Annotated in this window: 95 protein-coding genes, 2 tRNA genes and 1 other RNA gene (1 of these 98 running past the window's edge); 40 read left to right on the forward strand and 58 right to left on the reverse strand. The window is 58.8% G+C overall.

Features of this window, described 5'->3' with window-relative positions; translation table 11 throughout:
* The 5 genes from AAGQ88_RS22575 to AAGQ88_RS22595 all read right to left on the reverse strand — a co-directional run.
* Window positions 1–950, reverse strand: the 5' portion of a protein-coding gene (locus AAGQ88_RS22575; protein WP_342653625.1) for an L-rhamnonate dehydratase. The gene continues 226 nt to the left of window position 1, outside the view; only the first 950 of its 1176 coding nucleotides appear in the window; the start codon lies at window positions 948–950; its stop codon lies off the left edge, out of view.
* A 1159-nt stretch (window positions 951–2109) separates the two neighbouring features.
* Entirely contained in the window at window positions 2110–2484 is a 375-nt protein-coding gene (locus AAGQ88_RS22580; protein ID WP_342653626.1) for a hypothetical protein, read from the reverse strand.
* A 223-nt stretch (window positions 2485–2707) separates the two neighbouring features.
* A complete protein-coding gene (locus tag AAGQ88_RS22585) occupies window positions 2708–3712 on the reverse strand; it encodes a 4-hydroxythreonine-4-phosphate dehydrogenase PdxA (RefSeq protein WP_342653627.1) in 1005 nt (334 codons plus the stop codon).
* Window positions 3709–4668, reverse strand: coding sequence for an amidohydrolase (locus AAGQ88_RS22590; protein WP_342653628.1), 960 nt, complete (start codon window positions 4666–4668; stop codon window positions 3709–3711). The genes AAGQ88_RS22585 and AAGQ88_RS22590 overlap by 4 nt, the downstream gene beginning before the upstream one ends.
* A complete protein-coding gene (locus tag AAGQ88_RS22595; protein WP_342653629.1) occupies window positions 4661–6010 on the reverse strand; it encodes an MFS transporter in 1350 nt (449 codons plus the stop codon). Before AAGQ88_RS22595 ends, AAGQ88_RS22590 begins: the two co-directional genes overlap by 8 nt.
* A 334-nt stretch (window positions 6011–6344) precedes the next feature.
* Here AAGQ88_RS22595 and AAGQ88_RS22600 point away from each other — a divergent pair, with 334 nt between their 5' ends.
* A complete protein-coding gene (locus tag AAGQ88_RS22600) occupies window positions 6345–8456 on the forward strand; it encodes a TonB-dependent siderophore receptor (protein ID WP_342653630.1) in 2112 nt (703 codons plus the stop codon).
* A gap of 66 nt (window positions 8457–8522) precedes the next feature.
* On the opposite strand, the gene AAGQ88_RS22605 is transcribed toward AAGQ88_RS22600, so the two are convergent.
* On the reverse strand, window positions 8523–9434 hold the full coding sequence (locus AAGQ88_RS22605; RefSeq protein WP_342653631.1) for a LysR family transcriptional regulator: 912 nt from the start codon (window positions 9432–9434) through the stop codon (window positions 8523–8525).
* Window positions 9435–9593: 159 nt separating this feature from the next.
* On the opposite strand from AAGQ88_RS22605, the gene AAGQ88_RS22610 reads away from it, so the two are divergent.
* The 9 genes from AAGQ88_RS22610 (at window position 9594) to AAGQ88_RS22650 (ending at window position 19763) form a co-directional block, all read left to right on the forward strand.
* On the forward strand, window positions 9594–10604 hold the full coding sequence (locus tag AAGQ88_RS22610; RefSeq protein WP_342653632.1) for an NAD(P)-dependent alcohol dehydrogenase: 1011 nt from the start codon (window positions 9594–9596) through the stop codon (window positions 10602–10604).
* A 237-nt stretch (window positions 10605–10841) separates the two neighbouring features.
* Complete coding sequence (ycaC, locus tag AAGQ88_RS22615) at window positions 10842–11465, forward strand: isochorismate family cysteine hydrolase YcaC (RefSeq protein ID WP_093469747.1); 624 nt, start codon at window positions 10842–10844, stop codon at window positions 11463–11465.
* A gap of 215 nt (window positions 11466–11680) precedes the next feature.
* The gene (locus AAGQ88_RS22620) at window positions 11681–13312 is read left to right on the forward strand and encodes a methyl-accepting chemotaxis protein (RefSeq protein ID WP_342653633.1); all 1632 of its coding nucleotides are present in this window, start codon (window positions 11681–11683) and stop codon (window positions 13310–13312) included.
* 252 nt (window positions 13313–13564) lie between these two features.
* Window positions 13565–14596 carry a tripartite tricarboxylate transporter substrate binding protein gene (locus AAGQ88_RS22625; protein WP_342653634.1) on the forward strand — a complete coding sequence of 344 codons (1032 nt, stop codon included), beginning with the start codon at window positions 13565–13567 and terminating at the stop codon, window positions 14594–14596.
* Between the two features lie 61 nt (window positions 14597–14657).
* Window positions 14658–15191 carry a tripartite tricarboxylate transporter TctB family protein gene (locus tag AAGQ88_RS22630; RefSeq protein ID WP_342653635.1) on the forward strand — a complete coding sequence of 178 codons (534 nt, stop codon included), beginning with the start codon at window positions 14658–14660 and terminating at the stop codon, window positions 15189–15191.
* Window positions 15188–16714, forward strand: a complete 1527-nt coding sequence (locus tag AAGQ88_RS22635) for a tripartite tricarboxylate transporter permease (RefSeq protein WP_285423022.1) — start codon at window positions 15188–15190, stop codon at window positions 16712–16714. The genes AAGQ88_RS22630 and AAGQ88_RS22635 overlap by 4 nt, the downstream gene beginning before the upstream one ends.
* 71 nt (window positions 16715–16785) lie before the next feature.
* Window positions 16786–17724 carry a LysR family transcriptional regulator gene (locus AAGQ88_RS22640; RefSeq protein WP_285423021.1) on the forward strand — a complete coding sequence of 313 codons (939 nt, stop codon included), beginning with the start codon at window positions 16786–16788 and terminating at the stop codon, window positions 17722–17724.
* Between the two features lie 157 nt (window positions 17725–17881).
* Complete coding sequence (locus tag AAGQ88_RS22645) at window positions 17882–18769, forward strand: neutral zinc metallopeptidase (protein ID WP_093464220.1); 888 nt, start codon at window positions 17882–17884, stop codon at window positions 18767–18769.
* A 4-nt stretch (window positions 18770–18773) separates the two neighbouring features.
* Window positions 18774–19763: an alpha/beta hydrolase gene (locus tag AAGQ88_RS22650; RefSeq protein WP_342653636.1), complete on the forward strand. Its 990-nt coding sequence runs from the start codon at window positions 18774–18776 to the stop codon at window positions 19761–19763.
* Window positions 19764–20569: 806 nt separating this feature from the next.
* On the opposite strand, the gene AAGQ88_RS22655 is transcribed toward AAGQ88_RS22650, so the two are convergent.
* The 3 genes from AAGQ88_RS22655 to AAGQ88_RS22665 all read right to left on the reverse strand — a co-directional run bounded on the left by AAGQ88_RS22655 (window position 20570) and on the right by AAGQ88_RS22665 (window position 22723).
* The gene (locus AAGQ88_RS22655) at window positions 20570–21169 is read right to left on the reverse strand and encodes an HAD family hydrolase (RefSeq protein WP_342653637.1); all 600 of its coding nucleotides are present in this window, start codon (window positions 21167–21169) and stop codon (window positions 20570–20572) included.
* Window positions 21166–22035, reverse strand: a complete 870-nt coding sequence (gene tesB, locus AAGQ88_RS22660; RefSeq protein WP_285423017.1) for an acyl-CoA thioesterase II — start codon at window positions 22033–22035, stop codon at window positions 21166–21168. The genes AAGQ88_RS22655 and tesB overlap by 4 nt, the downstream gene beginning before the upstream one ends.
* A 124-nt stretch (window positions 22036–22159) precedes the next feature.
* Window positions 22160–22723, reverse strand: coding sequence for a GNAT family N-acetyltransferase (locus AAGQ88_RS22665; protein ID WP_342653638.1), 564 nt, complete (start codon window positions 22721–22723; stop codon window positions 22160–22162).
* A 126-nt stretch (window positions 22724–22849) separates the two neighbouring features.
* On the opposite strand from AAGQ88_RS22665, the gene AAGQ88_RS22670 reads away from it, so the two are divergent.
* Complete coding sequence (locus AAGQ88_RS22670) at window positions 22850–23767, forward strand: histone deacetylase (protein ID WP_342653639.1); 918 nt, start codon at window positions 22850–22852, stop codon at window positions 23765–23767.
* Between the two features lie 197 nt (window positions 23768–23964).
* Entirely contained in the window at window positions 23965–25203 is a 1239-nt protein-coding gene (locus AAGQ88_RS22675) for a TIGR03862 family flavoprotein (RefSeq protein WP_342653640.1), read from the forward strand.
* A 31-nt stretch (window positions 25204–25234) separates the two neighbouring features.
* Here the strand turns inward: AAGQ88_RS22675 and AAGQ88_RS22680 are convergent, their stop codons facing one another.
* The gene (locus tag AAGQ88_RS22680) at window positions 25235–26383 is read right to left on the reverse strand and encodes an acyltransferase (protein ID WP_342653641.1); all 1149 of its coding nucleotides are present in this window, start codon (window positions 26381–26383) and stop codon (window positions 25235–25237) included.
* Between the two features lie 267 nt (window positions 26384–26650).
* Window positions 26651–27232 carry a reactive chlorine resistance membrane protein RclC gene (gene rclC / locus AAGQ88_RS22685; RefSeq protein WP_285423013.1) on the reverse strand — a complete coding sequence of 194 codons (582 nt, stop codon included), beginning with the start codon at window positions 27230–27232 and terminating at the stop codon, window positions 26651–26653.
* Between the two features lie 269 nt (window positions 27233–27501).
* Here rclC and AAGQ88_RS22690 point away from each other — a divergent pair, with 269 nt between their 5' ends.
* Both AAGQ88_RS22690 and AAGQ88_RS22695 read left to right on the forward strand, forming a co-directional pair.
* Window positions 27502–27927: a hypothetical protein gene (locus AAGQ88_RS22690; RefSeq protein WP_342653642.1), complete on the forward strand. Its 426-nt coding sequence runs from the start codon at window positions 27502–27504 to the stop codon at window positions 27925–27927.
* A gap of 265 nt (window positions 27928–28192) precedes the next feature.
* Window positions 28193–30115: a methyl-accepting chemotaxis protein gene (locus tag AAGQ88_RS22695; protein WP_285423011.1), complete on the forward strand. Its 1923-nt coding sequence runs from the start codon at window positions 28193–28195 to the stop codon at window positions 30113–30115.
* 96 nt (window positions 30116–30211) lie between these two features.
* Here the strand turns inward: AAGQ88_RS22695 and AAGQ88_RS22700 are convergent, their stop codons facing one another.
* Window positions 30212–31528 carry a PAS domain-containing methyl-accepting chemotaxis protein gene (locus tag AAGQ88_RS22700; protein ID WP_342653643.1) on the reverse strand — a complete coding sequence of 439 codons (1317 nt, stop codon included), beginning with the start codon at window positions 31526–31528 and terminating at the stop codon, window positions 30212–30214.
* 248 nt (window positions 31529–31776) lie between these two features.
* Between AAGQ88_RS22700 and AAGQ88_RS22705 the strand changes: the two genes are divergently transcribed.
* Window positions 31777–32568 (forward strand): substrate-binding domain-containing protein, encoded by a 792-nt coding sequence (locus AAGQ88_RS22705; protein WP_285423009.1) that lies wholly within the window; start codon window positions 31777–31779, stop codon window positions 32566–32568.
* A 5-nt stretch (window positions 32569–32573) separates the two neighbouring features.
* Here AAGQ88_RS22705 and AAGQ88_RS22710 read toward each other — a convergent pair whose 3' ends face one another.
* Complete coding sequence (locus AAGQ88_RS22710) at window positions 32574–33041, reverse strand: metallophosphoesterase family protein (RefSeq protein ID WP_342653644.1); 468 nt, start codon at window positions 33039–33041, stop codon at window positions 32574–32576.
* Window positions 33042–33045: 4 nt separating this feature from the next.
* Window positions 33046–34248 carry an MFS transporter gene (locus AAGQ88_RS22715; protein WP_342653645.1) on the reverse strand — a complete coding sequence of 401 codons (1203 nt, stop codon included), beginning with the start codon at window positions 34246–34248 and terminating at the stop codon, window positions 33046–33048.
* Between the two features lie 276 nt (window positions 34249–34524).
* Between AAGQ88_RS22715 and AAGQ88_RS22720 the strand changes: the two genes are divergently transcribed.
* A complete protein-coding gene (locus AAGQ88_RS22720) occupies window positions 34525–35538 on the forward strand; it encodes a LacI family DNA-binding transcriptional regulator (RefSeq protein ID WP_285423006.1) in 1014 nt (337 codons plus the stop codon).
* A gap of 75 nt (window positions 35539–35613) precedes the next feature.
* On the opposite strand, the gene AAGQ88_RS22725 is transcribed toward AAGQ88_RS22720, so the two are convergent.
* The 6 genes from AAGQ88_RS22725 to AAGQ88_RS22750 form a co-directional block, all read right to left on the reverse strand.
* Complete coding sequence (locus tag AAGQ88_RS22725; protein WP_342653646.1) at window positions 35614–36351, reverse strand: SDR family oxidoreductase; 738 nt, start codon at window positions 36349–36351, stop codon at window positions 35614–35616.
* A 2-nt stretch (window positions 36352–36353) separates the two neighbouring features.
* Window positions 36354–37886 carry an FGGY-family carbohydrate kinase gene (locus AAGQ88_RS22730; protein ID WP_342653647.1) on the reverse strand — a complete coding sequence of 511 codons (1533 nt, stop codon included), beginning with the start codon at window positions 37884–37886 and terminating at the stop codon, window positions 36354–36356.
* A 187-nt stretch (window positions 37887–38073) separates the two neighbouring features.
* The gene (locus AAGQ88_RS22735) at window positions 38074–39159 is read right to left on the reverse strand and encodes an alcohol dehydrogenase catalytic domain-containing protein (protein WP_093464255.1); all 1086 of its coding nucleotides are present in this window, start codon (window positions 39157–39159) and stop codon (window positions 38074–38076) included.
* A 140-nt stretch (window positions 39160–39299) separates the two neighbouring features.
* On the reverse strand, window positions 39300–40271 hold the full coding sequence (locus AAGQ88_RS22740) for a ribose ABC transporter permease (RefSeq protein ID WP_285423035.1): 972 nt from the start codon (window positions 40269–40271) through the stop codon (window positions 39300–39302).
* Window positions 40272–40275: 4 nt separating this feature from the next.
* Window positions 40276–41787 carry a sugar ABC transporter ATP-binding protein gene (locus AAGQ88_RS22745; RefSeq protein ID WP_285423003.1) on the reverse strand — a complete coding sequence of 504 codons (1512 nt, stop codon included), beginning with the start codon at window positions 41785–41787 and terminating at the stop codon, window positions 40276–40278.
* 94 nt (window positions 41788–41881) lie between these two features.
* Window positions 41882–42826, reverse strand: coding sequence for a substrate-binding domain-containing protein (locus AAGQ88_RS22750; RefSeq protein WP_285423002.1), 945 nt, complete (start codon window positions 42824–42826; stop codon window positions 41882–41884).
* A 202-nt stretch (window positions 42827–43028) separates the two neighbouring features.
* Between AAGQ88_RS22750 and AAGQ88_RS22755 the strand changes: the two genes are divergently transcribed.
* The 8 genes from AAGQ88_RS22755 (at window position 43029) to AAGQ88_RS22790 (ending at window position 50745) form a co-directional block, all read left to right on the forward strand.
* Window positions 43029–43853, forward strand: a complete 825-nt coding sequence (locus AAGQ88_RS22755; protein ID WP_285423001.1) for an NAD(P)-dependent oxidoreductase — start codon at window positions 43029–43031, stop codon at window positions 43851–43853.
* 63 nt (window positions 43854–43916) lie between these two features.
* Entirely contained in the window at window positions 43917–44804 is an 888-nt protein-coding gene (locus tag AAGQ88_RS22760) for an SMP-30/gluconolactonase/LRE family protein (RefSeq protein WP_342653648.1), read from the forward strand.
* 284 nt (window positions 44805–45088) lie between these two features.
* A complete protein-coding gene (locus tag AAGQ88_RS22765; RefSeq protein WP_342653649.1) occupies window positions 45089–45850 on the forward strand; it encodes a hypothetical protein in 762 nt (253 codons plus the stop codon).
* Between the two features lie 290 nt (window positions 45851–46140).
* Window positions 46141–47052 (forward strand): TauD/TfdA family dioxygenase, encoded by a 912-nt coding sequence (locus AAGQ88_RS22770; RefSeq protein ID WP_342653650.1) that lies wholly within the window; start codon window positions 46141–46143, stop codon window positions 47050–47052.
* A 34-nt stretch (window positions 47053–47086) separates the two neighbouring features.
* Entirely contained in the window at window positions 47087–48205 is a 1119-nt protein-coding gene (locus AAGQ88_RS22775) for an ABC transporter substrate-binding protein (RefSeq protein ID WP_093464275.1), read from the forward strand.
* A 4-nt stretch (window positions 48206–48209) separates the two neighbouring features.
* Entirely contained in the window at window positions 48210–49121 is a 912-nt protein-coding gene (locus tag AAGQ88_RS22780) for an ABC transporter permease (RefSeq protein WP_342653651.1), read from the forward strand.
* A complete protein-coding gene (locus tag AAGQ88_RS22785; protein WP_285422996.1) occupies window positions 49118–49906 on the forward strand; it encodes an ABC transporter permease in 789 nt (262 codons plus the stop codon). The genes AAGQ88_RS22780 and AAGQ88_RS22785 overlap by 4 nt, the downstream gene beginning before the upstream one ends.
* Before the next feature lie 41 nt (window positions 49907–49947).
* A complete protein-coding gene (locus tag AAGQ88_RS22790) occupies window positions 49948–50745 on the forward strand; it encodes an ABC transporter ATP-binding protein (RefSeq protein WP_342653652.1) in 798 nt (265 codons plus the stop codon).
* A 248-nt stretch (window positions 50746–50993) separates the two neighbouring features.
* On the opposite strand, the gene AAGQ88_RS22795 is transcribed toward AAGQ88_RS22790, so the two are convergent.
* Both AAGQ88_RS22795 and AAGQ88_RS22800 read right to left on the reverse strand, forming a co-directional pair.
* Complete coding sequence (locus AAGQ88_RS22795) at window positions 50994–51953, reverse strand: diguanylate cyclase (protein WP_342653653.1); 960 nt, start codon at window positions 51951–51953, stop codon at window positions 50994–50996.
* Between the two features lie 3 nt (window positions 51954–51956).
* Window positions 51957–52958 carry a response regulator gene (locus tag AAGQ88_RS22800; RefSeq protein WP_342653654.1) on the reverse strand — a complete coding sequence of 334 codons (1002 nt, stop codon included), beginning with the start codon at window positions 52956–52958 and terminating at the stop codon, window positions 51957–51959.
* A 505-nt stretch (window positions 52959–53463) separates the two neighbouring features.
* Between AAGQ88_RS22800 and AAGQ88_RS22805 the strand changes: the two genes are divergently transcribed.
* Window positions 53464–54048 (forward strand): hypothetical protein, encoded by a 585-nt coding sequence (locus tag AAGQ88_RS22805; RefSeq protein ID WP_342653655.1) that lies wholly within the window; start codon window positions 53464–53466, stop codon window positions 54046–54048.
* 359 nt (window positions 54049–54407) lie between these two features.
* Here the strand turns inward: AAGQ88_RS22805 and AAGQ88_RS22810 are convergent, their stop codons facing one another.
* The 20 genes from AAGQ88_RS22810 to rlmE form a co-directional block, all read right to left on the reverse strand.
* Window positions 54408–54773: a response regulator gene (locus AAGQ88_RS22810; RefSeq protein ID WP_285422991.1), complete on the reverse strand. Its 366-nt coding sequence runs from the start codon at window positions 54771–54773 to the stop codon at window positions 54408–54410.
* A gap of 161 nt (window positions 54774–54934) precedes the next feature.
* The gene (locus tag AAGQ88_RS22815) at window positions 54935–57298 is read right to left on the reverse strand and encodes an EAL domain-containing protein (protein ID WP_342653656.1); all 2364 of its coding nucleotides are present in this window, start codon (window positions 57296–57298) and stop codon (window positions 54935–54937) included.
* A 302-nt stretch (window positions 57299–57600) separates the two neighbouring features.
* On the reverse strand, window positions 57601–58221 hold the full coding sequence (locus tag AAGQ88_RS22820; protein ID WP_093464294.1) for a response regulator transcription factor: 621 nt from the start codon (window positions 58219–58221) through the stop codon (window positions 57601–57603).
* Complete coding sequence (locus tag AAGQ88_RS22825; protein WP_342653657.1) at window positions 58218–59711, reverse strand: ATP-binding protein; 1494 nt, start codon at window positions 59709–59711, stop codon at window positions 58218–58220. Before AAGQ88_RS22825 ends, AAGQ88_RS22820 begins: the two co-directional genes overlap by 4 nt.
* 394 nt (window positions 59712–60105) lie before the next feature.
* Window positions 60106–60456 carry a BON domain-containing protein gene (locus tag AAGQ88_RS22830; RefSeq protein ID WP_285422988.1) on the reverse strand — a complete coding sequence of 117 codons (351 nt, stop codon included), beginning with the start codon at window positions 60454–60456 and terminating at the stop codon, window positions 60106–60108.
* Between the two features lie 291 nt (window positions 60457–60747).
* Window positions 60748–62853 (reverse strand): polyribonucleotide nucleotidyltransferase, encoded by a 2106-nt coding sequence (gene pnp, locus AAGQ88_RS22835; RefSeq protein ID WP_342653658.1) that lies wholly within the window; start codon window positions 62851–62853, stop codon window positions 60748–60750.
* 174 nt (window positions 62854–63027) lie between these two features.
* Window positions 63028–63297 (reverse strand): 30S ribosomal protein S15, encoded by a 270-nt coding sequence (gene rpsO, locus AAGQ88_RS22840; RefSeq protein WP_002555121.1) that lies wholly within the window; start codon window positions 63295–63297, stop codon window positions 63028–63030.
* Window positions 63298–63447: 150 nt separating this feature from the next.
* Window positions 63448–64365: a tRNA pseudouridine(55) synthase TruB gene (truB, locus tag AAGQ88_RS22845; protein WP_342653659.1), complete on the reverse strand. Its 918-nt coding sequence runs from the start codon at window positions 64363–64365 to the stop codon at window positions 63448–63450.
* Window positions 64366–64369: 4 nt separating this feature from the next.
* Window positions 64370–64768, reverse strand: coding sequence for a 30S ribosome-binding factor RbfA (gene rbfA, locus AAGQ88_RS22850; RefSeq protein ID WP_093464305.1), 399 nt, complete (start codon window positions 64766–64768; stop codon window positions 64370–64372).
* A gap of 158 nt (window positions 64769–64926) precedes the next feature.
* The gene (gene infB, locus AAGQ88_RS22855; RefSeq protein WP_342653660.1) at window positions 64927–67461 is read right to left on the reverse strand and encodes a translation initiation factor IF-2; all 2535 of its coding nucleotides are present in this window, start codon (window positions 67459–67461) and stop codon (window positions 64927–64929) included.
* A gap of 27 nt (window positions 67462–67488) precedes the next feature.
* Window positions 67489–68970, reverse strand: a complete 1482-nt coding sequence (gene nusA, locus AAGQ88_RS22860; RefSeq protein WP_093464311.1) for a transcription termination factor NusA — start codon at window positions 68968–68970, stop codon at window positions 67489–67491.
* A gap of 59 nt (window positions 68971–69029) precedes the next feature.
* The gene (rimP, locus tag AAGQ88_RS22865; protein WP_081566696.1) at window positions 69030–69488 is read right to left on the reverse strand and encodes a ribosome maturation factor RimP; all 459 of its coding nucleotides are present in this window, start codon (window positions 69486–69488) and stop codon (window positions 69030–69032) included.
* Window positions 69489–69617: 129 nt separating this feature from the next.
* Window positions 69618–69694: transfer RNA gene (locus AAGQ88_RS22870), tRNA-Met, on the reverse strand.
* A 97-nt stretch (window positions 69695–69791) separates the two neighbouring features.
* Window positions 69792–69877, reverse strand: a tRNA-Leu gene (locus AAGQ88_RS22875).
* A 45-nt stretch (window positions 69878–69922) separates the two neighbouring features.
* Window positions 69923–70306 carry a preprotein translocase subunit SecG gene (gene secG, locus AAGQ88_RS22880; RefSeq protein WP_093464314.1) on the reverse strand — a complete coding sequence of 128 codons (384 nt, stop codon included), beginning with the start codon at window positions 70304–70306 and terminating at the stop codon, window positions 69923–69925.
* Window positions 70307–70310: 4 nt separating this feature from the next.
* Complete coding sequence (gene tpiA, locus AAGQ88_RS22885) at window positions 70311–71066, reverse strand: triose-phosphate isomerase (RefSeq protein ID WP_342653661.1); 756 nt, start codon at window positions 71064–71066, stop codon at window positions 70311–70313.
* Between the two features lie 65 nt (window positions 71067–71131).
* The gene (glmM, locus tag AAGQ88_RS22890) at window positions 71132–72475 is read right to left on the reverse strand and encodes a phosphoglucosamine mutase (protein ID WP_342653662.1); all 1344 of its coding nucleotides are present in this window, start codon (window positions 72473–72475) and stop codon (window positions 71132–71134) included.
* Window positions 72476–72491: 16 nt separating this feature from the next.
* Window positions 72492–73343 (reverse strand): dihydropteroate synthase, encoded by an 852-nt coding sequence (gene folP, locus AAGQ88_RS22895; RefSeq protein WP_342653663.1) that lies wholly within the window; start codon window positions 73341–73343, stop codon window positions 72492–72494.
* Between the two features lie 8 nt (window positions 73344–73351).
* Entirely contained in the window at window positions 73352–75262 is a 1911-nt protein-coding gene (ftsH, locus tag AAGQ88_RS22900; protein ID WP_285422982.1) for an ATP-dependent zinc metalloprotease FtsH, read from the reverse strand.
* Window positions 75263–75449: 187 nt separating this feature from the next.
* Entirely contained in the window at window positions 75450–76100 is a 651-nt protein-coding gene (gene rlmE / locus AAGQ88_RS22905; RefSeq protein WP_093464329.1) for a 23S rRNA (uridine(2552)-2'-O)-methyltransferase RlmE, read from the reverse strand.
* Between the two features lie 102 nt (window positions 76101–76202).
* On the opposite strand from rlmE, the gene yhbY reads away from it, so the two are divergent.
* Entirely contained in the window at window positions 76203–76511 is a 309-nt protein-coding gene (gene yhbY, locus AAGQ88_RS22910; protein WP_093465544.1) for a ribosome assembly RNA-binding protein YhbY, read from the forward strand.
* A 134-nt stretch (window positions 76512–76645) separates the two neighbouring features.
* On the opposite strand, the gene greA is transcribed toward yhbY, so the two are convergent.
* The 7 genes from greA to grpE all read right to left on the reverse strand — a co-directional run bounded on the left by greA (window position 76646) and on the right by grpE (window position 86748).
* The gene (greA, locus tag AAGQ88_RS22915) at window positions 76646–77122 is read right to left on the reverse strand and encodes a transcription elongation factor GreA (RefSeq protein ID WP_093465547.1); all 477 of its coding nucleotides are present in this window, start codon (window positions 77120–77122) and stop codon (window positions 76646–76648) included.
* 2 nt (window positions 77123–77124) lie between these two features.
* Entirely contained in the window at window positions 77125–80346 is a 3222-nt protein-coding gene (carB, locus tag AAGQ88_RS22920; protein ID WP_093464332.1) for a carbamoyl-phosphate synthase large subunit, read from the reverse strand.
* Between the two features lie 125 nt (window positions 80347–80471).
* Entirely contained in the window at window positions 80472–81608 is a 1137-nt protein-coding gene (gene carA, locus AAGQ88_RS22925; protein WP_093464335.1) for a glutamine-hydrolyzing carbamoyl-phosphate synthase small subunit, read from the reverse strand.
* Between the two features lie 280 nt (window positions 81609–81888).
* Complete coding sequence (gene dapB, locus AAGQ88_RS22930) at window positions 81889–82695, reverse strand: 4-hydroxy-tetrahydrodipicolinate reductase (RefSeq protein WP_342653664.1); 807 nt, start codon at window positions 82693–82695, stop codon at window positions 81889–81891.
* A 10-nt stretch (window positions 82696–82705) separates the two neighbouring features.
* On the reverse strand, window positions 82706–83836 hold the full coding sequence (gene dnaJ / locus AAGQ88_RS22935; RefSeq protein WP_342653665.1) for a molecular chaperone DnaJ: 1131 nt from the start codon (window positions 83834–83836) through the stop codon (window positions 82706–82708).
* 324 nt (window positions 83837–84160) lie between these two features.
* The gene (gene dnaK, locus AAGQ88_RS22940; protein ID WP_342653666.1) at window positions 84161–86077 is read right to left on the reverse strand and encodes a molecular chaperone DnaK; all 1917 of its coding nucleotides are present in this window, start codon (window positions 86075–86077) and stop codon (window positions 84161–84163) included.
* A 104-nt stretch (window positions 86078–86181) separates the two neighbouring features.
* On the reverse strand, window positions 86182–86748 hold the full coding sequence (gene grpE / locus AAGQ88_RS22945) for a nucleotide exchange factor GrpE (protein ID WP_093464346.1): 567 nt from the start codon (window positions 86746–86748) through the stop codon (window positions 86182–86184).
* Between the two features lie 278 nt (window positions 86749–87026).
* Here grpE and recN point away from each other — a divergent pair, with 278 nt between their 5' ends.
* Window positions 87027–88700, forward strand: coding sequence for a DNA repair protein RecN (gene recN, locus AAGQ88_RS22950; RefSeq protein WP_285422979.1), 1674 nt, complete (start codon window positions 87027–87029; stop codon window positions 88698–88700).
* A 62-nt stretch (window positions 88701–88762) separates the two neighbouring features.
* Here the strand turns inward: recN and fur are convergent, their stop codons facing one another.
* A complete protein-coding gene (gene fur / locus AAGQ88_RS22955; protein ID WP_093464352.1) occupies window positions 88763–89170 on the reverse strand; it encodes a ferric iron uptake transcriptional regulator in 408 nt (135 codons plus the stop codon).
* A gap of 98 nt (window positions 89171–89268) precedes the next feature.
* Between fur and AAGQ88_RS22960 the strand changes: the two genes are divergently transcribed.
* Entirely contained in the window at window positions 89269–89793 is a 525-nt protein-coding gene (locus AAGQ88_RS22960; RefSeq protein WP_093464358.1) for an outer membrane protein assembly factor BamE, read from the forward strand.
* Between the two features lie 87 nt (window positions 89794–89880).
* On the opposite strand, the gene AAGQ88_RS22965 is transcribed toward AAGQ88_RS22960, so the two are convergent.
* The 3 genes from AAGQ88_RS22965 to AAGQ88_RS22975 are packed head-to-tail and all read right to left on the reverse strand — an operon-like array spanning window position 89881 to window position 92039.
* A complete protein-coding gene (locus tag AAGQ88_RS22965) occupies window positions 89881–90201 on the reverse strand; it encodes an RnfH family protein (protein ID WP_342653667.1) in 321 nt (106 codons plus the stop codon).
* Window positions 90191–90628, reverse strand: coding sequence for a type II toxin-antitoxin system RatA family toxin (locus tag AAGQ88_RS22970; RefSeq protein WP_093464361.1), 438 nt, complete (start codon window positions 90626–90628; stop codon window positions 90191–90193). The genes AAGQ88_RS22965 and AAGQ88_RS22970 overlap by 11 nt, the downstream gene beginning before the upstream one ends.
* Before the next feature lie 7 nt (window positions 90629–90635).
* Window positions 90636–92039 (reverse strand): sodium-dependent transporter, encoded by a 1404-nt coding sequence (locus AAGQ88_RS22975; protein ID WP_342655870.1) that lies wholly within the window; start codon window positions 92037–92039, stop codon window positions 90636–90638.
* Window positions 92040–92168: 129 nt separating this feature from the next.
* On the opposite strand from AAGQ88_RS22975, the gene smpB reads away from it, so the two are divergent.
* Window positions 92169–92651: an SsrA-binding protein SmpB gene (smpB, locus tag AAGQ88_RS22980; protein ID WP_062389795.1), complete on the forward strand. Its 483-nt coding sequence runs from the start codon at window positions 92169–92171 to the stop codon at window positions 92649–92651.
* Between the two features lie 136 nt (window positions 92652–92787).
* On the opposite strand, the gene AAGQ88_RS22985 is transcribed toward smpB, so the two are convergent.
* Entirely contained in the window at window positions 92788–93555 is a 768-nt protein-coding gene (locus AAGQ88_RS22985; RefSeq protein WP_285422976.1) for a GntR family transcriptional regulator, read from the reverse strand.
* Window positions 93556–93974: 419 nt separating this feature from the next.
* Here AAGQ88_RS22985 and AAGQ88_RS22990 point away from each other — a divergent pair, with 419 nt between their 5' ends.
* The 7 genes from AAGQ88_RS22990 (at window position 93975) to AAGQ88_RS23020 (ending at window position 103064) form a co-directional block, all read left to right on the forward strand.
* The gene (locus AAGQ88_RS22990) at window positions 93975–95672 is read left to right on the forward strand and encodes a lactate permease LctP family transporter (protein WP_342653668.1); all 1698 of its coding nucleotides are present in this window, start codon (window positions 93975–93977) and stop codon (window positions 95670–95672) included.
* Between the two features lie 70 nt (window positions 95673–95742).
* Complete coding sequence (gene lldD, locus AAGQ88_RS22995) at window positions 95743–96903, forward strand: FMN-dependent L-lactate dehydrogenase LldD (protein WP_093464366.1); 1161 nt, start codon at window positions 95743–95745, stop codon at window positions 96901–96903.
* A 73-nt stretch (window positions 96904–96976) separates the two neighbouring features.
* Window positions 96977–99787: an FAD-binding and (Fe-S)-binding domain-containing protein gene (locus tag AAGQ88_RS23000; RefSeq protein WP_342653669.1), complete on the forward strand. Its 2811-nt coding sequence runs from the start codon at window positions 96977–96979 to the stop codon at window positions 99785–99787.
* Between the two features lie 208 nt (window positions 99788–99995).
* A complete protein-coding gene (locus AAGQ88_RS23005; RefSeq protein WP_342653670.1) occupies window positions 99996–100289 on the forward strand; it encodes a hypothetical protein in 294 nt (97 codons plus the stop codon).
* A 121-nt stretch (window positions 100290–100410) separates the two neighbouring features.
* Window positions 100411–100802: a transfer-messenger RNA gene (gene ssrA, locus AAGQ88_RS23010) on the forward strand.
* 433 nt (window positions 100803–101235) lie between these two features.
* Entirely contained in the window at window positions 101236–101433 is a 198-nt protein-coding gene (locus tag AAGQ88_RS23015) for a hypothetical protein (RefSeq protein ID WP_342653671.1), read from the forward strand.
* Window positions 101430–103064, forward strand: a complete 1635-nt coding sequence (locus tag AAGQ88_RS23020) for an N-6 DNA methylase (protein ID WP_342653672.1) — start codon at window positions 101430–101432, stop codon at window positions 103062–103064. The genes AAGQ88_RS23015 and AAGQ88_RS23020 overlap by 4 nt, the downstream gene beginning before the upstream one ends.
* Before the next feature lie 993 nt (window positions 103065–104057).
* Here the strand turns inward: AAGQ88_RS23020 and AAGQ88_RS23025 are convergent.
* The 3 genes from AAGQ88_RS23025 to AAGQ88_RS23035 form a co-directional block, all read right to left on the reverse strand.
* Window positions 104058–107051: an N-6 DNA methylase gene (locus AAGQ88_RS23025; protein WP_342653673.1), complete on the reverse strand. Its 2994-nt coding sequence runs from the start codon at window positions 107049–107051 to the stop codon at window positions 104058–104060.
* Between the two features lie 138 nt (window positions 107052–107189).
* A complete protein-coding gene (locus AAGQ88_RS23030; protein ID WP_342653674.1) occupies window positions 107190–108191 on the reverse strand; it encodes a restriction endonuclease in 1002 nt (333 codons plus the stop codon).
* 1210 nt (window positions 108192–109401) lie between these two features.
* On the reverse strand, window positions 109402–109602 hold the full coding sequence (locus AAGQ88_RS23035; RefSeq protein WP_342653675.1) for a DUF6021 family protein: 201 nt from the start codon (window positions 109600–109602) through the stop codon (window positions 109402–109404).
* 570 nt (window positions 109603–110172) lie between these two features.
* Between AAGQ88_RS23035 and AAGQ88_RS23040 the strand changes: the two genes are divergently transcribed.
* The 3 genes from AAGQ88_RS23040 (at window position 110173) to AAGQ88_RS23050 (ending at window position 113234) form a co-directional block, all read left to right on the forward strand.
* A complete protein-coding gene (locus AAGQ88_RS23040; RefSeq protein ID WP_342653676.1) occupies window positions 110173–111351 on the forward strand; it encodes a sugar transporter in 1179 nt (392 codons plus the stop codon).
* 411 nt (window positions 111352–111762) lie between these two features.
* Complete coding sequence (locus tag AAGQ88_RS23045; protein WP_342653677.1) at window positions 111763–112044, forward strand: hypothetical protein; 282 nt, start codon at window positions 111763–111765, stop codon at window positions 112042–112044.
* Window positions 112045–112391: 347 nt separating this feature from the next.
* Complete coding sequence (locus AAGQ88_RS23050) at window positions 112392–113234, forward strand: HPP family protein (protein WP_342653678.1); 843 nt, start codon at window positions 112392–112394, stop codon at window positions 113232–113234.
* Between the two features lie 15 nt (window positions 113235–113249).
* Here the strand turns inward: AAGQ88_RS23050 and AAGQ88_RS23055 are convergent, their stop codons facing one another.
* A complete protein-coding gene (locus tag AAGQ88_RS23055) occupies window positions 113250–114113 on the reverse strand; it encodes a LysR family transcriptional regulator (protein WP_342653679.1) in 864 nt (287 codons plus the stop codon).
* Between the two features lie 193 nt (window positions 114114–114306).
* Here AAGQ88_RS23055 and AAGQ88_RS23060 point away from each other — a divergent pair, with 193 nt between their 5' ends.
* Window positions 114307–114579 carry a hypothetical protein gene (locus AAGQ88_RS23060; RefSeq protein WP_093464573.1) on the forward strand — a complete coding sequence of 91 codons (273 nt, stop codon included), beginning with the start codon at window positions 114307–114309 and terminating at the stop codon, window positions 114577–114579.
* The last annotated feature ends 764 nt before the right edge of the window (window positions 114580–115343 follow it).

The following is a 115343-nucleotide window of genomic DNA, read 5'->3' on the forward strand; positions in this document are numbered from 1 at the left end:
TGCGGGATGACCGGCACCGACCAGGCTTCGGCCATGGCGTTGATTTTGCGGGCTGCGGTGATGCCACCGACGCGGTTTGTGTCGTACTGAATCACGTCGACCGCACGACGTTCGAGCATGTCTTTGAAGCCATACGAGGTGAACTCATGCTCGCCGCCGGAGATCGGCATGATGCCCATCTTCTTCAGCTCGATGTACCCTTCGAGGTCGTCCGCAATCACCGGTTCTTCCAGCCAGCGCGGTTCGAACTCCGCGAGCTTGGGCAGCATGCGGCGCGCGTATTCCAGGGTCCAGCCCATGTAGCATTCCAGCATGATGTCGACGTCGGCGCCGGCCAGTTCGCGCAGCGCACGGACTTGCTCGATGTTGCGGCGCATGCCGGCCGGGCCGTCCTTGGGTCCGTAGCCGAAGCGCATCTTCATCGCTGTGAAGCCCTGACTCAGATAGCCCTGCGCTTCCTCCAGGAAGAGGTCCAGATTGTCGTTGGCGTAGAGTTTGGAGGCGTAGGTCCAGATCTTCTCTTTGGTCCGTCCGCCGAGCAATTTGAAAACCGGCTTGTTCACGGCCTTGCCCATGATGTCCCAGATGGCGATGTCGATCGCCGAGATCGCCGCCATGCCAATGCCCTTGCGACCCCACGCGTGGCTCTGGCGATACATTTTCTGCCAGATGTATTCGTTGTCGAACGGGTCTTCGCCAATGGCGATCGGCGCCAGGTAGGTGTCGATGATTTCTTTAGCCACACGCGGCGCCAGCGCGCAGTTGCCAATGCCGACCAGGCCATTGTCGGTCTCGACTTCCACGACCAGCCAGCCGTGGAAACGGAACGAGCCCATGGCATCGCCGCGCTCGAACAGGATGTCGCTGGCGTTGGTGCAGAAGTGCGCCTGAGGTGGCACGACTTTGCCTTTCCATTCGAATACGCGGGTACGGATTGCTTTGATTTTCATGAGGAGGGTCCTTGCCACTGCTGGTTGTGCCCAATGATTCCGCGGGGTTCGGAACAGGGCTTCTTGTAGTTGTCGTTCGATCCGCCGCAGTTCGCCGCAGGCTCTGCATCGCGTGTCGATGAGAGAATTTAGCCAGCCGCGCAAGGGCTCGGCTAATCACTTATGCGTATCCAGTGATAGCTACAGGTGATGGGTAGCGATAGTTAATGGGCGTGGGGGTTATAGGGACGTAACGCACAAGCTGTGGGAGCGTGGCTTGTCCCGCGATCGGCGACGCAGTCGTCGTAGAACCTATGCGGCCTACCTGGTGAACCGCGTCATCCGATTCTGCTGCCGCTGCGCGCCAGATCGCGGGACAAGCCGCGCTCCTACAAGGGATTTGTGGCGTTGCCAGAATTTGTGTCGAGCGCAGAATTTGTGGGAGCGAGCTTGCTCGCGATCGGCGACGCAGTCGTCGTAAACCCGGGTCATGCGGTCTGCCTGTTGAACCGTGTCATCCGATTCTGCTGCCGCTGCGCGCCAGATCGCGGGCAAGCCACGCTCCTACAAGGGATTTGTGGCGTTTGCCAGAATCTGTGTCGAGCGCAGAACTTGTGTGCGAGCTTGCTCGCGATCGGCGACGCAGTCGTCGTAGAACCTATGCGGCCTACCTGGTGAACCGCGTCATCCGATTTTGCTGCCGCTGCGCGCCAGATCGCGGGCAAGCCACGCTCCTACAAGGGATTTGTGGCGTTGCCGGGTTTTGTGTCGAGCGCAGAACTTGCTCGCGAGCGGCGACGCAGTCGTCGTGAATCGGGGCTATGCGGTCTGCCTGTTGAACCGTGTCATCCGATTCTGCTGCCGCTGCGCGCCAGATCGCGGGCAAGCCACGCTCCTACAAGGGATTTGTGGCGTTTGCCAGAATCTGTGTCGAGCGCAGAACTTGTGTGCGAGCTTGCTCGCGATCGGCGACGCAGTCGTCGTGAACCCGGGCCAGGCGGTCTGCCTGGTGAACCGCGTCATCCGATTTTGCTGCCGCTGCGCGCCAGATCGCGGGCAAGCCACGCTCCTACAAGGGATTTGTGGCGTTGCCGGGTTTTGTGTCGAGCGCAGAACTTGCTCGCGATCGGCGACGCAGTCGTCGTAAACCCGAGTCATGCGGTCTGCCTGATGTACCGCGTCATCCGATTCTGCTGCCGCTGCGCGCCAGATCGCGGGCAAGCCACGCTCCTACAAGGGATTTGTGGCGTTTGCCAGAATCTGTGTCGAGCGCAGAACTTGTGCGAGCTTGCTCGCGATCGGCGACGCAGTCGTCGTGAACCCGGGCCAGGCGGTCTGCCTGTTGAACCGCGTCATCCGATTTTGCTGCCGCTGCGCGCCAGATCGCGGGACAAGCCACGCTCCTACAAGGGATTTGTGGCGTTGCCGGGTTTTGTGTCGAGCGCAGAACTTGCTCGCGATCGGCGACGCAGTCGTCGTAGAACCTGCCCATACGGTCTGCCTGATGTACCGCGTCATCCGATTTTGCTGCCGCTGCGCGCCAGATCGCGGGCAAGCCACGCTCCTACAAGGGATTTACGGCGTTGCCAGGTTTTGTGTCGAGCGCAGAACTTGTGGGGCGAGCTAGCTCGCGAAGGCTGACTCCCAGTCGCTGCTGACGGGTTGCCCTTGAACAGAGGCTCCACCAAAAACCCCAAGTCCAACACACGCAAAAAAGCCGCGAAGCGTCTGTTCAACGCCCCGCGGCCAAAAGGTGGTGTCTCGAAAGGCTCAATCGGTCAAACGTTGCTCTGCCCCATCCGGCAGGCGATTTCGAACGCCTGGCGAATCGCCCCGACATTCGCTTTGCCTTGCCCGGCGATATCAAACGCCGTTCCGTGCGCCGGTGTCGTGATAGGGATCGGCAACCCGCCTTGCACCGTCACCCCACGGGAGAAGCCCATCAGTTTGATCGCGATCTGGCCCTGGTCGTGATACATCGTCACCACCGCGTCGAAAGCGTTGGCATCGCCCTGCACTTTCAGGAAAATCGTGTCCCCCGGATACGGCCCGTCGGCGTTCATGCCCTGCGCCTGCGCGGTCTTGACTGCAGGCCCGATGATGTCGATTTCCTCTCGCCCGAACGAGCCGTTGTCGCCGTTGTGCGGGTTCAGCCCGCAGACACCGATACGCGGCGCCTGCAGCCCGTTGCGCTTGAGCGCCGTGTCGATCAGCCGGATCGCCTCGATCACTCGCTCCTGCGTCAACATCCCCGGCACCGCCGACAACGCGACATGGGAAGTCACCCGAGAGGTCCACAATTTGTCCATCACGTTGAATTCGCAGAACGGACCGGTGAAGCCCAGCAACTCCGCAAACCAGTGAAGTTCGTCGTTATGGTTCATCCCGGCCATGTGCAGCGACGTCTTGTTCAACGGCCCGAACAGCACGGCGTTAGTGGTTTTCGCGGCCGTCAGTTCCAGCGCAATTTTCAGGGTGTCGAGGCAGTAACGGCCGCCGATGGCGCTCGCTTCGCTGCGCGGGAAGTCGCCGACGGTGTCGCCGCGGAAGTCATAGAACAATGGCGTGTCGTCTTTGAAGTCCAGCGCGTCGAGGGTGTCGATCTGCCGATACGGAAATGACAGCCCGGCGATATCCATGCCGCGACGCATTTCTGCCTCGTCAGCGATCAACAGCACCTGCGCCTGACTGCGGACTTGTTCATCGCTGAGCAGACGGGCAATCAGTTCCGGACCAATGCCTGCAGGGTCGCCCAGTACCATCGCGATTCGGGTTTTGTTCATGCCTGACTCCTCATCTGTTCCTGCTCCGCGCGTTCAACGACGGCAGGTTCACAGCGGTAGATACGCTGCGCATTGCTGTAGAAAAGACGCTCCTGATCGGCCGCCGGCAGATCACGAACGATGTACTTGAAACCGCCATAGATGTCGTCGAACGTGCCGCACAGGCTGTCGACCGGAAAGTTGCTGGCAAACATCGCGCGATCGGCGCCGAACATGGCGACGATCTCGCGTACGATCCAGGCGTTGTCCAGCGCACGCCAGGGTCTGCCGGGCTGCCCGAGCCCGGAAATCTTCACCACCACATTCGGTTGTTCGGCCAGCCTGGCCATCGCGCCGTGCCAACCTGCAAGGCCTTCGTCACTGCGGTCGGACGGCAATCCGGCGTGATTGAGAATCAACGTGGTCGCAGGAAAATCTCGAGCCAGCCGTTCGGCTTCCGGCAAATTCCACCAAGGCGTCTGCAGGTCGAAACGCAGTCCCAACTCATGCAGCGCGGCGTAACTGCGCCGCCAGTGTTCGTCGCTCATCAAGGTGCGCTGTGCGCCCACCTGTTCAGGCGCTGTCGGCCCGCCCGGCTTGTGCCGAACGCTGCGAACGCAGGGGAACGAAGCTTGCTCGGCGAGCAATGCAATCGCATCCGGATGATCGAGCCATGCTTGCGCCACCACCGCGTTGGGCACGCCGTAACGCCTGGCGATCTGCTCGATGAAGCGCGTTTCGCCGATGGGGTCCTCGGGGTCCCACTCAGTTTCGACGTAGACCGTCTGGACCACCTGATGCGCGGCGGCGTCGGCGAAGTATTCGGGCGGCAGATACCGTCGTTTGATCGATGAGTAATCGCCATACCGAAACGGGATGTTCGCGCCCTCCGCAAGCCAGGGATGGTAGTTGGTCTGCGGGTCCCAGAAATGGTGGTGGGCATCGATGATCGGCCCGGCGTAAAGCGCATCAGCCATTGTTCACCTCACGCTGGCCGTCCAGACCGATGAGCAGCGTGGCGAGTACAAACAGCGCCGCGCAGATGGCGAAGAACGCCAGCACCGCGCCGAAGCCACCGAAAAACTGCAGGATCAGGCCCACCAGAATCGGCACGAAGATCCCACCGATACTGCCTGCCAGATTCATCACGCCACCGATCAGACCGACGCGCGCCGGCGCGGCGAGCAAGGCCGGGAAGCTCCAGTACAGGCTGCCCCACATCAGGAAGAACGCGGTCATCGCGAGCAAGGCGACGGCGGCAATGGGGTCGCTCAACTGAGGCAACAGGAGCAGCGCGCCGAGCGCTATGACACCGGAAAACGTCAGCAGCCCCTTGACCGCGACGCCGCGCCGTACGCCCTTGCGGATCAGGCCATCGCAGAGGAAACCGCCCGTCAGCGAACCGAGCGAACCGCAGATGAAAATCACGAATGTCGCGAAACCGATGCCCTTAATATCAAAGCCGCGCGCCTGCGCCAGATAGCTCGGTCCCCAGGTCAGCAGTCCGAAATACACCATCGCCCAGGTCGATCGGCCAATCAGCAGGCCCGTCAGTGACCGCGCCGCGATGCCCAGGCCTTTGACTTTTGCTCGCGCGGCTTCGGCGGCAGGGGTTTCGCGACCGGCGTTGATCTTCTCAAGCTCGGCTTCGTTGACCTGTGGATGCACCGAGGGATCGTCCCGCAGGTACCGCCACGACACCCAGCCAAGCAGCAACGTGGCGACGCCGGCAATCACGAACGCCGAACGCCACGAGTCCAGCACGACGATCAGGTAGGCGATGATCAAGCCGCCCAGCGCGACACCCAGCGGGCTGCCGCTGTCCATCATCACCGCGCCGCGGCTGCGCTCGCTCGGGGCCAGCCACAGTGAAATCAGCTTGCCGCCGGAGGGGAACAGTGGCGCCTCTGCCGCGCCGAGGAACATCCGTGCAAACAACAGCGACGCACCGCCGGTTGCAAAGCCGGCCAGCACCTGAAACGTGCCCCACAGTCCAGTTGACCAAGTGATCACGCGGCGCGGCCCGAAGCGATCGATCATCCAGCCTCCGGGAATCTGCAACAGCGCGTACGCCCAGAAGAAGCTGCTCAGGATCAGCCCCTGCATTGCGGGCGACAGGGTGAATTCCTTGGCGATCGTCGGCATCGCGATGGACAGCGAAACGCGGTCGATCAGATTGACCATCGTCAGCACGAAGATGATTGCGAAGATGCGCCACCGCACGGTACTGGCCTTGGCCACGCTGGCAACACTGGAAATGGGAGGGGCATACGGTTCACCTGTCGCGGACAGGTGCACGTCGGCGCTGCTGCGAGCCATGGTGCGTTCCTCGATCTTGTTGTTTTTATTGTTGGCGATCCGCTGCGAGACCGCCGTTGGTGAACGCAACTATCAGAGCTGCAGCGATAACCGTCTAATCAAAAGTGGAGATAGGGTGATAGCTGCAAGGTATAGGAGCCGGTTGATCCGGTAATCGCCCTGCCCTTCAAGGAATGAATTGAAGCGAGCCCAGCCTTGGGCATCAGCCTCCAGCCATCAGATGTGACGAAATGTGAAAAAAATGTCGAAAACATATACATGTTTGAGTTAGATTCGCATTTAGATTAGCAAACACACATCTTGTAGCAGTTTGGTCCCGCGTAGGAATTCCGCCTTGAAACGTCACTTCCCCGTCAGTCTTCTCCTGGTTGGCGCGTGCAGCGCTCTGCCCGTCGCGCATGCAGCCGACGACCTTACCTTGCCTGCCACCCAGATCGAGAGCAGCAGCGACACCGACGATGGCATGAGCGTGGGGTATGAAGGCAAGGCGTCGTCGAGCACCACCAAACTGGGCCTGACCGACAAGCAGACGCCACAGGCAGTGACCACCATCACCCGCCAGGCGCTGGACGATTTCAAGATCAATGGTGTGAAGGACGCCCTGCGCTCGGCGCCTTCTGTGACCGTCGAGCAAACCGAGACCGACCGCACCGAATTCACTTCACGCGGCTTCGACATCAATACGTTCGAATACGACGGCATGGGCATGCCGTTCGTGGGCACGGTTTTGGTGGGCGAACAGGATCTGGCCGAGTACGAACAGATTGACGTACTGCATGGCGCCAACGGTCTGATGAGCGGCGCGGGCAACCCGTCCGCCACCGTCAACTTCGTGCGCAAGCGTCCGACCAAGGATTTCCAGACGCAGATCCAGACCAGCATCGGTTCCTGGGACAACCGTCGCATCGACGTCGACGTCGCCGGCCCGCTGACCGACACCGGCAACGTGCGCGGCCGTTTCATCTACTCCCATGACAAAGGCAACTCGTGGATGGACCGCTACAGTCACGAGCGCAACGTGGCCGCCGGCCTGCTTGCTTTCGATGTGTCGGACGCCGACACCGTGACCGTGGGCTTTTCACAGCACAACAGCGATTCCAACGGCAGCACGTGGGGCAACCTGCCTCTGGTCGACGCCGCCGGCAACCCCATCCATTACAGTAGCCGCAGCAGCAGCATCGGCCAGCCGTGGACCTATTGGAACCTGCACACCACACGCACCTTCATCGAGCTCAAGCACGACTTCGGCAACGACTGGAATGCGACGGTCACAGCGACCGGCGTGCAGGAAAAGCAGAACACCAACATGCTGTACGTTGACTCCGTCGCCGGTGACGTCGCGGAGGCCTACGCCAACCACACCAGCAGCGAAGCTCACCAGCTGCTGGGCGAGGCCAGGGTACAAGGTCCTTTCAGCCTGTTTGGGCGCGAGCACCAACTGACCTTCGGCGCCGCCTATGGCCGTACTCATCAGAAAGCCCATGAGTACGACGAGAACCTGACCGGCGGCAGCGCCTTGACCACTTCGTTCCCGGACGTCCTGGCAGGCAACACGCCCATGCCGAACTTCGCCGTTACCAGCGAAGGCTTGTCGCAGAATTTTCAGGACACGCAAAAAAGCGTGTTTGCCGGGGCGCGTTTCAGCCTGACCGACGATCTGCACTGGATCGCCGGTGCACGCATGCTCAGCGCCGACGGCAGCGGCAACAGCTATGGCACCGAGCACTACACCCGCGAACACGGCAAAGTGACGCCGTACACCGGCCTGGTCTATGACCTGAGCAATGAGTGGAGCGTCTACGGCAGTTGGACCAAGATCTACAACCCGCAATACAACTATATGGACGCCTCCGGCAGGCTGCTTGACCCGCTGGAAGGCAAGAGCATGGAGGTTGGCGTCAAGGGCAGCGTGATGGATGAACGCCTGAACGTGACCGCCGCGCTGTTCAAGACCGAGCAACAGAACGTTGCCGTGGATGCTGGCGTCGTCGATGGCCGACAAGCCTATTCCCCGGGAGACTTCAAGAGCCACGGCGTCGAGTTGCAAGCGTCCGGCGAAGTCATCGATGGCCTCGACGTGCTCGCCGGCTACACCTACGTGCGCATCGACAATGACGACGGCGAGAAGGCGCGCAAATACGTGCCGACCCACAGCTTCCGCGGCATGGCGACCTATCGTCTGCCTGGCATCCCGCAGATGAAAGTCGGTGCGCGGGTCAGTTGGCAGACTGCGGTCGAAAACGACGACAACAGCGCCATCAAGCAGAACGCCTACGGCCTGGTCGACTTGATGAGCAGCTACGACATCGACAGCAACTGGAGCACGTCGCTGAACCTCAACAACGTCACCGACCGCAAATACCTGCTGTCGCTGTACAACAACGCCCAGACCGCAAGCTACGGCGCACCGCGCAACCTGACAGCCTCGGTGACCTGGAAGTATTGACCGTGTCCGATGCCTTCGCAGCAGGCTGACCCGAGCCGCTGCAAAGGGCAAAGGTTCAGGCGGTTGTCACTCCAGCCAGCGATCGTAAAGCGCCGGGAAGCTTTGCATCAGCCAGTCAACGAAAGCCTGAACCTGAGGCGCAAGCTGTGACCTACTCGGGTAAAGCACGGAAACAGGCCTGGGCCGTGGTCGGTAGCGCTTGAGCACCTCGACCAGTGAGCCGTCGGCAAGGTATCGGTCCAGGGTCAAACCGGGTGCCTGAAGGATGCCGAAGCCTGCAACTCCGCACTGCACGTAGGCACTGGACTCATTGACGAGGATGCCATGACGGCTCATGTGACTCGTATCGCTGCCGTCCTGCAAGAATTGCCACGGAAGTTGCCGACGATTCTGGCCGGACAGGAAATTCACGCCTCGATGGTGGGCCAGTTGATCGGGCGTGTGGGGCTCGCCATAGGTCTGAAGATAGTCTGGCGCGGCGCAGGTAATCATGGTTGCCATTGCGACGCGCCGTGCGACGAGGCTCGAGTCCGGCAGCTCGCCAATCCTCAGCACGCAGTCAACGCCTTCCGCCACGAGGTCTACAGCCCGGTCGGTGACACCCAGAGTCATTTCGATGTCCGGATGAGCGACAGCAAAAGCCCGCAAGCTGGCGATGAATGCGGGCTGAGAAAATGCCGTGGGAATGTCGATGCGCAGTTTCCCGCGCAGTGAGGCGCCCGATGGGGCGAACATGGACGTGGTCTCGGCAATGCTGCCCAGGATGCCCATCACACGCTCGTAAAACTGCTCTCCCTCGGTCGTCAATCTGACCCGCCGGGTCGTGCGCTGAAAAAGCCTTACGCCAAGCGAAGCTTCCAGTTCCTGAATGGCGCGGGTCACCTGGGGCCGCCCGATCTGACTGGCATCCGCAGCCCGAGTGAAGCTGCCCGTTTCGGCGACGCGGGCGAACACCTGCATTGACTGAAGCAACTCCATGGCGACCCCGTTTATTGCCTGACGAAAGAAGTTTTACGCATCCATTGTTGCTCGAAATCATAACAGTCAGTTGGGCATCCAGGCATTTATTGCCGTACGCCGGCGCACAACAATGGCGGTACTTCACCGACGATGCGGTGACTCTTCTGGAGAAACGACATGAAAGCCTGGCTTCTCAACGACTTCGGTCTCGACAATCTGACCCTGAGCGATACGCCCACACCCGAGCCCAAGGCCGGCGAACTGCTGGTGAAAGTCGGCGCTGTTTCGCTCAACTTCCGCGACAAGGCAATCGTTGACGGCATCTACGAGCCGCACACAGTGCCCAAGCCGTTGATTCCGGTCAGCGACGCAGCAGGCACCGTGATCGCAGTGGGTGATGGCGTCAGCCGTTTCAGCGTGGGCGACCGCGTCAACTCGCACCTGTATTCCCGCTGGATCGACGGCCCGCCCGGCCCGAACGAACCGGACTTCTGCTTCGGCTCTCCGTTGCCCGGAGGCTTGGCCGAATACATGATCATCCACGAAGACAGCGCCGTCATGGCGCCTCACAACATGTCTGACGAAGAGGCATCGACGTTGCCGATTGCCGCGCTGACGGCATGGTATTCGTTAGTCGATTACGGTCAGATCAAAGCGGGCGAAACGGTGCTGGTGCAAGGCACCGGCGGGGTGTCGATTTTCGCCATCCAGTTGGCGACGGCTCTGGGCGCCCATGTGATTGTGACGTCCAGCAGCGACGATAATCTGAACGCCGCGATGAAGCTTGGCGCTGTCGCCGGCGTGAATTATCGAACCCACGCCAATTGGGAAGAAAAGGTTCTGGAGCTCACCGGCGGAAAGGGCGTGGATCTCCTTCTGGATGTCGCTGGAGGCAAAGGGGTCAATCAGTCGATTGCTGCAACCAAGGCCGCAGGCAAGATCGCCCAGATCGGCTTCCTGACAGGACAGACGACCGAACTGAGCCTGATGCCGCTGATCTTCCGCCAGACAACCCTGCGCGGCATTGCCGTCGCGCCCCGCTCTTCGTTTGACCGGATGAACGCCTTTCTCGATCAGAACGCGATTCGACCCGTGATCGACAAAGTTTACGACTTCCAGCAAGCGCGGCAGGCCTATGAGCACTTGGCAAAAGGTGCGTTCGGCAAAGTCGTGATCAAGATTTCCTGACGCCCTTCGGCATAGATCCCAACGTGATGCCGCACGTGTATCGGGGCCAGGTTGTGGTCCCGATATCACACATTTTCGACTGTCCCCAAAAACGAATCAGTGAGTCTCCTTTTAGCTGGATTGTTAACGTTTCGAAGCATCCCTAAAGTACACCCCATGCCGCAGCCACTGAGCCATTCGCCAGATGCGGCGCCGCTTTCGACTCTTAACTTTCTCGACTCATAAAGGAATGCACCGATGACTACTTACAAGCGCCTGGACAAGAACGACGCCGTACTGCTGATGGTCGACCACCAGACCGGTCTGATATCGCTGGTGCAGGATTTCTCGCCGAACGAATTCAAGAACAACGTTCTGGCCTTGGCGGATTGCGGCAAGTTCTTCAACCTGCCGACGATCCTGACCACAAGCTTCGAACAAGGCCCGAATGGTCCGCTGGTGCCGGAGCTCAAAGAGATGTTCCCGGACGCGCCCTATATCGCCCGCCCAGGTCAGATCAATGCCTGGGACAACGAAGACTTCGTGAAGGCGATCAAGGCGACCGGCCGCAAGCAACTGATCATCGCCGGTGTCGTGACCGATGTCTGCGTAACGTTCCCGACCCTGAGCGCACTGGCCGAAGGATTCGACGTGTTCGTGGTGACCGACGCCTCAGGAACGTTTAATGAGGGCGTACAACAGGCGGCCTGGAACCGCATGTCGGCGGCCGGTGCCCAGTTGATGAACTGGTTCTCCGTAGCTTGTGAGCTGCATCGCGACTGGCGCAACGACATCGAAGGCCTGGGTAACCTGCTGTCGCAGCGTATCCCTAACTATCGCAATCTGATGAACAGCTACACCGCGCTCGCCGGCAAGCAATAATCCCCCGCGCATCAGACGGCGCGGCCGATCTGAACTTTTCCCTGTCACCCAAGCCAGGCCTGCTCATGCGGGCCTGGCTTGTTTATTTCTGGCCCACTCACCCATCCCGCGCATCGGACATGAGGTAAAAACGCCAAAATAGATGGCCATTTGCCTTAAAGCTGAGAGAATCGAAGTCGATAGGCAAATACATATATATGAATAGGCTCTCTCCGATGAATCTGCGCAGTCTGAATATCGCTCCTCGATCATTGACCTGTTTCGGCTTTTTCGCCCTGTTGATTACCGCCGTTGGGTTGTTTTCCCTGCAACAGGCTTCCCGGCTGAAGGAAACGCGGGAGACATTGCAGGACAACGTCTTGCCGACCTTGCTCGCCATCGATCAGATCAAGAACGATCTGCTGACCATTCGCCTGGGCAACACCAGTCTGCGAGCCGCGCAGAACGAGGACGCCGTTGCTCATGCGCGCAAACGCGTCGATCAAGGTCGCCTGGATCTGGAAAAGGACGTCAAGCAACTCAAGCCGCTGTTGCTGACCGAGCGAGGACTGGCGGCTTATGCCGCGATGGCAGGCAACCTGTCTGCCTACCTCGAAGTTCACTCCCGCTATTTGCAGGCCGTCGCGCAAAAACGTGAGGACGTGATCACGGCAATGACCCAGCCCGGCGGGGAGCAAACCCGCGCCGCCGACCTGCTGGCCAAGGATATCGCCACCGTTTCGGACCTGGCGCAACAGAAGATGGCAGCCTCGGACGCAGCCGCCGATGACACCTACGCTCAGGCGATTCGTGTGGTGATCGCTGCGATTCTGATCGCGTTGATTGCGACCCTGCTGCTCGCCACCCTCTTCACTCGCAGCCTGATGGCGCCGATCCAGAAGGCCCTGGCTGTGGCTCAACAGATTGCCGAAAACGATCTGGGCAAGCCGATTCTGGTAGACGGCAAGGACGAACCCGGCCGTCTGTTGGCGGCGTTGTCGGTGATGCAGCAGAACCTGCGCACCACCTTGTCCGAACTGTCTCACTCATCAAACCAGCTGGCATCGACCTCGGAGGAGATGACGGCCGTCACCGAAGACGCCCTGCGTGGCATTCAGCGTCAGGACGACGAAATCAATCAGGCTGCCACCGCGATCAACCAGATGAGCACGGCGGTGGAAGACGTGGCGCGCAATGCTGCACACGCATCTGAAGCGGCGCGTCATTCGACGCAGTCTGCCGAGAACGGCACGCGCCGGGTCGATGAGACGCTGCAGGTCATTCAGGAACTGCACACCACCGTCGGCACCACGGCGGTCGAAATCGATGGGCTGGCCGGTGAAGTACAGAACATCAGCGCCGTGCTCGATGTGATCCGCGGCATCGCCGATCAGACCAACCTGCTGGCCCTCAACGCGGCCATCGAAGCGGCGCGCGCTGGCGAGGCCGGACGTGGTTTTGCGGTGGTGGCCGACGAGGTGCGCGCCCTGGCTCATCGCACGCAGCAATCGACCGCCGAGATCGAGAAGATGATCGGCTCGATTCAGTCCGGTGCCAGCAAGGCCGTCGACGCCATGGGCCAGAGCAGCGAGAAAGCGCGTGCCAGTCTTGAAGTCGCCGAGGCCGCGGGCCGGGCGCTCGCAGAAATCACGGCGGCCATCGTGCACATCAACGAGCGCAACGTGAGCATCGCCTCCGCCACCGAGGAGCAGGCACAAGTGGCCCGTGAAGTGGACCGCAACCTGACCAGCATTCGCGACCTGTCGCTGCAGACATCGGCGGGTGCCAATCAGACCTCCGCCGCCAGTTCGGAGCTGTCGCAACTGGCCGTGGGGCTCAATCGGCTGGTGCTTAATTTCAAGATGTAACCGATACGATCACGGGCGGCACGCTCTGTCAGTCACTCTATGTGGCAGGGCCTGCGCCCATATCACGCCGGACAACGACAAGGCTGACCTTTGGCGCCTCATCGTTCTTTGCCTAGCCCTGCGCCGCTATAACCTCAGGCTATCGGTGTATGTGATGTTTTGAGTAGACGCGACATAGCAACTTTCACACACTCCTCGCATGGCCGATCGACAGGTCGGCTTCTCATAACAAATACAAGAAAGAGGATCACCATGCGAACCGCATCTTTTCGACGCGCGTCCCGTTTGCTGCTCGGCTGTACGCTGACCTGCGCCACCGCGCTTCCCGTTCTGGGTCTTTCCACCCCCGCTCTCGCCGCATGGCAACCTGACAAAAACGTCGAGATCGTCGTGGCCGGTGGTCCTGGCGGCGGCACTGATCAGCTCGGTCGCCTGATCCAGTCGATCATCAGCACCCACAAGCTGCTGGACGTCAACACCGTGGTCCTGAACAAAGGCGGCGGCAACGGCGCCGAAGCCTTCCTCGACATGAAGGTCTCCAAGGGCGACGCCGACAAACTGGTCATCGCCACCAACAACATTTACCTGCTGCCGCTGGTTTCCAAGCTTGGCTATGAATGGCAGGAACTGACGCCGGTGGCGGCGGTTGCCGAGGATGACTTCATCCTCTGGACCTACAAGGATGCGCCGTGGAAAGACGCAAAAGGCTTCTACGATGCCGTCAAATCCAATGCGTCGAACCTGCGCATGGGCGGCAGCCAGTCCAAGGACGTCGACCAGACCCTTACCCTGTTGCTCAATCAGACCAACAACACCAAGCTGGTGTACATCCCCTTCAAAAGCGGCAGCGAAGCGGCGACCCAGCTGGCGGGCAAACATATTGCCGCCAACGTCAACAATCCCGCCGAAAGCATCAGCCAGTGGCGCGGCGATCAAGTGCAGCCGCTGTGCGTGTTCAGCAAGGAGCGCATGGGTTACACCGACAAAGTCGCCGGCGACAAGTCCTGGTCGGATGTGCCGACTTGCCACGAAGCCGGCCTGGGGATCGATCAGTACCGCTTCCCGCGCACGGTGTTCATGCCCGGCAATGTCAGCGCCGAGCAGCGGGCGTTCTACACCGAGCTGATGCGCAAGGTGTCGGAGACGCCGGAGTTCAAGGCTTACGTGAGACAGAACGCGCTGGTGCCGACCTTCCTGGAGGGCGATCAGTTGACCGCCTATATCGAGAAAGACACCGCCCGCGTGACCCCGGTGTTCAAGGAAGCCGGCTGGCTGCGTAACTGATCCGCCCTGCCGCCGCTTGCCTGCGCCGCAGGCAGTGTCGGTCCTTCGCTAGAGGTGTTCGATGGCACATTCTTCTCACTCGTCTTCGCTGGTCTGCACCCGTTGGGTCGAACTCGGGCTCGCCCTCTTCACCCTGCTGATCGGCGCGGTAGTCATGTCCGGCAGTGTCGAGCAAGGCATCGGCTGGGGCGACGCCGGCCCGGAACCGGGTTACTTCCCCTTCTACATCGGGCTGTTGCTGGCGACGGCAAGCCTGGCCAACGGCGTGCTGACGCTGATTCGCTGGAAACCGTTGAGCACAAGCTTCGTCAGCCGCGGCGCATTCCGCCAGGTGCTGTCGGTGTTCATCCCGATCGCCCTGTTCGTTTGTGCCATGCCGTTCTCCGGCATTTACGTCGCCTCGGCCGTGTTCATCGCCTGGTTCATGTGGCGTGACAAAGTCCGCGCCAAGCCGTACGGCAAACCCATGATCGTCGCAGTGTCGGTGGGTGCGGTGCTGGCCAGTTATCTGATTTTCGACCTGTGGTTCAAGGTCCCGCTGGACGCAGGCCCGATGGGCGATTGGATCGCCATGGCCGGGAGATCGCTGAGATGAGCGAGTTCGACTCTCTGCTGCAGGGCATGAACCTCATCCTCACGCCCGGCCACATCGGTCTGATGGTCGTGGGCGTTCTGTTGGGGATTCTGGTCGGCGTTCTTCCCGGACTCGGCGCCCCCAACGGCGTCGCGCTGCTGTTGCCGATCACGTTCACGATGTCGCCGGTGTCGGCCATCATCCTGCTGTCGTGCATGTACTGGGGCGCGCTGTTCGGAGGCTCGATCACCTCGATCCTGTTCAACATACCTGGCGAACCGTCATCGGTCGCGACGACCTTCGACGGCTATCCCATGGCTCGGGAAGGTCGCGCCGCCGAAGCCCTGACGGCCGCGTTCAGTTCAGCGCTGATCGGCGCGCTGGCAGGCGTGCTGTTACTGACGTTTTTGTCCACGCGCATCGCCGAATTCGCCATGACGTTCAGCTCGCCCGAGTTTTTCGCGGTGTACCTGCTCGCCTTCTGCACGTTCATCGGCATGAGCAAGAATCCGCCACTGAAAACCGTCGTCGCCATGATGATCGGTTTCGCGATGGCGGCGGTCGGCATGGACACGGTCTCCGGCAATCTGCGCCTGACGTTCGATCAGCCGGCGCTGATGACTGGCATCAGTTTTGAAGTCGCGGTGATCGGGCTTTTCGGGATCGGCGAGATTCTCTGCACGGTTGAAGAAGGTCTGGTGTTCCGTGGTGAGCATGCGCGCATCACGCCGATGGTGATCCTGCGGACCTGGGCGAAATTGCCGCGCTACTGGTTCACGATCCTGCGCAGCACTGTCGTCGGTTGCTGGATGGGTGTGACACCGGGCGGCCCGACCGCAGCGTCGTTCATGAGCTACAGCATCGCGCGCCGTTTTTCGAAGAATCGCGACAACTTCGGCAAGGGTGAAATCGAAGGCGTCATTGCCCCGGAAACCGCCGACCATGCCGCGGGCACCAGCGCCCTGCTGCCGATGCTGACCCTCGGTATTCCAGGCTCGGCAACGGCCGCGGTGATGCTCGGAGGCTTGATGATCTGGGGCCTGCATCCGGGCCCAACGCTGTTCGCCGAGCAGCACGACTTCGTCTGGGGCCTGATCGCCAGCATGTATCTGGGCAACGTGGTCAGCTTGTTGGTGGTGCTGGCCACGGTGCCGCTGTTTGCGTCGATTCTGCGGATTCCGTTCTCGATCATCGCGCCGATCATCATCATGGTGTGCGCGATCGGCGCGTACTCGGTCCACAACTCGATGTTCGACGTGCTGCTGATGCTGGGCTTTGGCGCGCTGGGTTATCTGTTCAAGAAACTCGGCTATCCCATCGCGCCGCTGGTGCTGGCGGCCGTACTGGGCGACAAGGCCGAAGATGCATTTCGTCAGTCGATGCTGTTCTCTGACGGGCATCTGGGCATTTTCTGGTCCAATCCGCTGGTCGGCAGCCTGACCACCGCGGCGCTGCTGATGCTGTTCTGGCCGCTGATCTCGGCGGGCATCAAAACCGTCTTCGGCTGGCGCAATCGTCACGCAATCAAGCCGAAAACGCTGTGATGACACGCAATGCTGGAAATGCCCTGCAGTTCTTGTCAGGCTCGCCGCACCCTTCTACGCGAGCCAATCACATGACCAGGATTCCCGAGGCCAACGTTATCCACAGCCGTCTGCGCTTGCGCCAGTTGCGGCTGATGCTGGCCTTGCAGGAATTCGGTTCGCTGCGCCGCGCCGCCGATAACATCGGCATGACCCAGCCGGCCGCCACCAAGATGCTGCACGAGGCGGAGGACCTGCTGGGGGTCGAACTGTTCGAGCGCCTGCCGCGAGGCATGCGCGCGACCCCGTTTGGCGACACGGTCATCTATTACGCACGCATGGTGTTCGCGGAACTGAGCGGCATGCGCGAGGAACTGGTGGCGCTGGAGTCCGGCAATCTGGGGCGCGTGGCGGTCGGCGCCATTCCCGCCCTGGCGTCCGGGTTGCTGACGCGCACCATCGCCACTTTGAAACAAAGCCATCCGCGGTTGTCGATGAGCATTCAGGTCGACACCAGCGATGTGCTGGTGCAAGCCCTGTTGCAAGATCAGCTCGACGTCGTGCTGGGCCGGATTCCCGGCGGCGCCCGGGCGGAAGAACTGCTTTTCGACAGCCTTGGCGAAGAGGCGCTCTGCGTGATCGCAGGCGCTCAGAACCCGCTGGTCCACGCCACCGACCTGAGCTGGGCCGCGTTGCAGAACGAAACCTGGGTGCTGCAACAACACCCAAGCCCGATGCGCGCGATCGTCAATCAGGTTTTTCACAACGCCCGCGTCGACATCCCCAACAGCATCGTCGAAACCACCTCGATCATGACGCTGCTTTCGCTGGTCCAGAACACCGACATGCTCGGCATCACGCCGGTTTCAGTCGTGGAAGACTACGCCGGGCGAGACCTCCTGGCCGTCCTGCCCATCAGCTTCGAAGCACGCCTGCCACCCTATGGGCTGATCACCCGCAGGCATCGCATCCAGTCATCGGCCATGCAGGCGTTCATCAACTCGGTGAAGGCGGAGCAAGGCGGTAACTAGCGTTTAACGGTCGCTCATGCATGCGGTCAGTTCAGCGTGACGTCATCGCGGCGTGCCCTGAACCATTCCCTCCGTTTCCACCTCTTAGTCCCAGCAGTCAGACGATCGGCCTCCCCTGCCGTCTACACTTCCTACACGACTAAAAGAGGATTCCACCATGCTCTGGAAAAAAGGACGTCGCAGTGACAACGTCGTCGATGCGCGCGACGACACCGGTGGCGGGGGTGGGATGCGCATTGGCGGTAAGGGCCTGGGCCTGGGCGGTATCGTGATCATCGTTGCCATCGGTTTGTTGACCGGTCAGGACCCGATGCAGATTCTGGGGCAGATCGCCGGACAGATGGGCACGCAGCAATCCACGGCGGTCAATCCCCAGACGCGCCAGGCGCCGCCGGCGAACGACGAGCAGGCCGATTTTGTGCGTGCCATCCTGGGCGATACTGAGGACACGTGGGGCCAGATTTTCCAGCAAGGTGGCCGGCAATATAAGAATCCAACCCTCATTCTGTTCCGGGGCCAGGTGCAGTCCGCCTGCGGTTTCGCGTCTTCGGCCAGCGGGCCGTTTTACTGTCCGGGCGATCAGCGGGTCTATCTGGACATGGAATTCTTTCGCGAGATGTCCCAGCGCTTCAAGGCCGCCGGGGATTTTGCCCAGGCGTATGTGATCGCACATGAAGTTGGCCATCATGTGCAGACCTTGCTCGGGGTTTCGGCTAAAGTTGACGCCGCCCGCCAGCGTGGCATGCGCATGGAGGGCGACGCGGGTCTGCTGGTCCGCCAGGAACTGCAAGCTGACTGCCTTGCCGGAGTTTGGGCCAACAACGCACAAAAGCGTTTGAACTGGCTTGAACCTGGTGATATTGAAGAGGCGCTGAACGCCGCCAACGCCATTGGTGACGACCGCCTGCAGCAGCAAAGCCAGGGGCGCGTCGTACCGGACTCGTTCACACACGGGACGTCTGCCCAGCGGGTGCGCTGGTTCAAGACAGGTTTTGCCCAGGGACAAATCAACCAATGCGATACCTTCGCCGCCAAGAGCCTCTGATCACATGATGAAACCGCTTTCGATCCTGTTGTTGGGCACCCTGATGAGCGTCACTGCTCATGCTGCGGATCAGGCGGTCAAATCCATCAGCCCGGACCGGCTGCTGATCAACGGAACGACTCAGGCCACGCTGGGCCTGAGCCAGAACTGGGTCAAGCCCAGCCCGCAGATTCAACGGGTGGTCATCATTTTTCACGGCCGCCTGCGCAACGCACAGACTTATTTGCGCAGCGCCGAGCGCGCTGCCAACCAATCCAGACAGCGCTCGAAAACCCTGCTGATCGCGCCACAATTTCTCGACGAAAAAGACATCGTCGCCCATCACTTGCCCGATGCGGTCCTGCGTTGGCGGGGTAACGACTGGATGGCGGGCGACAAGTCGATCGGCGCCAAACCGGTCAGCTCGTTCGTGGTCATCGACCATATCCTCAAGCGCCTGAGCGACAGCAAGCTGTTCCCGAATCTGAAAGAAGTCGTAATCGCTGGCCACTCCGGCGGCGCGCAGGTCGTGCAGCGTTACGCGATGATCGGGGGCAAGGAAGACGCACTGTTGAAGAAGGAAGGCATCAAGCTGCGCTATGTGATCGCCAACCCGTCGTCGTATGCCTATTTCGATGCGACACGGCCGGTGTCCGTGGATGCCGCGACTTGCCCGACGTTCGATACCTGGAAATACGGTCTGAACAAACTGCCTGCGTATGCCGGCAAGGAAACGCCCGCCGAACTGGAAGCCGCCTACGTCAAACGCGACATCACTTACTTGTTGGGCGAGCTGGACACCGACCCCGAGCATCCGGCGCTGGACAAGGATTGCGGCGCTGAAGCCCAAGGCCCGCAGCGCCTGGCGCGCGGCCACAACTATTTCGACTATCTGACCAAGCGCCACCCCGAAGGCCTGAACCAGCGACTGGTCGAAGTGAAAAATGTGGGTCACAACGGCGACGCGATGTTCACCTCTCCCGAAGGTCAGACGGCGTTGTTCAAGGGCAATTGAGCGTGACGGGCGCGTGTCGGATCGCGCCTTTTTTCAGTTTGCTCGCGATGGGGTGAGGCCTGAGACTTCGTCGCCGACCGACCTGCCGCCATCGCGGGCAAGCGCGCTCCTACAGGGGGATTGCGGACATTACTCAGCGTCCCGGCCAGGCGTCCGAACCGTAAGAGCGCGCTTGCCCGCGAAGAGTTGTTTTCAACCGCTGCATCTCCAGCGGATGGCAGGGCCTTTTCGCGAGCAAGCTCACTCCTACAGGGGGATTGCGGACATTACCCGACTTCTCGGCCAGGCCTCCGAACCGTAGGAGCGCGCTTGCCCGCGAAGACTTGTTTTCAACCGCTGCATCTCCACAGTCTGCACCGGCCTCTTCCCGGCTGAAGCCGGTCCTACAGACGCTGCGACCTCTTCGTAGGACCGGCTTTAGCCGGGAAGGCGTCGGGCGTTACGCTGCTGATTGAAAGGGGCGTTAAAGACAGTTGGCTCACGCCCACAACGGATTCGCGGACATTACCCGACTTCTCGGCCAAGCCTCCGAACCGTAGGAGCACGCTTGCCCGTGAAGACTTGTTTTCAACCGCTGCATTTCCACAGTCTGCACCGGCCTCTTCCCGGATGAAGCCGGTCCTACAGACGCTGCGACTTCTTTGTAGGACCGGCTTTAGCCGGGAAGGCGTCGGGCGTTACCCCGCTGATCGAAAGGGGCGTTAAAGCCAGTTGGCTCGCTCCTACAAGGGAATCGCGGACATTACCCGACTTCTCGGCCAGGCCTCCTGCAGGTTGGTCCATGGGAATGCTGCGGCGTTATCTTGTCAAACACCCGCGCCGATCATCGTCTTCAGCACCCGGCAGTCTTCGGCATGCCAATCGGTGAGGTCCGGCCATGGATTTTCGGGCAGGTTGACCAGCACGGTGCGCGCGCCGGCTGCTTTTCCGCAGGCCAGGTCGAACTGGTAGTCGCCCACCATCACCATCTCAGCGGGCGCGACGTTCCAGGCCTGAGCAAGTTTGAGCAGACCACCGGGGTCGGGTTTGGGTGGTGCCTCGTCACGTCCGAGGACGTCTTCGACGGCGAAGCAGTCTGCAATGCCGATGGCTTTCAGCGTCACGTGGGCCAGCTCGCGGGCGTTGCGCGTGAGAACACCCAGCCGGTAACCGCGCCCGGCCAGTTCGCGTACCAGTTCGACAGCGCCTGTCGCCGGTCGTGAGGCGATGGCCAGCTCGCGCTCATGCTCCAACAGCCACGCGTGCTTGGCGGCCGCAACGTCGGCGGGCAATGCAGCCAGATGACCGAGAATGTCGTCTTCCAGCGGAATCTGCAGCGCGCGCTTGATGGCCGGGAAGTCATGGACAGCAACCGTCAGCGTGCCGTCCATGTCGAACACCCAATGCCGAAGCTGCGCCAGCCTCATGACCAATCCTTGCGGTGACGAATCAACCCTTCCTGGCTGACGGAAGCCACCAGCTTGCCGTCCCGGTTGTAAACGCTGCCCCGCGAAAAACCGCGAGAATTGCCGGCCCACGGGCTGTCCATGGCATAGAGCAGCCACTCGTCCGCGCGCAGCTCACCGTGAAACCACAGCGAGTGATCAAGGCTGGCGATCTGCATGTCCTTCTGCCAGACCGTCTTGCCGTGGGGCAGCAGCGAGGTGGTCAGCAGGTTGAAGTCGGAGGCATAGGCGAGCATGTACCGATGCAGCGCGGGGATGTCCGGCAGCGAGCCGTCAGCCCGGAACCACACGTATTTGACCGGATCGGCCGGTTTGGGATTGTAGGGGTCGGACTCGGTGACCGGCCGGAATTCGATCGGCTTGGGGCACAGCAGCTTGTCCTTCATGTGCTCGGGAATCAGGTGCTCGCGCTGACGCATCAACTCAAGTTCCGAAGGCAGATTTTCCGGACCGACCACCTGCGGCATCTGGCTCTGGTGCTCAAACCCTTCTTCGTCGTACTGAAAAGAAGCGCTGCAGGTGAAGATCGGGTTGCCCTTCTGAATGGCCGTGACCCGACGCGTGCTGAAACTGCCGCCATCGCGCACACGGTCGACCTGATAAACCACCGGCAGATGCGCATCGCCCGGGCGCAGGAAGTAGCCGTGCAACGAGTGCACGTGGCGTTCGTCCTCAACGGTCTTACTGGCCGCCGACAGCGACTGCCCCAGCACCTGCCCACCAAACAGCTGACGAAAGCCAAGGTCCTGGCTGCGCCCGCGGAAGAGATTTTCTTCGATGGGTTCCAGACTCAACAGCGCTACCAGATCATCCAGCACATGGCTCATTCGGGGTTCCTCGCAAACGGTCATCACACACCAGTCATCACAAAACAGGCCACGGGCCGGTCAAGACGACGCCGTGGAAGATTGCGAAATGATACAGAGTTTGCAGCCCGTTTCGCGCACGCAATCACAGCGTCGCGAGCCAGCCCTGGCGATTGATCCGATACAGCACGTGAGGCCGCAGCGGATGACCTTCCGGAAGGTTGGGATGGGCGAAATCGTCGGCGGGGTTGTTCTGCATGCCGATCGCCTGCATCACTTTCTGCGACGGCAGATTGCTGGTGGCCGTGAAGGACACGATCTCATCCAGTTCCAGGTGCTCGAAACCGCAGCCCAGCACGGTCCATGCGGCTTCACTGGCGTAGCCCAAACCCCAATGTTCTCTGGCCAGCCGCCAGCCGATCTCGACCGCAGGCGTGAATGCGGCTTCGAATCCCACGACGTTGAGTCCGGTAAAGCCGATGAACTCGCCGGAATCCTTACGCTCCAGTGCCCACAGCCCGAAGCCGTACTCGGCGAAATGCCCGCGGACACGGCCAATCATCTTGGCGCTTTCCAGCCGGCTCATGCACGCCGGGAAGTAACGCATGACGTGCGGGTCTGCGCACATCTGCGCGAAGGCCGGCAAATCATCATCTCGCCACTGACGCATCAACAAACGCGCGCTGCTGAGCTCGAGTATCGGCTCCATTGAACGTCTCTCCTGCCCGACACCTCAAATTTCCCGTCAGTTTACCAGCGCCCCGGCCCAGCAAATCGCTGTGCGGTGACCACCGTAACTGGCAAGATTCCCCTTCGAACCCGACGCGTAAGTGCCATGCCCCTGCCTCTTATCTACCACGAAGACTACAGCCCGACGTTTGCGCCCGATCATCGCTTCCCGATGGAAAAGTTCCGGCTGCTGCACGACCACCTTATCGACAGCGGCCTGACCACGGATGCTCAATTGTTTCGCCCGGAGGTCTGCCCGGACGACATTCTTGCGCTGGCGCACGACCCTGCCTACATCCGCAGGTACATGCAGGGCGAGCTTTCCCGCGAGGATCAGCGCCGATTGGGCCTGCCCTGGAGCGAGGATCTGGCCCGACGTACGGTGCGCGCGGTGGGCGGGTCGCTGCTGACCGCCGAGAAAGCGTTGCAGCACGGTCTGGCGTGTCATCTGGCGGGCGGCACCCATCACGCGCACTACGATTATCCGGCGGGATTCTGCATCTTCAACGACCTGGCGATCATCAGCCGTTACCTGCTGCAGAGTGGTCGGGTGGACCGTGTGCTGATCTTTGACTGCGACGTTCACCAGGGCGACGGTACGGCGCGAATCCTCGAACACACCGAAGACGCGATCACGGTCTCGCTGCACTGCGAGAAGAACTTTCCGGCGCGCAAGGCGCAGAGCGACTGGGACATTCCGCTGCCCATGGGCATGGGTGACGACGATTACCTGAAGGTGGTCGATGACACGCTCAATTACCTGTTGCCGCTGTATCGGCCTGATCTGGTGCTCTACGACGCCGGCGTCGATGTACACAAGGACGACGCCCTGGGTTATCTGCAACTGACCGATGCGGGGGTTGCCCTTCGCGACGAGGCCGTGATGCGTCATTGCCTGGGCCGCGACATCCCGGTCATGGGCGTGATCGGTGGCGGCTACAGCAAGGATCGGCACGCCCTCGCGCGACGTCACGGCATCCTGCACCACAGCGCCCAACGGGTGTGGATATCTGAAGGGCTGTAAACCTGCCTCAGTGTCGATTTACCCACATCCACTGTGGAGCGGCCTGTGGATAACCTGAGCGCAAGCCGACAGAGCCCGTATTGCGCGTGGCTTGGCGCCGTCTGTACGTTTTTTGCTCAACAGTTGTCCACAGATCATTCGCTCGTCGTACGCCTGGGGTAGAATGCGCGGCCTCTTTCATCGATCCGCAGCCCGCCATGACCTCGAACACTTCCTCTTGCGCTCAGACAGTCGTCATCATCGGTGGCGGACCCGCCGGCTTGATGGCGGCGGAAGTGTTGAGTCAGGCAGGTTTCAGGGTCGATGTGTATGACGCCATGCCGTCGGTAGGGCGCAAGTTTCTGCTGGCCGGCGTGGGCGGCATGAATATCACCCATTCCGAAGCCTGGCCGGCGTTCCTCTCCCGCTACGCCGAGCGCGCGCCGATGATCGCCCCGTTGCTGCGCGGTTTCGACGCGCAGGCGCTGTGCGCGTGGATTCATGGCCTGGGGATCGAGACGTTCGTGGGCAGCTCGGGTCGCGTCTTCCCCACCGACATGAAAGCCGCGCCTTTGCTGCGCGCCTGGCTCAAGCGACTGCGGGACGCCGGGGTAATTATCCACACCCGCCATCGCTGGCTTGGCTGGAACGCCGATAACACCCTGCGCATGGCCGGGCCTGAGGGCGAATTGTCCATCGCGCCCGCCGCGACCTTGCTGGCGCTGGGCGGCGCCAGTTGGGCGAGACTCGGCTCCGACGGGGCCTGGTTGCCGTTGCTCAAGCAGCACGATGTGCAGGTCGCCGCCCTGCAGCCCGCCAACTGCGGGTTCGACGTAAGCGCCTGGAGTGAACTGCTGAGCAGCAAATTCGCGGGTGCGCCGCTCAAGAACATTGCCATCGGCCTGCGCGGTCAGCCGCAGCGACTGGGGGAATGTGTGGTGACCCGCAACGGCGTCGAAGGCAGCCTGATTTATGCGCTGTCGGCGCAGATTCGCGAGGCGATCAATCAGCACGGCGCCGCCGTGGTGGAGATCGATCTGTTGCCCGGCAAAGCCATCAAGGATGTGAAAAAAGCCCTGAGCAAACCCCGTGGCTCACGCTCGATGTCCAAACATTTGCACAGCCAGCTGGGACTCGATGGCCTCAAGGCCGCGCTGTTGCGTGAGCTGACGCCCGCCGAGACTTTCGCCGATCCGGACCTGTTGGCGCAGGCGATCAAAACCCTGCCGCTGACGCTGATCAGGCCGCGTCCGCTGGACGAAGCCATCAGCACCGCGGGCGGCGTGAAGTTCGAATCCATGAACGGGCAACTGATGCTGACGTCGTTGCCGGGCGTGTTCTGCGCCGGTGAGATGCTCGACTGGGAAGCGCCCACCGGCGGCTACCTGCTCACTGCCTGCTTCGCCAGCGGACGCGCCGCCGGGTTCGGGATCGTCGAGTGGTTGCGCCGAGGCTGAGCCGCTTCACGATTCCTTCGCACGGGCGGCCTCAGCCCGGTATCGCAGCCTTGCTGACCAACGCCTTGCGCCGCGAAGCATTGATGACTCGCTTGCCCAACGCAACGCCCTTCATCTCGATGTAGGTGTGCGCCAATGCCGCCAGCCCCAGAGCCGCGAGCGTAACGACCACGACAAAGCCGTTGTTGATCAGCAACGAGCCGGTGTCCATGTAGCGTTGACCTTCGATCATCGGCGCCATGTCGCGACCGGTCAGTTTCTGCGCCACGATGAATACGGTCGAAAGGCAGAACAGCAGAGAGGCGTGGGTCATGTAGATCGAATACGACAGCTTGCCCAGCAGCGTGAACAACCCGGTTTTCAACAGCGCCGACACCAGCCCGCCTTCGAACGCAAACACCAGCACCAGCAGGCAGAACATGAGACTGGCGATGGGCGAGCGATCTTCGAAGTCGTTCATGATCAGCCAGTACGTCGCAAACATCAGCAGGCATTCGAGTACGGTCATCGACCATTGCACGGGCACGAACCGGTCGCGGATCAGCCGATAGACCAGATACGTGATGTTGCCGGCGAAGAAACACGAGAGCCCCAGCATGGCGCGCCACACCAGCGGCTCGTTTTCCGTGAAGATCAGAACGAACGCGATCACCGAGATGCAGGCCGCCAGCAGGAAGCGGTTGCGCATCGAGAAAATGCACACCAGGCCGAACAGCATATAAATGTAGAACTCGATGCTGATGCTCCACGACGGGTAATTGAACGACATGGTTTCGGTCAGCGTCGTCCACGCTTGCAGCAAGAGCAGGTTGGGGAGTATCTCCGCAGGCGCGAACAGCCCGGTGAATGGCACGTTGTTGAGATTGAATCCTTTGTTGTAGGCCGCCCAGCGCACCAACTCGAAAGCAATGAACACCAGCAGCATCGTCAGGTGCAGCGGATAAAGACGGAAAAATCGGGAAATGAAGAAGTCCTTGAACCCGAGCCTCGTTTTCATCCCGTAGGAGTGGGCCAGCACGAAGCCGCTCAAGACGAAGAAGAAATTGAGCAGGATGTCCACTCTTCGAAAAAACGGCATTTCGGTAAATGAGCCCACGACATGCAGGTGATAGAACACCACCAACAGTGCGCAGACACCTCTGAAACTGTCGAGGGTGGTGAATCGCTTGACTGGTTCCATGGCACAACTTCCGTCCCGGTTTATGAAGCGCGCTCGGCGGCAGCGAAGGCTCGCGGCAGTGACACGGTATTGCGTTCAGCACACCGTCGATAGTTGAAATATTTCATGTCTGATACAAACCACGGCGCAAAACTTGACGCCATTGTTTGACGAGCACGACCGCCCAGTCATAAAGAAACCAAATGGTCCGGACACTTCGATAAAAGACTGGAGAAAGCACACAGCGCCTCGTAGGCGCTGCGTTGCGGATAGCTTGCAGGGCGCTGATCAGGCGCTGCGTGAGGCCTTCTCGTTCAGCAGTTGCCGGGCTGAGTCAGCGATCATCACCACGCCGCCTGCCAGCATCAGCACGTCCTTGAGCACCAGCCGACCGCCCCCCGAGAGGTACGGAAAACCGAAGTTGGCGTCACCCAGGTTCGAGACCCAGGCCTCAGGCGTTGTGATCAGGAAAGACAGCGTGACGATTGGGGTCAGGAACGCGAGCACCGAACCGACCATTCCCAGCCGTTTCGAGAACGCGTAGGACAGCACCAGCAGGCCGATCAGAATCTCGACGGTGCCAAGGCCATCGGAAAAGGTGTACGTGTTGTTGCTGACTTGCCACTCGCGTTTGACTGGATCGAGCTGGCCCTCGTGAGTCAGATGCTCTTTGTATTCGTGCGGATGGTTGTAGAAGAACGACATGACCGGGCTGTTGGCCACGAACGGGGTGATGCTGTCGGCTTCATAGGGGACGAATTTGAGTGCGCCGATCCAGATAAAAATGATCGCCACACCAATCCTGATCAGGTGGATGCCGAGGGTGTCGAGACGTGTCGCTTTGCGCAGCAGTGAGTTGAGCGTGAACATGATGGTGAGTCCTCTGTGTATTCAGTGGGCTCAAGGTTAAAGTTCACGGGACGCACCGTTGCGTCTGATCCTCTCAAGCTTTTGCGCAATCGTCTCAATCCGCGGCCGACAGACCTTCATCATTCGTCCAGAGGCTCTGGCTCGCAGCTTTGGCAACTATCAATTGCAGCGATGTTCGCTACCAATCGTATTGACTTCTTAATAATCCAGCGCCGAGTAACATTGCCTCCATAGCAAGTTACCAACTAACGAGTTCTGGAGTAAACATCATGAAAACCAACAAACTGATCCTTGGCCTGGCCTTCTCTGTACTGGCAACCAGCGCGTTCGCACTTCCAGCCGTTGACGCCAGCAAATACGTCAATGCCCCGGTCGTTGCAGAAAATGGCTCTTCCCATACCAACATGGGCCGCGTCGCCGCTGACGGTGCTGATCATGTCGGTGCAAACCGCGTCGCTGCTGATGGTGCTGATCGTGTTGGTGCAAACCGCGTCGCCGCTGACGGTGCTGATCGTGTCGGTGCTAATCGCGTCGCTGCTGATGGTGCTGATCGTGTCGGTGCTAACCGCGTCGCCGCTGATGGTGCTGATCATGTCGGTGCTAACCGCGTCGCTGAAAACGGTTCGGAGCACACTCAACTGGGCCGCATCGCTGCTGATGGCGCCGATCACGTCGGTGCAAACCGCCTGAGCTGATCCATACGTTCGCTCCCCTACCAGCCCGGCAATCGCCGGGCTTGATTGTTTCTGGGCCCCGCAAATCCTGCCTGCGCCCGCGCCGCAGCGATTAATTCAGGCGAAATTCACGCGCTGAAACATTTTCCCGCGACTCATTTCTGACATTTTTTTCAGAAATCTCCGACGCCGCCGATGCATTCGTACATTTGAATGTTTTGCTGGCTTCTACAACAACAAATCTCCAGCTGACGATTTCGAACAATGGACATTCTGGAGAATCATGATGAACAGCTGGTTCGCGAACATCAGCGTCAATCTGAAACTGGCCCTCGGGTTCGGTGTTGTACTTGTTTTCACTGCCCTGCTTGCGCTGATCGGCTGGACCAGCCTGGGCAACATGACCTACCGCAGCGACCGGGTTTCGGACATTTCCAAGCTGTCGGCCAAGCTGACGGACCTGCGCATCACCCGCCTGCAATACATGCTGTCCAATGGTGACGAAGCGGTCGCGCAAAACGTGCAGAACGCGCTGGACGGCTTCAAGGCCCAGCAGCAATACCTGCAGAACACTTTCAGCAACCCGGTCAACGTCCCGCCGATCAAGGCGCTGGGCGATCAGGTTGCGGCGTATCAGAGTTCCCTGAACAAAATGCGCGAAGGCTACCGCGCCAGTGCCAAGGTGCGGGCGGACATGGGTGTGGATGCCGTGAAAGCGGCAGGGCTGATCGCAGCCATCAACGACGACGTGATGAAGCTGGATCCAGCCGACGAGCGCCGCTTCGAGCAGTATCAGGCGGCTATCAAAGCCAAAGAAGACGTAATGCTGGTGCGCTACGAAGTGCGCGGCTACACCGGCAACGTCACCGACAAGACCGAACAGGCCGCCACCCAGCAGCTGACGAGCGCGATCAACGGCCTTGAGCAACTCAAAGCCACGTTTGGCAGCACTCAGGCTGAGCGCCTCACCCAACTGGAAGCCGCATTGATCGGCTACCGCACCTCGGTGCAGGGCTTCAAGACCGCCAACGACAGCATCAACGCGGCTCGTGCCGAGATGACGGATGAAGGCGCAGCCATCGTCAAGCTGAGTCAGCAACTGGTCGACATCCAGAAAACCCTCGGCGACAAAGACACCGAACAGGCCCGCATGCTGCAGATTGGCGGCACGCTGCTGGCGTTGATTTTCGGCGCCTTGGCGGCGGTCATCATTACCCGTCAGATCACCCGTCCGCTTCAGCAGACCCTGACCGTGGTCGACCGCATCGCTTCGGGCGACCTGACGCAAGACCTGGTGGTCACCCGCCGGGACGAACTGGGCACGCTGCAAGTGGGCATCCAGCGCATGGGCACGACGTTGCGCGAACTGATCGGCGGCATCCGCGACAGCGTCACGCAAATCGCCAGCGCTGCCGAGGAACTGTCTGCGGTCACCGAGCAGACCAGCGCCGGGGTCAACAGCCAGAAGGTCGAAACCGACCAAGTCGCCACCGCCATGCACGAAATGTCAGCCACCGTTCACGAGGTCGCACGTAACGCCGAACAGGCCTCCGTCGCGGCATCGGCTGCCGACATGGAAGCGCGGGACGGCGACAAAGTCGTCGGCGAGGCCATCGCCCAAATCGAGAAACTGGCCAGCGAAGTGATCCGTTCCACAGACGCCATGACGGTGCTGGAGCAGGAAAGCGACAAGATCGGCAAGGTGATGGACGTGATCAAGGCTGTCGCCGAGCAGACCAACCTGTTGGCACTCAACGCCGCCATCGAAGCGGCCCGCGCGGGTGAAGCGGGTCGCGGGTTCGCGGTCGTTGCCGATGAAGTACGGGGCTTGGCGCAACGCACTCAGCAGTCGACCGAAGAAATCGAAGGGCTGGTGGCCGGCCTGCAAAACGGTACGCGTCAGGTCTCGGAGATCATGCTCAGCAGCCGCAACCTCACTGACAGCAGCGTGGCGTTGACACGCAAAGCCGGCACCTCGCTGGAAAGCATTACCAACACCGTGTCCAATATTCAGGCCATGAACCAACAGATCGCCGCCGCCGCGGAGCAGCAAAGCTCAGTGGCCGAAGAGATCAGCCGCAGCATCCTCAACGTACGCGACGTCTCCGAACAGACCGCCGCCGCGAGCGAGGAAACCGCAGCCTCCAGCGTCGAACTGGCCCGCCTGGGCAATCAGCTGCAAATGCTGGTCAGCCACTTCAAGGTGTAACGCACCTCGCCTGCGCCGGGTTTATCACCCGGCGCAGTTGTCTGTCTGGTTTAAGAGGAAACGAGCGGTTTACGGACGCATCAAGCGCTTGCAGCGTCAGCTCGACAGCTGATTGGTGAACTGCCCTACCGCGCTGACCACTCGCTGCGCGCCGTCCTGGATTTCGACGATCACAGCGCCCGCCTGCTCGGCCAGTTCCAAGCCCTGTTGGGCCTGTTGCTTGCCGCTGATGACCACATTGACGGCCTGCTCGGCCAATTGCTGGTTCTGCTGCACCACACCAACGATTTCTTCCGTGGCTTTGCTGGTGCGCGACGCCAGTTGCCGCACTTCATCGGCAACCACGGCGAAACCGCGGCCCTGCTCGCCGGCGCGGGCAGCTTCAATGGCGGCATTGAGTGCCAGCAGGTTGGTCTGGTCGGCGATGCTGCTGATGCTCTGAATGATCGATCCGATGACCTGGGACTGCTTGTCCAGCGCAGCGATGCGCTCGGCGGCCTGCTCCATGTGTTCGGCCAGTTCATGCATGACCTCGACGGTCTGCCGCACCACCGACGCTCCTTTCTGGGCGCTGCCGTCAGTCTGCTTTGAGGTGCTGAAGGCGATCGTGGCCGCTTGCGCGACCGCGCTCTCGCGATTGACTTGCTCAGTGATGACCGTGGCGAACTTGACCACTTTGTACAGCCGGTCGTGCGCGTCGGTGATGGGGTTATACGACGCCTCCAGCCAGACGACCCGCCCTTGGCTGTCCACTCGCTTGAAACGCTCGGCGATGAATTCGCCCCGACGCAATTTATCCCAGAACATCCGGTATTCCGGGGAGTTGTATTCTTCCGGCTCGCAGAACATCCGGTGATGCTTGCCTTGAATCTGTGCCAGCGAATAGCCCATCGCGCCGAGGAAGCGCTGGTTGGCGGTGAGCACTTCGCCGTCGAGGTTGAACTCGATCACGGCAGTCGAGCGCTGCAACGCTTCGATCAGGTTCTCATGCTCGCGGGAGTTTTCGATCGTGCGGGTCAGGTCGCTGGAGTGAATGGTGAAGTACTTCACCCGGCCGTTGCTGTCATGCACCGGCTGCAGAATCGAGCGCAGCCACGCCTCCTGACCATTCCCGCGCAGCAGGCGCAATGCCCCGCTCAGGTGTTCGCCGCGGCTGATTGCATTTTTCAGCCGCTGATAGAAATCCAGGCCTTTGACGTGGGCCGGGACCAGATCATCGATCAACCGACCGGCCAGATCCGAATTCCTGTAGAGCATTTCGTTTTCGAAATTGCCGTTGACTGACTCGATCCTTCCTTGTGGGTCCAGACGCATGCCAAGCATCTCGCTGTCCAGACTGCTCCTCACCTGCTCCACGGACGAAAGCTCCTCGCGCAGGGCCAAAAGCTCTTGTTTGAGACGTTTATTGAACATGACGGTGTGAACTTCCACAAAGATGATGGGGATCGATATGAACATCGGCGCAGGCCCGGCTTTCTTGAGGCAGAGGCGGGGCGCCTCGTCGGCTGCACGGGCGCGTCAGACTGAACCTGGTGCCGGCAATGGCGTCAGTGAAGGGGGGCGTGCGCAAGAAAGGGATTTACTCGTCGCACAATTGCCACATACTGCCCGCGCTGTTTTCTATCGTCAGATCCACATCCAACACTGCCAGGTTAATCTTCATGAAAAAAATCCTGCCCTACCTGCTGAGCGCCGCTATCACCTTCATTCCTGCGGCTTTTACTCATGCCGCAACGGCCTCCGCGCCCGTGCAACTGATCGTTCTGAGCTCCGGCGGCATCATGGGCGCCTTCAAGGCGGTCACGCCGGAATACGAGCAGCGCGTGGGCGTCAGATTGCAGGGCGAGGTGGCGCCATCGATGGGCGCGACGCCGCAAGCCATTCCCAACCGACTGGCCAGACAAGAGCCTGCCGACGTCGTACTGATGGTCGGCGCCGCGCTCGACAAGCTGATCAAAGACGGCCAGGTCGATCCGAAAACCCGCGTCGATCTGGGCAAATCCTACATCGCCATGGCCGTGCGTCATGGTGCGCCGCATCCCGATATCAGCACGATGGACGCCTTCAAACAGACCCTGCTCGACGCCAAGAGCATCGCCTATTCCGACAGCGCCAGCGGTGTTTATCTGTCACGCGTGCTGTTCAACCAGATGCACGTCGCCGACCGTATTCAAAGCAAGAGCCACATGATTCCGGCAAAACCGGTGGGTGAAGTGGTCGCCAACGGCGAGGCCGAAATCGGCTTCCAGCAATTGAGCGAACTGAAGCCGGTGGACGGCATCGACATCATCGGTCTGATTCCCGATCAGGCCCAACAGATGACGTTGTATTCGGCGGGCGTCGTGACCAAGAGCAAACACCCCGAACAGGCAAAACAGTTTCTGGATTTCTTGAGTTCGTCGGCGGCAGCACCCGCGATCAAGGCCAGTGGCCTGGACCCGATCGCGAAGTAAGCGCGTCAGCTCAGCGCCAGATCAATCAGTTCGCCACGCACTTCATGCTCGTCGATATAGAGCACGCCCACGCTGATCGGCAATTTGAAGCGCCGTGGCCCCGCGCTGCCGGGATTGATGAACAGCACGCCGTGCCGGGTCTGCTGCAGCGGTTTGTGCGAATGCCCGGTGACGACCACGGCAACATCCGGCGGCAGCGTCTCAGGCACGTCGGCAAGAATGTGAGTGACATAAATCGCCAATTTGCCGACCCGCAGAACAGCCTCGTAAGGAACGTCGGCAGCCCAGGCGTCATCGGTGTCGTTGTTGCCGCGCACCACGGTCAGCGGCGCAATCGCGCTGAGTGTTTCCAGGATCTGCGGGTTGCCGATGTCGCCGCCATGAATGAGGTAATCACACCCCTGCAGCGCCTCAAGCGCCTGAGGCCGCAACAGGCCGTGGGTGTCTGAAATCAGGCCGACTTTCACGCTCATCGTTTCAACTCCCGGCGGCTGCTTGCGCCTGACGCGACTGCACCCGCTTCATGCTGATCATCGCCAGCAAGGCGACCACCGCCACCAGCGATGCGAAGAATTCGCCGACGTGCTCCAGACCGAACGCCCTGACGCTGAAACCGACTGCGACCACGGGCACCGAGATCGAAACATAAAGCACCACGAAGAACGCCGACGTCACGGCGGCTTTCTGATGCGGCGGACTGCTGGCCGTCACGGCGCCCATTCCCGCACGCAGAATCATGCCCTGACCGATGCCGCTCACCACGCCTGCGGCAATCAGCAGCACCAGGTGCGCGGTCGCAATGCTCAGCCCCAGACAGATCATGCCCACGATCAGGCCCACGCAGCCCAGCGTCATGTGTTGCGCCTTGGGCAGCCATTGCAGCAGCGCCTGACCGATGATCGATGCGACGAAAAACAGGCCGATCACCGCGCCGATCAGCAACCCCGCGTGCACCTGCATGATGTGAATCATCACCGACGGCACCATGCTGGTGAACAGCCCTGCGACGCTGAAACCGGCCAGCCCGGCAATCGAGGCGGAGATGAAGACACTGCGCACCGAGGCGGGAACAGATGGCTTCTGGATGCCCAGCTGCAGTGTCTCCGGACGCTGCACCGTTTCGCGAATGACGAAGATCCCGACCGCTGCGAGCAGCAGCAAAACCAGGTGCACGTAGAACACCAGGTGCAGCGCGTCGGGCAAGTATTGCGACGTGAAACCGGCGAGCAGCGGGCCCAGCCCGAGGCCCAGCATGTTCGCGGCCGTGGCCACCAGCGTGGCGATTTTCCAGGTTTTCGGCGCCAGCTCGATCACCGCCACCGTCGCGGTGCCGGTCATGATGCCCGCGCTGAAACCCGAAAACAGGCGCCCGATCAGCAGGCCGCCGACCGAATCGCTCAGCAGAAAAATCACCGCACTCACTGCGCCCATCGTCAGGCCGGCAATCAGCAGCGGCTTGCGCCCGAGCTGATCGGACCAACTGCCGACCGCCAGCAAGGCGGCGATCACGCCGGCTGCGTAGATCGAGAAAATGATCGTCAACCAGCTCGCATCAAAACCCAGTCGTTGCTGGTAGATCGCATACAGCGGCGTCGGCAGCGTGGTGCCGACCATGGCGATCAGCAGAGCGCAGGCGGCGATGAAGAAGTCGCGCGTGGAAGATGAGGCTGACGAGGTCATGAAGTCTCCTGAAAACGGGGGTGGACGACGATTATCCGCCCAAGCCTGTGCCGCGTATTGAAAATATTCGCTGTAGCGAATGGACTGCGGCATACATCCCTGCGTTCGACCGGCATGCATGACTGCCTGCAATGCCGCGTAATCCGGCCATGAAAACGATAACATTCCACGCGCCCTTCGAGTCCATTTCGGGCGTCTTCGTGCTAGCCTTGCGTCATCGAGCGACGACTGTGACTGCCCTCATGTAGTCCGATTCCAAGGCAGCCAATAAGCCCCATGAGCAAAAAGACGCCTGTCACCATTTCCGACATTGCCCGCCGCGTGAACATGACGCCTGTCACTGTGTCCCGCGCGCTGAACAAACCCGATCTGGTCAAGCCCGCCACCCTGGCGCGCATTCTCGAAGTGGCTCAGGAACTGGATTACGTCCCCAACGCCTTCGCCCGCAGCCTCAAACGCAGCGAGAGCATGATCATCGGTGTGATTACCGCCTCGGTGGACAACCCGTTTTACAGCGAGATGATCAAGGCGATTTCCCGCGAAGCCAAGAAGCACGGCTACACCATCATGCTGGTCGACACCGACGGTTCCGAAGAGCTTGAAGCCAAAGCCGTGGACACGTTGCTCAGCTATCGCGTGGCCGGGATCATTCTGTCGCCGGTCTCCGACGAACCGGAGTACCAGCCCGGCTACCTCAGTCGCCTGAGCAACGGCGATGTGCCCGTGGTGCAACTGGACCGCGCGCTGCACGCCAGTGGATTCAGCCATGTGGTGCTGGATAACTACCACAGCGGTCTGAAAGGCGCGCGCTATCTGCTGACGCAAAGTCCGCAGGCCGAACGCATGCTGGTGCTGACGGGCCCGGCGCACTCGCGGATTTCCGAGGAGCGGCTCAAAGGCGTCAAGGCGGCCCTGGCCGAGCGTGGCAACCCGGTGCAACTGCACGTGTTCGCGGGCGATTACACGCTGGAGCCGTCCTACCAGAGCACCCTGGATTATTTGCGCGAACAGCCTGTCCCGGATGCGATTTTCGGCTTCAACCAGCTGATCACGCTGGGCGCCATGAAAGCCCTGCGCGACCGAAACATCGCCCACGACAGCGTCGCCATCTGCGGCATCGACCGCCTTCCGTTCGCTGACATTTTCGGCATTCCGATCGCCTGCATCGCCCACGATGCCTCACGGGCAGGCAGCAGCGCAGTCACCATGCTGCTTGAGCGGATACACGACCGGTTTCTGCCGAAAGCCAAAGTGGTGATTGTCGGGGAGCTGGAGAATGGGGTGTTGTGAGGAGTCGCGCTCCAGCTCCAGCCTCGTATGACACGACGCCATCGCGGGCAAGCGCGCTCCTACAAGGCCTGATCACTACCGACTGGTATAGCCGCCATCGATTGGCAGCGACACGCCGCTGATCATCGACGCCGCGCTGCTCAACAGGAACAGGATCGGCGCGGCCACTTCCGCGGTTTCCGCGAAGCGTCCCAGTGGAATGGCCGCCAATGCAGGGTCGCGCTTGCTCGGCTCGCTCCAGGCCATCTGCGCCATGGGGGTCAGCGTGACGGTCGGGTTGACGCTGTTGACCCGGATACCGTGTCGGCCCCATTCGCCGCACTGCACGCGCGTCATCGCATCCATCGCGCCTTTGGACGCGCAGTAACTCAGGTGATCGTCCAGCGCGACCAGAGACGCCTGGCTCGACACATTGACGATGCTGCCGGCCACGCTTGCGTCGATCATGGCTTTGGCGGCACTGGCCGCTACCATTGCAGCGGCGCGGACGTTGACCGTCATGACCTGATCGAAGGCCGCAGCGCTGATATCGGTAGCCGCTTCCAGAATCGAGATGCCGGCGCAGTTGACCACTCCGTTCATCACCGGCAGATCGGCGAGAACCGCAGCCAGTTGCGCTTGATCGGACATCTCCACGCGCAATGGTTTGCAGCCTTGCCCGGCGAGCTGTTCAAGCGCCGCCGCATCGCGGCCCATGGCGTACACCTCAGCGCCGCAGTCGATCAATTGCTGAGCGACGGTTTTGCCGATGCCGCTGCTCGCCCCGGTGACGAGTATTCGTTGGCCGCTGAAATCAAAACGGACAGTGTTCACATTCAGGCTTCCTGGAGACGATGCATGATCGGTTTCAACGCTGGATACAGCGCCACGTAATCGGCGAACAGCCGCGAATAGACTGCGACGTTTTGCGCCTGAGGCTCGGCGCGCAGCCTCAGCTCGACCCAGCCCTTGTGCACCTGATCCTCATCGACAAGACCGACGGCGTGGGCTGCGAGCAACGCCGCGCCCAAGGCGGCCTCGACCTCCTGAACAATGGTGTAGACCGGGAAACCGGTGACGTCGGCGATGATCTGCATCCACAAATCCGAATGGCTGGCGCCCCCGACCACGATCAATCGCGGATCCAGCGACTGCGCACCGCGCGTGCCCGCCTCGATGTTGTGCCGGAGCGCGAACGTCACCCCTTCCAGCACCGCTCGGTACAGGTGAATACGGCTGTGAAACAGGTTCAGGCCGACGAAGCTGCCACTGGCTTTGGCGTCCCAGACCGGGCTGCGTTCGCCCATCAGATACGGCAGAAACAGCAGGCCATCGCTGCCGGCCGGAAGGGTGCTCGCCGCGCGTTCGAGAATGGCATGGCTGTCTTCGCCGGTCTCCCGGCCCTGCTGCTCTTCGGCCTGGCAGAACTGCTCGCGAAACCAGCTGACCGAAGCCCCGGCCGTGATCGCGCCGCCGAAAATGTAGAGGTCTTTCGCACCGTTGAAGACGTGGGGAAAACTGACCAGCCCATGCCGGGCGTCGACCTGCTGATTGATGTAGCCCCAGCACATGCTGGTGCCGATCATCGCGACGTGATTTCCGGCCTGGGTCACGCCTGCCGCGAAGGTCGCCATGGCTGCATCGACGCCGCCGCCCAGCACGGAAATCCCGGCGTTGAGACCCAGTCGTTCGGCCCACGCTTGGAGCAGTCCGCCGACCACTTCACCCGAGTGCACCAGCCGCTCGGGCATCATCGAAGGCGGGATGCCAAGCGCGTCGAGCGTCTCCACCGACCAGCCACGCGATGCCACGTCGTAGACGCCGCCGATGTTGCCGGCCGAACTGTGATCGACCGCCACTTCGCCAGTCAGGCAGTAATTGATGTAACTGTTCGGCGGGAGCAGATAGCGGGTGTCGCGCCAGACCTGCGGCTGTTTATCCCGCAGCCAGAGCATTTTGGTGAAGCCGTAATAACTGTCGACGCCGTTGCCGGTGATCGCGTAGAGCCGCTCGAGGTCGACGTGATCCTTGACCCACTCGGCCTGCTCTTCAGCGCGGCGGTCCATCCAGATCAGGCAGGGATACAGCGCTTTGATCTGGGCATCGACTGCAATCCCGGAGCCACCGTACAGGCTGCTGACGCAGAGCGACTTGATGCTGTCCTTGGGCACGCCGCCGTCACGCACGCACGCGGCGATACAGATTTCAACGGCGTCCAGCCACACCTGCGGCCATTGCTCGGCCCAGCGCGGTCTGGGGGTGTCGACCTTATAACTGTGACTGTGCTGTGCGACGATCCGGCCTTGGCCATCGACCAGTAACGCCTTGGTGCTCTGGGTGCCGATGTCGACCCCAATGACGTATTCCATCTTCACGCACTCTCTTGTTATTGAAGTTCTTGCGCACCACCTGTAGGAGCGTGGCTTGTCCCGCGACCGGCAGGGAACCCGTCGTAAAATCTGCCAATACGGTCTTTCTGACACACCGTATTCATCGGATTTACGACGACTCCATCCCCGTTCGCGGGACAAGCCACGCTCCTGCAGGGGTGAGGCATCAACTGACCGGCTTGAGCAGCACCTTGATCGACTTGGTGGAGTTCGCCAGTTCGAACGCTTCGGCGTAGTCGTCCAGGCCGAAGTCGTGGGTGACGATGCCTTCGGAGGTGACCAGCCCACGCTCGAACAGGTCGATGGCGATCGGGTAGCAGTACGGCCCCAGGTGCGCGCCGCGCACGTCCAATTCCTTGCGGTCACCGATGATCGACCAGTCGGCGCTGGTCTCGGCGCCGAACACGCTGAACTCGACGAAACGCCCCAGCTTGCGAATCAGGTCCAGCCCCTGGGTGACGCCCACCGGCACGCCGGTGGTTTCGATGTACACGTCGCAGCCGTAGCCGTCGGTGAGGCCGTTGATGATCTCCCTGGCGTTGTCGCGGCTCGGATTGATCACGACGTCGGCGCCGAATTTCTTCGCCAGTTCCAGACGTTCGTCGACCATGTCGATGACCACCAGCTTCTTCGGCGTTTTCAATGCCGCGACCTGAACCATGCACAGGCCCAGCGTGCCGGCACCGGCAATCACCAACACATCGTCGAGCTGCACATCGCCGCGGTTGACGGTGTGAATCGAGCACGCCATCGGCTCGATCAGCGCAGAGTCTTCCAGCGACACCGACTCCGGAATCTTGTGCACGATGGCGGTTTTCGGGATGCGCATGTATTGCGCCATGCCGCCCTCGGCAACGTCTTTCTGAAAACCGAAAATGTTGTGCACTTCGCACATCCAGTACTTGCCGGATTTGCAGAATTTGCACTTCTCGCAGGGCACGATCTGCTCGGCGATCACCTTGTCACCGACCTTCACGCCAAAGTGCTCTTCGGCGCCCTCGCCCACTGAATCCACGTAACCGAAGAACTCATGCCCCGGCACCACTGGGGCCTTGACCCAAGGGCTTTCACCGCCCCAGAACATGGCCGCGCCCGAATGGCATTTGCAGTCACTGGCGCAGATGCCGCAGGCGCCGATGCGGATGACCAGTTCGTTGATGCGCGCGACCGGCTTGCTGATCTGCTCCAGACGGTAGTCTTTCGGGGCGTGGCAGACGACGGCTTGCATGGTGGTTTTTGTGTTGTTTTCCATGTCGGGTTACCTCATGAGGCTGATTGGTGCGCTGTAGGAGCGCGCTTGCCCGCGATGACGTCCGCCCTGAAACATGTCGTCGTCTGACATGACGCAATCGCGGGCAAGCGCGCTCCTACAGGTGCAGTGTTCGAATCGGTTTATTTATGCCGCTGCCGACTGATGAAAATCGCCAGCAAAATGATTGCGCCCTTGATCACGCTCTGAACGTAAGGCGACACGCCGAGCATGTTCAGACCATTGTTGAGCACGCCCAGCAACATCGCGCCGACGAGGGTGCCGATGATCACGCCGCGACCGCCGGCAATCGACGCACCGCCGAGCACCACCGCCGCGATCGCGTCGAGCTCAAAACCGACACCGGCGTTCGGTTGGCCGCTCATCAGGCGCGACGACAGCACAAGCCCTGCAATCGCCGCGGTCAGGCCGCTGATCGAGTACACCAGCAGCTTGAAGCGCGAGGCACGCACGCCGGACAGACGCACCGCTTCTTCATTGCCGCCGATGGCGTATACATACCGACCGATGCGCGTGTGCTGCAGCAGCACCCAGGCGAAGAAGTACGTCAGCAACATGATCAGGATCGGCACCTGTATGCCGAACAACGTGCCTCGGCCGAACCAGGCGAACCAGTCCGGCATGCCGGAAATCGGATACCCGTCGGTGTACATCAGGCCCAGGCCGCGGGCGATGCCCATGGTTGCCAGCGTGACGATGATCGGCGGCATTTTCAGGTAGGCGACGAAAATGCCGTTACCAACGCCGAAGCCCACGCCGATCATCAAGCCGATCAGAATCGCGATCGGTGCAGGCACGCCCGCCACCATCAGCCCGGTGGTCAGCGTTCCGGACAGCGCCATCACGGGACCCACCGACAGATCGATGCCGCCGGTGAGAATCACGCAGGTCATACCGACCGCGATGATCGCGTTGATCGACACCTGCCGCGCGATGTTTTCCAGGTTCGCGCCGGTGAGGAACTTGTCGCTGGCGAAGATCATGAAGACCGTTACCACCACGAGTCCGACAAAGGGGTAGAACGCCGGAGAGCGGATCAGCCTGGCGAAGTTGAGCTTCATGTTGTGCCGGGTGCGGTCGGTTTGCGTCGTCATGGTTTTAATGGAGGTGTTCACTGGTCAGACTCCCGGTGGCATGGCGCATCACCTCTTGCGGGTTGATGTCGCTTGCCTGCAGCACGTTGACGATGGCGCCCTTGTTGAAGACGGCGACGCGATCGCACATGCCGATGATTTCCGGCAGTTCCGAAGAGATCATGATGATCGCGAAGCCTTGTTCGGTGAGTTTGCGCATCAGGTTGTAGATTTCCGCCTTGGCGCCGACGTCGATGCCTCGCGTCGGTTCGTCGAAGATCAGAATGTCGCAGTGATGATTGATCCAGCGGGCGATGACGACCTTCTGCTGATTGCCGCCACTTAGGTTGAGCACCCGGCTTTCGCAGGTCGGCGCCTTGATCGACAGCTGCTTCATCAGATCTTCGGTGGTCACGTCTTCCTTGTGCCGATCAAGCAAATGCGCTGTGCCCTCGTACTTGCCCAGATTGTTCAGCGAGATGTTTTCGCGAATGGTGAAATCGACGATCAGCCCTTCGCTCTTGCGGCTTTCCGGCAGCAGCCCGATGCCATTGGCCAGCGCATGAGCCGGATCGCTGAGGTTGACCGTCTGCCCGCGCAGCAGCACGTCCTTGCTCACCACCGGCAACGCGCCGATGACGCCCAGTGCCAGCTCGGTCCGCCCGGAGCCCACAAGCCCGGCGAATCCGAGAATTTCCCCCTTATGCAGATCGAAGCTGTTGTGTGGGCCATTGCGGGTCAGCTGAATGTCGCGAACCTGCAACACGACCTCGCCACGGGCCTGAGTCGGCTTGGGCGGAAAGCTTGCCTCCAGACGACGCCCGACCATCATTTCCACCAGCGTGTCGATGTCGCTGTCGGCAACCGTCAGCGCGCCGACATTGGCACCGTCGCGCAACACGCTGATGCGATCGCAGACCTGGAAAATTTCCTCCAGATGATGAGAGATGAAGATCACTGCCACGCCCTGGCTTTTCAGCTCGCGCATGATGTCGAACAACAGTTCCGCTTCGGACGGCGTCAGGGTTGCGGTGGGTTCATCAAGAATCAACAGGCGCGCTTCGAGGGCCAGGGCCTTGGCGATCTCCACGAACTGCTGCTCGGCCACACTCAGGTGCTGCACCGAACAATCGAGGTTGATCTTCACGCCCAGACGATCGAACAGCGCGATGGCCTTGCCGCGCATCTCGTTCTTGCGCAAGAGCCCAAGCCCGTTGACGATCTCGTGACCGAGGAAAATGTTCTCCACGGCATTGAGATAGGGAATCAGGCTGAACTCCTGAAACACGATACCGATGCCGGCAGCGATGGCTTCGTTGTACGTCGCGAAATGCTGCTCGGCGCCGTCGATGAGAATGCTGCCCTTGTCCTGATGTTCGACACCGGCAAGGATCTTCATCAGCGTCGATTTGCCCGCGCCGTTCTCGCCGAGCAGGGCATGAATTTCGCCGCGCTCGACCGAAAGGTTGATCGACTTGAGCGCGTGTACGCCGGGATAGCTTTTACAGATGTTTTCCAATTGCAGAAGGCAGCTCATGCGCACCTCATCGCAGCAGGATCACTGCGCTACTCACTCCAAATCCGTGGCGCCCGCCTGATCCTCAAGCGTCAGCCGGGCGACCACAGGCCCGTTACCAGGAAAAGGTCTTGGCCTTGGCCTGGTCCACCAGCAGGATGTCCACCGGAATGGTTGCCGGGACTTGTGAGCCCCATTTCTTCGCGAGCGCAAGGCCCAGGGCCAGACGCACCTGATCGCGTGGGTATTGAGCGGACGTGGCGATGAATTTGCTGTTCGGCTTCTGGATTTCTTTCACTGCCTCAGGCGCGCCGTCGACGCTGGTCAGCTTGACGTCCATGCCGCTTGATTCGATCGCCGCCAACGCCCCGAGCGAGCCGTTGTCGTTGACGCTGAACAGGCCTTTGAGATTCGGCTGGGCCTGCAGCATGTTCTCGGTCACGCTGAGCGCCTGATCGCGTTCCTGCTTGCCGTTCTGGATGCTGACGATCTTGATGTCCGGGTGTTTGGCCAGCGCATCTTTACAGCCCTTCACACGCTCAAGAATCGGCACCACGGCAATGCCATCGAGAATCCCAACATCGCCTTTGCCACCGATGCTCTTGGCCAGGTATTCACACGCCTGAACGCCTGCGTCGTAGTTTTTCGAACCGACGAAGGAATCGAGCGGGCCATTGGCCTGCGCATCGACTGCGACCACCACCACGCCTTTGTCGTGAGCCTGCTTGACCGCCGACTGCACGCCCACCGAATCTGTCGGGTTGATGATCAGGATGTCGATTCCCTTCTGCAGCATGTCCTCGATGTCGCTGATCTGCTTGGACACGTCGTGGCGCGCGTCTGTGACCAGCAAGGTCGCGCCGATGCTGCCGGTCGCATCCTGCAGGGCGTCTTTCATGGTCACAAAATAGGGGTTGTTGATCTCTTGGAACGAGGCGCCGATTTTCAACGGGCCGGCCTTGGCGTCGGCAGCCTGGGCGGTGACGGCTCCGGCGCTGGCCACAGCGATAGCGAGCGAACAGAAAACGGCTGAACAGCCTTTCTTGAGGCGAGTTGTCATAGCGAAAAATCCCGTTGTTTTTATTGTTAAAGCGGAAATGTCATCGTTAACATTTTTGAAATTAGCAGAGAAAAATCGGGCTGGCAACAAACAAGAAATGGGTTTCGTTGACAATGCCGACGAGCGCTGCAGATAATCCTTTGCATGTCATACGACAACATATGACCTTAATAACAACAACGTCTGAATCAGGGCCCACCTTATGACTCAATCCAATCTTCAGCCCCCGCTCAATCGCATCCTGCTGACCGGCGCCGCTGGCGGTCTCGGCAAAGTGTTGCGCGAAAAGCTGCGGCCTTATGCCAAGATCCTGCGCCTGTCCGACATCGCCGAAATGGCGCCTGCTGCCGGTCCCCACGAAGAAGTGCAGCTGTGCGATCTGGCCGACAAAAAGGCCGTGGACGCCTTGGTCGAAGGCGTTGACGCAATCGTCCACTTTGGCGGCGTTTCCGTTGAGCGCTCCTTTGAGGAAATCCTCGGCCCGAACATCTGCGGCGTTTTCCATATTTACGAGGCCGCCCGCCGTCATGGCGTCAAGCGTGTGATCTTCGCCAGCTCCAACCATGTCATCGGTTTCTACCGCCAGGATGAAACCATCGACGCCAGTGCCGTGCGTCGCCCTGACAGCTATTACGGCCTGTCGAAGTCGTACGGCGAAGATGTGGCGAGCTTCTATTTCGATCGTTACGGCATTGAAACCGTGAGCATCCGCATCGGCTCCTCTTTCCCGGAAGCGCAGAACCGCCGCATGCTGAGCAGCTGGCTGAGCTATGACGACCTGACCCAACTGATCGAACGCGGCCTGTTCACGCCGAACGTCGGTCACACCGTCGTGTACGGCGCGTCCAACAACGAGAAAGTCTGGTGGGACAATCGCCTGGCCAATCACCTGGGCTATTCGCCCAAGGACAGCTCCGCGCAATTTCGCAGCAAAGTCGAAGCGCAGCCGATGCCGGCCTCCGACGATCCTGCGATGGTCTATCAGGGCGGCGCCTTCGTGGCCTCGGGGCCATTCGGCGACGAATAATGCCTCGCGAAACGGCTGACCTTGCGTCAGCCTCCCTCCGACACACTTCACAGAAGGTTCGCCATGCAGGCTGAGCTGATTTTCGACGCACGCAATGCTACCGGCGAGTGCCCTGTCTGGAATGCACACGAGCAGGCGCTTTACTGGGTGGATATTCCAGCGCGGCATTTGTATCGCTGGAACCCGGCGAATAATCAGACAACCCGCTGGGAGGCCCCGCAGATGCTGGCCTGCATCGCCGGTTACGGTGACGGCAGTTGGCTGGCAGGCATGGAAGACGGGTTGTTTCGCCTTCGTCCTCAGGGCGATGGCAGCCTGGCGTCAGAGCGGCTGATCGACGTCGACCATCCGCGTCCGGGCATGCGCTTCAACGATGGCCGCTGTGACCGCCAGGGCCGCTTCTGGGCGGGCACGATGTTCACCGACATGGCACAAGCCTCGGTGGTGGGTTCGCTGTATCGCTATTCGGCGCAGCAGGCTGAGCCGCTGCAGGCTTACGTCAGCGACATGATCGTGCCGAACGGTCTGGGCTTCAGCCCGGACGGCAAGACCATGTACCTCTCCGATTCGCATCCTTCGGTGCAGAAAATCTGGGCGTTCGACTACGACATCGACAGCGGCACGCCGCATGATCGCCGACTGTTCGTGGACATGATGGCGTTTGCGGGTCGTCCGGATGGCGCGGCGGTCGATGCCGAAGGGTGCTACTGGATCTGCGGTAACGACGAGGGACTGATCCACCGTTTCACACCGCAGGGCAAACTGGATCGCTCACTGTCCGTGCCAGTGAAGAAACCTTCCATGTGCGCTTTCGGCGGCCGCGATCTGGACACGCTTTTCGTGACCTCGATTCGGCCGGGCGGCGACCTGAACGATCAACCGCTGGCGGGCGGCGTATTCGCTTTGCGACCTGGCGTGTGCGGAATCGAAGAGCCGTTGTTTCAGGGGTGAAACGGCAGCGCCTCTGAGTTAGCTCCGCAACAGAATGTGACACAAATCTGTGACAGTCAGAAGCCGCGCCACAGGCGGCTTCTGCGCCGATCTGTTTCAAAAACGGACGAAAAAAAGCGTTTTTGGACGCGAATCGAAATTATTTGAAATATTTAATCAGGGCATGAAAATAAGTTTGTGCTAGGTGCTAGTCTGTCGATTCGCCCGGCTGAATCGGTACATCTCAGGCAGTAGGTCCGAGGGCTTTTCCACGTTCCACGGACTACGAACTGAGGTTGCAATCGATGCCCTATACCACCTTTTCGGATGCTCAGGTCAACAGCCTGATCAAGGCCATCGACGCTGACGGTTATGCCGTCTTGCCGGATTGGGCCACTCCCCGACAATTGAACGAACTGCGCGCTCTGGTCAGTCAGACCGTGGCCGATGCTGGCAACGATTACGTTGCGCTGTCTGGCCGCCAGAGTGTTCAAGGCACGCCTCTGTATGACTGGGGCATGTCGCATGACTTCGTCGACCTGTGCCGACGCATCACGGCCGGCGTCACCGGGCAGCGCCCGGCCGACAACGGCATGACCCAGACCTTGCGCTGCCTGACCGGCAACGGCGGGCGTCGGGAGTCGCTCATCTTTCATTACGATTCCTACGTGCTCACCACGATCATGCCGGTGTGCATGCCCCAGACCGGAGAGCGCGGCGATCTGTTGATGCTGCCCAATCGCCGGCCCATCCGGCGTAGTTACCTGCGCAACCTGCTGGACAAGGTGTTGGTGGACAACAAGTGGGTGCAGCGCTACTTGAGAGACCGGGTTGCACGTGATGAACAGGCGTTTACCCGGATCGTCATGCAGCCGGGACACATGTACCTGTTCTGGGGCTACCGCTCGCTGCACACCAACCTGCCGGTGGCCGAGGACGCGTTACGCGCAACGGCGGTCTTTCACTATCACAACGTGCACGGCAGCAGTTCGCTGGCGAGTCGTTTGCGCAAATCTCTGGGCACATTGAAGGGCCCCAATCTTCAGGACGACGTGCCCCAGACCTGATGCAACCGAGGATGCGGTGTGCCTGGCACGCCGCATTCAAGCGGTTCTTGGCTGCCGCGAAGGGCATCGCGAACAAGTCAGGCGCTTGATCCTTCCACTGCCCCGTCCGATTGCCATTCACCGAATTGAAGCAACTCGGCAAAGTTCGAAATAACCTTATGTTATTTGGTTATCTTCATAAACATGGCGCATAAACTCTCCTTCTATATTTATGAAAAAAGGTGATTAGCGATCTACCGATTTATATCTTTATGATCTGAGCCACAACAACCTGAACAGGAGTCAGGCAGATGGCAATTCAGATAAAACCCGTGGCAGGACGAATTGGCGCCGAGTTGAGCGGCGTCAGACTTTCCGGTGATATTTCCGAGCAGGATTTCGATTTCATCAATCAGGCACTGCTCAAACACAAGGTCCTGTTTTTCCGCGAGCAGTTTCTCAACGACGAAGAACACGAAAGTTTTTCCCGCCGCTTCGGCGATCAGGTTCCGCACCCCACCGTCCGTTCGGCCGAGAAAAGCAGCGCCATTCTTCATCTCGACGCCAAGGAAACGCGGGCCAATTCCTGGCACACCGACGTGACCTTCGTCGCCAACTACCCCAAGATTTCCATCCTGCGCGGTGTGGTGATTCCACCCTACGGCGGCGACACCGTCTGGGCCAACACCGCCTCGGCCTACGCCGACCTGCCGACGCCGTTGAAAGCCCTGGCCGATAGCCTGCGCGCCCTGCATACCAACCTTTACGACTATGCCGCGCCACGGGATACCGGCGACGCGGGCGTGAAGCGCTACCGCGAGCAGTTCACTGCCGAAGTTTATGAGACCGAACACCCACTGGTGCGCGTGCATCCGGAAACCGGCGAGCGCAGCCTGCTGCTGGGGCATTTCGTGAAGCAGATTCAGGGCGTCAGCAGCAATGACTCCAAGCAGCTGATCCGCCTGTTCCACGATCGCATCACCCATCTGGACAACACCGTGCGCTGGCGCTGGAGCGAGGGCGACGTGGTCATCTGGGACAACCGCGCCACTCAACACATCGCCATCAACGACTACGGCAACGCCGAACGCGTGGTGCGTCGTACCACCATTGCGGGCGACATTCCGGTGGGCGTTGACGGTCGTGCAAGCCAGGCGATCAAACCCACACCCGAGACCCTCTCGCCGAAGACAGAAGCCGACAAGAAACACCTGGCGGCCTGACTCGCACCTCTCATTTATCTAAGGAAGAAACGTCATGGCAAAGGCCAAGCGAACATCTGTATTCAGCACAAAAAGCGTAGCTACCGCACTGGCGGCGCTGCTGATGATGCCCTTGGCCGAAGCGGACGTGATTCGCATTGGTGTGGCGTCCGCCGGTGGCGGTGATCCGGTCACCTTCAGCGGCTCGCCGCTGGGCATCGTGCGCAATCAGCAATTGCTGGAAAAAGCCTTCGCGGGGACCGGTACCGAAGTGCAGTGGTTCTTCTTCAAAGGCGCGGGGCCTGCGGTCAACGAGGCCTTGTCGAATCAGCAACTGGACTTCGCCTATGAAGGCGACCTGCCGCAGGTGGTGGGCCGCTCCAATGGCCTGGACACCAAGCTGCTGGCGGCCATCGGTGTGCGTTCCAACGTCTACCTCGCCGTGCCCAAGGGCTCGGACATCAAAACCATCGAGGACCTGAAGGGCAAGAAAGTGGCCGTGTTTCGCGGCACCAACGGCCATCTGGTTTCGATCAACCTGCTGGCCGATCACGGCCTGACCGAACGCGACCTGAAAGTGATCAACCTGGACAGCGGCAGCAGTCAGGCCGCTCTGGTTTCCAAAGGCGTCGACGCGGCATTCGGTGGGCGCGAGCTGTTCAAGCTGCGCGATCAGGGGCTGGTCGACATCATCTTCGACAACCCGAAAAACGAGGTGCGCTACACCCGTCAGTGCGCGCTCGTGGTTCGCGGCGCCTACGAGAAAGAGCACCCCGACAACGTGCAGAAAGTCGTCGACACGCTGGTCGATGCGGCCAAGTGGGAATCCGATGAAAACAACCGCGACGCCGTACTCAACGAATGGGCCAAAACCAACGAGCCGGTGGCGTCGCTCAAAGCCGATTTCGATCATCTGAGCCTGCGCGACAGCGCCTCGCCGCTGGTGGACGAATTCCTGCGCACGCGCTATCAAGCGGTCGCCGACCAGGCCAAGGAAGAAAAAATGATTCGTCGGCCGGTGTCGATCGATGGCTGGTTTGAAACCCGTTATCTGGAGAACGCGCTGAAGGCCAAGGGTCTGCAGAATTACTGGACCGCCTATGGCGCCGACGGCAAGCAGCCTGCGAACAACGCGACGGCGTCTTCGGACAAACCCGTCAATAACGGAGGCTGATGACATGGCCAGAGCCAATGCGCCTGCGCTCGACGCGCAATCGCTGCCCGCCAAGAAGCGCGCGACCATTGAACGCCTGCCTGCGGCCCCGGTGCGCGCGCCTCGACGCGTACCGCACGCGCACACGGCGAAAACCGCCTGGCGAAGCCGCGCCCTCAACGGCGCCCTGCCCTGGCTGCTGCCGCTGGCGCTGCTCGGGCTCTGGTACCTGGGCACCGAGCGGGGCTGGCTGTCCGAGCAAGTGCTGCCACCCCCTGCGTTTGTGTATCAGACGCTGGGAGATCTGATCACCAGCGGTGACTTGTGGCTCAACGCGTCGGCGAGCCTGCAACGCGTGCTGGTGGGCTTTCTGATCGGTTCGAGTCTGGGCATCGGCCTCGGTCTGGCGATGGGATTGTCGAAAACGATCGAGGATTACCTGCTGCCGACCTTCAACGCGCTGGTGCAGATTCCGGTCTTGGGCTGGATGCCCTTTGCGTTGCTGCTGTTCGGCATCGGCGAGCCGCTCAAGTACGTGCTGATCGCCCACGCCGCGCTGGTGCCCGTGACGCTGTGCACGCTCCAGGCGTTTCACGAAGTGCCCAAACGCCTGCTGGAAGTGGGTCGCGCTTACGGTTTCAGCCAACGCCAGATCGTTACCGACATCGTGCTGCCCTCGGCCGTGGCACCGATCTTCACCGGGCTGCGCCTGGGTTTCACCAAGGCCTGGCTGTCGCTGGTGGTCGTCGAGCTGCTCGCGTCCAGTGAAGGGCTGGGTTACCTGATCGCCTACGGCCGTCAGCTGTTTCAGCTCGATCTGGTGATGGCGGCGGTCGTGGTGGTCGGCACGGTCGGATTGCTGATCGATCGCGGTTTCGAGTTCATCGAACGCCGTCTGAACAAAGGTCGGACGACCACGATGAGGAGCCTGGCATGAGCACATTGACGGTTGCGCGAAGCAGTCAGGGTCCACGCTACCGAGGCTGGGTCGTGCCCATTGTGGGTATCGCTGTGTGGTGGCTGGCCGCCAGTCAGGGATTCAGTGATTCCGGGCTCTTGGTGTCGCCGGGCAAAGTGGCGGTCACTGCGTGGGAGCAAGTGTCGTCCGGGCAATTCTGGCGGGCGATTTCAGCCAGCCTGGCCCGTGATCTCAGTGGCTTTTTCATCGGCACCACACTGGGCCTGGTGCTCGGTTGCCTGCTGGGTTTCTCAAGATTGTTCGAGCGTCTGGTGGGGCCCAGTTTCAACACCTTCAAGCAGATCTCACTGTTCGCCTGGATTCCGTTGATCTCGGTCTGGTTCGGCCTGGGTGACGTCGCCAAAGTGGTGTTTCTCTCGCTGGCTGCGCTGGTGCCTGTGGTGGTCAACACATGCGACGGCCTGCGCAGCGTTTCCCCTGCGTTGCTGGAAGTGGCGAAGGTGTACGGTTTCACCCGCTGGCAGACCATCGTCGGCGTCATGCTTCCCGCCGCGCTGCCGTCGATATTCACCGGCATCTATCTGGCGCTGGTGTACTCATGGCTGGCAACCATTGGGGCTGAGTACCTGCTGGTCTCCGGCGAAGGCATCGGTAACGCGCTGATCGACGGCAGCGAGCATTTCATGATGGATCTGGTGCTGTTCGGCATGATCGTCATCGGCCTCGTCGGCTGGGCGCTCAACGTCCTGGCCCGTCGTCTGGAACGGCGCATGCAACGGCTCTACGGCATTTTGCCGCGCTGACCACCGATCCCGACTTATCCCGTATTTCAAAGGAATCAATCATGGCCGCCATTCAATCACGCTCTGCGCAGACGCCAGCCCAGCAAGGCAACGGCCTGCGCCTGGAGAACATCAGCAAACATTTCAGCGCCAGCGCCGACACCCGGCTGCAAGTACTGGACAACGTTCAGCTCGACATCGCGCCCGGCGAATTCATCACGATTGTCGGCGCCAGCGGCTGCGGCAAGTCCACGCTGCTGCGGCTGATTCTGGGGCTGGATGAGGAATTCGACGGGCGCATTCTGCTGGACGAAAAGCCGATCAAAGGCACCGGCCTGGAGCGTGGGATCGTGTTTCAGGATCACCGCCTGTTTCCCTGGCTGACGGTGGAGCAGAACGTCGCCGTGGGCCTTAAAAATGCGCCGCTGACGCCCGCGCAGAAACGCGACACCGTACGCGAGCACATTCATCTGGTCGGTCTGCAGGACTTCACGGAGTCTTATCCACATCAAATCTCCGGCGGCATGGCGCAGCGTGTGGCCATTGCCAGAGGGCTGGTGAATCGCCCCAGCGTGTTGCTGCTGGACGAGCCTTTCGGCGCCCTCGACGCCCTGACCCGAACCCGCCTGCAGAGAGAACTGCAGAACATCTGGCAGCACGAAAAGATCACCATGGTCCACGTCACCCATGACGTCGACGAGGCGGTCTATCTGGGCGATCGCGTGGTGGTGATGCAGCCGCATCCCGGCCGGATCCGGCGTATCGTCGACATTGACCTTCCCCGCCCGCGCAACCGCAGCGATGCGCGTTTCATTGCCCTGCGCGATGACGTGCTGAGTGATTTTGCCGAATTGTCTTAGCCCAACAGGCAGTTGAGGGAGTGAGCACGCTCGGGGCCGTCATCGGACGAAGACTGATTTCCTACCCCCGCATCTCCACAGTACGCGCCGGCCTCTTCCCGGCTAAAGCCGGTCCTACGACGCCGCAAGCTTTTCGTAGGACCGGCTTTAGCCGGGAAGGCGTCGGATGTTAAGCCGTTGATCGAAGGGGTCGTCAAAGACAGCTCGCTCACTCTTACAAATGTTGCATCACCCAGTCATACGGCGCTTCACCCCGCCTCGTGCAACGAAACCTGATTGCGCCCGTTCTTCTTCGAGGCGTACAGGGCCTGATCCGCCCATTCGATCAGGGTCTTGTGCTCGCTGAGCGGGGTGTTCATGTCGGCCACGCCCAGGCTGATGGTGCAGCGAATGGCTTCGCCCTCGTGGGTGATTTCCTGCTCCTGAACCGCAACACGCAAGCGTTCGGCAAACATCCCGGCGCCGTATTTATCGGTGTCGGGAAGCAGCACCGCATATTCCTCGCCGCCGTAGCGACCGGCGATATCGGAGTCACGAATATGCCCGCGAATCACATCGGCGACGCGCTGAATGACTTTGTCACCGCACTGGTGCCCGTACGTGTCGTTCACGCGTTTGAAGTGATCGATGTCAAACATCACCAGCGCTGCAGACGTGCCGTAACGCACATGACGCGCGTACTCCAGACGCAGCGCTTCTTCCCAGTGCCCGCGGTTATATAGGCCAGTGAGTCGATCGGTGCTGGACAGCTTCTGCAGCTCTCGGTTGGCGGCCTGCAATTGCAGCCGGTTGGTCGCCACATCCGTCACGTCGTAGATCACCAGGCACACGTGCGTCACCTCGCCGTTGGTGGATCGCAGCGGAAACATCGTGGTGTTTTGATACATGAAATCTTCTTGCCCGGTGATCGGCTGGTAGCTCTTGAACCGGACCAGAAACGGGCGCTGCTCCCAGATGGTGAACGCCGGCGTGCCCAAGGTGATGACACTGTCGATTTTCTTTTTCAGCCAGCATTGATTCACTTCGGGAAACAGCTCGAAAAACGATCGGTTCGCCGCTTCGTAAGGGAGCACACCGGAGCGGTTTTCCATAAAGGTGTTCCAGACCTGCACGCAGTAATCCTGATCGAGCACCACCACGCCGACGTCGATGCTCTGGGTGATGGTCAGCAGCCAGTGAAGCTCTTTGATGTCGATACGATCGTTCATGAATCAGCTCATCAGGTAGGCGAGTTTTCGCGACAGCCGCTCTACCGAATCCTCGGTGAACAACATCAGCAGGTCGAAATGGACGTTGTGGCCTTCCAGGCTGTAACTGATCTCCACTGCGAGCGTCTTTTTCCAGCGTTGCTGATTGATCCGGATCAGCTCCTCGATGCCACTGTGCACATCCAGCACCTGGGGATGACCCTGAGAAAAAGCGATGTCGATCTGCTCGGCGATGCCGCTCAGACATGCGCCGATCAGGATCGATGACAGATCCAGCAGCATTTCCATCTCGGAGTAATCGCGGTCATCTATCTTCATGAGCTGGGCCATGTCGCAGATTTCCGAATCATGGAACAGCAACAACGCCTCACCGGCGATGCCGCCGCCGATATAGCCCTGGCAGACGGCAGTCAGGCGGTCGTTGGCCTGCGCATCGGCGAGCGCCATGTGCAGCTCGCCGACTTCGAGCATGTTGACGTTGGGCACCGGCAACTGCACGAAAACACCCAGGACTCGAGCCAGCAGCGCCGCGGCTCGGCCCATTGCGACGTTGACGGTCTCGCGAAACGCATCCTGGAAGCTGATGGTGGAGTGTTCGACTCTGGGCGCCGGAGCGTGCGTTGGCTGGCCAGTCGCTCCGAGCAACCCAAGCCGCTCCAGCGTCTGCTGCAGCTCCACCGGATCGGCCGGCTTTTTCAAAAACGCCAGCGCACCCAGCTCCAGGGTGCGGCGGACGGCCTCTTCCTGAACGTCGCCGGAGACGACGATGACCTTGGCCTGCAGGTTTTCTGCACGCATGGCCGCGAGCGCCTGATAACCGTCCATATCCGGCATGGTCAGGTCCAGCAGCACCACTTGCCCCAGCCCCTGACGAATGGCTTGCAGACCTTCGTGTCCGTTGGTGGCCGTCGTGACCGACACGCCCCAATCGGCAGGCAAGGCTCTGATGAGCTGCTTGCGCGCCATATTGGAATCGTCGCAAATCAGCAGCGGGATAGTGGGCATCGCTTTCAATCTCACAACAAAAGAGTTTCAGGCCTGGCCCGGGAGATCAGTGCACTTATTACGCATAACAGTAGTTGAGTGCCCATGCTGCCAAAGAATTCTTTCATTCACGTATCAGCGGCAAGTGGGTAAATTCTTCACTCATTCAACGATAAACTGCGTGGTATGCAATATCTATGCACACCGCTATCTAAAGTTCCACCTCGGTTGATGACCTCGATCAACCTTCGCGTTTATTTATATAAAACAACAGCATGACGCTTGTTTAATGGCGCCAATATTTTATCTTGCCGCTTATTTAAGTTTATCTCGCAGCGACATACAGGACATGCGCAACGGGCGCCTCACCGCCCGAGAGCCGTGCCAATACTCAAGTATTAAGCACCTAACCGCAGGTACTAATCGTCTGTATTCAGGTAGGAGTGAGGCTTGTCGCCGAGTGATTTATTGTTTATGGCACCACGATTCAGATCACTGCTCACATCGGATTGCGAGGAAGATCGTCATGAACGGCCATAAGAAAGTGCACACGCGCTACGCCCTGTCACTGGGCTCGCCCCACTATGGTGCCCGTCATTCGACCAGGCTGTCCGACCGCTTGGCCCTTGTGCAATTGCTGCAGGATCACTTGATCACGGCACAGGAACTCCACCGTCACATCGTGAGCCTAGAGGTGCGCTCGCGTCATGTCACCTTCGTGGACGTGCGCAGGATGTTTCATCGTATCGGTGAGGCGACTGAGCTGTGCATCGCGTTTCTGGCCGAGCGCATTCATGATCTGGGCGCGGTTGCCGCCTCGCGACCCGCGCACATGGAAGTGCAGGAAATGCCGGGATGGAACGACCAGAGTTTTGCCGCCAGCCTGCAGCACGTTGCAACCCGCACCCACGTACTCGCTCAATTCGCCGCGCAGACCAAAAGTCTCATGGACAAAGCAGTGATCGAAGGGGATTACAACAGCCTGCATATGATGACCGACTGCATTCATCAGATCAGTCAATTAGTGGCGTTGATTCAGATCCATCTGCCAAGCGAGCCTGCAAATGTGTCGGCCTGCACCTCTTCCAGCGAGCACGTGAATCAGCAATAAGCGGCACGCTCGTTTGTTTCATCTTCCCACTGGGCAACGCCAGGAACGAACTTTCGTTCGACCCACGAGCGATTCGCCCGTCGCCCAGGCTCAGCGCCGCTTAAAGTTTGAATCAAAAGACGAAGTCGAGAAATTCAAATAATGGCGCAAAGCCATGATCTGATTGAATTTTTTCTGAAGATTGACTAGGCGCACATTATTTTTGTGTCGCTGCGTTGCGACTGCGCCACTCATCAATGTATGAACTGTCTTCCCTGCCCCGCGCCTAAGCCGGCTCGGAAAGTATGTTGCGAAGTCAGCCGACTGATTCCCTGATTATCAGCGTGCGGATGTGAACAATATTGTGCTCGAGACCCCGGTCACTTCAGCGTGGATTCCAGGCAGTCGATCAATGATTTCGCCTGAAACGGTTTGGCGAGAAAACATATCGCGCTACCGGTCATGGCGCGCTTGCGTACCGAGTCTTCCGGAAACGCAGTGATGAAGATGGTGGGGATGCTGAATCCGTGGGACGTCAGGTGCTCATGCAACTCCACGCCACTCATGTTGGGCATCTGTACATCAGTGATCAGGCACGCGGCCTTGGTGAATTCGGCAGACCCAAGGAACTCCTCCGCCGAGGAGAAAACCCGGACGACAAAACCCAGAGAGCGGACAAGACTGTCAATACTGGCTCGGACCGCATTGTCGTCGTCGACCACAGCGATCATTGGGGGGCTGGACAAAGGATTACCTTTAAACGGAAAAATAGAGCGCGAAGTTGCGCATTGAAACAGCTCACACGTTACCGACCTGCCGTGCACCAGAGAATTATACGGGCGTATGACTCGTGATGATTGGCGACGGACGGACATTTTCTGACCATTCAGACAACCTCGGGATCGGCTCAGACCCATCTCTCTGCGATGAACGTGGACTCGATACGCGCCAGCATGAACACATCAAACGCCACTGGCGACAGCGCTTTGGCAAAGCAATACCCCTGCGCTTCGTCACATCCGCGCAGCGCCAGCTCATCGAGAATGGCGAAATCCTCGACGCCTTCGGCGATCACCTTCATGTCGAAACTGTGTCCGAGCGTGATCACCGCCTGGACGATCGCGGCATCCTGCGGGTCGCTGAGCAAACCGCGCACGAAGGACTGATCGATCTTCAGCTTGTCCACCGCAAAGCGCTTCAGATAAGCCATGCTCGAATAGCCGGTGCCGAAATCATCGATGGACATGCGCACGCCCAACGCCTTCAGGCCATGGACGGTTTCCAGCACGTGTTCGGAATGCTCGATCAGAATGGATTCGGTCAGCTCAAGTTCCAGCAAGTGCGGCTTGAGGCCGCTTTCGTGCAGCGCCCTTTTGACCTCATTCACCAGGTTGCCCTGGCGGAACTGCACCGCCGAGCAATTCATCGCCATAGTCAGTTCGCCGAACCCAGCCTCTTGCCATGCCACCGCCTGATGACAGACCTTGCTCAACAGCCAGCGGCTGATCGGAATGATCAGGCCGCTGGATTCGGCGACCGGTATGAACTCGCCGGGGGTGATCTGGCCCAGGCCGGGGTGATTCCAGCGCAGCAGCGCTTCCGCCCCGATGACTTCGCCGGTCTTCAGATCGATTTGCGGCTGATAGTGGATCTCCAGCTCCTGCTGCTCGTGTGCCTGACGCAGTTCGGTCTGTATGTGCAGCAGGCGCAATTCGCGCGCGCCCATGGCCGCCTCATAGAACACCCAGGTATTGCGCCCATTGCGCTTGGCCTGCGCCAGTGCAGTATCGGCCGCTTTGAGCAAAGAGCCGAAATCGTGGCCATGGGCGGGGTACAACGCAAGGCCGGCGGACGCTGAGATCGACAGCGGAAACCCCGCCAGTTCAAGCGGTTGCTGCAAGACCTGAAGCATGCGCGCGACCAGATGCGCCAACGCGACGGGGTCATCGTCGTCCACCAGCACCAGAAACTCGTCGCCACTGAGCCGGGCGACCGTGTCCACCGCAGGCTTCATGGCCACCAGCCGCTGCGCCAGACGCTGCAGGATCGTGTCCCCGGCGACGTGCCCCAGAGAATCGTTGATGGTCTTGAAGTTATCCACATCGAAATACAGCAGCGCCAGACGCTGACCCCGCCCGCAGTCGTTGATGGCCTGATTGACCCGCTCAAGCAAATAGCGCCGGTTCGGCAGACCGGTCAGTTCGTCGTGATACGCGCTCTGACGTAATTCATCCACCACTTGCTGGCGGCGAATCCGGTTGGCCTGCAAGCGCAGCGTCAGGCCGATGATGAGCAGGTACAGCACGCCGCAGACGACCAGCGACGCGATCACCGTGTACTTCCAGCCCAGCAGATAATCCTGCGCGGCCAGCCCGGTGACCAGCACCAGCGAAAAATCTCCGACGCGTTTGTAGCCGTACAGACGCTTGACGCCGTCAACCCGCGAGCGCGTGACCAGCACGCCCTCCTGGCTGCCCCGCGCCACCAGCCGATCGATGCTGTCGGCTTTGTAATCTCGCTTCGAATCAGCCGCCGAGGGCACGCGCAGCACTGCGTCGGGCCGGTCCGAGCGACGTAACGTGATCACCCCGTGGTCGCCGACGTTCACCTGGCTGATAACGTCAAAAATGGATTTGAGCGGCAGGCTGGACGCAATCCAGCCTACATGCCGCTGCCGATCAAACACCGGAACCGCGATGTAAAGCAGCTCTCGCGCGACATCGTGATCGAGCACGGCCGACTCACCGGCGGCGTCGCCGGCGGCGTCGCCGGGCGACTGTCGGGCAAGTTCATCCCGAAAGCGCTGCTGGCTGGCAGTCGGCGCGTCCGGACGGGCGTCGGAACCGAACAGAAAGCTTCCCTCAGCCGTCAGCACGTCGAAATGGCCCACCGAAGGAAATCGCCGACCCAACGCCCGCAACTGACGCCCGTCATCTGCCGGAGCAGCCCCGCCGCGCAAGAGGTCATCGTCCAGGCGCAGCGCGATGCCCTGCAAATCGGTCTGGGTGTCATGCAGAATGCTGGTCAGCCGGGCCTCAAGAATGCGATTCAGATTGCTCACATCGGCAACTGCCTGATTGCGTGCCTGCTGGTAAAGCAGGCCGAGGAGCGCACCGAGCAGCACCAGTATCCCGAGCGCAAGCCCGCCCCACATCCACACCTGAATCTTGACCACGGGCACCGGCGTGGCCGAATGATCCGGCTCCGCCGGCAGCAGGCAAGTGATCCGCGACACAGGGTCGTTGGCGGGCTCGATCAGAACGGTGTTCATGGATGGTGCCTCAATGAGCCGCGCATGCGGTCTGGGCGAGTCCGTCTGCCGCAAGGGAGCGAACACGTTTCCAGCTGCTGATCGAATTCAATGGCATGTGCTTTCCCCTTTCACCGCTCGAATCAGAGCAATGAACCGACGCTTTCGTGAAGGAACTCAGGACGTAGGGAAAATTAACATTACGGGGTCATGATTCCGATTAGCTATCAGGCTAAGCGACTCATACTCCCGTATAGGAGGAAGACCATCATTTCAATGGCCGAGCGCGGGCGAGTCAGCTGACTTCCAGCCTGCGGCAGGGATCACTCCCCTGCCAGGGCCTCGGACATCTTCACGAGATCGGCAAAGGTGCGGGCCTGCATCTTCTTCATGGCGTGGCCGCGATGGATCTTGACGGTGATTTCGCTCAAGCCCATTTCCGAAGCAATCTGCTTGTTCATCAAGCCGGTCACGGCGTATGACATGACTTCCTGCTCCCGTGCGGTCAGGGTCTGAAAACGTGCGCGAAGTTCGGCAGACACCTTGCCCGTCTCGCGCCGTTTGCTGTCTTTCTGCAATGCCAGGGTGACGGCATCCAGCAGGTCTTGCTCGCGGAACGGCTTGACCAGGAAGTCCAGCGCGCCGGCCTTCATGGCTTTGACCGACATCGCGATATCGCCATGACCGCTGACGAAGACGATCGGCATGGACACCTTCATTTCAGCCAGCCGCACCTGAAAATCCAGGCCGCTTTCGCCCTGTAGCCGAACGTCCAGAATCAGACACGCCGGGGCATCTTCGAAGGCGTGCTGGAGGAATTCCGCGCCCGAAGCGTAGGTGTAAACGCGCATGCCGACCGAGCGCAGAAGGCTGTCCAGCCCGGCGCGAATGGCGGGATCGTCGTCGACGACGAAGACGATGGGGCTCTTGTCGACCGGCGTCATGACGGCATGTGCTCGTAGGCAGGAAGCGAGAAACTCATGACCGCGCCATGCCCCAACTCGCTTTCGGCCCAGATGCGGCCGCCGTGAGCGTCAATGATCGAGCGGCAAATCGACAGGCCCATGCCCATCCCCTCAGGTTTAGTGGTGAAAAATGGATTGAACAGGCTGGGCAGGTTTTGCTCCGACACGCCTGGACCGTTGTCCTTGATACGCAGCAATACATCGCCGTTCATGGCCGTACCCAGCGCGACCGACAAGGTGCGCTCTTTGGTGTGCATGCCGGACATCGCCTGCATCGCGTTCATCAACAGGTTAATGATCACCTGTTGCAACTGCACGCGATCGCCCTTGACCCAATGAACGCCGTCGCCAGGATACACATCAAGGCTGACGCGATGGCGACGGATCTCGCGCCGAATGAGCGCCACGGATTCCTGCAGCACGTCAAAAATATCCACCTGCACGTGGCTGGGGTCGTTCTTGCGGGAAAGGCTGCGGATACGGCGGATGACCTCGCTGGCACGATGCGCCTCGCTTTTGATGCGCTCGATGGCACTGCGCACCTCCCCCAGATCCGGCACGTCGCGGTTGAGCCAGCGCAACCCGGCTTCGGCATTGGTGGTCACTGCGGCCAGGGGTTGATTGACTTCATGGGCAATGGAGGCCGCCATCTCACCCAGCGTCGTCACCCGGGTCACGTGGGCCAACTGGCTCTGCGAGCGATGCAGGGCCTCTTCGGCATTCTTGCTCGCTGTGACATCCATCAACGCGCCGATGTACTCACAGCACCCTGACGCGTCGTGCGCCTGCTGCGCAAGCATGCGCACGAATTTGCTCGAACCGTCCGCCATCAGCAGGCGAAATTCGGTTTCCATATTGGCGTGCTGCGCGTACGCCTGCTCGATCAGCGCCTTGAGCCCGTCGGTGTCTTCCGGATGAACGCGGCCCATCATGTATTCGAGCGTCGGTTGCAGCTGCTCATCGAAGTCGAAAATACGCCGGGCTTCGTCGGACCAGTACATTTCGGCACTGGGCAATTTCAGCCCGATGCTTCCGGTCTGGCTGAGACGCTGAGCGCCCGCCAGGAAAGCCTCGCTGCGATGCAGCAGGCGCACTTGCTCGCGTAACGCGTCTTTGGAGATTCTGTATTTCAGGACAAGCAGGCCGGTGATGCCGATCGCTGCAAGGCTCACCAGACAGCGGGCGAACGGCGGCAGCAGCCAGCCCGTTCCATGGGAGAGCAGGTACGCCAGCAGGGTCAGAAAACCACAGACGCACGCAACGGTGGCCACGCCCTTGCGTGAAAAGAGGTCTCCGGACATCAGAATCACGGCGACATAGAGCACGGCGATTGCGACATCGAGGGTGCTGAGCCAATCCATCAGGAAGATGACCAGCGTCAGCATGGCGGAACCCAGTCTGAGCAACCAGATGCTGGGCGACACTTCAGCCCGAGGGTTGCGCAGACTCGCTGCAGGGACGGTATTCATTGCGACAGTCTGGCCTTATTGTGGGTAACTGGATTGGCAGCGCAAATGTGTCGACCGGGGCAAACGCCCTTCATCGCCCCCGATCCAGGAAAGGACGGAGCAACGCAGCGTAATAGTTATTCAAAAAAAGACAGTTGCCCATCACACCAAAGTGTCAGAGCGGATACAAATATACCCAGATACTCCTGATCGAGACAGATTATCAATGAGCCGACATTCAATCCTGAACGGCTGTGCTCCGTTCTTTTCCTGCCCCAAATAGAACAGGCCCCGGCGCGAGCGCCGGGGCCTGTAATGGCCACATCCTTATGGCCTTCGCATGAACCTTCAATCGATCAACCGGCGGCCTCCCTGGCCGTCGATCGCCCGTTCTTTCGGTTCTGTCGAATCGGTATTACTCAGCTTTCAGACCGTCAGCCGAAACAGCTTTCACGCCTTTGATTTTCTTGGTGATAGCCACTGCGGTGGTTTTCTGAGCTTCAGTCACAGCGACAGTCGACGATAGGGAAACCACGCCTTTGTTGGTTTCAACCTTGATGTCGGAGCCTGGAATGCCTTTCTCGGTCAGCAGGTCGGATTTGACCTTGGTGGTGATCCAGGTGTCGGAAGTAGCTTCTTTGGTTTTGGCGACTTCACCTGCGGCTACCACCATTGGAGCCTGAGTAGAGGTTTGAGCCATGGCTACGTTAGCCATAGTCAGCGTCAGAGCAGTGGCAGTAGCGGCAGCGATAGCGAACTTCTTCATACGAGTAACTCCTGTTTTTCTCAAAATCTGCGCCAACGTCGTTGGCTGCAGGGTTACTGGTATATCGCAAGCGGTGTGCCAAACTTATTCAACGCAGTTTTTTCATATAAATCAATGAGTTACAAACAATAGCCGAATGATGCATCGTGCAGATTGCCCGTTTACGGAAAGTTCCGCTTGCAACTTGCATGTTCTGCACGTGTTCACAGGCCCCCGAAACGCGCAACTCACTAATTGCACACGAAAAAAAAGAGCCCCGAAGGGCCCTTTCCGTTGCCTAAGCAGGGGCGCTTAAACGCCTGACGCCTTGGCAGCTGCAACGTCTTTGATCGACAGCTTGATACGGCCGCGGTTATCGACGTCCAGTACCAGCACTTCGACTTCCTGACCTTCTTTCAGCACGTCGGTGACTTTCTCGACGCGAGCATCGCTCAGCATGGAGATGTGCACCAGGCCGTCTTTGCCAGGCAGGATGTTGACGAACGCGCCGAAGTCGACGATGCGCTCAACCTTACCGACATAGATCTTGCCGATTTCAGCTTCTGCGGTGATGCCCAGAACGCGCTGACGTGCTGCCTCAGCGGCTTCCTTGGTTTCGCCGAAGATCTTGATCGAGCCGTCGTCTTCGATATCGATCGATGCCTTGGTCTCTTCGCAGATGGCACGAATGGTCGCGCCGCCTTTACCGATGACGTCACGGATCTTGTCGGTGTCGATCTTCATCGCGATCATGGTCGGAGCGTTTTCCGACAGCTCGGTGCGCGACTGACCGATGATCTGGTTCATCTGACCAAGGATGTTCAGGCGAGCTTCCAGGGCCTGGCCCAGGGCGATCTCCATGATTTCTTCGGTGATGCCCTTGATCTTGATGTCCATCTGCAGCGCGGTGACGCCTTTGGCGGTACCGGCCACTTTGAAGTCCATGTCGCCGAGGTGGTCTTCGTCACCCAGGATGTCGGTCAGAACGGCGAACTTCTCGCCTTCCTTGACCAGACCCATGGCGATACCGGCAACCGGCGCCTTCATCGGCACACCAGCGTCCATCAGAGCCAGGGAAGCACCGCAGACCGAAGCCATGGAGCTGGAACCGTTGGACTCGGTGATTTCCGACACCACGCGAATGGTGTAAGGGAACGCATCAGCCGGCGGCAGCATGGCCTGAACCGAACGACGAGCCAGGCGGCCGTGGCCGATTTCGCGACGACCAGCGCCACCCATGCGACCACACTCGCCCACCGAGAACGGAGGGAAGTTGTAGTGCAGCATGAACGGGTCTTTCTTTTCGCCTTCGAGGGTGTCGAGCAGCTGTGCGTCACGCGCAGTACCCAGCGTCGCCACGACCAGCGCCTGAGTTTCACCACGGGTGAACAGTGCCGAACCGTGAGTCTTGGGTAGAACACCGACTTCGATGTTCAGAGGACGTACGGTGCGGGTGTCGCGGCCGTCGATACGTGGCTTGCCGTTGACGATGTTTTCGCGAACGGTGCGGTATTCGATTTCGCCGAATGCAGCTTTGACTTCCGAAGCAGACGGGCTGCCTTCTTCAACGGCCAGCTTGGCAACGACTTGATCCTTCAGCTCGCCCAGGCGCGCATAGCGGTCGGCCTTGACGGTGATGGTGTAAGCCTCGGAGATGGCTGCGCCGAACTCGGAGCGGATGGCGCCCAGCAGGTCGGTGGCTTCAGCCTTCGGAGCCCAGGTCCAGGTCGGCTTGGCAGCTTCGGCGGCGAGGTCCTTGACGGCTTTGATGACAGCCTGGAATTCGTCGTGAGCGAACAGAACAGCGCCCAGCATCTGGTCTTCGGTCAGCTCTTTGGCTTCGGATTCAACCATCAGTACCGCTTCTTCGGTACCGGCAACGACCATGTCCAGGCTCGATGCTTTCAGTTGCTCGTAAGTCGGGTTCAGCAGGTAACCGGTGCTTTCGTGGAAAGCAACACGCGCGGCGCCGATCGGGCCGTCGAATGGAATGCCGGAGATCGCCAGGGCAGCCGAGGTACCGATCATCGAAGCGATGTCCGGATCGGTTTTCTTGCTGGTGGAAACGACGGTGCAGACAACCTGCACTTCGTTCATGAAGCCTTCGGGAAACAGTGGGCGGATCGGACGGTCGATCAGACGCGAGGTCAGGGTTTCTTTCTCGGAAGGACGGCCTTCACGCTTGAAGAAACCGCCGGGGATCTTGCCGGCAGCGTAGGTTTTTTCTTGGTAGTGAACGGACAGCGGGAAGAAGCCCTTGCCAGCGTCTGCCTGTTTGGCGCCGACCACAGTCACGAGTACGGTGACGTCGTCGTCAACGGTGACCAATACTGCACCAGAGGCTTGACGGGCGATGCGGCCTGTCTCCAGGGTTACGGTCGATTGACCGAATTGAAACTTCTTGATTACCGGGTTCACGGTTTCCTACCTTCTTTGTGGCTCTTGGGGGAACTGGTTTCTTGCGAATTCTTGGGCAGCGAGGGAATCGGACCCTTCGGCAGTCCAGATAAAACTAGAGGCTGGGAGCCCGCCAGCCCACCGGTACGAAACCTGCGGGACGTGACGAACAACCAACCTCTTGCAACGTCGTTATTAGCGACGCAGACCCAGACGACCGATCAGGGCGCTGTAACGGCTAACGTCCTTACCTTTCAGGTAATCCAGCAGCTTGCGACGCTGGTTTACCATACGGATCAGACCACGACGGGAGTGGTGGTCCTTACCGTTGGCCTTGAAGTGGCCTTGCAGTTTGTTGATGTTGGCGGTCAGCAGTGCAACTTGCACTTCTGGCGAACCAGTGTCACCAACAGCTTGCTGGTAGTCGGTTACGATCTGAGCTTTTTCTTCAACGCTGAGTGCCATGTGGGCATTCCTTATATCAGGAAACCGTCAAAGCGACGGTTTCAACAGGCCGAGAGCAGACTCTCGTATTAAAAAGTGAGGAGTGACCATGCCTGTTGACAGCCACCCTCGTACCGCCGCGCCAGGACAACCCTGACTCGACGGGTTCGGTCACTCTGACCGAATCAGCCGACGCGGCGCAATGCGCCCGTCTTCGCTCACTTCACCGATCCCGATGAAGCGTCCTTCATGATCCTGCACCCGTACCATGCCGAACTTCGGCGCATCCGGGGCTCTGACTGGCTGACCGTGCAGCCAGTAGAACGAACTGTGCTCGGAAAACTGCAACAGAGGCCAGTCCAGCAGACCGCTGTCCGATGGCATCAGGAAACGATCGACTGCTTCGTTGCCGCCTTCGGCGTGTACCGCTTCAAGCTCTTCCAGCGTGACCGTCTGGGCCAGCGTGAAAGGCCCGGCCTGCGTGCGACGCAGCTCGGCGACATACGCACCGCAGCCTAGCTTCTCACCGATATCTTCCACGAGGGTGCGGATATAGGTGCCTTTGCTGCAGTCGACAGCCAGACGCGCGGTCTCGCCTTCACACGCCAATAATTCCAGGCGCGCAATAGTAACAGAACGCGCTTCGCGCTCCACCACTTCCCCTGCTCGAGCCAACTTGTACAACGGTTGGCCATCACGCTTGAGGGCGGAGTACATCGGCGGTATCTGACTGATATTTCCACGAAAATCCGGGAGTACCGCTTCGATATCCGAGCGACCAACGGTCACCGGCCGCGTCTGCAAAACCTCACCTTCGGCGTCAGCCGTGGTGGTGGTCTTGCCCAGCTGCATCAGGGTCTCGTATCCCTTGTGGGAGTCGAGCAGGTACTGGGAGAACTTGGTCGCTTCGCCGAAGCACAGCGGCAGCACGCCGGTCGCCAATGGATCGAGGCTGCCGGTGTGGCCAGCCTTCTCTGCATTGAGCAGCCAGCGCACCTTTTGCAAAGCCGCATTGGAAGTGAAACCCAGCGGCTTGTCGAGCAGGATGATGCCGCTGACATTGCGGCGGATGCGCTTGACCTGAGCCACGCCGTTACTCCTCCGAGCCATCTTTGGCCGCCGGCTCGTGCTGACCGTCTTCAGCCACTGCGCGCTCGATCAGCGCCGACAGATGCGCGCCACGGGCAACGCTTTCGTCGTAGTGGAAATGCAATTGCGGAACGCTGCGCAGCTTCATCTCGCGGGCCAGCTGCATGCGCAGGAAACCTGCGGCAGAGTTCAGCGCCTTGATCGACTGAGCGATCTCTTCGGCGGTGTCCTGCCCCATCACGGTGATGAAGATCTTGGCATGACCGACGTCACGGCTGACGTCGACTGCGGTGATGGTGACCAGGCCGACGCGCGGATCCTTGATCTCACGACGGATCAGCTGTGCCAGCTCGCGCTGCATCTGATCGCCGATACGTTGGGTACGGCTGTATTCTTTTGCCATGTCTTGTTACCTGTCACTGACCTGCAGCAAAAGCGGCAGAGTCTGAAAGCGGCAAACGCCCGGCCTGGCAGAAGCCGGACCGGGCGTTGCGTTTAGAGTCCATGACAGACGCCGGGCATTTGCATGCGACGACTGCCATGACTCCTGAAGCTCGCGATTCAGAGGCTGCGAGCCACTTGGACCTTCTCGAACACTTCGATCTTGTCGCCGACCTTGACGTCGTTGTAGCTCTTGACGCCGATACCGCATTCCATGCCGGCACGCACTTCGGAAGCGTCATCCTTGAAGCGACGCAGGGATTCCAGCTCGCCTTCGAAGATAACGATGTCTTCGCGCAGTACGCGGATCGGACGGTTACGGAACACAACGCCTTCGATGACCATGCAACCAGCGATCGCACCGAATTTCGGCGAACGGAATACGTCTCGAACTTCGGCGATACCCAGGATGTTCTCCCGGACGTCGCTGCCAAGCATACCGGTGAGGGCTTTCTTGACGTCTTCGATGATGTCGTAGATGACGTTGTAGTAACGCATGTCCAGACCTTCCTGCTCGACGATCTTGCGAGCGCCGGCATCGGCACGCACGTTGAAGCCGAACAGTACAGCGTTGGAAGCCAGCGCCAGGTTAGCGTCGCTTTCGGTGATACCACCGACGCCGCCGCCCACTACACGCACTTGTACTTCGTCGTTGCCAAGGCCATTCAAAGCGCCCTGCAATGCTTCCAGAGAACCGCGGACGTCGGATTTGAGGACGATGTTGAGCGTCTTCTTCTCTTCCTGACCCATGTTCTCGAAGATGTTTTCCAGCTTGCCGGCGTGAGCACGGGCCAGCTTGACTTCGCGGAACTTGCCTTGACGGAACAGAGCCACTTCACGGGCTTTCTTCTCGTCGGCAACCACGCTCATCTCGTCACCGGCATCCGGCGTACCGTCCAGGCCGAGGATCTCGACAGGGATGGATGGACCGGCTTCCTTGATCGGCTTGCCGTTCTCGTCGAGCATGGCGCGAACGCGACCGTAGTTCGATCCGACCAGAACCATGTCGCCCTGACGCAGCGTACCGTCCTGAACCAGAACAGTGGCGACCGGGCCACGGCCCTTGTCCAGACGCGATTCAACGACGACACCACGACCTGGGGCCGACGGCGTGGCGACCAGCTCAAGCACTTCGGCTTGCAGCAGAACCGCTTCGAGCAGTTCGTCGACACCGGTACCGACCTTGGCCGACACAGGGACGAATGGAGTATCGCCACCCCAGTCTTCCGACGTCACGCCGTGAACCGAAAGCTCACTGCGGATGCGGTCCATGTCAGCGCCCGGCTTGTCGATCTTGTTGACCGCGACCACCAGCGGAACACCGGCGGCCTGTGCGTGCTGCACGGCTTCGATGGTCTGCGGCATGACGCCGTCGTCAGCTGCGACAACCAGGATCACGATGTCGGTTGCCTTCGCACCACGAGCACGCATTGCGGTAAACGCAGCGTGACCAGGGGTGTCGAGGAAGGTCACCATGCCGCGATCGGTTTCCACGTGATACGCGCCGATGTGCTGGGTGATACCACCGGCTTCGCCAGCGGCAACCTTGGCACGACGGATGTAGTCGAGCAGCGAGGTCTTACCATGGTCAACGTGACCCATGACGGTAACGACCGGCGCACGAGGAACGGTTTCACCTTCGAACTTCAGGGACTCTGCCAGGGAATCTTCCAGGGCGGTGTCGCTGACCAGGGTCACTTTGTGGCCCAGTTCTTCAGCGACCAGCTGGGCAGTTTCCTGATCCAGAACCTGGTTGATGGTGGCCGGGGTGCCCAGCTTGAACATGAACTTGATGATTTCAGCGGCCTTGACCGACATCTGCTGGGCCAGATCGCCCACAGTGATGGTCTCGCCGATCTTCACTTCACGAACCACAGGACCGGTAGGGTTCTGGAAACCGTGAGCGTTGCGTTTCTTCAGCTTGGCCTTGCCGCGACCGCCGCGACGGAAGCCATCGCTTTCTTCGTCGGTAGTCCGTGGGGCAACGCGTGGCGCTGGCGCCTTTTCCTTGACCGAAGCGCGATGAGGAGCGTTCTTGCGCTCGCCATCACCACCACCGCCGCGACGATTGTTGTCGTCGTTGCGTGGCTTGTCAGGACGACGCTGTTCGTCCTTCTTGCGCTCGGCAACTGGAGCCGGTGCAGCGACCGGAGCTTCCTGCACAGGCTCGGCGGCGACCTGAGGCGCTGGCTCGGACTGAACCGGCGCAGCAACCGCTTCCGATGCTTGCGGAGCAGGCGCAGGCTGACGGCGCGCTTCTTCTTCGGCACGCTGACGGGCTTCTTCTTCAGCCTTTTGACGAGCGGCGTTGTCTACCGCACGACGCTCTTCCTGCTCGCGCTTGCGCTCGGCTTCGATCTCTTCCGGGCTGCGCTGTACGAAGACTTTCTTCTTGCGCACTTCAACGCTGATGCTCTTGCTGCCAGCAACGCGCAGAGTACTGGTGGTTTTACGCTGCAAAGTGATCTTGCGCGGTTCTTCCACTTTAGCCTTGTGGCCGCTTTTCAGGTGCGTCAACAGGGCTTGTTTTTCGTTATCGGTCACAACTTGCTCGGCGGCGGTGTGCGGCAGACCTGCCTCACGCATCTGCTGTAACAGGCGCTCTACCGGTGTGTCGACCGTTTTGGCCAGTTCTTTCACCGTGACTTGCGTCATGCACTTCTCTCCTCAGGCCGCATTTACTTACTCGAACCAATGGGCTCGGGCGGCCATGATCAACTTGCCGGCACGATCATCGTCAATGCCGTCGATGTCGAGCAGATCGTCAATAGACTGCTCGGCCAGGTCTTCGCGGGTAATTACGCCGCGCACCGCCAGTTCCATCGCCAAATCCTTGTCCATACCCTCAAGCGAGAGCAGGTCTTCGGCCGGATGGGCGTCTGCCAGCTTTTCCTCAGTAGCGATGGCTTTAGTCAACAAGCGATCCTTGGCACGAGCACGAAGCTCGTTGACGATGTCTTCGTCAAAGCCGTCGATGTTGAGCATTTCTTCCAACGGTACGTAGGCAATCTCTTCCAGGCTGGTGAAGCCTTCGTCTACCAGCACCTGTGCGAGTTCTTCGTCGACTTCCAGCTCGTCGATGAAGTTGCGCAGGATGTCGCCGGTTTCCGCTTGCTGCTTGGCCTGGATGTCCGATTCGGTCATTACGTTCAGGGTCCAGCCAGTCAACTGACTCGCCAGGCGCACATTCTGACCACCGCGGCCAATCGCCTGGGCCAGATTGTCCGCGCCGACAGCGATGTCCATGGCATGGGCGTCTTCATCAACGATGATCGCTGCCACTTCGGCAGGCGACATGGCGTTGATGACGAACTGTGCAGGGTTGTCGTCCCACAGCACGATATCCACACGCTCGCCGCCCAACTCGCCGGAAACTGCCTGGACACGCGAACCGCGCATGCCGATGCAGGCGCCTTGCGGGTCGATGCGTTTGTCCTTGGAGCGAACTGCGATTTTTGCACGCGAACCAGGATCACGAGAGGCAGCCATCACCTCGATGAGACCTTCGGCGATTTCCGGAACTTCAATCCGGAACAGCTCGATCAGCATCTCTGGCGCAGTGCGCGACAGGATCAGCTGAGGACCGCGGTTTTCAGTGCGGATCTCTTTGAGCAATGCACGAACGCGAACACCCACACGGAAAGTCTCCCGCGAAATGATGTCTTCACGCGCCAGCAGAGCCTCGGCATTGTTGCCCAAGTCGACGATGACATTGTCTCGTGTAACTTTTTTAACAGTGCCGGAAATGATTTCGCCAAGGCGCTCACGATAAGCGTCAACCACCTGAGCGCGTTCGGCTTCGCGAACTTTCTGCACAATGACTTGCTTGGCAGTCTGGGCAGCGATACGACCGAACTCGATGGACTCGATCTTTTCTTCTACTACATCACCGACCTTGGCGCCGGGATGAGTCTCGGCGACCTTGCTCGGCCACGTCTCAATAGCCGGATCGTCGAGATCGTCTTCCTCAACGACAGTCCAGCGACGGAAAGTCTCATATGCACCTGTGTGGCGGTTGATTTCCACACGCAGGTCAACTTCGTCCTCGAAACGCTTTTTAGTGGCCGTAGCCAGAGCTATTTCCAGCGCTTCAAAAATCACACCGGCCGGTACGCCCTTTTCATTGGATACCGACTCAACAACCAGCAGTACTTCTTTGCTCATCGTACGCCTCGCCTTTCGCAAGCCATTGGATCCGCGGGATCCGCAGTATCTGGCACGTCTCAGTCAAACGTGGGAATAATGTTGGCCTTGTCGATCAGATCGATCGGCAACAGGTATTCGTGATCATCCACTTGCACCACGACATCCTGCTCCTCCACCCCGCGGAGAAGGCCTTGAAAGTTGCGTCGACCGTCGAAGGGCGAACGCAGCTTTATCTTCACTTGTTCCCCGGCAAAGGCTGCAAACTGCTCGATCGTGAACAGCGGGCGTTCCATGCCAGGAGAAGAAACTTCGAGCGTATATTCGGAGCTGATCGGATCTTCTACGTCCAGAACACCGCTGATCTGGCGGCTGACGATGGCGCAATCGTCCACCAGCACACCGCCCTCTTTATCGATATAAACGCGCAACATTGAGTGACGACCCTGGGCCGAAAACTCGATACCCCAGCATTCATAGCCAAGGGCCACGACCACCGGGGCCAGCAAGGCCTGCAACTGTTCTAGCTTGCTCGACACCTGAACCCCCTCGTGCATGCTGTGCAAATAAAAAATGGGCAAAGCGCCCATCATGAAAAACGCCGTCAACAGCGGCGTAATAAAGTGTCCAGCTAACAAAAAGCCCCTGAAAAGGGGCTCCGCTAAAACTGGTTGCGGGGGCTGGATTTGAACCAACGACCTTCGGGTTATGAGCCCGACGAGCTACCAGACTGCTCCACCCCGCGACAAAGCTGGGGCGGAAGTATACGACTGATCCCGAATCGGGTCAATCCGACACATCCACCTACAAGAAAGCCCGCTACTGCGGGCTATCTTGTTAATTGGTACCGAGAAGGGGACTCGAACCCCTACACCCTATGGGCACAACCACCTCAAGGTTGCGTGTCTACCAATTCCACCACCTCGGCATTACAACTCTTTCTGCAGTCCCAATAACGACTGCGAATCCCGTGTTACTTCTGTTCTGGAGCGGCAGGAACGTCAGCTGGTGCAGCGGCTGGTTTCTGTTGTCCTTCCAGGACCGGAACATCATCTGTCGCCGGTTTTTGCTTCACTTCCAACACTGCTGGATCTGGCAAACCTACTTGAGTCAGCTGGTGAGCTTTCTCTTTAGCAAAGTAACCTAACCCCAAGCTGGTCAAAAAGAAACAGGCGGCAAGTATAGCAGTAAACTTACTAAGAAAGGTAGAGGAACCTTGGCCTCCGAAGACAGTATTTGATGCACCTGCTCCGAACGACGCGCCAGCGTCCGCACCTTTACCCTGCTGCAGCAAAACCAGAGCAACAACGCCCAGGGCACCCAGCAGATGAAGAACGACTACGACTGTTTCCAGCATTTTTTCAGTTTCCCGCGGCGCGAATGATCGCACCGAACTCATCTGCATTCAGGGAGGCACCACCAATGAGGCCCCCATCGATATCCGGCATGCCGAACAGTTCAGCCGCATTGGCCGCCTTCACGCTGCCGCCATATAGAAGACGCACACCTTGCGCGACTTCAGAATTCTCTTTCGCCAACTGCGCACGAATGGCTGCGTGCACTTCCTGCGCCTGTTCCGGCGAGGCTGTCAGCCCGGTACCAATGGCCCAGACCGGCTCGTAAGCAATCACCGCATTCACAAAAGCATCGATGCCAAGCTCTTCGATGACGCTGTCGATCTGCTGACCGACAACTTCGAGCGTTTTGCCTGCCTCGCGCTGCTCAAGTGTTTCACCGATGCACAGCACCGGGGTCAGTCCACTTGCCTGGGCCGCCGCAAACTTGCGGACAAGGACTTCATTGCTCTCGCCCATTATCTGGCGACGCTCCGAATGCCCTACAAGCACCAGCTTGCAACCTGCATCCGCCAACTGGGTCGAAGATATCTCGCCCGTCAACGCACCTTGACCCGCCTCGTGCGCGCAGTTCTGCGCGCCGACTTGAATCGGCTGTCCTTCCAGACAATCGACAACGAAGCTGACATGCAGACTTGGCGGAAATACCGCGACGTCAACACCGCTTGGGAGGGTCATGTTTGCCAGACCCTCGACCAGCTCAGCGACGCTGGCGCAGGTACCGTGCATTTTCCAGTTACCAGCTACCATAGGGCGACGCATGCTGTACCTCGTCGGTCAAAGTGGGCGCAGATGTTACCCAACAGTTTCAACACTGGCAAGCCGAATCAGGCGCAAACTTCAGCAACCAGTTTTGCCAGTTCATCGGCATAGCCGGCGACCAGGGTTTCGTCCTCGCCTTCGACCATGACGCGCACCAGCGGCTCTGTCCCGGACTTGCGCAGCAATACGCGGCCGCGACCACCCATGGCCGCTGTCACGCGGGCGCAAGCTTCCTTGACCGCCGGATGCTCGACCGGATCGACCGAGCCGCCCTCGAAGCGAACATTGACCAGCACCTGGGGACACTTGCGCAGCCCCTGACGCGCCTGAGCCAGGCTCTCGCCCGTACGACGCAACGCGAGCAGCACCTGCAGCGCGGCGATGATGGCATCGCCTGTGGTGGTGTGCTGGAAGCAGACAACGTGGCCGGAGTTCTCGCCACCGACCTGCCAGTTCCGCTCGAGCAACTCGGCGATGACGTAGCGATCGCCCACATTGGCGCGCACGAAAGGGATGTGCAGATCGGCAAGCGCCAGCTCAAGACCCAGGTTGCTCATGAGGGTCCCGACGACGCCGCCCTGCAAGCGCCCGCGCTCGTGCAAGTCGCGCGCAATGATGTACAGCAACTCGTCACCGTCCACTACCGCGCCAGTATGATCGACCATCAGCACGCGGTCGCCGTCACCGTCGAAACCGATGCCAAGATCGGCTTTCTCAGCCACGACAGCCGCCTGCAGCGCACTCATGTGCGTCGAGCCGCAGTTGTCATTGATGTTCAGGCCATTAGGCGCTGCCGACAGCACGCTGACCTGCGCGCCCAGTTCGCGAAAGACATTCGGCGCCACCTTATACGTCGCGCCATGGGCGCAATCGACAACCAGCTTGAGGCCCGCAAAATCGGTACTGGTGGGAACGCTGCTCTTGCAGAACTCGATGTAGCGACCGGCCGCGTCGTTGATACGCGAAACCTTGCCGAGCTTCTCCGACTCAGCGACCGTCATCGGCGTGTCCAGCAACTCTTCGATCATCATTTCGATCTCGTCCGGCAGCTTGGTGCCCTGCCCGGAGAAGAACTTGATGCCGTTGTCGTGGTGCGGATTGTGCGAAGCACTGATGACGATGCCCGCTTCAGCGTGGAAAGTCCGTGTCAGGTAGGCAATGGCTGGCGTCGGCATAGGACCGAGCAGCATCACGTCTGCACCGGCAGCCGAGAGACCTGCCTCCAGCGCCGATTCGAACATGTAGCCTGAAATACGTGTGTCCTTACCTACCAGAATCCGGCAAGCGCCCATCTTGCGGAAAGCCATCCCCGCGGCCCATCCCAGCTTGAGCATGAAATCAGGAGTGATCGGGAATTGGCCTACACGACCGCGAATGCCGTCGGTTCCGAAATATTTCTTAGTGCTCATGGGTGCTCCAGATTTCTTATTTTGCCGATTCAACAGCAGCAATCATGCGCACGACGTCGACGGTTTCCGCCACATCATGCACACGTAAAATTCTCGCGCCCTTGATCATCGCCATTGCGGCCAGCGCAAGCGCTCCGTACAGGCGCTGATCAACCGGCTTGTCCAGCACTTTGCCGATCATGCTCTTGCGTGACACACCCACCAACAGCGGGCGGCCCAGTGCATGCAGCGCCTCCATATGCTTGAACAGGCTCAGATTGTGCTCAAGGGTTTTGGCGAAGCCGTAGCCAGGGTCGAGGATAATCTTGTCAGCCGGGATACCGGCGGCGACACATTGATCCATACGCGCCTGCAGAAAAGCGCTGACCTCCCCGACCAAATCATCGTAGTGCGGGTCGTTCTGCATGTCGGTCGGTTCGCCACGCATGTGCATCAGGCACACCGGAAGCCCGGTCGCGACCGCAGCGTCGAGCGCGCCATCACGACGCAGGGACCGCACGTCATTGATCAGCCCCGCCCCCAGCCGAGCGGTTTCGCGAATGACCGCAGGCGTAGACGTGTCGACTGAAATGACCACGTCCAGCTCACGGCTGATCGCCTCCACGATGGGCGCTACGCGCTCAAGCTCTTCCACGGGAGAAACGGCGCGGGCGCCAGGGCGAGTGGACTCGCCACCCACATCGATCAGCGTCGCTCCAGCAGCCACCATGGCTTCGGCATGGCTCAGCGCCAGGTCGCGCCGTGCGAAACGGCCGCCGTCAGAGAACGAATCAGGGGTAATGTTGAGGATTCCCATGACATGGGTCCGGGATAAATCAAGAACCCGGTTGCCGCAAGGCAACCGGGTCGGGTGAAGCACAGAAGTCATGTCAGCCCTTAGTGGTCAGCAGCTGGACCGCCGATCGGCGTTTCCGGGCGCGGCCCGACAGGAGCGGTTGGCGTACCGGACGCTCCGGAACCCCCTTCCCAGTCCCGCGGCTCACGAGGCGTGCGGCCAGCCATGATGTCATCGATCTGCTCGGCGTCGATGGTTTCGTACTTCATCAGTGCGTCGGCCATCGCGTCCAGCTTGTCGCGATTGTCAGTAAGGATCTGCTTCGCGGTGCCGTAGCACTGGTCGATGATGCTGCGCACTTCGGAGTCGATCAGGCGCGCTGTGTCAGCGGACAGGCTGGCGTTTTGACCGCCACCGCCGCGACCCAGGTAACCGCCATCCTCTTCTTCCGAATACATCAGCGGGCCGAGCTTCTCGGACAGGCCCCATTTGGTGACCATGTTCCGCGCAATCTGACTGGCACGCATGATGTCGTTGGACGCACCGGTGGTAACACCGTCGAAGCCCAGCGTCATCTCTTCTGCGATACGACCGCCATAGAGCGAGCAGATCTGACTGATCAGCGCGCGCTTGGACAAGCTGTAGCGATCTTCTTCCGGCAGGAACATCGTCACACCCAATGCACGACCGCGCGGGATGATCGAGACCTTGTACACCGGGTCATGCTCCGGCACGACTCGACCAACGATCGCGTGACCGGCTTCGTGATAAGCGGTGTTCTGCTTCTCTTTCTCGGACATGACCATCGATTTGCGCTCGGCGCCCATCATGATCTTGTCTTTTGCCAGCTCGAACTCTTTCATCTCGACGATGCGTTTGCCCACGCGGGCAGCGAACAGCGAAGCTTCGTTGACCAGGTTGGCCAGGTCCGCACCGGAGAAACCAGGCGTGCCACGTGCGATAACCGCAGCATTGACGTCGTCGCCCATTGGCACTTTACGCATGTGCACTTTGAGGATCTGCTCGCGGCCACGGATGTCTGGCAGACCGACCACGACCTGACGGTCGAAACGGCCTGGACGCAGCAGCGCGGGGTCAAGTACGTCGGGACGGTTGGTCGCAGCGATGACGATGATGCCGTCATTCATCTCGAAGCCGTCCATCTCGACCAGCAACTGGTTCAAAGTCTGCTCACGCTCATCGTGACCGCCGCCCATGCCCGCGCCACGATGGCGGCCCACGGCGTCGATTTCGTCGATGAAGATGATGCAAGGCGCGTGCTTCTTGGCTTGCTCGAACATGTCACGAACGCGGCTTGCACCGACACCCACGAACATTTCGACGAAGTCAGAACCGGAAATAGTGAAGAACGGCACTTTGGCCTCACCGGCAATGGCTTTTGCCAGCAAGGTTTTACCGGTACCCGGAGGACCGACCATCAGCACACCGCGCGGAATACGGCCGCCCAGACGCTGGAACTTACCCGGGTCACGCAGGAATTCAACGAGCTCGCCGACTTCTTCTTTAGCTTCGTCGCAACCGGCGACGTCAGCCAGCGTGGTCTTGACCTGATCTTCGGAGAGCAGACGCGCCTTGCTCTTGCCGAAACTCATTGGCCCGCCTTTGCCCCCCGCGCCGCCTTGCATCTGGCGCATGAAGAACATGAAGACGGCAATGATCACGAGAATCGGGAAGCTGGCGACGAGCAACTGAGTCCAGATGCTCTGCTGCTCAGGCTGCTTGCCTTCAATGACGACGTTGTTGTCGACGAGATCGCCGATCAGGCCGTTGTCCTGGATGGCAGGACGAATGGTCTTGAAGGAGTCGCCGTCGCTGCGCTTGCCCGTGATGACGTAACCGTCAACGGCAACTTTCTCGACCTTGCCATCCTTCACCTGCTGGATGAACTCGGAGTAGTTGAGGGTCTGCGGCTCGTTCGGGCTGGAGAAGTTGTTCATCACGGTCACCAGGACCGCAGCGATGATCAACCACAGGATCAAATTCTTTGCCATATCGTTCAATTAGCTACCCTCTGAAGCAAGCTCCACGCTGGAGCATGCCTCGCATGATATTCACCGGCCTAACTTACTACAGATCCTACAGGCGTGGCAGGCGGCGTCTGTAACCCTTTGTGAAACTTTGACTACAAGATGTTCGTTACGCTTCATGAATAAAGCCATTTGAAAAAAGCTATTGCCTTTACTCAAAGTCGCTCGGTGCTTCGTAACCGCCCTTGAAACCCCGGCCCAGTAGGTACTGCTCACGGGACCGATCGCGGGAGGACAGAGGCTTGCGCATCTGTACCTTGTCGAACATCTTGCGAACCTCCTTGTGGTACACATCGAAGCCTTCACCCTGGAAGACCTTGATCAGAAAATCACCACCTGGACGCAGGACCCGACCCGCCAGGTCGAGCGCCAACTCACAAAGGAACATGGCGCGTGGCATATCCACAGCGCTCAATCCACTCATATTGGGGGCCATATCAGAAATCACAAGGTCTACTTGTGTATTACCGATCGCCGCCAGGATCTGCTTGAACACCTCATCTTCTGTGAAATCCCCTTGAATAAAGGTCACATCGGGGATGCTGTCCATTTCCAGAATGTCGGATGCGATCAGGCGACCTTGACCACCAATCAGACGACTGGTCACCTGAGACCAGCCACCGGGCGCCGCGCCGAGGTCGACCACAGTCATGCCCGGACGGATCAGGCGGTCCTTTTCCTGAATCTCGAGAAGCTTGTAACTCGCTCGCGAGCGATAGCCATCCTTCTGCGCCTGTTTGACGAAAGGATCGTTGAAATGCTCTCTCAGCCAGTTATGGCTGCTCTTGGAACGCTGGGCCACGGGGCACCTCGATGATATGCGTCGTGATTAACTGGGCGGAGCCACGGGGCCTCGGGTAAAATGGCCACCAATTTTACAGAATCAGACGAAAAGGGTCAGATTATGCCGCTCAATAACGAGCAGAAGAAACAATACAAATCCATTGGACATGACCTGAAGCCGGTCCTGATGGTAGCTGGCAATGGCCTGAGCGAAGGCGTTCTGGCCGAGCTGGACCGCGCTTTGGTGGATCATGAACTGATCAAGGTTCAGATCAAGCTGGAAGACCGCGACGAGCGCCGCGCCGTGATCGAAGAACTGTGCAAGCAAGGGCGTGCGGAACTGGTACAGACCATCGGCAAGATGGCGCTGATCTACCGCAAAAACCCACAGCCGAACAAACAGCTGTCCAACATACACCGCTACAAATAATGACGATACCCGTCAGCGGCGCGGTCTACGCGCCCTGACAGGAACCGACCGAAGACAAGAAGCATCACTGCCGCCCCCTCCCGCCGAACCGGGTCGCCGGAAGTCATCCCAAGGGACGACCTCCGACACATCGATCAGATGTGCTTGACCTCGACAATCTCGTACTCAATCACACCGCTTGGCGTTTTCACGGCCACGACATCGCCTTCTTCTTTGGCGATCAGCGCGCGAGCGATCGGCGAGCCGACGGAGATCTTGCCCGACTTGATGTCCGCTTCATCTTCGCCAACGATTTGATAGGTCACGCTTTCGTCGGTTTCGACGTTGGCTATCTCTACCGTGGACCCGAAAATCACCTTGCCGGTGTGCGGAATCGTGGTGACGTCGATGATCACAGCATTCTGCATGCGGCCTTCGATGTCGCGGATACGCGCCTCGACCATGCCTTGCTCCTCGCGGGCAGCATGGTATTCGGCGTTCTCCTTCAGATCACCCAGCTCACGCGCTTCACCGATTGCCTGACTCAAGCGCGGACGCTCGACCTTGCTCAGGTGGTGCAGTTCTTCTTCCAGGGCGCGGGCGCCCTGAACGGTCATTGGATATTTGGTAATACTCATGCCTTCAATCCTGCATGTAGATCCTGCAAGCGGCGCACGGTCTTTTCAGGGCCGAACTTCAGCGCTTCACAGATGGCCTCGCCCGCAGCAATGGTCGTGGTGCAGTAGATCTTGTGCTGCAAGGCGTTGCGACGGATGGAGTAGGAATCCGCGATCGACTGGCGACCTTCGGTGGTGTTGATGATCAGCGTGACTTCGTCATTCTTGATCATGTCGACCACGTGAGGGCGACCCTCAGTCACCTTGTTGACGCGACGCACTTTCAGGCCGGCTGCCTCGATGAGGCGCGCGGTACCTGCGGTTGCAACGATTTCGAAACCCAGCTCGATCAGGTTGCGGGCAACGCCAGCCACCAGCGGCTTGTCGTCGTCACGCACGCTGATGAAAGCGGTTCCGCCGGTCGGCAGCACTTCGCTGGCGCCCATCTGGGCTTTGGCAAAGGCTTCGCCGAAGGTATCGCCGACACCCATGACCTCACCGGTGGACTTCATCTCCGGGCCGAGGATCGGGTCGACGCCAGGGAACTTGGCGAACGGGAAGACCGCCTCTTTCACGCTGTAGAAATTCGGGATGATTTCTTTGGTGAAGCCAAGCTCTTTCAGGGTTTTACCCGCCATGACGCGTGCTGCGATCATGGCCAGAGAGACACCGATGCACTTGGAAACGAACGGCACGGTGCGCGAGGCACGCGGGTTCACTTCGATGACGTAGATGTCTTCACCCTGCAGGGCCAGCTGCACGTTCATCAGGCCGACGACGCCGAGCTCGAGGGCCATTTTCTTGACCTGCTCACGCATCTCGTCCTGGATGTGCGCCGGCAGCGAGTACGGTGGCAGCGAGCATGCGGAGTCACCGGAGTGAACGCCTGCCTGCTCGATGTGCTGCATGATCGCGCCAATGACGACGTCAGTGCCGTCACATACGGCATCCACGTCCATTTCGATCGCGCAGTTGAGGAAGTGGTCCAGCAGCACCGGGCTGTCGTTGGACACTTGAACCGCTTCGCGCAGGTAGCGCTTGAGCTCTTCTTCTTCGTAGACGATTTCCATCGCACGGCCGCCCAGTACGTAGGACGGACGAACCACCAGCGGGTAACCGATTTTCGCTGCAGCGCGAATGGCTTCGTCTTCGCTGCGCACGGTGGCGTTAGGCGGCTGACGCAGGTTCAAGCGCTCGACCATTTGCTGGAAACGCTCACGGTCTTCGGCACGGTCGATGGCATCAGGGCTGGTGCCGATGATCGGCACGCCGGCCGCTTCAAGCGCACGCGCCAGTTTCAGAGGCGTCTGGCCGCCGTACTGGACGATCACGCCCTTCGGCTTCTCGACGCGAACGATCTCCAGTACGTCTTCAAGCGTCACCGGCTCGAAGTACAGACGGTCGGAGGTGTCGTAGTCGGTCGATACGGTTTCCGGGTTGCAGTTGACCATGATGGTCTCGTACCCGTCGTCACGCAGCGCCAGCGCGGCATGAACGCAGCAGTAGTCGAACTCGATGCCCTGGCCGATCCGGTTAGGACCGCCGCCCAGGATCATGATCTTGTCGCGCGTCGAAGGGTTGGCTTCGCACTCTTCTTCGTACGTCGAGTACATGTACGCGGTATCGGTTGCGAACTCGGCAGCACAGGTGTCGACACGCTTGTAGACCGGGTAGATCTCAAGCTTGTGACGGTGCGTGCGCAGGTTTTTCTCGGTGACGCCCAACAGCTTGGCCAGACGCGCATCGGAGAAGCCCTTGCGCTTGAGGCGGAACATCAGGTCGCGGTCGATTGCCGACAGGCCGAGGGTCTTGACCTTCTCTTCTTCCTTGATGAGATCTTCGATCTGCACCAGGAACCAAGGGTCGATCATATTCATGTCGAAGATCTGCTCGACCGTCATGCCGGCGCGGAATGCGTCGGCGACGTACCAGATGCGCTCGGCGCCCGGAACGGTCAGCTCGCGCTTGAGGATGCTCATGCTTTCCGAGCTGCCCAGATCCAGCTTCGGATCAAGACCGCTGACGCCCACTTCCAGGCCACGTAGGGCTTTCTGCAGCGATTCCTGGAAGGTACGGCCGATCGCCATGACTTCGCCGACCGACTTCATTTGCGTGGTCAGACGCGCGTCGGCCTTCGAGAATTTCTCGAACGCGAAGCGAGGCAGTTTGGTGACGACGTAGTCGATGGACGGCTCGAAGGACGCCGGGGTCTTGCCGCCGGTGATGTCGTTCTGCAGTTCGTCCAGGGTGTAACCCACTGCCAGCTTGGCCGCGACCTTGGCGATCGGGAAGCCCGTGGCCTTGGAGGCCAGCGCCGAGGAGCGGGAAACGCGCGGGTTCATCTCGATGACGACCATGCGGCCGGTGTCCGGGCAGATACCGAACTGCACGTTCGAGCCGCCGGTTTCAACGCCGATCTCGCGCAGGACCGCCAGCGAGGCGTTCCGCAAGATCTGGTATTCCTTGTCGGTCAGGGTCTGCGCAGGCGCGACAGTGATCGAGTCACCGGTGTGCACGCCCATCGGGTCGAAGTTTTCGATGGAGCAGACGATGATGCAGTTGTCCTTTTTGTCGCGGACAACTTCCATTTCATATTCTTTCCAGCCGATCAGCGATTCGTCGATCAGCAGCTCTTTGGTCGGCGACAGATCCAGACCGCGGGCGCAGATTTCTTCGAACTCTTCACGGTTGTAAGCGATGCCGCCACCGGTGCCGCCCATGGTGAAGGAGGGACGGATGATGCACGGGAAGCCCAGCTTTTCGAGGACCGCGTTGGCCTCTTCCATGCTGTGGGCAATACCCGAACGCGGGCATTCCAGGCCGATGGCCTTCATGGCCTTGTCGAAACGCGAGCGGTCTTCAGCCTTGTCGATGGTGTCGGCGTTGGCGCCGATCATTTCGACGCCGAACTTCTCCAGAACGCCTTCGCGCTCCAGGTCCAGCGCGCAGTTCAGAGCCGTCTGGCCACCCATGGTAGGCAGCAGCGCGTCCGGGCGTTCCTTTTCGATGATCTTGGCGACGGTCGCCCATTTGATCGGCTCGATGTAGGTCGCGTCCGCCATGGCCGGGTCGGTCATGATGGTGGCCGGGTTGGAGTTGACCAGGATGACGCGGTAGCCCTCTTCGCGCAGGGCTTTACAGGCCTGGGCGCCGGAGTAGTCGAATTCACAGGCCTGGCCGATCACGATCGGGCCAGCGCCAAGAATCAGGATGCTTTTAATGTCTGTACGTTTTGGCATGGGTTGTCACTCGAATCCTATGTCAGTCGGCAAGCCGTCTTGAACATTCTCTGAGGTGCCGGGCGCGCGGTCGGACGTGTCCGGCGCGCCTCGTGCACCTGCTCGCTACAGTCGCAAGTCGCCGATCAGCGGCGCTTGGCCATGGCTGTGATGAAGCGATCAAACAGCGGCGCGACGTCGTTGGGGCCCGGGCTCGCCTCAGGGTGACCCTGGAAGCTGAACGCGTCCTTGTCGGTACGCTCGATGCCTTGCAGGGTACCGTCGAACAGCGATTTGTGGATCGCGCGCACGTTGCCTGGCAGGGTTGCTTCGTCGACCGCAAAACCGTGGTTCTGGCTGGTGATCATGACGACGCCGGAATCCAGATCCTGCACCGGGTGGTTGGCACCGTGGTGACCATGACCCATCTTGACGGTCTTGGCGCCGGACGCGAGGGCCAGCAGTTGATGACCCAGGCAAATGCCGAAGACCGGAATCTCGGTCTGCAGCACGTCCTTGATCGCCTGGATCGCGTAGTCGCAAGGCTCCGGATCGCCAGGGCCGTTGGATAGGAACACGCCGTCAGGGTTGAGGGCGAGCACTTCACTGGCCGGTGTCTGGGCGGGCACCACGGTCACGCGGCAGCCGCGCTCGACGAGCATGCGCAAGATGTTGGTCTTGACGCCGTAGTCGTAGGCCACGACGTTGTACGGCAGATCGCCCGCCGCCAGTTCCGGATGACTGTCGGTCTTCAGGCTCCAGACGCTGGAGCGCCACTCGTAGGTTTCCTTGGTGCTGACTTCTTTGGCGAGGTCCATGCCTTTCAGGCCCGGGAAGCCGCGGGCTGCGGCGATGGCCGCTTCTTCCGAAATGTCGTCACCGGCCATGATGCAGCCGTTCTGCGCGCCTTTCTCACGCAGAATGCGGGTCAGGCGGCGCGTGTCGATGCCAGCGATGGCGACGACATTGTTGGCTTTCAGATAATCATCCAGGGACATCTTGTTGCGCCAGTTGCTCGCCACCAGAGGCAGGTCGCGAATGACCAGGCCCGCCGACCATACGCGGTCGGACTCGGCGTCTTCCGGCGTGGTGCCGGTGTTGCCGATGTGGGGGTAAGTCAGGGTGACGATTTGCTGGGCATAGGAAGGATCGGTAAGGATTTCCTGATAGCCGGTCATTGCGGTGTTGAACACCACCTCACCAACGGTCTGGCCGTCGGCTCCAATGGCTTCGCCGCGAAAAATGCTGCCATCAGCAAGGGCGAGTATGGCTGGCTTAGTCAAGAAGACCTCCCGTAATAAAGCCTGAAAGGGCGATCGCAGGTTGTAAAAAAGCGGAATGACGTATAGACACGTCACCCCGCTTTTTTCATCGAATTATCTGCGCGCTTTTAGTGGACACACTAAAGCTGTAGCTTACAGAAAAAGGCTTTTTTAATCCACCGCTAAAACGCCTTGAAGGCAGAGGAATGCGACAGGACATCGCGTAGCGGGTCAAAACTGCGGGCAGGATACAGGTAAAAGACCTGATCTGCCCGCATTGTTACGGGTTCAACTACGCCAATCAGTGAAGCTCGAGCACATCCTGCATGTCGTAAAGACCCGGGGATTTGGCATCGAGCCACAGCGCAGCGCGCACGGCTCCCTTGGCAAAGGTCATCCGGCTGGAGGCCTTGTGGGTGATTTCCAGGCGCTCGCCCTCTGCGGCGAACAGCACCGTATGATCCCCCACCACGTCACCACCGCGCACCGTGGCAAAACCGATGGTGTCACGCTCGCGCACGCCGGTATGACCCTCACGGCCGTAGACCGCAACCTTGCTCAGATCACGACCCAAAGTCCGCGCGATCACTTCACCCATGCTGACAGCCGTTCCCGAAGGCGCATCGACCTTGTTGCGGTGATGCGCTTCGATGATTTCGATGTCTGCGTCGTCACCCATCACCCTGGCCGCCATTTCCAGCAGCTTGAATGACAGGTTTACGCCGACACTGAAATTGGACGCGAAGACGATGGGGATGTCTTTGCTGGCTTCCTGCAGCAGTTGCTTCTGCTCAGCGCTGAGGCCGGTGGTGCCGATGACCATCGCCTTGCCGGCCTTGCGGCAGAAGGCGAGGTTTTTCAGCATCACATCCGGCAGCGTGAAATCGATCAGCACATCGAACTCGTCCGCCACCTGCTCCAGGTTGCCGGTCAGCTGCACACCGATACGACCAATCGACGCGAGCTCACCCGCGTCGGCACCGATCATCGTGCTGCCCGGACGAACGATCGCCGCGGTCAGCCCTGTCAGCGGCGCGCGCTCCTGAACGGCTTCGATCAGATGCTTGCCCATACGCCCGGCAGCGCCCATCACTGCAATACGTCGCATGCCCTGCTCCTCAGAGATCGCCGAAGAAACGCTTCACGCCTTCGAACCAGCCACTGGCCTTGGGCGAATGCGAGCTGTCGCCTTCCAGCGAGGCACGGAACTCTTCGAGCAATTCACGCTGACGACGACCCAGGTTGACTGGCGTCTCCACCGCAACGCGGCACATCAGATCGCCCGCACCGCCGCCGCGCACAGGCGCAACGCCCTTGCCGCGCAGACGGAATTGCTTGCCGGTCTGGGTGCCTTCAGGGATTTTCAGTTTGACGCGACCATCCAGCGTCGGCACTTCAAGCTCGCCACCCAGCGCAGCGTCGGTGAAGCTGATCGGCACTTCGCAGTACAGGTGCTTGCCGTCGCGCTGGAAAATCGCGTGCTCGCGCACATTGATCACGACATACAGGTCGCCCGTCGGACCACCCTGCACACCCGCCTCGCCTTCGCCCGACAGACGAATGCGATCGCCCGTGTCGACGCCCGCCGGCACCTTGACCGACAACGTCTTGTATTCTTCGACGCGGCCTTCGCCGTGGCAGGAATCGCAAGGGTCGGAAATGATCTTGCCGTTGCCGTGGCAACGCGGGCAGGTCTGCTGAACGGAGAAGAAACCCTGCTGCATGCGAACCTGGCCAATGCCGCCGCAAGTCGGGCAAGTGACAGGCGAAGAGCCTTTTTTGGCGCCGCTGCCGTCACACGGCTTGCAGTTGACCAGCGTCGGCACGCGAATGCTGACGGTGGTGCCACGCACGGCTTCTTCGAGATTCAGTTCCAGGGTGTAGCGCAGGTCGCTGCCACGCTGGGCGCCGCCACGTCCGCCGCCGCCGGCACGGCCACCGCCGAAGAAGTCGCTGAAGACATCGCCGAAAATGTCGGAGAAGTTTGCGCCGCCGAAACCGGCACCGCCGCCGCCCATGCTCTGATCGACACCGGCATGACCATATTGATCATACGCAGCACGTTTGCTGGCATCGGACAGCACTTCGTACGCTTCATTGGCTTCTTTGAACGCATCTTCCGAGGCCTTGTCGCCCGGGTTGCGGTCAGGGTGATACTTCATCGCGAGACGACGGTACGCCTTTTTAAGGTCCGCCTCGCTGGAGCCGCGCTCCACCCCCAATACTTCGTAATAGTCACGCTTTGACATAAGTTTTCTGCACTCTTGAGGACGCCCGGCATAACCCTCCTGAGTTTGCCGAACTCGTTGAGCCCCTTTCAGGCCCGGACCCAACTCACGTCAATTCAACGATCCTGGTCTTGGTTCAACGGCCTTCGATCGACCGAGGAAAGCGGCAGAACAAGCCGGATTGCAGGAGCATCCGCCTTTGCCACACAGCCCGCGAAGACACCTTCGCGCAGCTTGAAAATTCGGGTGTTCCAGACACGCCAACGCGGGAGCAAGCTCCCGCGCGGCGACATCCTACCAGCGACCGCTTGAAAGCGGTCAACCGGCGATCAAGTGAGCCTGCGCTTACTTGTTGTCTTTGACTTCTTCGAACTCAGCGTCGACGACGTCGTCAGCCTTGTGCTCTTCCTGCGCAGGCTGAGCACCGGCTTCAGGTTTTTCAGCCTGCTCGGCGTACATCTTCTGAGCGACCGGAGCGGAGACTTTCGACAGCTCTTCGACCTTGGCGTCGATGGCAGCCTTGTCGTCGCCTTTGACAGCAGCTTCCAGGGCAACCACAGCAGCTTCGATCGCGGTCTTCTCTTCTTCAGTGACCTTGTCACCTGCGTCAGCGACCATCTTGCGAGTCGAGTGAACCAGTGCATCACCCTGGTTACGGGCAGACGCCAGCTCTTCGAACTTCTTGTCCGCTTCCGAGTTCGCTTCAGCGTCGCGGATCATCTGCTGGATTTCTTCATCCGACAGACCCGAGTTGGCCTTGATTACGATCGACTGAGTCTTGCCGGTAGCCTTGTCTTTCGCGCCGACGTGCAGGATGCCGTTGGCGTCGATGTCGAAGGTCACTTCGATCTGAGGCACGCCACGTGGCGCTGGTGGAATCTCGGCCAGGTCGAACTTGCCCAGGGACTTGTTGGAAGCCGCCTGTTTGCGCTCACCTTGCAGCACGTGAATGGTCACGGCGCTCTGGTTGTCGTCGGCAGTCGAGAACACTTGCGATTTCTTGGTAGGAATCGTGGTGTTTTTCTCGATCAGCGCGGTCATCACGCCACCCATGGTTTCGATACCCAGGGTCAGCGGGCTGACGTCCAGCAGGAGAACGTCTTTCACGTCGCCGGCCAGTACCGCACCTTGAATTGCAGCACCCATGGCAACGGCTTCGTCAGGGTTGACGTCCTTGCGCGCTTCTTTACCGAAGAACTCGGTGACTTTCTGCTGAACCAGCGGCATACGGGTCTGGCCGCCGACCAGAATCACGTCGTTGATCGCACCGATGTCGATACCGGAGTCTTTCAACGCAATGCGGCAAGGCTCGATGGTGCGGGCAACCAGGTCTTCAACCAGCGATTCCAGCTTGGCGCGGGAGATCTTCACGTTCAGGTGCTTCGGACCGGTGGCGTCTGCAGTGATGTACGGCAGGTTGACGTCGGTGGACTGGCTGGAAGACAGCTCGATCTTGGCTTTTTCAGCAGCTTCTTTCAGACGCTGCATCGCCAGCGGGTCACCTTTGAGGTTCATGCCGCTTTCTTTCTTGAATTCGTCAACGAGGTAGTCGATCAGACGAATGTCGAAGTCTTCACCACCCAGGAACGTGTCGCCGTTGGTGGCCAACACTTCGAACTGGTGCTCGCCGTCGACTTCGGCGATTTCGATGACCGAAACGTCGAAGGTACCGCCACCCAGGTCATAAACGATGACAGTGTGGTCGCCTTTGGCTTTGTCCATACCGTAGGCCAGTGCGGCAGCGGTCGGTTCGTTGATGATGCGCTTTACGTCCAGACCGGCGATACGGCCGGCGTCTTTGGTGGCCTGACGCTGGCTGTCGTTGAAGTAGGCCGGAACGGTGATGACCGCTTCAGTCACAGGCTCACCGAGATAGTCTTCGGCGGTCTTTTTCATTTTCTTCAGGATTTCGGCGGAAATCTGAGGAGGCGACATCTTCTTGTCGTTGACCGAAACCCATGCGTCGCCGTTGTCAGCCTTGGCGATGGTGTAAGGCACCATCTTGATGTCTTTCTGCACGACGTCTTCGTCGAACTTACGGCCGATCAGACGCTTTACCGCGTACAGGGTGTTGTGCGGGTTGGTGACCGCCTGACGCTTGGCCGATTGACCGACCAGGGTTTCGCCGTCGTTGGCGTACGCGATGATCGAAGGGGTAGTACGCGCGCCTTCGGCGTTCTCGATGACCTTCGCTACACCGTTTTCCAGAACCGAGACGCAGGAGTTGGTGGTCCCCAGGTCGATACCGATAATCTTGCCCATGTTTTGACTCTCCCGAAACTTTGAATTTGGTTGCCGCAACTGCGTTTACAAATTGCGGTAATTCTTTAAACCATGGCCCTTAGATGGGGCCCGCTCAGCTGATTTCAAGCCTGCTCGTCAATTGACGGTGTAACAGGCGACGGTGCCTTGCTGACCACGACCATGGCCGGGCGCAGCAGACGACCGTTAAGCTGATAACCCTTCTGAAACACCTTCAGAACGCTGTTCGGCTCCACGTCCGCGCTTTCCTGCATCGCCATCGCCTGATGATGCTCGGCGTTGAACGGCTGGCCGTGCGGGTCGATGGCTTCCAGATTGAAACGCTTGAGGGTGTCGTTGAACATTTTCAGCGTCAGCTCGATGCCTTCACGCATCGGGCGGATGCTCTCGTCATCCGGGTTGGACAGGTCCAGACCACGCTCCAGACTGTCGATGATCGGCAGCAGGTCGCCGGCGAACTTCTCCAGCGCGAATTTGTGGGCTTTCTCTACGTCCTGTTCTGCACGACGGCGGACGTTCTGCAGATCCGCAGCGACACGTAGGGACTGGTCCTGCGCTGCAGCCAGTTGCTCTTCCAGCACTTGCACACGAGTTGCCAAATCCTCACCGGAGGTCGCCGCGTCGCCAGCCTGATCCTGAGCCTGCGTGTCCGGGTTCTGTTCGTCAGCCATAGTTCTCTCCTTCTAATTACGTCCGTGAGCTCAACTCACGCTTCTGCCCGGCTATATGGGGCCGTAATTTTCGGCTTCAAGGGGTTTCGATGCAGGATGAGGCGAATGACCTTACAAATTTTCCGCCATGGCCGGATTTTCCTGCACGGCCGGGCGCAGGCGCCGCACTTGAACACAAAACACACAACCGCCCGTCAAATCGAGCCGGCCCGGGGCATTGTCAGGCTTGAGCGAAACACTGTATAAATAACCAGACAAATCGTTTGGGAGCCGCCCTTATGCTGGTGCACCTGTCCATACATAACTACGCCATCGTTGAACACCTCGATCTGGAACTCGATCGGGGCATGAGCGTGATCACCGGCGAAACCGGTGCCGGTAAATCGATCATGCTCGACGCACTGGGCCTGACCCTGGGCGACAGAGCCGACAGCGGCGTGGTGAGACCGGGCGCCGACAAGGCAGACATTCTGGCGACGTTCGATGTGTCGGACATTCCCGAAGCCAGCGCATGGCTGAAAGAGCGCGACCTGGAAACAGACGGCCCGTGCATATTGCGTCGCGTGATCACGGCCGAGGGCCGCTCGCGTGCCTACATAAACGGCACCCCCTGCCCGCAGGGCGATCTGAAGGCACTGGGCGAGCTGATCATCGACATTCACAGCCAGCACGAGCATCAGTCGCTGCTCAAGACCGATACACATCGGCGATTGCTGGATGAGTACGCGGGCGCCACCGATCTGGCCCGCCAGGTTCAACTGGCCGCGCAGCGCTGGCGTCAGACGCGTCAGGAGCTGGAACGCCTGGCCAACTCGGGCGACGAGCAGCGCGCCAAGCATCAGCTGTTGAGCTACCAGCTCGAAGAACTCGAAAGCCTGAGCCTGGGCGAAAACGAACTCGAGCATCTGGAACAAGAGCAAACCACGCTGACCAATGCCGAAAGCCTGCTCGGTATCTGCAGGCAGGTCGTCGAGCTGTGCAGCGAAAGCGACTCAGGCAACGCTCTGAATGCGCTGACGGCCAGCCTCAACCGGCTCACCAGCGTGAACAACTCGCCGGATGCGCTGAACGAGGCGACCAATCTGCTCTCCAGCGCACAGATTCAGGTCGAGGAAGCCGTGGGCGAGATCAATCGATTCCTCGATCGTTTCGAAGCAGATCCGGCCCGCCTGCAACAGATCGAAGAACGGCTCGACACCATCTACACGCTGGCGCGCAAACACCGCGTGCAGCCGAGCGAAGTGCCTGCGCTGCATCAGAAGTTGCTGGACGAAATCGAAACGCTCAACGCCAACGATGAAGCGGTCGAACGCCTGCAGCATGAGCTGGGATCCTACGCACGGCATTATCAGGAAAAAGCCCGCGAGCTGAGCGATCTGCGTCATCGCGCGGCGCCTGAACTCGCACATTCGGTTGAACACGAAATCCAGCGACTGGGCATGCCCGGCGGACGCTTCAATATCGAGCTCAAGGAGAACGTCGACAAAGAATTGTCCCCCCACGGCCTCGAACAAGTGGAACTGTTGGTCAGCGCCAACCCCGGTCAGCCGCTCAAGGCGCTGGCGAAAGTGGCGTCGGGCGGTGAGCTGTCGAGGATCAGTCTGGCCATTCAGGTCATCACGGCCCAGACCTCGCGCATCCCGACACTGGTGTTCGACGAAGTGGACGTCGGCATCGGCGGGCCAACGGCCGAAATCGTCGGCCAACTGCTGAGGCGCCTTGGCGAGCGCGGCCAGGTCATGACGGTGACGCATTTGCCTCAAGTCGCAGCGCAGGGGCATCAGCATCTGTTCGTGCACAAGGTCCGCGAAAACGATGCGACCCGGACGGCTGTTTCGAAACTGAGCAAAAACGAGCGCGTCGAAGAAGTGGCGCGGATGCTGGGCGGGATCGACCTAACCAAGGAGTCACTGGCTCACGCGAAAAAGATGGTGGTGGCAGCGAAATCCTGACCATCTTCCAGAAACGACAAAGGCGACCCGAGGGTCGCCTTTGTTTTGCTACAGAAAAAGACTTACGCCTGTTTCTTGCGCACGTAGAGCACCAGATTGTGGTCCACCAGCTCGAAGCCGTGTTCGGCCACAATTTGTTTCTGAAGCTCTTCGATTCCTTTATGAAAGAATTCGATCACCTCACCGGAATCCACATTGACCATGTGGTCGTGGTGGCCTCCGTCGGCGAGTTCGAATACGGCATGACCGCCGTCGAAGTTGTGGCGAACCACCAACCCGGCTGCTTCGAACTGAGTCAAAACACGGTAAACCGTTGCCAGACCGACGTCTTCGTTGGCCTCCATAAGCGCCTTGTAGACGTCCTCCGCGCTCATGTGGCGCTGCTCTGCAGAATCGAGCATTTGAAGGATCTTGACCCGCGGCAGGGTCACTTTAAGTCCAGCTTTGCGTAGTTCGCTATTTTCAACCATGGTCAGCTTTCTCGCAGACGCTGCTTCGCAGCTTCTCTTAATGCAGGTATGATCGGGGTTTACGTTGTCCCAGCCAAGATAGTGGAAGTCGCCCACCGATGCAAAACACCAAGCTCTTGCTAACCAGTTTCACCTTCGTGGGACTGCTCGCACTCGCCGGTTGTTCATTCCCCGGGGTTTATAAAATCGACATCCAACAGGGCAATGTCGTCACGCAGGACATGATAGACCAGTTACGCCCCGGAATGACCCGTCGGCAAGTAAGGTTTATCATGGGCAACCCCTTGTTGACCGACACTTTTCACCCTGAACGCTGGGACTACCTGTACAGCTTGCAGCCCGGTGGCGGTGAGCGTCAGCAGGAGCGCATCAGCCTGATCTTCAATGGTAGCGATCAACTGGCCAGCCTGTCCGGTGACTTCAAACCCGGCGTGAGCCGTGACGAAGCCATCCTCGGCAAAGGCAGCGATACCAACGCAACGCCCGAAAACAAAGGCGATCAGCCTCAGAAGGAAGAGCCGCCGAAGCCTGGCTCCCTGCTTGAGCAGATCCAGAATGACGTCGACAAAGTCGAAACCGTGCCGGTCCCAACTCAGGAACCGCTGGACACCAGCCCGCGCTGATCCACAGTTTCTGCGTCATTTAAGCTGCACAAAAAAGCCCGGCAATGCCGGGCTTTTTGTTGCTCCTCAATCGAGCCGATGAAAAACTTAAATCGGCCTCTGCGCCTTTCGCACCTTTGCCGCCTTTTCGGCGCGCAGACGACGCACCTCTTTCGGGTCTGCCAGCAAAGGACGATAAATCTCGATCCTGTCGCCCGGCTCGAGCCTGCGCTGCGCCGGATCGCTCACCACTTTTCCGAAAATCCCCAGCGGGCAGTCAGCACGTTCAAGCTCCGGGAAGTGCCGGGCAATTCCTGAGGCCTCAACCGCTGCGCGCACAGTCGTCCCGGTGGGCACATCGAGCTTGAGCAGCACCTGCCGATCCACAGTTGCATACACCACTTCGACGCTGATCATGTCAGCTGCCATGCAGCTCTTTGGCTCGCTGGCAAAATGCATCGACCAGCGTGTTGGCGGCCTGGTTGAACAGCGGCCCCAGCGTTGCCCGCACGATAGGTCCGGAGTAATCGAACGAGAGATCTAGGCTGATTTTGCAGGCCTTCTCGTTCAACGCCTTGAACGTCCAGACGCCATGGAGCTGACTGAACGGGCCCTCCTCCAGGTTCATCTCGATGGTCTGGCCCGGCGTCAGCGTATTGCGCGTGACGAAGTGCTGACTCAAACCACCCTTGGCCACCTCGACCCGCGCGCGCATCGCGTTGTCGCTCTGTTCCAGCACCGTGGCGCCGGAGCACCAGGGCAGAAACTCCGAGTAGCGACTCACGTCGTTGACCAGGTCGTAGAGAGCCTGTGCGGGGTATGGCAACAGGGCCGAACGTTGAATATGCGTAGTCATGTCAGCGTCATTTCCAAAGCTGAGCGGCAAAGACAATCACGATGCCGATCGGCGCCACATAGCGCATCAAAAAGAACGTCAAAGCGAACAGGACCGGACTGCGTACGGACAATTCGTCACGTACCGCGGCGCGTCCCATCACCCAACCTGCGAATATCACAAAACACAATCCACCCAGCGGCAACATGATCCGCGAGGTGAAGAAATCAATCACGCCAAAGAAATCCAGCCCCGACGTCGCTCCCCACTGGTAGAGATGAAACGCGCCGCCTTCGTTCACGAAAAATTTGGCCTGCTTCCAGATGTTGAACGAGAAAACCGTCCCCAGCCCCACGAACCAGCAGATGAACGACAGCCAGAACGTGACCCAGCCGCGACGTACTTTCGTGCGCTCCACCAGGTACGCCACCATCGGCTCGAGCAGGGAAATTGCGGAGCTCCACGCTGCCACAGCAACGAGGATGAAGAACACCACACCCATGACTGTACCGAACGCTACGTTACCAAATGCATAGGGCAAGGTGACGAACATCAGGCCAGGGCCTTCGCTCGGGTTCAGGCCTGCCGCGAAGACGATCGGAAACAGCGCAAGCCCTGCCAGCAGTGAGACAAAGGTGTCGAGCAACGCCACGCCGACCACGGTCGCACTGATCGACGCCTCTTTGGTCATGTACGCGCCGTAGATCATGATGGAACCCACGCCGACACTCAGCGAAAAGAAAGCGTGACCCATCGCCGGCAGCAGGCCGTCGAGCAACTTCTCGGGCGTGAAGTCGAACATGAAATGCAGGCCTTCCATGAAGTGCCCGGTGGTGAGGCTGTAGCCCAGCAATATCACCATCAACACGAACAACAGCGGCATGAGGATGCGCAGACTGCGCTCGAGCCCCGCGTTGACGCCCTTGGCGATGGTGATTGCCGAGAGCAGCATGAACAGCGTATGCCAGCCCACCAGACGCCACGGGTCGGCGATCATTTCGCCAAAAAACCCGCCAACGCCCTCGGGCGTCACGCCCTGAAAATCACCCTTGCCGACATCGATGATGTACTCGAGCGACCAGCCGCCCACGACGCTATAAAAAGAAAGAATCAGCAGCGCCGTGATCATCCCGGCGAACGCGCCCCAGGACCACTTCGGCGAATGACCGGCCTCGACAGCCAGCGCCTTCAGTGCGTTGGCGGGGCTTTGCCGGGCGCGACGACCGATCAATGTTTCGGCAATCATGACCGGAATGCCGATCAGCGCGATGCACGCCAGGAACACCAGCACGAACGCGCCGCCGCCATAGACGCCGACCATATAGGGAAATTTCCATATGCTTCCCAGGCCCACGGCCGAGCCGGTGGCCGCCAGAATGAACACCCAGCGACTCGCCCAACTCCCATGAACCGAAACCTTGTCCGTTGACATCGTCGACACGTCCAGCACGCAAAAAAGATCGCGCATTGTCCGGGATTCACTCTGCGTGCTCAAGCACAGTGCTCAAGCATCGCCGAGCCCGTAGCCGAGAGCACCGTTGATCCCTATAATGCGTCGCCTATGGCTAAGCTCAAGAAACATCCCACAGGGACCATCGCGCAAAATAAAAAGGCGCGTCACGATTACTTCATCGAACACAAGTTCGAGGCCGGTCTGGTCCTGGCTGGCTGGGAAGTAAAAAGCCTGCGTGCCAACAAGGTGCAGCTGGTGGACAGTTACGTGCTGCTCAAGGACGGTGAGGCCTGGCTGATGGGTAGCCATATCACGCCGTTGACGACAGCCAGTACCCACGTCATCGCTGACCCGACACGCACCCGTAAACTGCTGCTCAACAAGCGCGAGCTGGAAAGGCTCAACGCTGCCGTTGCCCAGAAAGGTTATACCGCTGTCGCCCTCGCGCTTTACTGGAAGGCGCACTTGATCAAGTGCGAAATCGCTCTGGGTAAAGGCAAGAAGGAATACGACAAGCGCGATACCGAGCGCGAGCGCGACTCCAATCGCGAGCTGCAACGCGCGGTGCGCAATAAGGGCAAGGAAGACTGATTCTTTCGGTCTTCTAAGGTCTGCGCCAGACCTGTAGGGGCGCGCTTGCCCGCGATTGCAGGGTGTCAGACGATCAATACGTCACTGACTCACCAACATCTCAGGCAAGCGCGCTTCTACTGGTAGCCGTTATCGATCAGATCCCGTTGCGCCGCTCGGCGCGCGCAGTGCGCTGCACCTGCTGACGCACTTCCTCAAGAACCTCCTGCACGTACAGCAAATGACGGCTGGATACCTCTCGCGCGTCATCGGCACGCCCCTCGATGATCGCCAGATACAGCTCACGATGCTGATTGATCAGCATGTCTCGGGTCTCCGCGCGCTGTTTGTACATCCCGCCGATGTTGGTGACGACGTTGCGCCGCAGCAAGTCGAACAGTCCGCGAATCGTGTGCAAGAGCACTGCGTTGTGACTGGCTTCGGCGATGGCGAGGTGGAAGTTCGCGTCAGCCGCGCCCTCCTCCGCTCGGCTCACTTCATCCACCCGGCTGTAACAATCCTGCAGGGCATCGAACGCCTCGCGTAACCGCAAGCGGTCAACGTCGGTTGCGCGAATGGCGGCGTAATACGCGCAGGAGGCTTCGAGGGTGTGACGGAATTCCAGAAGGTCGCGCTGCGCCTCGGGGCTGCTTTCCAAGAGGTGCATCAATGGATCGCTGAAGGTCGAGCCCAGATTTTCCACGACATAATTGCCGCCGCCCTGGCGACTGACCAACAACCCCTTGGCGGTGAGTTTCTGGATGGCTTCGCGCAACGAAGGACGCGACACACCGAACTGCTCGGCAAGCGCACGCTCGGCCGGCAGACGTCCGCCAGCCCTCAGCGTGCCCTCAAGGATCATCCTCTCAAGCTGTTCGACAATGTCGTCAGACAAGCGGCGCTGACGCACCTGATCAAAGCCCATACCCCTCGCTCCACATCCACAACCGGCTTCCCCCGCCACGGCTGCGGGGGCGCTTATTCTCGCTGATTGTGGTCAGACATTCACCCGGCAGATGTAGGACAAACTACCGTTTCAGGCAAAACCGACGCTTAGTACTACAAAAGTTTTAGCGCCTTAAATTGACACACCAATGCCAAGGCTTTTAACCTAGCGACAAGACATTGTAAATTGGTATTACCAATTTATTGATGCCGGCGACTGGCGGTCATCCACTGCGTTCGCCGCAGGCATTTCGCGACGGCGTAATACCTGAGCTGGTGAGCTGTGCGACTCGTTCGTCAGCGCCGGCAGGACGACAGGAAAGCAGTTGTCCCCTGCAGGAGCAGCGCGCGTAAGACATGCACACCGGGCCTAACCAAAAACAATTAGGGGCCTCCTACATGCAAACCTGGCAACAGCTCTACACACCTCTGGGCAGCCTGAGCCTTTCGGCACTCGCTGCAGTCATCCCGATCGTTTTCTTCTTCCTCGCACTGGCGGTATTCCGGCTCAAAGGGCACGTTGCAGGTGCTGTCACCCTGCTGCTGGCTGTGCTGATCGCCATCTTCGCTTTCCAGATGCCAGCCGACATGGCCATCGCGTCAGCGGTCTACGGTTTTCTGTACGGACTGTGGCCCATTGCGTGGATCATCATTGCCGCGGTCTTCCTGTACAAACTGACGGTAAAAAGCGGCCAGTTCGAAATCATCCGCAGCTCGGTCATGTCGATCACTGACGACCAACGCCTTCAGGTGTTGCTGATCGGCTTCTGCTTCGGTGCATTTCTTGAGGGTGCGGCAGGCTTCGGCGCGCCGGTTGCCATTACCGCAGCGCTGCTCGTCGGTTTGGGGCTGAACCCGCTTTATGCGGCAGGGCTGTGTCTGATTGCCAACACCGCGCCTGTGGCGTTCGGCGCACTGGGCATTCCGATCATCGTCGCCGGCCAGGTGTCCGGCATCGACGCGTTCAAGATCGGCGCGATGGCGGGTCGGCAGTTGCCGCTGCTTTCGGTGTTCGTGCCGTTCTGGCTGATGTTCATGATGGATGGCGTGAAGGGCGTGAAAGAGACCTGGCCTGCGGCGCTCGTCGCCGGCGGCAGCTTCGCCATCGTGCAGTTCCTGACGTCCAACTACATTGGCCCGGAACTGCCGGACATTACCTCGGCGCTGGTCAGCCTCTTGTCCCTGACCTTCTTCCTGAAGGTGTGGCAACCGGCTCGTGCGGCCGACATGCAAGTGGCCAGCGCCGGTGGCGGCGCAGTGGTGATGGGCGGCGGCCCTGGCGGTTTCGGCCAGCCTCGGACGACCAAAAAATCGCCTTACTCCGCAGGCACGATCATCAAAGCCTGGTCGCCCTTCCTGATCCTGACGGTCATCGTGACGATCTGGACATTGAAGCCCTTCAAGGCGCTGTTCGCAGCCGGCGGGCCCTTGCAGTCGCTGACCATGAACTTCCCGGTGCCGCATCTGGATCAACTGGTGATGAAGGGCGCGCCGATTGTCGCCAACGCGACCGCCATGCCCGCCGTTTACAAGTTCGATCTGCTCGCAGCGTCGGGCAGCGCGATTCTCGTGTCGGCGATTCTGGCGATGATCGTCCTGCGCATTGGCTTCAAAACGGGTCTAACCACTTTCAAGGAAACCCTGATCGAGCTGCGCTGGGCGATCGTCTCCATCGGCATGGTGCTGGCCTTCGCGTTCGTCATGAACTACTCGGGCATGTCGTCGACTCTGGCGCTGGTATTGGCTGGCACGGGTTCAGCGTTCCCGTTCTTCTCGCCGTTCCTTGGCTGGCTGGGCGTATTTCTGACCGGTTCTGACACATCGTCCAACGCCCTGTTCGGCTCGCTGCAGGCGACCACCGCGCATCAACTGGGTGTCAGCGACGTGCTGATGGTGGCCGCGAACTCCAGCGGTGGCGTGACGGGCAAGATGATTTCGCCGCAATCGATCGCCGTCGCCTGCGCTGCGACGGGGCTGGTGGGCAAGGAATCCGACCTGTTCCGCTTCACCCTCAAGCACAGCATTTTCTTCGCCGCGATCGTCGGCTGCGTCACCTACGCACAAGCGTATTGGTTCACCGGCATGCTGGTGCACTAACGAGACGAGGGCCGGGTGCGCCGCTGCGCGCCCGGCCGCTGTCCCCGCTCACTCTACGTTGCGAGACCTCATGATCATTTCCTCCTCGACCGACTATCGCGCCGCCGCGCAACGCAAGTTGCCGCCGTTCCTGTTTCACTACGCCGACGGTGGCGCGTACGCCGAGCACACGCTGCGCCACAACGTCTCGGACCTGGCCAGCATCGCCCTGCGCCAGCGGGTCCTGAAGAACATGTCCGAGCTCAGTCTGGAGACCCGGCTGTTCGACGAAACCCTGAGCATGCCCGTCGCACTGGCGCCCGTCGGCCTGTGCGGAATGTACGCGCGCAGAGGCGAAGTGCAGGCGGCGCGCGCGGCGTCTGCCAAAGGCATTCCGTTCACACTGTCCACCGTTTCGCTGTGCCCCATCGAAGAAGTCGCCCCGGCCATTGACCGGCCGATGTGGTTTCAGCTTTACGTGCTCAAGGATCGCGGCTTCATGCGCAATGCGCTGGAGCGCGCCAAGGCCGCGGGTGTGAAGACGCTGATTTTCACGGTCGACATGCCCGTGCCCGGCGCCCGTTACCGCGACGCCCACTCAGGCATGAGCGGCAAGAACGGCCCGATACGTCGCGTGCTGCAAGCCATGACTCATCCGCAATGGGCCTGGGACGTCGGCGTCAACGGCCGCCCCCATGACCTCGGCAACATTTCCACGTATCGCGGCAACCCCACGGGCCTGGCGGACTACATCGGCTGGCTGGGCGCGAATTTCGACCCGTCCATTTCTTGGAAGGACCTTGAGTGGATTCGTGAATTTTGGGACGGACCGATGCTGATCAAAGGCATCCTCGATCCCGATGACGCCCGCGATGCGGTTAAATTCGGCGCTGATGGCATCGTCGTGTCCAACCATGGCGGTCGCCAGCTCGACGGCGTGCTGTCCAGCGCTCGCGCCCTGCCAGCCATCGCCGACGCGGTGAAGGGCGATCTGAAAATCCTCGCGGACTCCGGCATTCGCAGCGGTCTGGATGTGGTGCGCATGATTGCGCTGGGCGCCGACACCGTGTTGATCGGTCGTGCATTCATTTATGCCCTCGCGACCCACGGCGAGGCTGGCGTGAAGAATCTGCTCGATCTGTTCGAGAAAGAAATGCGCGTGGCCATGGTGCTGACCGGCGCCAAGACAATCAGCGAGATCAGCCGCGAGTCGCTGGTTCGTGAGTCGTTGGCCGGCAACACAGGCGCCTGAAAACGCCCCTTCATTACGCACGCGGCACGTCAGATGCCGCGGCGCCCCCGAGAAAACTGATGAGGAAGAACGCATGAGCCTGCCCGCCTCCTTCCTGGCCGATGTGAAGCGTTTGATTCCCGCACAACGTCGTTTCGACGACCCGCTCTCGACCCTCGCGTTTGGGACCGACGCCAGCTTTTACCGGTTGATTCCCAAGCTGGTCGTGCGCGTCGAATCCGAAGACGAAGTCGTTGCGCTGCTCAAGTTCGCCCAGGCTGACAAGGTGCCGGTGACTTTCCGCGCCGCCGGCACCAGCCTCTCCGGGCAAGCCATCAGCGATTCAGTGCTGATCGTGCTGGGGGATAACTGGAACGGCCGCGAAATCCGCGAGCACGGCACGCAAATTCGCCTGCAACCGGGCGTGATCGGCGCTCAGGCGAACGTCTGGCTGGCGCCTTTCGGTCGCAAACTGGGGCCGGATCCGGCGTCGATCAACGCCGCGAAGATCGGCGGCATCGTGGCCAACAACTCGAGCGGCATGTGTTGCGGAACCGCGCAAAACACGTATCACACCCTCGCGGGAATGCGCATCGTGCTGGCCGATGGCACGCGCATCGACACAGAAGATGCAGGCAGCGTCGCCGCCTTCCGAAAAAGCCATGGGCATCTGCTTGATCAACTGGCGCAACTGGGACGCGAGACCCGCGCCAATGCCGAACTGGCCGCAAAGATTCGCCACAAATACCGTCTGAAAAACACCACCGGGCTGTCTCTCAACGCCCTGGTCGATTTCGATGATCCGCTGGACATCCTCAGCCACCTGCTCGTCGGTTCCGAGGGCACGCTGGGTTTCATTAGCGCCGTCACCTACGACACCGTGCTGGACCACGCCAACAAAGCCTCGGCGCTGATCGTGTTTCCTGATGTCGAGACCTGCTGCAATGCCGTGACCGTCCTGAAAAGCCAGCCCGTCGCCGCTGTCGAACTGCTCGACCGCCGCAGCATGCGCTCGGTGGAGAACAAGCCCGGCATGCCGTCGTTCGTGCGCGAGCTGTCGGACAACGCCTGCGCGCTGCTGATCGAAGCCCGCGCCGCCAGTCAGCCGTTGCTGCACGAGCAACTGGCGCAGATCATGGCATCGATTGCGCACTTCCCGGTGGATCAGCGAATCGATTTCACTGAAGATCCGACCGAGAACGCCCGCCTCTGGGCCATTCGCAAAGACATGTTCCCGGCCGTGGGCGCGGTCCGAGAAACCGGCACGACGGTGATCATCGAAGACGTGCTGTTCCCCATCGAGCAGTTGGCGATCGGCGTGCGGCGCCTGATTCAACTGTTCGAAAAACATCACTATGACGAAGCCATCCTGTTCGGCCACGCGCTGGAGGGCAATCTGCACTTCGTCTTCACGCAGGGCTTCAATGACCCGACGGAAATCGCTCGCTATTCAGCGTTCATGGACGACGTCACGCAGCTGGTAGCGGTCGAGTTCAACGGCTCGCTCAAGGCCGAACACGGCACGGGCCGCAACATGGCGCCTTTCGTTGAACTGGAATGGGGCCGCGATGCGTATCAATTGATGTGGGCCCTCAAACGGCTGCTCGATCCCAACGGCATTCTCAATCCGGATGTAGTACTGAGCGAAGATCCGCACATCCACCTCAAGCACCTCAAACCGCTGCCCGCCGCCGACGCGATTGTCGACAAGTGCATCGAGTGCGGTTTCTGCGAACCGGTGTGCCCTTCCAAAGGCCTGACACTGAGCCCGCGCCAGCGCATCGTGATCTGGCGGGACATTCAGGCGAAGAAACGCGCAGGCGAGGATACCCGCGAGCTGGAGCGCGACTATCACTACCAGGGCATCGAAACCTGCGCGGCCACCGGGCTGTGCGCGCAGCGTTGTCCGGTGGGCATCAACACGGGCGAGCTGGTGAAAAAATTGCGTGGACAGGAAGCGACTCATGGCAAAGCCGCAGGCTGGCTCGCGCATCACTTCACGACCGCGTTACAAGGCGCGCGCTTCACCCTGCACGCCGCCAACGGCGCACGCATGCTGCTGGGCGCTCCGAGGCTGACGCGGATTTCCGCAGCGCTCAGCAAAGCTTCATCGGGTCGAGTGCCGCAGTGGACGCCAGCCATGCCTCAGCCGGAAAACGCGATTCGCTTCACCCCGCCTATCGAAGATCAGCGCCCGCGGGTGGTGTACCTGGCGGCCTGCGTGTCGCGCGTGATGGGGCCTGCCGCGGGCGATCATGAACAGATGTCGCTGATGGACAAAACCCGAGGCCTGCTGGAAAAAGCGGGCTATCAGGTGGTATTTCCCGACAACCAGGACAGCCTCTGCTGCGGCCAGCCGTTCGCGTCCAAAGGCTACGCCGAGCAAGCCGAAGAAAAGCGCCAGCAACTGCTGGCAGCACTGACCAAAGCCAGTCGCGGAGGGCTCGATCCGATCTACTGCGACACCAGCCCTTGTACGCTGCGACTGGTTCAGGACCTCAAACCGTCGCAGCTGGATCTCTACGATCCGGTGCGATTCATACGCACGCACCTGCTCGACAAACTCGTGTTCACGCCGCAACAGGAGGCCATCGCCGTGCACGTCACCTGCAGCACTCAGCACCTGGGCGAAAGCCAGGCGCTGATCGAACTGGCGAGGCTGTGCAGCGTCAACGTGGTCATTCCCGAAGGCATCCATTGCTGTGGGTTTGCCGGTGATAAAGGCTTCACCACGCCGGAGCTGAACGCTCACTCGCTGCGCACGCTCAAAGACGCCGTGCAGTACTGCAGCGAAGGCATTTCAACCAGCAGAACATGCGAGATCGGCCTCAGCCAACATGGAGGCATCGACTACCATGGACTGGTCTATCTGGTCGACCGAGTCACTCGACCAAGAACCGCTTGATGCACACAAATGGGGCAATAATTGCCCCATTTCGCCGAAACATACTGCAACATGGCTTTTTCCCACCATTCGCAAAATAAATAGAACCCCTGCGATAGCGAACAGTCCATCTCTTTAAGCGCCACAACCCGCTGGCGCTTATTCCTCTATCTCGGACATCGGCCTGACACACCGGCCCTACCGAGTCCACAGGCTCAAGGAGATACACATGAAGCGCACAGCACTGACTGGACTGTTTCTTACCGCTGCACTGTTGGGTTCCCCGGTATTCGCCGCTGATGACCTGTGCGGTGCAAACCTGCAGACGCTGAAGGATGCTCACACTTCGACCAGCACCAACCTCAGCGCAGACACCAAAGATGAGCTGGAAAAAACCATTGCCAGCGCTACCGCTGCGCAGAAGGCTGGCAATGACAAGGAATGCATCGAGCTGACCACCAAGGAAATCACCTCGCTGAAAACCGGCGGTGACGGTTCCGACGGCGGCGGCAACGCCAAGTAAGGTGCAGCAGACACGATAGCCAGCCTTCGGGCTGGCTGGGTGACGCGACACGAGGCGCGGAGTCGACGTATCTCATTGATTCGGGTACACTCCGCGGCCTGACTGCTAGAGCAGCAGAATTGGGGCCGATTAGGATTCGACGCCGGTGATGAAACTCTAGGGGCATGCCGACTTGGTAACAGAAGTCGTAAATCCACTGTTGCAACTTTCTATAGTTGCCAATGACGAAACCTACGGGGAACAAGCTCTCGCTGCGTAAGCGGCGCTAGCCTTCCTTCTGGTAGCTTCGGCTCCAGCAATCATCAGGGGATGCCTGTAAACCCGAAATGATTGTCATACAGAACAGGATCGCCGTGCAGTACGCTGTGGACGAATCGGCTAAAACTTACACAGCTCGCCCAAAGCACCCTGCCCGTCGGGTCGCTGAGGGTTAACTTAATAGACACGGCTAAGCATGTAGGCCCGAAAGCGGAGTACTGGCGGACGGGGGTTCAAATCCCCCCGGCTCCACCAAATTGCAGATGAAGACGTCTTAGGACGTCTTTTTTTGTGGCTGCGATCCAGCAAATACGCGGCTTCCAGCGCATTTGCGGTCTTTTGAGAGTTTTGGAGCTTTAGCCGCTCGGGTATTGTAGGCGATCCTCACCCGGTGCTTATTAGGATACTGGACCAGTACTTGAAGAGATGGCCGCCGCTTGGTTCGAGCGTAATGAAGTTTCGATCATTCATGTCTCCCAGCGATGATGTCAGCACTACGTCCATGAACCTCCTGCCTATGCAACGCCAACGCTGATTCGACGCCGCCAGTAGCATCGAACCGCAGGTCAACTCGTCGGCTTAAGACCACCACCTCAATGCGTCAACTCCGTTGTGCACGTTGCGACACCAATCCATGTATGATATGTTATGTAACATAAGTACCATAACGTTAGGGGTAATGTAAGACATGGCAAAGGGCAATTCCGGTCGTATTGTGATAGAAATCGATCCGGACTTTAAACGAAGTCTGTACTCAGTGTTAGCTGCTGATGGTCTAACTCTCAAAGAATGGTTTATACAAGCTGCTGAAAGGCATGTAAATGAGCGCAGCTCCTACGCTCAAGGCGTCAGCGTTCAAGTTGTAGCCGGTGCGGTGAAAAAATGAATTTCATGATCAACGAGACAGAGCAGAAGCTAAGGGGTGGATATTATACACCGCTTGATATAGCGACCTTCTTAGTTCGCTGGGTCGAACAATCTGGTGCCAAAGACTTGCTTGAGCCAAGTTGTGGTGATGGAGTTTTCTTAAAGGCGCTAGATACAATACAATTTTCCAAAAGTGCAAATGTCTTAGCATTTGAACTAGACTTTATAGAAGCAGCTAAGTCACGATCGCTATCAGACAATTTTGCCTATCACACCGAAGTGATTAACACCGACTTCTTAGCCTGGGCACTTCCGCATTTGGATGGTAACAGGGGTCTGTTCGATGGAGTCGTAGGAAACCCTCCATTTATCCGATATCAGTACTTACCTGAGTTATTTCAAGAAACAGCCGAAAAAGTTTTCAAAACTCTAGGTTGTAAGTTCACAAAACATACTAATGCTTGGGTACCGTTTGTCCTGGCGTCTATTGCATTGCTAAAACCTGGTGGTCGTTTAGCAATGGTCTTGCCGTCCGAACTCATACACGTATTGCATGCTCAATCCTTAAGGAGTTTTCTAGCTAAAGAATGCAAGAAATTAGTAATAATCGATCCGGAAGAAATCTGGTTCGAAGGCACACTTCAGGGTGCCATCATACTCATGGCTGAGAAAAAAACATTTGCATCCCAGTCGAATGAAGGCCTAGGGCTACTTCCCGTGACTGGACGCAGCTTTCTCACTGAAAATCCTCAAGAGGTATTTGATAGAGCAACACCTGTAACAGGGAAAGCTCTAACTGGAAAATGGACGATTGCGTTTTTAAAGCCCTCTATTAGAGATCTATTGGATGAAGCTGAAACATTGCCCTGTATTGATCGCTTCCGAACTGTGGCAGAGGTTGATGTCGGAATAGTTACCGGTGCAAATAAGTTCTTCCTGGTTGACGACGAAGTTGTAGAGACTTACAACCTACAGGCTTGGACTCATAAAATGTTCGGGCGCAGCGAGCACTGCCCTGGAATAATTTATGACGAACTACAACACCTACAAAATAGTGAGAGCGGATTACCTTCAAACTTTCTCTGGTTTCCAGAGGGTAGTGCCAAATATCATCCGGAAATCGCAAGATATATACAATACGGCGAATCTCTAGGTCTGCAGACGCGGTACAAATGCAGAATCCGGAGGTGCTGGTATACCGTCCCATCCGTTTACACGACAGAAATAGGGATGCTAAAACGCTGTCATGATGCGCCACGCTTGATCTTAAATGAAGCGAAAGCTTACACAACTGACACTGCATATCGGATAAAATCACTTAGGCAATCACCCGAACAAATGGTGTCGGCATTTGTCAATCCATTAACAGCGTTAAGCGCCGAGCTAGAAGGCCGAACCTACGGTGGTGGTGTATTAGAATTAGTGCCCTCTGAGATTGAGAAGCTGCTTATTGCCTCGCCAGAGGGTCAGCCATCCTCTATCAATGCTTTGAATAAAGTAATTAAAAGTAGCTCAATGCGAGAGGCAATATTAACACATGGCTGTGAAATCTTGAGACACGCTGGATTGCAAACTTCGCAGATCGAAGATATAGCTTCCGCTTGGATTTTCATGAAAAATAGGCGTCAACGAGTTTCGCAAGAAGGATAGGACAGCGGCCTCCAATCCGGTAGTATTCGCTCGTTCGTGACTGAACGAACGAGCGTAAACCCTCATCATCCGCTTATATATCCTACTTGCATGGGGCCTATAGAGAATATGAGACACTGCGCTCCTGATTCTATATGGGTGACGCGCTTATAGTGCTGCAACAGATCGACGAATCGCACACCGGCCCCTTTGCCCGAACCGAGGATCGAGAATCAATAAAAAATCAACGCCCTGGTCAGGCGCACCAGAGGTAAAGCAGCCTCCAACTGTTCACCACATAACCCATGATCACCAAGCATGAGATGACCGCGGTGGCAAAGATGATAGCCGCCTAGCGAGCGTGGGTTGCGAAGGATTTACGACGACGAAACACATTTCACTGAGGAGCTTGAATGGCACCTTCCTACAGCATACTCTTTCAGTGGGAGTGGGTGCGTCACTACGAAGCTAGCAGACAAAGCTATGTAGAGAAGGCTTGCGCCACTCTTGAAATTCCGAAAGCCTAAGGTATCGGACTCACATCTCATGGTAGGAGCGAATAATGTCTGTAGTAAAAGTGTGGGAAAAAATGGATATCCCTAGAGGTGATCTACAGCTCTTGACTGACTCTCATGCATCGGGCGTATTGAGACTGACTCAATCTAATTATGGTATCGACCAGACAACATACTTTCGGCACACAGTTTTCTCCAAGCTATCATGGTACCAAATCGATGGAAAGGAGATGTCCCGTGCGAGCTTTAGTTTAGTTATTATGGGACAGCCTTGCGGAGTGTATACCTTAGAACTAAGTCACAAGCCGTCTTGGGAATCGAATCAAAGGAACTACACAACCGGTTTACATTGGGGCGAAGCATTACATTTGATCCAAGACGAGAATCTGATAGGTAAAACTCTCACATTGAATGACGCGCACGGGGAGGCGTTTGATTACCAGTTGCTCATCTCATAAAGTGACAGATTGGGGCGAGCCGCTGCGCTTCGCCCCAGAATTCAAAGGGAACCGTAAAGTTCGCTCACCGACGGTATTTCTTCATCAGCTGCACCTAACCCAAACAAGTTCCCTACAAGAGTTTCCATTTCCTGGCTCATAACGTCAAATTGACGCTGTAGGATTATTTTACCTCGTTCGCCTGACTTGCAAATCTCAGCATATTGATCATTCATCCGTTTCTGTAATCCAGCAATTTTATCATGCACATTTTTCTGACCGATATCCTCAAAGTTCACTTTTGGAATTGGCATTCTAGTCTGCACCTTAGTACCTCGCGCAACAAATCCTCCTCTAAAGACCTCGCCATAAATAGATGCAAACCACTCTAAATATTTCGACGAAAGAATAGCCTGCAAATAATAAATCGAATAGCTACAGGAATCGGGAACATTTATTATACTGTATCCGGCCGTACCACCTGACGATACAAAGGTTCGATTATTATCTATAGAATACTTGTAACCATTTGATAATACGCCGACGATTATCTTTTGCGGTACATCACAGTTTTCAAGCCCTTGGCTACGACCGTATCGATACCATTCGTCAGGCGTAATAGGATCTGGCTTAATTGATCTCTTGCCATCATCCAAGTGAGGCTTCAACGCCGCAAGAAATTTGAACAAATTGGGATAGCGCGCCCTCATGTCATTATACTCAACAAGCTGGATAGCGTTGTCCTTTTTGATATATGGATAAATAACGAAAGCATTTGGCTCGACATCCTTATAAGTATAAAAATGATCATCGCCCGAACGCTGAGTTTCAAAGTAAGGTCGAGTCAACTCTTTCTCAACACAACGCATCTCACCATCATACATAAAATAGACACAATGACCATCCGACCTTATTTCTTTATGCACATAGTAATCATTAGCGCTTGTTTGAATACCGTTAGCAATCGCTTTCTTTCCTAACACATCCTCAAGAGGGACGGATTTGCCGTTAATAAGTTGCAACAAATTGATTGTTTTTCTTTCCAGAATCCACGTGTCTGAGTCTAGCTTATCTGCGCTATAGGTCACCGCGTCTGAAAAGCTCTCTTCACGCGTTAACCATTTTCGATAATCTTTCACCTCGTAAAAATCGAAACTTGTTTGCTTAGCCTTTTTCAAAAAAAGCAAACAGGTGTACGTGGTCTTATCTTTAAAAACTTGTGCAGCACCGAACGAGATCATTTTACTAAGGAATCCACTTTCCGACAGTAGCCTCCTTAGTCCTTGCCCTGCACCTACCTTGGTAAACTTCGAGGGCAAGATGTATCCCAAAATCCCATCGGGCTTCAACAACTGCACTGATCGCTCAACAAACAAATAATACTTGTCAAATTGCCTATATGCAGATTTGTATTTAGCCTTATATATAGGAAGCTCTAAAGGCGTGAACTTCTTCATGTGCTCGGTCGCCATATACGGAGGATTGCCTATTATGACATCAAACTGGTTGTTATTATCGAATGGATTTATAACAATGGCGTCAACGGCGCTTACTCCATCACTTAAACCTATCAGACTATTACCATACATTATGTTATTACTCATATTGGGCAGTATAGTTGACTCAGTTTCGATAGTGCTCTTCGATTCGTCCTCAAGAAGCTTCAACAGCAGGCCAAAAGAACATGCCTTAACTGCATTATAATCTTTGTCAATACCAAAAATGCACCTAGTCAAAAGCTCTTTTTTTACAGAAAATTTTAATTTAAAACTATTCAGGGCATTCTGCCGAAGCTTACTATTATCATGAATCATATAATAGTCAATCAAAATATCCTGCAATATTTGAAACAACTCAAGAAGAAACGCACCTGACCCGCAAGCAATATCGGCAAATTTTGCGCTCATGATCTGCTGATCAGTTTTATCCTTACAAAACTCCACAACAGAATTTCTTATAATATCCCTTACGATATGATTAGGAGTAGTGACAATATCTCTATCGATATGCTCCTTTTTAGGCTGCAGATTTATTTGACCACCTGGTCCAACTCGAATTTTCTCACTCAAAAATACCTCATAAATATCTCCGAGGATCTCGGAGGAGAACACCACAAAGGAATATGTGCTTTGAGGAAAATACAATTCCTCAATGATACCCCAAAGACAAGACCGCTCATTATTTACAATAACATCAATGTAAGACAGCTTAAACAATCCAGAATTGTATTTTCGGTCCGACTCTTTAAGCTTCTGAACCAATGCTCGAAAGTCTTTACGCTCAGCTAAACGATACAGCCCCTCATAGTCCTCAAGCTCTCTATCTTCGCAAACTCTCAGAAACACAATACTATTTATATAGCTCTGTGTTAGATCATTTAGAGCTTCCTCTTCGAGATCAGATTTAATCGTGACAAGTTCAGTAGCGAGCTTCAGTCGCCAACTATTAATTTGCCGCAAAAATAGATCATCAACACTGAACTTTGAAAGTTGACTGGCAATGCTTGACCACTGCACATCAAACTCACCGGAGTAAACGCTTTCCTTACCAATAAGACGGTTTAGCTCATCAAAGTTCTGTAACAGGTCTGTATAGTGATACAATTTTAATCTTGAAGTGTTTACAGTATCACCTTCCAAGACCGGGTGTGAGCAATCATAAATAGCGGTATATTCAAAATTAGTAAGTATCGAAATTTTTAGCTTTGCAGTGAACCCATATCGACGCACTTGCTTTGCCGACTCTGGATCGGTATTGATTTTAACGCTTGGTTTTTTTGCCTCAACAAAAAATTTGCGCTCAGAAAACAGTCGGAACGTATAGTCTGGTTTTTTTGTGTTGTCACCTGCGCGGAGCCGCAGCCCCTCCTCGACTAAGACTTCTCGTTCATTCGTAGATTTACAATATCGATTGGTTAAGTCCCAACCTAATATAGAAAATAACTGATCTAAAAAGTCTGTCCGCAACTGCGTTTCATTATATTTAGCAGACTGATAGTAACCTAGGTTGCTATCATATTTTTCAATCAGTTCCTGCAACAGCTGTGTTGGATTCATAATTTCATCTTAAAAATTTTGATGACGTAGTCTATGCAGTCTATCTAACACACATCCTACACGATATCTATCGCTCCGTTTCCTTGGCATTTTTCTGTGACGAAGCCGAATTGAGCACTAGTCAAAAAAGCAAAGTGATCAAGCGGGCACATAAAAATAACTCAATGGCACCAACCGCTTCGTCTCTGGATCTGTCATCTGATAATGCGCCATCAACGTTCTTGCTAGCTCGTCCAATGTCCACAATGTGAGGTGGACGTTCGCCCGGTCCCCTTCATATAGAGCATCCTTGGTGAACCCACCGGTACTTACATACAGACCGCGATCATCCTTGTGCCTCCCGCCAAGAAAACTGCGGATTTCGCTGCTACCCATTCGCGCATTTCGATGTTTGACCTCTACAACGATCCGCGGCGGCTCGAAGCCGAAACCGTCAGGCGAAGCAATAATATCTTTGCCCCGGTCTGCACCAGCGGGAGATACCAGTGTCTTGTAGCCCATTGCGCGGAGAATGCCCGCAACCAAATCCTGCATCTCGGACCAGTCCAAGCTATTGATCTGATCTTTGATTCGTTCGAAGGCGATATCCTGAACACCCTTTAGGGGGTCATCGATAACTTCCGAATCACCAACCGGGTCGACCGGCCGCGCCCGGATTTTATTACCAGCAGCTAAATCTAATAGCTCTTTCTGAGCAGCTTCAGATACATTAAACACGGTAAGCGTGGAGCCGAGGCTGTTCTTGCTAACACTACTGAGCTGGTCACGGTCAACCTCTTGCGCAAGCCATTTTACTGCCCTGACCAAAGCCATGCCCTCATCAGCCAATTCTGGTCGGTACAGGCACGGCCCAGCGAACTGACCGACCAAGTAGGTACGGTTCGCCGGCGAGTAAGTAACGACGGCATCCCCCTCTTTCACCTCGTTGACGAACCGGAAGACCTGCGAGGCGCCTGACACAGCGCTAGCGTCCTTGATGCCTGGCTGCGCGTCTTTGTATGCCAGGATCAAAGCTGAGCGTGAAACTCCCAGCTTTGCTGACGGCGCCAACTGTGCCCAACCGATCGCTGCGAGATTGCGTTCTCTGAAATCGTCGTACAGGCGACCACCGTCGCCTCGAATCATCCACATGGTTGCCATATTGGTGTCTGCTCTATCCTTGGTTGCGGACGCCAAAATGTAGCAAGCTCGGACCCAATTTGAAATGTACCTAGCGCATGGATACGACACAAAAAGGAGATTTACCATCGTACCTATCCTGCATCGCACGCCCACAGTTCGCCGCTGCCTTCACCTCTGGACGTAATGAAGGAAGCCGATAGTAGTGCTCAGACTGCCATTAGCACTGCCGTTTTTGCAACGCTCTACTCAAACCTACGATTCTGAGTAAATGATCGGCCTGTTTACTGATGATGGGGTCAAAATGCATTAGAACTAGCACCAAACCGAATGCGGTCCAACAATTCCAATAAATCTTAATATAGCATCGCAGATATTCACAGAATTCGGTCCCCCGCGGGTATTGGCCGCATTCAGCACTAGGAAGAAGTCTGCAGTGCCGGCGTGACCATCAGACAGACGCTTGCTCGTTCTCCCTAGGCTTACGATGGCTGGACTGCGTTTTTGCACGTTGGCGGGAAAATGTTTCAGCTGCTGCCACTTACTAGAGGCTTAGAGTCAAGCAGTTTGGCTAGCGACTAGGCTTTAATGAACTAACTACGAAACGAAAAACGAACGATACCAAACAACCATTTTGGGTACGAACGGCTGCTCAGAGCTTGCTGCACCTCATATATACAACGAGGTCGAAAAGTCCGTAACGCACAGTTAATAATCCTCCTAGACAACGCTCGGATACATGCGTTTATACTCGGATACATGCGTTTATATCAGCCACTTTAGCTCGTGTCGTAATTCTTTCTACTTAAAGTTCAAAACAGAAGCGGTAAAGATGCGAGGAGGCCCTCCACATTCAGTGCGCTTCTAAGGAAAATCCCCAAGCGCGTGTGACGGCAATGCGCGCGGCGACCGATGAACAATCATGAGCGGCGTAAATATCGAGCCGAGGTCGACGTCAAAGCAAACTGCAAACATCTTAGCCATGGCAGGCTGATGCACCACCAATCCAGCCGCCATCAACTAGAGTGCAGGTAACCGCAACTGGCCCCGACTAGCAAGAGAGGTGCGAATAGAGCGTCCCACGATAGTTTTTAACCTTTGATTTCAGTAGACGACTCAAAGGCTGCGGACCGCTTTCAACTACCGACCTCGTAGATAGCTACCTGAGTCACACTACGCTCCGAGGCAATCGACCGCACCAAGCCACACACCTCCCGCTCAGCCAACCCAACTAAACCACCCCATTCCCCCGCTTAGTCACATCATTCTCCCCACCCCTGATCTGCGGCGTGGGCTCGGGGTCGTTGCTGGTGCGGGCGGGATGGGTCGGGTCGACTTGTGGGTCGTCAAGATCGGGTGAATCCGGATCAAAACCCAGCTCATCTTCGTCCTCGGGCATTGGTTTTTCAGTGGTTGATGGATCAGTTGCCATGGGATGAACCTCCATTCTCAAACAAAAAAATACCTACTGATGGAGGTTCGAAGCCATGGCGGCTGGTGAGTGCCCGGGAACAGACGGACGGCGAATTACCAGCTCACCCAAAACCCAACCGTACCACTTCGGCCTTCGAGCAGTTCGCTCTCGAGGTGGATGTTGTAATCGGACGCCAGGAAAAGGCTGAAGCCCGTCAAACACTTCTGCCACCTCACGCCGGCGTCAACGTCAGCCGAGGAAAACCAACGCTCGGAAACAGCCGTCGAATAACCGCCTTCCAAGGACAAGGTAATTGCGCACTCATTGGTATCAAGCCCGATGCTCTGACCGGAAAGTCTATGAGGTGTTTTTGAGGGCATGCGCCCCCCTTGACCTCGGTTGTCACAACGTTATCAGCGGCGTAGAATCCGCGGCATCTGGCTGTACCTCCCCATACTCATAATAGTTTGCTGATTGCATGCACCGCCCTGGCGCCGAGCCTTGTGCGGCGTTTCTGCTTGTCGGCGTTTTATGGGGAAGGCGTGGCCCTTACCGCTTTATCTCCTTTTGAGGCTGATGCGTCATTCAATGAACACAACCGATGCTCGCACTGGTAGTTGGCTCAGCGTCATTGCGCTGGCCCTGGCGGCCTTCATTTTCAACACCACCGAGTTCGTGCCTGTGGGGCTGCTGAGCGCCATCGGGCACAGCTTCGACATGACCACCGCGCAGGTCGGTCTGATGCTGACGGTGTATGCGTGGATCGTGTCGCTGACGTCGCTGCCGATGATGCTGATGACGCGCAATATCGAACGGCGCAAGTTGCTGACGTTCGTGTTCCTGCTGTTCATTGTCAGCCATGTGATGTCCAGCATGGCGTCGAGTTTCGGGATGTTGCTGGTCAGCCGGGTCGGTATCGCGCTGGCGCATGCGGTGTTCTGGTCGATCACGGCGTCGCTCGCAGTGCGTGTGGCGCCGGCGGGCAAGCAGGTTCAGGCGCTGGGATTGCTGGCGACCGGCACGTCGCTGGCGATGGTGTTGGGCATTCCGCTGGGTCGCGTGTTGGGCGAGGCATTGGGCTGGCGCACGACGTTTCTGGCGATTGCGGTGGCCTCGGGCTTGACTGTGATGGTGCTGATCAAGTCCCTGCCGCTGCTGCCCAGCCAGAACTCGGGTTCGTTGCGCAGTCTGCCGATTCTGTTCAAGCGTCCCGCATTGGTGTCGCTGTATGTCCTGACGGCGCTGGTGATCACCGCGCAGTTCACGGCTTACAGCTACATCGAACCGTTTGCGCAGGTCGTCGCGAAGATGAGCGGCGAGATGACCACCATCGTGCTGCTGCTGTTCGGCGGCGCCGGGATTCTGGGCTCGATCGTGTTCAGCCGTTACAACAACCGTTATCCGCGAGGGCTGCTGATTACCGCCGTCGGTGCGCTGGCGCTGTGCCTGATTCTGTTGCTGCCGCTGTCCGGAAAGGCATCCTGGATCGCCACGCTGAGCATCGTCTGGGGCATGGCGATCATGTGCTTTGGCCTGGTGATGCAGGCCAAGGTGTTGGCGATGGCGCCGGATGCGACGGACGTCGCGATGTCGCTGCACTCGGGCATCTACAACATCGGCATCGGCGGCGGTGCGTTGCTGGGCAGCATGGTCATCAGCCAGTTGGGCATCGCCAACGTCGGACTGGTGGGCGGGCTGGTCGCCATCAGCGGCCTTTTGCTGGCGTGCCTGGCGACTTACCGCTACGGCGAAACCATCCGCGCGTAACCTCCGACGCGCTGTCGGCATGGCGCCGCGTCAGGCGCCATGCCTCGCATCATCGCGGTCTGGCGTGCTGCCAGACGGCCCGAATGAAACGTTCCGCGGCTAATCATCATTCCTGTCGATATTCAACATTCCTGCTTTTGCCTTTCGCTCAAAATTCAGGAGGGTAATATCACCTCACACCCAAACACGAACCGAGGGCAGGAAAATGATCGTACATATCCTTACTTGCTTGACGCTGACAGCTTTCACCAGCTACGTCGTCGCCCTCAAACTTTTCGATCTGGAGTCGGTACCTGTTACCGCAGACGAAAACGATAGTCGTGTTATGGCACGGGCCAATTAAGGCCAAGTAGCTGACACTTATCAGCACCTTTTAATGTTCAACTTTCTGTTTGATGCGGAGTAATCGACATGACCCGAGACGTCACTTTGCACGTTAGTTTTCCCAAATTTGGTAATAACTATTACTCACAACATGTCATCACCCGCAAATCTCGCCACAGCCTGGTTGAAGACACACGTTTTGACGCCTTCATGATGCCGTCGGCGGGTAACCACTTCAGTAACGAGGTGGTGGGCTTCAACGATCAGTTCCGCTTTTTGACTGATGTGTTGGCCATGCATCTGCTGGAAGTTGAAGAAGCGCGACCTGCTCACCGAGCTCGTCAAATGAGTCAGTCGCGCAGTCTGTAATCACAGGCCATTGGCGCAGCGCGAGCCGGTGCTCGATCCCCCGCTGCGTTGATGGCCTGTTGCTCTTTCCCAGCTCAATCGAGCGCTCTCAGTTCACGGCGGTTGATCTTCTGGGCAAGCCGCAGCGACTCCCCGGCATTTAACTCAAAAATTTTGCACTGAATCTGCAAAATTTCGAATTTGCCTGCCTGCGTATTTCTCACCACAATTGGCGAGCTCTGCCACGATGGGAAGCTGCCGCAACAGCCTTCCCGTTCGAAATGCCTTTGAAATATCTGGCACTCGCCCCTTGTGCAGGAGCTTGTCCACATGGACGGGCTCCGTTTTTCACCCCTGGAAAGTCTCGTTTGAAAACGCTTCTGCGCAGCTTCATCCCCCACTCGCTCAACACTCACCCGGCGGAATGGTCGCGCGCGGCGATTGGCGCGTGTCTGGGCATTTTTATCAGTGCGTTGGTCTGCCAACAGGTGTTCGGCGTTGACGTGGCGCTGCATTTACTCGGCCCCGTCGGTGCATCTGCGGTGCTGCTGTTTGCAGTGTCGACCGGCGCGCTCGCCCAGCCGTGGTCGATTCTTGGTAGTTATCTGATTTCTGCGCTCGCTGCGCTGGCGTGTATTCATCTGTTCGGCAATACGATTACTGCGGCGAGCATCGCGGTATGTTCGGCCATTTTGCTGACCTGCGTGTGTCGCTGCCTGCATCCGCCGGGCGCGGCCATCGCCATTTGCATCGTCACCTCGAAGCATGAGCTGTCAGCGATGGGCATGCACGTGCTGGCGCCAGTCATGCTCAACGCGGGCTGCCTGTTATTGACCGCGCTGGTCTACAACAACCTGACGCGGGTGCGGTATCCCAAAGCGCAGGCCAAAGCGGCGACGATTGCTGGCCCACAGGCGGTCGAAGGTTTCATCGCGGCGGATCTGGACAAAGCGCTGGATGAAATTGGAGCGTTCGTCGATGTTTCCCGTGATGATCTTCAGACCATTCTGCATAAGACCGAGGCCAACGCGCTGCGGCGCAACCGGGATGATATCGACACGGCACAGGTGATTTCACGCAGCACGCACAGCCTGTCCCTCGATCATTCGATGGCAGACGCCATGAAGCTGCTTGCCGCGCAAGGAAGCAAACACCTGCCGGTGCTGGACGCTGATCGCAAGGTCATCGGTATTATCAGTCTGGTGAACTGACGCAGGTGCGTCGCCTCAGATCAGCGGATCCCAGCGCTGCGACCAGTCTTCGCTCTCCCGGGCGATCGTGCGCAACAGCTCGAACGCCCGAGGCAGTGTCGGCGAGGGATTGTCCCGCGCGTAAACCAGATACGTCGGATAACTGAATTCCGGCGCCATTGGCACTCGTTCGATGATTCCGCGATCAAGGTAGGACTGCACCACCCGCGTGCGAAAGTAACCGGAGCCGCCGTTGTCGAGAATGTATTGCAGCGCCAGCGGGCCGAGGTTGAAGGCGACAGCCGCCTTGGATTTTTCTGGCATCGCGGCGTCGTGTTGCTGACGAAAGGCCGGGCCCCAATCGATGTAAACGTACGGCTCAGGCTTGTCGACCACGCGGATCAAAATCAGCTTTTCCTCCAGCAACTCCTCTACCTGCAGGCCCGGCCAGTAGGCGGGCTGGTAGACCAGCGCGGCGTCCAGCACGCCCCGCTCGACCTCCTTCATCAGCGCTTCGCCCTCGCGGACTTCGGAATGCAGCGCGTAGTCTGGAATCGACGCTCTGATCTCCCTCACCCAGCTCAACATCAGCGGGTTGCACAGACTCATTTCCGCGCCAATGCGCAGCACGTGCCGATAGCCGTCGGGCAACGGCAGGTCTCGTCGCGCAGCGTCCCAGGTCTGCACCAACTGATTGGCAAAAACCACGAAAGCTTCGCCGTCGGAGGTCAGGCGGGCGCCCGTGCGATTGCGGATGAACAACTTGCAGTTCAAATGGCCTTCGAGTTTTTGCACCCGCGCGGTGATGGCGGTCTGGGTGACGTGGAGCTTTTCGGCGGCCGCCATGAGGCTGCCCAGGCGAACGATTTCGAGGAAGGTACGGGCGAGATCGATGTCCATCGGTACGTTTCGGCTTCTGGCGGTGTGGGGGCTGCGCCATGGTAACGCAGGCCCTGAACGGCGCGTGCGCAAAATGCCTGTGGGAGGAGCGGCAGGTGATCGGGATGAGATGGCAGAAATCCGAAATCTGCTGTCTGATGCAGCAAGTTCGTACAGACCACGGACCCCTTACCTACTTTCTGCGGAAAACAACATGAAACACGCCCTGCTCACCGGCCTGCTCCTGACTGCATTCGCCCTGCCCTTTGCGGCGTCTGCCAACGATGACAACAGCCTGTGCCAGATTAACCTGAGCAAAATCCGGGACGCCAAAGTCGCCAATCCGAACCTGAGCGATGCCGTGAAAAGCGACGTCGACACCACTGTGCACCGCGCCGAATCCGCACTGGCCCGGCATAACGATGACGGCGCCAGGGAATGTGTTTCGTTGACTCAACAGGCCCTGCAGAAGGTCCAGAGCCACTGATTCAAACCAGCCACAAAGGCAATCCTGACACGCGGCTTCGGCCATACGCCTGACGTGGGGGAGTGGGTGGGCCAACTGTCTATAACCCACCTGCGATCAACGGCATAACATCCGACGCCTTCCCGGCTAAAGCCGGTCCTACGATAAACTTGCAGCATCTGTGGGACCGGCTTCAGCCGGGAAAAGGCCGGTACAGGCTGTGGCGTTGCAGCGTCTGGAAATCAGTCATCGCGAGCAAGCTCGCTCCTACAAGAAAGCCTGCGGACGTCACCGGGCTTCGGCCAGACGCCTGACGTGGAGAAGTGAGTCAACTGTCTATAACCAACCTGTGATCAACCGCATAACATCCGACGCCTTCCCGGCTAAAGCCGGTCCTACGACAAACTTGCAGCATCTGTAGGGCCGGCTTTAGCCGGGAAAAGGCCGGTACAGGCTGTGGAGTTGCAGCGTCCGGAAATCAGCCATCGCGAGCAAGCTCGCTCCCACCCGTTTTGTGGTGTTTCGCCAGAGTGTGTCAGCCCGCGAAACAGGTGGAGCTTGCTTGCCCTCAGGTACAGGCGACAAACCTGTGTTGGAGGTACCGACCTCCTCGCGAGCAAGCTCACTCCCACCCGTTTTGTGGTGTTTCGCCAGAGTGTGTCAGCCCGCGAAACAGGTGGAGCTTGCTTGCCCTCGGGTACAGGCGACAAATATGTGTTGGAGGTACCGACCTCCTCGCGAGCAAGCTCGTTCCTACAAGAAAGCCTGCGGACGTCACCGGGCTC

It is taken from the genome of Pseudomonas sp. F3-2 (assembly GCF_038804275.1).
Classification (GTDB): Bacteria; Pseudomonadota; Gammaproteobacteria; order Pseudomonadales; family Pseudomonadaceae; genus Aquipseudomonas.

Bases quoted from the DNA above. Each gene is read 5' to 3' on its own strand.
- AAGQ88_RS22585 (WP_342653627.1), bottom strand. From the start codon at position 3,712: ATGAACAAAACCCGAATCGCGATGGTACTGGGCGACCCTGCAGGCATT.
- AAGQ88_RS22590 (WP_342653628.1), bottom strand. From the start codon at position 4,668: ATGGCTGATGCGCTTTACGCCGGGCCGATCATCGATGCCCACCACCAT.
- AAGQ88_RS22595 (WP_342653629.1), bottom strand. From the start codon at position 6,010: ATGGCTCGCAGCAGCGCCGACGTGCACCTGTCCGCGACAGGTGAACCG.
- AAGQ88_RS22605 (WP_342653631.1), bottom strand. From the start codon at position 9,434: ATGGAGTTGCTTCAGTCAATGCAGGTGTTCGCCCGCGTCGCCGAAACG.
- AAGQ88_RS22610 (WP_342653632.1), top strand. From the start codon at position 9,594: ATGAAAGCCTGGCTTCTCAACGACTTCGGTCTCGACAATCTGACCCTG.
- ycaC (WP_093469747.1), top strand. From the start codon at position 10,842: ATGACTACTTACAAGCGCCTGGACAAGAACGACGCCGTACTGCTGATG.
- AAGQ88_RS22620 (WP_342653633.1), top strand. From the start codon at position 11,681: ATGAATCTGCGCAGTCTGAATATCGCTCCTCGATCATTGACCTGTTTC.
- AAGQ88_RS22625 (WP_342653634.1), top strand. From the start codon at position 13,565: ATGCGAACCGCATCTTTTCGACGCGCGTCCCGTTTGCTGCTCGGCTGT.
- AAGQ88_RS22630 (WP_342653635.1), top strand. From the start codon at position 14,658: ATGGCACATTCTTCTCACTCGTCTTCGCTGGTCTGCACCCGTTGGGTC.
- AAGQ88_RS22635 (WP_285423022.1), top strand. From the start codon at position 15,188: ATGAGCGAGTTCGACTCTCTGCTGCAGGGCATGAACCTCATCCTCACG.
- AAGQ88_RS22640 (WP_285423021.1), top strand. From the start codon at position 16,786: ATGACCAGGATTCCCGAGGCCAACGTTATCCACAGCCGTCTGCGCTTG.
- AAGQ88_RS22645 (WP_093464220.1), top strand. From the start codon at position 17,882: ATGCTCTGGAAAAAAGGACGTCGCAGTGACAACGTCGTCGATGCGCGC.
- AAGQ88_RS22650 (WP_342653636.1), top strand. From the start codon at position 18,774: ATGATGAAACCGCTTTCGATCCTGTTGTTGGGCACCCTGATGAGCGTC.
- AAGQ88_RS22655 (WP_342653637.1), bottom strand. From the start codon at position 21,169: ATGAGGCTGGCGCAGCTTCGGCATTGGGTGTTCGACATGGACGGCACG.
- tesB (WP_285423017.1), bottom strand. From the start codon at position 22,035: ATGAGCCATGTGCTGGATGATCTGGTAGCGCTGTTGAGTCTGGAACCC.
- AAGQ88_RS22665 (WP_342653638.1), bottom strand. From the start codon at position 22,723: ATGGAGCCGATACTCGAGCTCAGCAGCGCGCGTTTGTTGATGCGTCAG.
- AAGQ88_RS22670 (WP_342653639.1), top strand. From the start codon at position 22,850: ATGCCCCTGCCTCTTATCTACCACGAAGACTACAGCCCGACGTTTGCG.
- AAGQ88_RS22675 (WP_342653640.1), top strand. From the start codon at position 23,965: ATGACCTCGAACACTTCCTCTTGCGCTCAGACAGTCGTCATCATCGGT.
- AAGQ88_RS22680 (WP_342653641.1), bottom strand. From the start codon at position 26,383: ATGGAACCAGTCAAGCGATTCACCACCCTCGACAGTTTCAGAGGTGTC.
- rclC (WP_285423013.1), bottom strand. From the start codon at position 27,232: ATGTTCACGCTCAACTCACTGCTGCGCAAAGCGACACGTCTCGACACC.
- AAGQ88_RS22690 (WP_342653642.1), top strand. From the start codon at position 27,502: ATGAAAACCAACAAACTGATCCTTGGCCTGGCCTTCTCTGTACTGGCA.
- AAGQ88_RS22695 (WP_285423011.1), top strand. From the start codon at position 28,193: ATGAACAGCTGGTTCGCGAACATCAGCGTCAATCTGAAACTGGCCCTC.
- AAGQ88_RS22700 (WP_342653643.1), bottom strand. From the start codon at position 31,528: ATGTTCAATAAACGTCTCAAACAAGAGCTTTTGGCCCTGCGCGAGGAG.
- AAGQ88_RS22705 (WP_285423009.1), top strand. From the start codon at position 31,777: ATGAAAAAAATCCTGCCCTACCTGCTGAGCGCCGCTATCACCTTCATT.
- AAGQ88_RS22710 (WP_342653644.1), bottom strand. From the start codon at position 33,041: ATGAGCGTGAAAGTCGGCCTGATTTCAGACACCCACGGCCTGTTGCGG.
- AAGQ88_RS22715 (WP_342653645.1), bottom strand. From the start codon at position 34,248: ATGACCTCGTCAGCCTCATCTTCCACGCGCGACTTCTTCATCGCCGCC.
- AAGQ88_RS22720 (WP_285423006.1), top strand. From the start codon at position 34,525: ATGAGCAAAAAGACGCCTGTCACCATTTCCGACATTGCCCGCCGCGTG.
- AAGQ88_RS22730 (WP_342653647.1), bottom strand. From the start codon at position 37,886: ATGGAATACGTCATTGGGGTCGACATCGGCACCCAGAGCACCAAGGCG.
- AAGQ88_RS22735 (WP_093464255.1), bottom strand. From the start codon at position 39,159: ATGGAAAACAACACAAAAACCACCATGCAAGCCGTCGTCTGCCACGCC.
- AAGQ88_RS22740 (WP_285423035.1), bottom strand. From the start codon at position 40,271: ATGACGACGCAAACCGACCGCACCCGGCACAACATGAAGCTCAACTTC.
- AAGQ88_RS22745 (WP_285423003.1), bottom strand. From the start codon at position 41,787: ATGAGCTGCCTTCTGCAATTGGAAAACATCTGTAAAAGCTATCCCGGC.
- AAGQ88_RS22750 (WP_285423002.1), bottom strand. From the start codon at position 42,826: ATGACAACTCGCCTCAAGAAAGGCTGTTCAGCCGTTTTCTGTTCGCTC.
- AAGQ88_RS22755 (WP_285423001.1), top strand. From the start codon at position 43,029: ATGACTCAATCCAATCTTCAGCCCCCGCTCAATCGCATCCTGCTGACC.
- AAGQ88_RS22760 (WP_342653648.1), top strand. From the start codon at position 43,917: ATGCAGGCTGAGCTGATTTTCGACGCACGCAATGCTACCGGCGAGTGC.
- AAGQ88_RS22765 (WP_342653649.1), top strand. From the start codon at position 45,089: ATGCCCTATACCACCTTTTCGGATGCTCAGGTCAACAGCCTGATCAAG.
- AAGQ88_RS22770 (WP_342653650.1), top strand. From the start codon at position 46,141: ATGGCAATTCAGATAAAACCCGTGGCAGGACGAATTGGCGCCGAGTTG.
- AAGQ88_RS22775 (WP_093464275.1), top strand. From the start codon at position 47,087: ATGGCAAAGGCCAAGCGAACATCTGTATTCAGCACAAAAAGCGTAGCT.
- AAGQ88_RS22780 (WP_342653651.1), top strand. From the start codon at position 48,210: ATGGCCAGAGCCAATGCGCCTGCGCTCGACGCGCAATCGCTGCCCGCC.
- AAGQ88_RS22785 (WP_285422996.1), top strand. From the start codon at position 49,118: ATGAGCACATTGACGGTTGCGCGAAGCAGTCAGGGTCCACGCTACCGA.
- AAGQ88_RS22790 (WP_342653652.1), top strand. From the start codon at position 49,948: ATGGCCGCCATTCAATCACGCTCTGCGCAGACGCCAGCCCAGCAAGGC.
- AAGQ88_RS22795 (WP_342653653.1), bottom strand. From the start codon at position 51,953: ATGAACGATCGTATCGACATCAAAGAGCTTCACTGGCTGCTGACCATC.
- AAGQ88_RS22800 (WP_342653654.1), bottom strand. From the start codon at position 52,958: ATGCCCACTATCCCGCTGCTGATTTGCGACGATTCCAATATGGCGCGC.
- AAGQ88_RS22805 (WP_342653655.1), top strand. From the start codon at position 53,464: ATGAACGGCCATAAGAAAGTGCACACGCGCTACGCCCTGTCACTGGGC.
- AAGQ88_RS22815 (WP_342653656.1), bottom strand. From the start codon at position 57,298: ATGAACACCGTTCTGATCGAGCCCGCCAACGACCCTGTGTCGCGGATC.
- AAGQ88_RS22820 (WP_093464294.1), bottom strand. From the start codon at position 58,221: ATGACGCCGGTCGACAAGAGCCCCATCGTCTTCGTCGTCGACGACGAT.
- AAGQ88_RS22825 (WP_342653657.1), bottom strand. From the start codon at position 59,711: ATGAATACCGTCCCTGCAGCGAGTCTGCGCAACCCTCGGGCTGAAGTG.
- AAGQ88_RS22830 (WP_285422988.1), bottom strand. From the start codon at position 60,456: ATGAAGAAGTTCGCTATCGCTGCCGCTACTGCCACTGCTCTGACGCTG.
- rpsO (WP_002555121.1), bottom strand. From the start codon at position 63,297: ATGGCACTCAGCGTTGAAGAAAAAGCTCAGATCGTAACCGACTACCAG.
- rbfA (WP_093464305.1), bottom strand. From the start codon at position 64,768: ATGGCAAAAGAATACAGCCGTACCCAACGTATCGGCGATCAGATGCAG.
- infB (WP_342653660.1), bottom strand. From the start codon at position 67,461: ATGACGCAAGTCACGGTGAAAGAACTGGCCAAAACGGTCGACACACCG.
- nusA (WP_093464311.1), bottom strand. From the start codon at position 68,970: ATGAGCAAAGAAGTACTGCTGGTTGTTGAGTCGGTATCCAATGAAAAG.
- secG (WP_093464314.1), bottom strand. From the start codon at position 70,306: ATGCTGGAAACAGTCGTAGTCGTTCTTCATCTGCTGGGTGCCCTGGGC.
- tpiA (WP_342653661.1), bottom strand. From the start codon at position 71,066: ATGCGTCGCCCTATGGTAGCTGGTAACTGGAAAATGCACGGTACCTGC.
- glmM (WP_342653662.1), bottom strand. From the start codon at position 72,475: ATGAGCACTAAGAAATATTTCGGAACCGACGGCATTCGCGGTCGTGTA.
- folP (WP_342653663.1), bottom strand. From the start codon at position 73,343: ATGACTTCTGTGCTTCACCCGACCCGGTTGCCTTGCGGCAACCGGGTT.
- ftsH (WP_285422982.1), bottom strand. From the start codon at position 75,262: ATGGCAAAGAATTTGATCCTGTGGTTGATCATCGCTGCGGTCCTGGTG.
- yhbY (WP_093465544.1), top strand. From the start codon at position 76,203: ATGCCGCTCAATAACGAGCAGAAGAAACAATACAAATCCATTGGACAT.
- carB (WP_093464332.1), bottom strand. From the start codon at position 80,346: ATGCCAAAACGTACAGACATTAAAAGCATCCTGATTCTTGGCGCTGGC.
- dapB (WP_342653664.1), bottom strand. From the start codon at position 82,695: ATGCGACGTATTGCAGTGATGGGCGCTGCCGGGCGTATGGGCAAGCAT.
- dnaJ (WP_342653665.1), bottom strand. From the start codon at position 83,836: ATGTCAAAGCGTGACTATTACGAAGTATTGGGGGTGGAGCGCGGCTCC.
- dnaK (WP_342653666.1), bottom strand. From the start codon at position 86,077: ATGGGCAAGATTATCGGTATCGACCTGGGGACCACCAACTCCTGCGTC.
- grpE (WP_093464346.1), bottom strand. From the start codon at position 86,748: ATGGCTGACGAACAGAACCCGGACACGCAGGCTCAGGATCAGGCTGGC.
- recN (WP_285422979.1), top strand. From the start codon at position 87,027: ATGCTGGTGCACCTGTCCATACATAACTACGCCATCGTTGAACACCTC.
- fur (WP_093464352.1), bottom strand. From the start codon at position 89,170: ATGGTTGAAAATAGCGAACTACGCAAAGCTGGACTTAAAGTGACCCTG.
- AAGQ88_RS22960 (WP_093464358.1), top strand. From the start codon at position 89,269: ATGCAAAACACCAAGCTCTTGCTAACCAGTTTCACCTTCGTGGGACTG.
- AAGQ88_RS22965 (WP_342653667.1), bottom strand. From the start codon at position 90,201: ATGGCAGCTGACATGATCAGCGTCGAAGTGGTGTATGCAACTGTGGAT.
- AAGQ88_RS22970 (WP_093464361.1), bottom strand. From the start codon at position 90,628: ATGACTACGCATATTCAACGTTCGGCCCTGTTGCCATACCCCGCACAG.
- AAGQ88_RS22975 (WP_342655870.1), bottom strand. From the start codon at position 92,039: ATGTCAACGGACAAGGTTTCGGTTCATGGGAGTTGGGCGAGTCGCTGG.
- smpB (WP_062389795.1), top strand. From the start codon at position 92,169: ATGGCTAAGCTCAAGAAACATCCCACAGGGACCATCGCGCAAAATAAA.
- AAGQ88_RS22985 (WP_285422976.1), bottom strand. From the start codon at position 93,555: ATGGGCTTTGATCAGGTGCGTCAGCGCCGCTTGTCTGACGACATTGTC.
- AAGQ88_RS22990 (WP_342653668.1), top strand. From the start codon at position 93,975: ATGCAAACCTGGCAACAGCTCTACACACCTCTGGGCAGCCTGAGCCTT.
- lldD (WP_093464366.1), top strand. From the start codon at position 95,743: ATGATCATTTCCTCCTCGACCGACTATCGCGCCGCCGCGCAACGCAAG.
- AAGQ88_RS23000 (WP_342653669.1), top strand. From the start codon at position 96,977: ATGAGCCTGCCCGCCTCCTTCCTGGCCGATGTGAAGCGTTTGATTCCC.
- AAGQ88_RS23005 (WP_342653670.1), top strand. From the start codon at position 99,996: ATGAAGCGCACAGCACTGACTGGACTGTTTCTTACCGCTGCACTGTTG.
- AAGQ88_RS23015 (WP_342653671.1), top strand. From the start codon at position 101,236: ATGGCAAAGGGCAATTCCGGTCGTATTGTGATAGAAATCGATCCGGAC.
- AAGQ88_RS23020 (WP_342653672.1), top strand. From the start codon at position 101,430: ATGAATTTCATGATCAACGAGACAGAGCAGAAGCTAAGGGGTGGATAT.
- AAGQ88_RS23025 (WP_342653673.1), bottom strand. From the start codon at position 107,051: ATGAATCCAACACAGCTGTTGCAGGAACTGATTGAAAAATATGATAGC.
- AAGQ88_RS23030 (WP_342653674.1), bottom strand. From the start codon at position 108,191: ATGGCAACCATGTGGATGATTCGAGGCGACGGTGGTCGCCTGTACGAC.
- AAGQ88_RS23035 (WP_342653675.1), bottom strand. From the start codon at position 109,602: ATGGCAACTGATCCATCAACCACTGAAAAACCAATGCCCGAGGACGAA.
- AAGQ88_RS23040 (WP_342653676.1), top strand. From the start codon at position 110,173: ATGAACACAACCGATGCTCGCACTGGTAGTTGGCTCAGCGTCATTGCG.
- AAGQ88_RS23045 (WP_342653677.1), top strand. From the start codon at position 111,763: ATGACCCGAGACGTCACTTTGCACGTTAGTTTTCCCAAATTTGGTAAT.
- AAGQ88_RS23055 (WP_342653679.1), bottom strand. From the start codon at position 114,113: ATGGACATCGATCTCGCCCGTACCTTCCTCGAAATCGTTCGCCTGGGC.
- AAGQ88_RS23060 (WP_093464573.1), top strand. From the start codon at position 114,307: ATGAAACACGCCCTGCTCACCGGCCTGCTCCTGACTGCATTCGCCCTG.